Annotated in this window: 117 protein-coding genes, 3 tRNA genes and 1 pseudogene (2 of these 121 cut by a window edge); 82 read left to right on the top strand and 39 right to left on the bottom strand. The window is 60.0% G+C overall.

What is annotated here, in order from left to right; translation table 11 throughout:
• From AACQ43_RS09985 to serA, 4 genes are all read left to right on the top strand, one after another.
• Window positions 1–662, top strand: the 3' portion of a protein-coding gene (locus AACQ43_RS09985) for a Na+/H+ antiporter NhaC family protein (protein WP_168967130.1). It extends 673 nt beyond the left edge of the window; the window shows 662 of its 1,335 coding nt (coding positions 674–1,335); its start codon lies off the left edge, out of view; the stop codon is at window positions 660–662.
• Between the two features lie 132 nt (window positions 663–794).
• Complete coding sequence (locus AACQ43_RS09980) at window positions 795–1,394, top strand: 5-formyltetrahydrofolate cyclo-ligase (protein WP_011706539.1); 600 nt, start codon at window positions 795–797, stop codon at window positions 1,392–1,394.
• A gap of 185 nt (window positions 1,395–1,579) precedes the next feature.
• Window positions 1,580–2,233, top strand: coding sequence for a ribose-5-phosphate isomerase RpiA (gene rpiA, locus AACQ43_RS09975; RefSeq protein WP_024946388.1), 654 nt, complete (start codon window positions 1,580–1,582; stop codon window positions 2,231–2,233).
• 251 nt (window positions 2,234–2,484) lie between these two features.
• Window positions 2,485–3,717 (top strand): phosphoglycerate dehydrogenase, encoded by a 1,233-nt coding sequence (gene serA / locus AACQ43_RS09970; RefSeq protein ID WP_024946386.1) that lies wholly within the window; start codon window positions 2,485–2,487, stop codon window positions 3,715–3,717.
• 208 nt (window positions 3,718–3,925) lie between these two features.
• On the opposite strand, the gene AACQ43_RS09965 is transcribed toward serA, so the two are convergent.
• Window positions 3,926–4,306: a diacylglycerol kinase gene (locus tag AACQ43_RS09965; protein WP_076361400.1), complete on the bottom strand. Its 381-nt coding sequence runs from the start codon at window positions 4,304–4,306 to the stop codon at window positions 3,926–3,928.
• 155 nt (window positions 4,307–4,461) lie between these two features.
• Between AACQ43_RS09965 and AACQ43_RS09960 the strand changes: the two genes are divergently transcribed.
• On the top strand, window positions 4,462–5,526 hold the full coding sequence (locus tag AACQ43_RS09960; RefSeq protein WP_146061246.1) for a 3-deoxy-7-phosphoheptulonate synthase: 1,065 nt from the start codon (window positions 4,462–4,464) through the stop codon (window positions 5,524–5,526).
• Window positions 5,527–5,709: 183 nt separating this feature from the next.
• Here the strand turns inward: AACQ43_RS09960 and AACQ43_RS09955 are convergent, their stop codons facing one another.
• From AACQ43_RS09955 to AACQ43_RS09945, 3 genes are all read right to left on the bottom strand, one after another.
• Entirely contained in the window at window positions 5,710–6,495 is a 786-nt protein-coding gene (locus AACQ43_RS09955; RefSeq protein WP_065476865.1) for an ATP-binding cassette domain-containing protein, read from the bottom strand.
• The gene (btuC, locus tag AACQ43_RS09950) at window positions 6,482–7,489 is read right to left on the bottom strand and encodes a vitamin B12 ABC transporter permease BtuC (RefSeq protein ID WP_168967129.1); all 1,008 of its coding nucleotides are present in this window, start codon (window positions 7,487–7,489) and stop codon (window positions 6,482–6,484) included. The genes AACQ43_RS09955 and btuC overlap by 14 nt, the downstream gene beginning before the upstream one ends.
• A 100-nt stretch (window positions 7,490–7,589) precedes the next feature.
• Entirely contained in the window at window positions 7,590–8,321 is a 732-nt protein-coding gene (locus tag AACQ43_RS09945) for a substrate-binding periplasmic protein (protein ID WP_168967128.1), read from the bottom strand.
• Between the two features lie 113 nt (window positions 8,322–8,434).
• Here AACQ43_RS09945 and AACQ43_RS09940 point away from each other — a divergent pair, with 113 nt between their 5' ends.
• From AACQ43_RS09940 to AACQ43_RS09925, 4 genes are all read left to right on the top strand, one after another.
• Window positions 8,435–8,791: a DMT family protein gene (locus AACQ43_RS09940; protein WP_005302630.1), complete on the top strand. Its 357-nt coding sequence runs from the start codon at window positions 8,435–8,437 to the stop codon at window positions 8,789–8,791.
• 60 nt (window positions 8,792–8,851) lie between these two features.
• Window positions 8,852–9,991, top strand: coding sequence for a type IVa pilus ATPase TapW (gene tapW, locus AACQ43_RS09935; protein ID WP_168967127.1), 1,140 nt, complete (start codon window positions 8,852–8,854; stop codon window positions 9,989–9,991).
• 283 nt (window positions 9,992–10,274) lie between these two features.
• The gene (glgC, locus tag AACQ43_RS09930; protein ID WP_011706551.1) at window positions 10,275–11,546 is read left to right on the top strand and encodes a glucose-1-phosphate adenylyltransferase; all 1,272 of its coding nucleotides are present in this window, start codon (window positions 10,275–10,277) and stop codon (window positions 11,544–11,546) included.
• A 135-nt stretch (window positions 11,547–11,681) separates the two neighbouring features.
• Complete coding sequence (locus tag AACQ43_RS09925) at window positions 11,682–12,161, top strand: WbuC family cupin fold metalloprotein (protein ID WP_045789457.1); 480 nt, start codon at window positions 11,682–11,684, stop codon at window positions 12,159–12,161.
• Between the two features lie 100 nt (window positions 12,162–12,261).
• On the opposite strand, the gene AACQ43_RS09920 is transcribed toward AACQ43_RS09925, so the two are convergent.
• From AACQ43_RS09920 to AACQ43_RS09910, 3 genes are read right to left on the bottom strand one after another with little or no spacing between them, the layout of a single operon-like run.
• Window positions 12,262–12,504, bottom strand: coding sequence for a FeoC-like transcriptional regulator (locus AACQ43_RS09920; RefSeq protein ID WP_011706553.1), 243 nt, complete (start codon window positions 12,502–12,504; stop codon window positions 12,262–12,264).
• On the bottom strand, window positions 12,501–14,774 hold the full coding sequence (feoB, locus tag AACQ43_RS09915; protein WP_168967126.1) for a Fe(2+) transporter permease subunit FeoB: 2,274 nt from the start codon (window positions 14,772–14,774) through the stop codon (window positions 12,501–12,503). The genes AACQ43_RS09920 and feoB overlap by 4 nt, the downstream gene beginning before the upstream one ends.
• Window positions 14,771–14,998: a FeoA family protein gene (locus AACQ43_RS09910; RefSeq protein WP_005302641.1), complete on the bottom strand. Its 228-nt coding sequence runs from the start codon at window positions 14,996–14,998 to the stop codon at window positions 14,771–14,773. The genes feoB and AACQ43_RS09910 overlap by 4 nt, the downstream gene beginning before the upstream one ends.
• 119 nt (window positions 14,999–15,117) lie before the next feature.
• Between AACQ43_RS09910 and AACQ43_RS09905 the strand changes: the two genes are divergently transcribed.
• The 7 genes from AACQ43_RS09905 to AACQ43_RS09875 all read left to right on the top strand — a co-directional run bounded on the left by AACQ43_RS09905 (window position 15,118) and on the right by AACQ43_RS09875 (window position 20,567).
• Window positions 15,118–15,447 (top strand): translation initiation factor, encoded by a 330-nt coding sequence (locus tag AACQ43_RS09905; protein ID WP_168967125.1) that lies wholly within the window; start codon window positions 15,118–15,120, stop codon window positions 15,445–15,447.
• A 256-nt stretch (window positions 15,448–15,703) separates the two neighbouring features.
• Window positions 15,704–16,261: a TMEM165/GDT1 family protein gene (locus AACQ43_RS09900; protein WP_010633534.1), complete on the top strand. Its 558-nt coding sequence runs from the start codon at window positions 15,704–15,706 to the stop codon at window positions 16,259–16,261.
• A 203-nt stretch (window positions 16,262–16,464) separates the two neighbouring features.
• Window positions 16,465–17,403 carry a DUF2157 domain-containing protein gene (locus tag AACQ43_RS09895; RefSeq protein WP_168967124.1) on the top strand — a complete coding sequence of 313 codons (939 nt, stop codon included), beginning with the start codon at window positions 16,465–16,467 and terminating at the stop codon, window positions 17,401–17,403.
• Entirely contained in the window at window positions 17,396–18,403 is a 1,008-nt protein-coding gene (locus AACQ43_RS09890) for a DUF4401 domain-containing protein (RefSeq protein WP_168967123.1), read from the top strand. The genes AACQ43_RS09895 and AACQ43_RS09890 overlap by 8 nt, the downstream gene beginning before the upstream one ends.
• On the top strand, window positions 18,400–18,897 hold the full coding sequence (locus AACQ43_RS09885) for a GDYXXLXY domain-containing protein (protein ID WP_045789452.1): 498 nt from the start codon (window positions 18,400–18,402) through the stop codon (window positions 18,895–18,897). The genes AACQ43_RS09890 and AACQ43_RS09885 overlap by 4 nt, the downstream gene beginning before the upstream one ends.
• Before the next feature lie 73 nt (window positions 18,898–18,970).
• Entirely contained in the window at window positions 18,971–19,717 is a 747-nt protein-coding gene (locus AACQ43_RS09880; protein ID WP_146061253.1) for a substrate-binding periplasmic protein, read from the top strand.
• Window positions 19,718–19,820: 103 nt separating this feature from the next.
• A complete protein-coding gene (locus AACQ43_RS09875) occupies window positions 19,821–20,567 on the top strand; it encodes a substrate-binding periplasmic protein (RefSeq protein WP_076361389.1) in 747 nt (248 codons plus the stop codon).
• Between the two features lie 61 nt (window positions 20,568–20,628).
• Here AACQ43_RS09875 and AACQ43_RS09870 read toward each other — a convergent pair whose 3' ends face one another.
• The gene (locus tag AACQ43_RS09870; protein ID WP_168967122.1) at window positions 20,629–21,642 is read right to left on the bottom strand and encodes a GGDEF domain-containing protein; all 1,014 of its coding nucleotides are present in this window, start codon (window positions 21,640–21,642) and stop codon (window positions 20,629–20,631) included.
• A 1,728-nt stretch (window positions 21,643–23,370) separates the two neighbouring features.
• Here AACQ43_RS09870 and AACQ43_RS09865 point away from each other — a divergent pair.
• Window positions 23,371–25,212: a TIGR04141 family sporadically distributed protein gene (locus AACQ43_RS09865; protein WP_168967121.1), complete on the top strand. Its 1,842-nt coding sequence runs from the start codon at window positions 23,371–23,373 to the stop codon at window positions 25,210–25,212.
• A gap of 90 nt (window positions 25,213–25,302) precedes the next feature.
• Here AACQ43_RS09865 and AACQ43_RS09860 read toward each other — a convergent pair whose 3' ends face one another.
• Window positions 25,303–25,917, bottom strand: coding sequence for a hypothetical protein (locus tag AACQ43_RS09860; RefSeq protein WP_168967120.1), 615 nt, complete (start codon window positions 25,915–25,917; stop codon window positions 25,303–25,305).
• A gap of 95 nt (window positions 25,918–26,012) precedes the next feature.
• Between AACQ43_RS09860 and AACQ43_RS09855 the strand changes: the two genes are divergently transcribed.
• Window positions 26,013–26,372, top strand: coding sequence for a lysozyme inhibitor LprI family protein (locus AACQ43_RS09855; protein ID WP_042067809.1), 360 nt, complete (start codon window positions 26,013–26,015; stop codon window positions 26,370–26,372).
• A gap of 239 nt (window positions 26,373–26,611) precedes the next feature.
• Here the strand turns inward: AACQ43_RS09855 and cysS are convergent, their stop codons facing one another.
• Entirely contained in the window at window positions 26,612–27,988 is a 1,377-nt protein-coding gene (gene cysS / locus AACQ43_RS09850; protein ID WP_017782367.1) for a cysteine--tRNA ligase, read from the bottom strand.
• Between the two features lie 190 nt (window positions 27,989–28,178).
• On the opposite strand from cysS, the gene AACQ43_RS09845 reads away from it, so the two are divergent.
• From AACQ43_RS09845 to lpxH, 3 genes are read left to right on the top strand one after another with little or no spacing between them, the layout of a single operon-like run.
• On the top strand, window positions 28,179–28,676 hold the full coding sequence (locus AACQ43_RS09845; RefSeq protein ID WP_005302674.1) for a peptidylprolyl isomerase: 498 nt from the start codon (window positions 28,179–28,181) through the stop codon (window positions 28,674–28,676).
• Window positions 28,666–29,379 (top strand): DUF4269 domain-containing protein, encoded by a 714-nt coding sequence (locus tag AACQ43_RS09840; RefSeq protein WP_168967119.1) that lies wholly within the window; start codon window positions 28,666–28,668, stop codon window positions 29,377–29,379. The genes AACQ43_RS09845 and AACQ43_RS09840 overlap by 11 nt, the downstream gene beginning before the upstream one ends.
• Window positions 29,376–30,101: a UDP-2,3-diacylglucosamine diphosphatase gene (lpxH, locus tag AACQ43_RS09835; protein ID WP_124252925.1), complete on the top strand. Its 726-nt coding sequence runs from the start codon at window positions 29,376–29,378 to the stop codon at window positions 30,099–30,101. The genes AACQ43_RS09840 and lpxH overlap by 4 nt, the downstream gene beginning before the upstream one ends.
• A gap of 75 nt (window positions 30,102–30,176) precedes the next feature.
• Here lpxH and netD read toward each other — a convergent pair whose 3' ends face one another.
• The 4 genes from netD to pdsA form a co-directional block, all read right to left on the bottom strand.
• Window positions 30,177–31,130: an Nrf-like electron transfer protein NetD gene (netD, locus tag AACQ43_RS09830; RefSeq protein WP_168967118.1), complete on the bottom strand. Its 954-nt coding sequence runs from the start codon at window positions 31,128–31,130 to the stop codon at window positions 30,177–30,179.
• Window positions 31,131–31,178: 48 nt separating this feature from the next.
• On the bottom strand, window positions 31,179–31,847 hold the full coding sequence (gene netC / locus AACQ43_RS09825) for an Nrf-like electron transfer protein NetC (protein ID WP_124252926.1): 669 nt from the start codon (window positions 31,845–31,847) through the stop codon (window positions 31,179–31,181).
• Window positions 31,844–32,461 (bottom strand): Nrf-like electron transfer protein NetB, encoded by a 618-nt coding sequence (gene netB, locus AACQ43_RS09820; protein WP_168967117.1) that lies wholly within the window; start codon window positions 32,459–32,461, stop codon window positions 31,844–31,846. The genes netC and netB overlap by 4 nt, the downstream gene beginning before the upstream one ends.
• 149 nt (window positions 32,462–32,610) lie before the next feature.
• The gene (pdsA, locus tag AACQ43_RS09815; RefSeq protein ID WP_021469996.1) at window positions 32,611–33,222 is read right to left on the bottom strand and encodes a periplasmic diheme shuttle PdsA; all 612 of its coding nucleotides are present in this window, start codon (window positions 33,220–33,222) and stop codon (window positions 32,611–32,613) included.
• A 247-nt stretch (window positions 33,223–33,469) separates the two neighbouring features.
• Here pdsA and AACQ43_RS09810 point away from each other — a divergent pair, with 247 nt between their 5' ends.
• From AACQ43_RS09810 to AACQ43_RS09800, 3 genes are read left to right on the top strand one after another with little or no spacing between them, the layout of a single operon-like run.
• The gene (locus AACQ43_RS09810) at window positions 33,470–35,584 is read left to right on the top strand and encodes an OmcA/MtrC family decaheme c-type cytochrome (RefSeq protein WP_168967116.1); all 2,115 of its coding nucleotides are present in this window, start codon (window positions 33,470–33,472) and stop codon (window positions 35,582–35,584) included.
• Between the two features lie 56 nt (window positions 35,585–35,640).
• Window positions 35,641–36,612 carry a DmsE family decaheme c-type cytochrome gene (locus AACQ43_RS09805; protein ID WP_016351216.1) on the top strand — a complete coding sequence of 324 codons (972 nt, stop codon included), beginning with the start codon at window positions 35,641–35,643 and terminating at the stop codon, window positions 36,610–36,612.
• An 11-nt stretch (window positions 36,613–36,623) separates the two neighbouring features.
• Entirely contained in the window at window positions 36,624–38,615 is a 1,992-nt protein-coding gene (locus AACQ43_RS09800) for an MtrB/PioB family decaheme-associated outer membrane protein (protein WP_168967115.1), read from the top strand.
• Between the two features lie 156 nt (window positions 38,616–38,771).
• Here the strand turns inward: AACQ43_RS09800 and AACQ43_RS09795 are convergent, their stop codons facing one another.
• On the bottom strand, window positions 38,772–40,853 hold the full coding sequence (locus AACQ43_RS09795) for a methyl-accepting chemotaxis protein (protein WP_248280980.1): 2,082 nt from the start codon (window positions 40,851–40,853) through the stop codon (window positions 38,772–38,774).
• Window positions 40,854–41,360: 507 nt separating this feature from the next.
• On the opposite strand from AACQ43_RS09795, the pseudogene AACQ43_RS22200 reads away from it, so the two are divergent.
• A pseudogene (locus tag AACQ43_RS22200) lies at window positions 41,361–42,164 on the top strand (PAS domain-containing protein); the annotation flags it as partial.
• Window positions 42,165–42,251: 87 nt separating this feature from the next.
• A complete protein-coding gene (locus AACQ43_RS22195; RefSeq protein WP_260094749.1) occupies window positions 42,252–42,689 on the top strand; it encodes a methyl-accepting chemotaxis protein in 438 nt (145 codons plus the stop codon).
• A 398-nt stretch (window positions 42,690–43,087) separates the two neighbouring features.
• On the opposite strand, the gene AACQ43_RS09785 is transcribed toward AACQ43_RS22195, so the two are convergent.
• From AACQ43_RS09785 to AACQ43_RS09770, 4 genes are all read right to left on the bottom strand, one after another.
• Window positions 43,088–43,450: a DUF7079 family protein gene (locus AACQ43_RS09785; protein ID WP_168967114.1), complete on the bottom strand. Its 363-nt coding sequence runs from the start codon at window positions 43,448–43,450 to the stop codon at window positions 43,088–43,090.
• A gap of 31 nt (window positions 43,451–43,481) precedes the next feature.
• Window positions 43,482–44,537, bottom strand: coding sequence for a site-specific integrase (locus AACQ43_RS09780; protein ID WP_168967113.1), 1,056 nt, complete (start codon window positions 44,535–44,537; stop codon window positions 43,482–43,484).
• Window positions 44,538–44,842: 305 nt separating this feature from the next.
• Entirely contained in the window at window positions 44,843–46,069 is a 1,227-nt protein-coding gene (locus AACQ43_RS09775) for a hypothetical protein (RefSeq protein WP_168967112.1), read from the bottom strand.
• Between the two features lie 36 nt (window positions 46,070–46,105).
• On the bottom strand, window positions 46,106–46,801 hold the full coding sequence (locus AACQ43_RS09770) for a LexA family protein (protein ID WP_168967111.1): 696 nt from the start codon (window positions 46,799–46,801) through the stop codon (window positions 46,106–46,108).
• Between the two features lie 121 nt (window positions 46,802–46,922).
• Here AACQ43_RS09770 and AACQ43_RS09765 point away from each other — a divergent pair, with 121 nt between their 5' ends.
• The 15 genes from AACQ43_RS09765 (at window position 46,923) to AACQ43_RS09695 (ending at window position 54,916) form a co-directional block, all read left to right on the top strand.
• Window positions 46,923–47,111, top strand: coding sequence for a Cro/CI family transcriptional regulator (locus tag AACQ43_RS09765; RefSeq protein WP_029303924.1), 189 nt, complete (start codon window positions 46,923–46,925; stop codon window positions 47,109–47,111).
• Window positions 47,112–47,135: 24 nt separating this feature from the next.
• The gene (locus tag AACQ43_RS09760; protein ID WP_017411197.1) at window positions 47,136–47,405 is read left to right on the top strand and encodes a hypothetical protein; all 270 of its coding nucleotides are present in this window, start codon (window positions 47,136–47,138) and stop codon (window positions 47,403–47,405) included.
• Entirely contained in the window at window positions 47,398–47,910 is a 513-nt protein-coding gene (locus AACQ43_RS09755; RefSeq protein ID WP_168967110.1) for a phage regulatory CII family protein, read from the top strand. The genes AACQ43_RS09760 and AACQ43_RS09755 overlap by 8 nt, the downstream gene beginning before the upstream one ends.
• Window positions 47,911–47,921: 11 nt before the next feature.
• Window positions 47,922–48,146 carry an ogr/Delta-like zinc finger family protein gene (locus AACQ43_RS09750; protein ID WP_168967109.1) on the top strand — a complete coding sequence of 75 codons (225 nt, stop codon included), beginning with the start codon at window positions 47,922–47,924 and terminating at the stop codon, window positions 48,144–48,146.
• A complete protein-coding gene (locus AACQ43_RS09745) occupies window positions 48,143–48,325 on the top strand; it encodes a hypothetical protein (protein WP_168967108.1) in 183 nt (60 codons plus the stop codon). The genes AACQ43_RS09750 and AACQ43_RS09745 overlap by 4 nt, the downstream gene beginning before the upstream one ends.
• A gap of 54 nt (window positions 48,326–48,379) precedes the next feature.
• Window positions 48,380–48,820 (top strand): hypothetical protein, encoded by a 441-nt coding sequence (locus AACQ43_RS09740; protein WP_168967107.1) that lies wholly within the window; start codon window positions 48,380–48,382, stop codon window positions 48,818–48,820.
• Window positions 48,821–48,882: 62 nt separating this feature from the next.
• Window positions 48,883–49,071: a hypothetical protein gene (locus AACQ43_RS09735; protein WP_168967106.1), complete on the top strand. Its 189-nt coding sequence runs from the start codon at window positions 48,883–48,885 to the stop codon at window positions 49,069–49,071.
• Complete coding sequence (locus AACQ43_RS09730; protein ID WP_168967105.1) at window positions 49,064–49,369, top strand: hypothetical protein; 306 nt, start codon at window positions 49,064–49,066, stop codon at window positions 49,367–49,369. Before AACQ43_RS09735 ends, AACQ43_RS09730 begins: the two co-directional genes overlap by 8 nt.
• The gene (locus tag AACQ43_RS09725; protein WP_017411191.1) at window positions 49,366–49,587 is read left to right on the top strand and encodes a hypothetical protein; all 222 of its coding nucleotides are present in this window, start codon (window positions 49,366–49,368) and stop codon (window positions 49,585–49,587) included. The genes AACQ43_RS09730 and AACQ43_RS09725 overlap by 4 nt, the downstream gene beginning before the upstream one ends.
• 77 nt (window positions 49,588–49,664) lie before the next feature.
• Window positions 49,665–50,033 (top strand): hypothetical protein, encoded by a 369-nt coding sequence (locus AACQ43_RS09720; protein ID WP_168967104.1) that lies wholly within the window; start codon window positions 49,665–49,667, stop codon window positions 50,031–50,033.
• Entirely contained in the window at window positions 50,033–51,313 is a 1,281-nt protein-coding gene (locus AACQ43_RS09715) for a phosphoadenosine phosphosulfate reductase domain-containing protein (protein ID WP_168967103.1), read from the top strand. Before AACQ43_RS09720 ends, AACQ43_RS09715 begins: the two co-directional genes overlap by 1 nt.
• A 10-nt stretch (window positions 51,314–51,323) precedes the next feature.
• Entirely contained in the window at window positions 51,324–53,717 is a 2,394-nt protein-coding gene (locus tag AACQ43_RS09710; protein WP_248280979.1) for a replication endonuclease, read from the top strand.
• Complete coding sequence (locus tag AACQ43_RS09705; protein ID WP_168967102.1) at window positions 53,707–54,045, top strand: hypothetical protein; 339 nt, start codon at window positions 53,707–53,709, stop codon at window positions 54,043–54,045. Before AACQ43_RS09710 ends, AACQ43_RS09705 begins: the two co-directional genes overlap by 11 nt.
• A 109-nt stretch (window positions 54,046–54,154) precedes the next feature.
• Window positions 54,155–54,568: a hypothetical protein gene (locus tag AACQ43_RS09700; protein WP_168967101.1), complete on the top strand. Its 414-nt coding sequence runs from the start codon at window positions 54,155–54,157 to the stop codon at window positions 54,566–54,568.
• 9 nt (window positions 54,569–54,577) lie between these two features.
• Window positions 54,578–54,916, top strand: coding sequence for a hypothetical protein (locus tag AACQ43_RS09695; protein WP_168967100.1), 339 nt, complete (start codon window positions 54,578–54,580; stop codon window positions 54,914–54,916).
• Between the two features lie 15 nt (window positions 54,917–54,931).
• Here AACQ43_RS09695 and umuC read toward each other — a convergent pair whose 3' ends face one another.
• Window positions 54,932–56,209: a translesion error-prone DNA polymerase V subunit UmuC gene (gene umuC / locus AACQ43_RS09690; RefSeq protein WP_168967099.1), complete on the bottom strand. Its 1,278-nt coding sequence runs from the start codon at window positions 56,207–56,209 to the stop codon at window positions 54,932–54,934.
• A complete protein-coding gene (gene umuD / locus AACQ43_RS09685; RefSeq protein WP_168967098.1) occupies window positions 56,206–56,628 on the bottom strand; it encodes a translesion error-prone DNA polymerase V autoproteolytic subunit in 423 nt (140 codons plus the stop codon). Before umuD ends, umuC begins: the two co-directional genes overlap by 4 nt.
• A gap of 266 nt (window positions 56,629–56,894) precedes the next feature.
• On the opposite strand from umuD, the gene AACQ43_RS09680 reads away from it, so the two are divergent.
• From AACQ43_RS09680 to AACQ43_RS09670, 3 genes are all read left to right on the top strand, one after another.
• Entirely contained in the window at window positions 56,895–57,365 is a 471-nt protein-coding gene (locus AACQ43_RS09680) for a hypothetical protein (protein WP_168967097.1), read from the top strand.
• A gap of 522 nt (window positions 57,366–57,887) precedes the next feature.
• Window positions 57,888–58,520, top strand: coding sequence for a P22AR C-terminal domain-containing protein (locus tag AACQ43_RS09675; RefSeq protein ID WP_058056124.1), 633 nt, complete (start codon window positions 57,888–57,890; stop codon window positions 58,518–58,520).
• A 387-nt stretch (window positions 58,521–58,907) separates the two neighbouring features.
• The gene (locus AACQ43_RS09670; protein ID WP_123246907.1) at window positions 58,908–60,059 is read left to right on the top strand and encodes a DUF4062 domain-containing protein; all 1,152 of its coding nucleotides are present in this window, start codon (window positions 58,908–58,910) and stop codon (window positions 60,057–60,059) included.
• Between the two features lie 576 nt (window positions 60,060–60,635).
• On the opposite strand, the gene AACQ43_RS09665 is transcribed toward AACQ43_RS09670, so the two are convergent.
• Window positions 60,636–61,679: a phage portal protein gene (locus tag AACQ43_RS09665; protein ID WP_211162505.1), complete on the bottom strand. Its 1,044-nt coding sequence runs from the start codon at window positions 61,677–61,679 to the stop codon at window positions 60,636–60,638.
• On the bottom strand, window positions 61,676–63,442 hold the full coding sequence (locus tag AACQ43_RS09660; protein ID WP_168967096.1) for a terminase ATPase subunit family protein: 1,767 nt from the start codon (window positions 63,440–63,442) through the stop codon (window positions 61,676–61,678). The genes AACQ43_RS09665 and AACQ43_RS09660 overlap by 4 nt, the downstream gene beginning before the upstream one ends.
• A 149-nt stretch (window positions 63,443–63,591) precedes the next feature.
• On the opposite strand from AACQ43_RS09660, the gene AACQ43_RS09655 reads away from it, so the two are divergent.
• From AACQ43_RS09655 to AACQ43_RS09505, 31 genes are all read left to right on the top strand, one after another.
• The gene (locus AACQ43_RS09655) at window positions 63,592–64,416 is read left to right on the top strand and encodes a GPO family capsid scaffolding protein (protein WP_123246910.1); all 825 of its coding nucleotides are present in this window, start codon (window positions 63,592–63,594) and stop codon (window positions 64,414–64,416) included.
• Window positions 64,417–64,428: 12 nt separating this feature from the next.
• The gene (locus AACQ43_RS09650; RefSeq protein ID WP_168967095.1) at window positions 64,429–65,460 is read left to right on the top strand and encodes a phage major capsid protein, P2 family; all 1,032 of its coding nucleotides are present in this window, start codon (window positions 64,429–64,431) and stop codon (window positions 65,458–65,460) included.
• Window positions 65,461–65,469: 9 nt separating this feature from the next.
• The gene (gene gpM / locus AACQ43_RS09645) at window positions 65,470–66,150 is read left to right on the top strand and encodes a phage terminase small subunit (RefSeq protein ID WP_168967094.1); all 681 of its coding nucleotides are present in this window, start codon (window positions 65,470–65,472) and stop codon (window positions 66,148–66,150) included.
• 97 nt (window positions 66,151–66,247) lie between these two features.
• Entirely contained in the window at window positions 66,248–66,718 is a 471-nt protein-coding gene (locus tag AACQ43_RS09640) for a head completion/stabilization protein (RefSeq protein WP_168967093.1), read from the top strand.
• Window positions 66,718–66,921 (top strand): tail protein X, encoded by a 204-nt coding sequence (locus tag AACQ43_RS09635; protein ID WP_168967092.1) that lies wholly within the window; start codon window positions 66,718–66,720, stop codon window positions 66,919–66,921. The genes AACQ43_RS09640 and AACQ43_RS09635 overlap by 1 nt, the downstream gene beginning before the upstream one ends.
• A gap of 2 nt (window positions 66,922–66,923) precedes the next feature.
• Window positions 66,924–67,154 (top strand): TraR/DksA C4-type zinc finger protein, encoded by a 231-nt coding sequence (locus tag AACQ43_RS09630; RefSeq protein ID WP_193758501.1) that lies wholly within the window; start codon window positions 66,924–66,926, stop codon window positions 67,152–67,154.
• A gap of 9 nt (window positions 67,155–67,163) precedes the next feature.
• Entirely contained in the window at window positions 67,164–67,553 is a 390-nt protein-coding gene (locus tag AACQ43_RS09625; protein ID WP_139737896.1) for a putative holin, read from the top strand.
• The gene (locus AACQ43_RS09620) at window positions 67,540–67,863 is read left to right on the top strand and encodes a phage holin family protein (protein ID WP_123246916.1); all 324 of its coding nucleotides are present in this window, start codon (window positions 67,540–67,542) and stop codon (window positions 67,861–67,863) included. The genes AACQ43_RS09625 and AACQ43_RS09620 overlap by 14 nt, the downstream gene beginning before the upstream one ends.
• A complete protein-coding gene (locus tag AACQ43_RS09615; protein WP_168967091.1) occupies window positions 67,860–68,681 on the top strand; it encodes an N-acetylmuramidase domain-containing protein in 822 nt (273 codons plus the stop codon). The genes AACQ43_RS09620 and AACQ43_RS09615 overlap by 4 nt, the downstream gene beginning before the upstream one ends.
• Entirely contained in the window at window positions 68,671–69,156 is a 486-nt protein-coding gene (gene lysB, locus AACQ43_RS09610) for an Rz-like lysis system protein LysB (RefSeq protein WP_168967090.1), read from the top strand. Before AACQ43_RS09615 ends, lysB begins: the two co-directional genes overlap by 11 nt.
• Window positions 69,050–69,292, top strand: a complete 243-nt coding sequence (gene lysC / locus AACQ43_RS09605) for an Rz1-like lysis system protein LysC (protein WP_234921738.1) — start codon at window positions 69,050–69,052, stop codon at window positions 69,290–69,292. The genes lysB and lysC overlap by 107 nt, the downstream gene beginning before the upstream one ends.
• Window positions 69,267–69,737, top strand: a complete 471-nt coding sequence (locus AACQ43_RS09600; protein WP_168967089.1) for a phage tail protein — start codon at window positions 69,267–69,269, stop codon at window positions 69,735–69,737. The genes lysC and AACQ43_RS09600 overlap by 26 nt, the downstream gene beginning before the upstream one ends.
• Entirely contained in the window at window positions 69,719–70,171 is a 453-nt protein-coding gene (locus AACQ43_RS09595) for a phage virion morphogenesis protein (RefSeq protein WP_168967088.1), read from the top strand. The genes AACQ43_RS09600 and AACQ43_RS09595 overlap by 19 nt, the downstream gene beginning before the upstream one ends.
• A gap of 63 nt (window positions 70,172–70,234) precedes the next feature.
• Window positions 70,235–71,065 (top strand): hypothetical protein, encoded by an 831-nt coding sequence (locus tag AACQ43_RS09590; protein WP_168967087.1) that lies wholly within the window; start codon window positions 70,235–70,237, stop codon window positions 71,063–71,065.
• 449 nt (window positions 71,066–71,514) lie between these two features.
• On the top strand, window positions 71,515–72,162 hold the full coding sequence (locus AACQ43_RS09585; protein WP_248280978.1) for a Rha family transcriptional regulator: 648 nt from the start codon (window positions 71,515–71,517) through the stop codon (window positions 72,160–72,162).
• A 98-nt stretch (window positions 72,163–72,260) separates the two neighbouring features.
• Window positions 72,261–73,430 carry a hypothetical protein gene (locus tag AACQ43_RS09580; protein ID WP_168967086.1) on the top strand — a complete coding sequence of 390 codons (1,170 nt, stop codon included), beginning with the start codon at window positions 72,261–72,263 and terminating at the stop codon, window positions 73,428–73,430.
• Window positions 73,431–73,516: 86 nt separating this feature from the next.
• Window positions 73,517–74,089: a phage baseplate assembly protein V gene (locus tag AACQ43_RS09575; RefSeq protein ID WP_168967085.1), complete on the top strand. Its 573-nt coding sequence runs from the start codon at window positions 73,517–73,519 to the stop codon at window positions 74,087–74,089.
• Window positions 74,086–74,445, top strand: coding sequence for a GPW/gp25 family protein (locus tag AACQ43_RS09570; protein ID WP_168967084.1), 360 nt, complete (start codon window positions 74,086–74,088; stop codon window positions 74,443–74,445). The genes AACQ43_RS09575 and AACQ43_RS09570 overlap by 4 nt, the downstream gene beginning before the upstream one ends.
• The gene (locus tag AACQ43_RS09565) at window positions 74,442–75,341 is read left to right on the top strand and encodes a baseplate J/gp47 family protein (RefSeq protein WP_168967083.1); all 900 of its coding nucleotides are present in this window, start codon (window positions 74,442–74,444) and stop codon (window positions 75,339–75,341) included. Before AACQ43_RS09570 ends, AACQ43_RS09565 begins: the two co-directional genes overlap by 4 nt.
• The gene (locus AACQ43_RS09560) at window positions 75,338–76,039 is read left to right on the top strand and encodes a phage tail protein I (protein ID WP_168967082.1); all 702 of its coding nucleotides are present in this window, start codon (window positions 75,338–75,340) and stop codon (window positions 76,037–76,039) included. Before AACQ43_RS09565 ends, AACQ43_RS09560 begins: the two co-directional genes overlap by 4 nt.
• The gene (locus AACQ43_RS09555) at window positions 76,026–77,504 is read left to right on the top strand and encodes a phage head spike fiber domain-containing protein (RefSeq protein ID WP_168967081.1); all 1,479 of its coding nucleotides are present in this window, start codon (window positions 76,026–76,028) and stop codon (window positions 77,502–77,504) included. Before AACQ43_RS09560 ends, AACQ43_RS09555 begins: the two co-directional genes overlap by 14 nt.
• A 44-nt stretch (window positions 77,505–77,548) precedes the next feature.
• Window positions 77,549–77,809: a hypothetical protein gene (locus AACQ43_RS09550; protein ID WP_248280977.1), complete on the top strand. Its 261-nt coding sequence runs from the start codon at window positions 77,549–77,551 to the stop codon at window positions 77,807–77,809.
• A 9-nt stretch (window positions 77,810–77,818) separates the two neighbouring features.
• Window positions 77,819–78,844, top strand: coding sequence for a phage tail protein (locus AACQ43_RS09545; protein ID WP_168967079.1), 1,026 nt, complete (start codon window positions 77,819–77,821; stop codon window positions 78,842–78,844).
• 2 nt (window positions 78,845–78,846) lie between these two features.
• Window positions 78,847–79,263, top strand: coding sequence for a tail fiber assembly protein (locus AACQ43_RS09540; RefSeq protein WP_168967078.1), 417 nt, complete (start codon window positions 78,847–78,849; stop codon window positions 79,261–79,263).
• A 184-nt stretch (window positions 79,264–79,447) separates the two neighbouring features.
• Entirely contained in the window at window positions 79,448–80,626 is a 1,179-nt protein-coding gene (locus tag AACQ43_RS09535; RefSeq protein WP_168967077.1) for a phage tail sheath protein, read from the top strand.
• A gap of 9 nt (window positions 80,627–80,635) precedes the next feature.
• Window positions 80,636–81,154 (top strand): phage major tail tube protein, encoded by a 519-nt coding sequence (locus tag AACQ43_RS09530; protein ID WP_168967076.1) that lies wholly within the window; start codon window positions 80,636–80,638, stop codon window positions 81,152–81,154.
• A gap of 80 nt (window positions 81,155–81,234) precedes the next feature.
• The gene (locus AACQ43_RS09525) at window positions 81,235–81,519 is read left to right on the top strand and encodes a phage tail assembly protein (RefSeq protein WP_168967075.1); all 285 of its coding nucleotides are present in this window, start codon (window positions 81,235–81,237) and stop codon (window positions 81,517–81,519) included.
• 8 nt (window positions 81,520–81,527) lie between these two features.
• Window positions 81,528–81,659, top strand: coding sequence for a GpE family phage tail protein (locus AACQ43_RS09520; protein ID WP_041218506.1), 132 nt, complete (start codon window positions 81,528–81,530; stop codon window positions 81,657–81,659).
• On the top strand, window positions 81,656–84,091 hold the full coding sequence (locus AACQ43_RS09515; RefSeq protein WP_168967074.1) for a phage tail tape measure protein: 2,436 nt from the start codon (window positions 81,656–81,658) through the stop codon (window positions 84,089–84,091). The genes AACQ43_RS09520 and AACQ43_RS09515 overlap by 4 nt, the downstream gene beginning before the upstream one ends.
• Before the next feature lie 12 nt (window positions 84,092–84,103).
• Complete coding sequence (locus tag AACQ43_RS09510; protein WP_017411157.1) at window positions 84,104–84,595, top strand: phage tail protein; 492 nt, start codon at window positions 84,104–84,106, stop codon at window positions 84,593–84,595.
• Window positions 84,595–85,755, top strand: a complete 1,161-nt coding sequence (locus AACQ43_RS09505) for a phage late control D family protein (RefSeq protein WP_168967073.1) — start codon at window positions 84,595–84,597, stop codon at window positions 85,753–85,755. The genes AACQ43_RS09510 and AACQ43_RS09505 overlap by 1 nt, the downstream gene beginning before the upstream one ends.
• A 256-nt stretch (window positions 85,756–86,011) precedes the next feature.
• Here AACQ43_RS09505 and AACQ43_RS09500 read toward each other — a convergent pair.
• From AACQ43_RS09500 to AACQ43_RS09450, 11 genes are all read right to left on the bottom strand, one after another.
• Window positions 86,012–86,098, bottom strand: a tRNA-Leu gene (locus AACQ43_RS09500).
• A 41-nt stretch (window positions 86,099–86,139) separates the two neighbouring features.
• Window positions 86,140–86,213 (bottom strand) — tRNA-Cys (locus tag AACQ43_RS09495).
• A gap of 34 nt (window positions 86,214–86,247) precedes the next feature.
• Window positions 86,248–86,323: transfer RNA gene (locus AACQ43_RS09490), tRNA-Gly, on the bottom strand.
• A 181-nt stretch (window positions 86,324–86,504) separates the two neighbouring features.
• Window positions 86,505–87,059: a CDP-diacylglycerol--glycerol-3-phosphate 3-phosphatidyltransferase gene (pgsA, locus tag AACQ43_RS09485; protein WP_011706577.1), complete on the bottom strand. Its 555-nt coding sequence runs from the start codon at window positions 87,057–87,059 to the stop codon at window positions 86,505–86,507.
• 302 nt (window positions 87,060–87,361) lie between these two features.
• Window positions 87,362–89,212 (bottom strand): excinuclease ABC subunit UvrC, encoded by a 1,851-nt coding sequence (gene uvrC, locus AACQ43_RS09480; RefSeq protein ID WP_011706578.1) that lies wholly within the window; start codon window positions 89,210–89,212, stop codon window positions 87,362–87,364.
• Between the two features lie 188 nt (window positions 89,213–89,400).
• Window positions 89,401–90,045, bottom strand: a complete 645-nt coding sequence (gene uvrY / locus AACQ43_RS09475; RefSeq protein ID WP_011706579.1) for a UvrY/SirA/GacA family response regulator transcription factor — start codon at window positions 90,043–90,045, stop codon at window positions 89,401–89,403.
• Between the two features lie 212 nt (window positions 90,046–90,257).
• Window positions 90,258–91,019: a 3-deoxy-manno-octulosonate cytidylyltransferase gene (gene kdsB, locus AACQ43_RS09470; RefSeq protein ID WP_073350826.1), complete on the bottom strand. Its 762-nt coding sequence runs from the start codon at window positions 91,017–91,019 to the stop codon at window positions 90,258–90,260.
• The gene (locus AACQ43_RS09465) at window positions 91,016–91,204 is read right to left on the bottom strand and encodes a Trm112 family protein (protein ID WP_011706581.1); all 189 of its coding nucleotides are present in this window, start codon (window positions 91,202–91,204) and stop codon (window positions 91,016–91,018) included. Before AACQ43_RS09465 ends, kdsB begins: the two co-directional genes overlap by 4 nt.
• Before the next feature lie 121 nt (window positions 91,205–91,325).
• Window positions 91,326–92,327: a tetraacyldisaccharide 4'-kinase gene (lpxK, locus tag AACQ43_RS09460; RefSeq protein WP_168967072.1), complete on the bottom strand. Its 1,002-nt coding sequence runs from the start codon at window positions 92,325–92,327 to the stop codon at window positions 91,326–91,328.
• Complete coding sequence (msbA, locus tag AACQ43_RS09455; RefSeq protein WP_168967071.1) at window positions 92,327–94,096, bottom strand: lipid A ABC transporter ATP-binding protein/permease MsbA; 1,770 nt, start codon at window positions 94,094–94,096, stop codon at window positions 92,327–92,329. The genes lpxK and msbA overlap by 1 nt, the downstream gene beginning before the upstream one ends.
• Window positions 94,097–94,329: 233 nt before the next feature.
• On the bottom strand, window positions 94,330–96,621 hold the full coding sequence (locus tag AACQ43_RS09450) for a DNA internalization-related competence protein ComEC/Rec2 (RefSeq protein WP_339354051.1): 2,292 nt from the start codon (window positions 96,619–96,621) through the stop codon (window positions 94,330–94,332).
• On the opposite strand from AACQ43_RS09450, the gene AACQ43_RS09445 reads away from it, so the two are divergent.
• The 3 genes from AACQ43_RS09445 to AACQ43_RS09435 all read left to right on the top strand — a co-directional run bounded on the left by AACQ43_RS09445 (window position 96,559) and on the right by AACQ43_RS09435 (window position 99,197).
• Complete coding sequence (locus AACQ43_RS09445; RefSeq protein WP_158196991.1) at window positions 96,559–97,077, top strand: DUF2062 domain-containing protein; 519 nt, start codon at window positions 96,559–96,561, stop codon at window positions 97,075–97,077. The two genes, AACQ43_RS09450 and AACQ43_RS09445, sit on opposite strands and share 63 nt — an antisense overlap.
• On the top strand, window positions 97,071–97,565 hold the full coding sequence (locus tag AACQ43_RS09440) for a DUF2062 domain-containing protein (RefSeq protein ID WP_011706586.1): 495 nt from the start codon (window positions 97,071–97,073) through the stop codon (window positions 97,563–97,565). The genes AACQ43_RS09445 and AACQ43_RS09440 overlap by 7 nt, the downstream gene beginning before the upstream one ends.
• 123 nt (window positions 97,566–97,688) lie before the next feature.
• Entirely contained in the window at window positions 97,689–99,197 is a 1,509-nt protein-coding gene (locus AACQ43_RS09435) for a helicase HerA-like domain-containing protein (RefSeq protein ID WP_168967069.1), read from the top strand.
• 77 nt (window positions 99,198–99,274) lie between these two features.
• Here AACQ43_RS09435 and AACQ43_RS09430 read toward each other — a convergent pair whose 3' ends face one another.
• The 3 genes from AACQ43_RS09430 to AACQ43_RS09420 all read right to left on the bottom strand — a co-directional run bounded on the left by AACQ43_RS09430 (window position 99,275) and on the right by AACQ43_RS09420 (window position 102,870).
• On the bottom strand, window positions 99,275–100,465 hold the full coding sequence (locus AACQ43_RS09430; RefSeq protein WP_102988391.1) for an amino acid aminotransferase: 1,191 nt from the start codon (window positions 100,463–100,465) through the stop codon (window positions 99,275–99,277).
• A gap of 175 nt (window positions 100,466–100,640) precedes the next feature.
• Window positions 100,641–101,582, bottom strand: coding sequence for a hypothetical protein (locus AACQ43_RS09425; protein WP_168967068.1), 942 nt, complete (start codon window positions 101,580–101,582; stop codon window positions 100,641–100,643).
• A gap of 232 nt (window positions 101,583–101,814) precedes the next feature.
• On the bottom strand, window positions 101,815–102,870 hold the full coding sequence (locus AACQ43_RS09420; protein WP_039215927.1) for a porin: 1,056 nt from the start codon (window positions 102,868–102,870) through the stop codon (window positions 101,815–101,817).
• A gap of 381 nt (window positions 102,871–103,251) precedes the next feature.
• Between AACQ43_RS09420 and dinG the strand changes: the two genes are divergently transcribed.
• The 3 genes from dinG (at window position 103,252) to AACQ43_RS09405 (ending at window position 107,138) form a co-directional block, all read left to right on the top strand.
• Complete coding sequence (gene dinG / locus AACQ43_RS09415) at window positions 103,252–105,324, top strand: ATP-dependent DNA helicase DinG (protein ID WP_168967067.1); 2,073 nt, start codon at window positions 103,252–103,254, stop codon at window positions 105,322–105,324.
• A gap of 173 nt (window positions 105,325–105,497) precedes the next feature.
• Window positions 105,498–106,157 (top strand): YccT family protein, encoded by a 660-nt coding sequence (locus AACQ43_RS09410; protein ID WP_039215929.1) that lies wholly within the window; start codon window positions 105,498–105,500, stop codon window positions 106,155–106,157.
• A gap of 84 nt (window positions 106,158–106,241) precedes the next feature.
• Window positions 106,242–107,138: a histone deacetylase family protein gene (locus AACQ43_RS09405; RefSeq protein ID WP_168967066.1), complete on the top strand. Its 897-nt coding sequence runs from the start codon at window positions 106,242–106,244 to the stop codon at window positions 107,136–107,138.
• Between the two features lie 165 nt (window positions 107,139–107,303).
• Here the strand turns inward: AACQ43_RS09405 and AACQ43_RS09400 are convergent, their stop codons facing one another.
• Together AACQ43_RS09400 and ylqF are read right to left on the bottom strand one after the other, a co-directional pair.
• Window positions 107,304–108,452, bottom strand: coding sequence for an MFS transporter (locus tag AACQ43_RS09400; protein ID WP_168967065.1), 1,149 nt, complete (start codon window positions 108,450–108,452; stop codon window positions 107,304–107,306).
• Between the two features lie 373 nt (window positions 108,453–108,825).
• Window positions 108,826–109,776: a ribosome biogenesis GTPase YlqF gene (gene ylqF / locus AACQ43_RS09395; RefSeq protein ID WP_016351290.1), complete on the bottom strand. Its 951-nt coding sequence runs from the start codon at window positions 109,774–109,776 to the stop codon at window positions 108,826–108,828.
• Between the two features lie 332 nt (window positions 109,777–110,108).
• Here ylqF and AACQ43_RS09390 point away from each other — a divergent pair, with 332 nt between their 5' ends.
• Window positions 110,109–110,476, top strand: partial view of an alkaline phosphatase gene (locus tag AACQ43_RS09390; RefSeq protein WP_043119163.1) — the 5' portion only. The gene runs 1,024 nt beyond the window's last position; 368 of the gene's 1,392 nt are visible here — the first part of the coding sequence; the start codon lies at window positions 110,109–110,111; its stop codon lies beyond the right edge, outside the window.

The raw sequence follows: 110,476 nt of genomic DNA, 5'->3' as shown, positions 1-110,476 counted from the left end.
CCGAGGCCCATGTCGAGCTGCTCAAGGTGATGCCCTACCTGCTGATCCTGGTGCTGGCCCTCCTTGGCATGAACGTCTTCATGGTGCTGGGGCTCGGCATTCTGGCAGCCGGCGGAGTCGGTCTGCTGGGGGATTACCCCCTCGGCCAGTTCAGTAAGGATATCTATCAGGGCTTCACCGGCATGCAGGAGATCTTCCTGCTCTCCATGCTGATCGGTGGCCTTGGCGCCCTGATGGAGCGCCAGGGGGGACTGGCCTGGATAAGCGCCCGCATCAGCGCCCTCATCGCCCGCTTCACTCGTCAGCATGACGGCGAGCAGAACGAGAAGGCGGCCGAGCTCGGCATCGCCGGAGTGGTGAGCCTCACCAACCTCTGCACCGCCAACAACACGGTGGCCATCATAGTCGCCAGCAAAGTGGCCAAGGAGCTGGCGGATCATCACGGGGTCACCCCGCGCCGCGCCGCTTCCATGCTGGATATCTTCTCCTGCGTGGTGCAGGGGCTTATCCCCTGGGGTGCTCAGGCACTGCTGCTGGGCTCCATCTTCGCCCTCTCGCCGCTGGCGGTGGTAAGCATGAGCTTCTACCCCATGGCGCTGGCGCTGGCCGCCCTGGTGGCGGTGTTCGTCAAGCACCAGATGCGCAAAGCCGCCCACGCCTGATAATGCGGCCGCCGGATCCCCGAGGATCCGGCGGCCGAGCCGCGCTGTTCAACCCGGCGCGGCCTTGTTAAGGTGATCGCCTGTCAGCGCGATCCGCTCGTCGCCCCCCGCCCGTTCATCAGAGGAGCCCCCATGCCGGATACCCAGCCTGAAAGACAATCCCTGCGCCAGCTCATCCGCCAGCGCAGAAAGAGCCTGACCCAGGCCGAGCAGCAGCAGGCGGCCCAGCAGCTGGTTGCCCAGTTCAAGCAGCATCCCGAGATCCTGGCGGCCAAACGCATCGCCCTCTATCTGGCCAACGATGGCGAGCTCAACCCCCTGCCCGCCATCCACTGGCTGTGGGCCCAGCAAAAAGAGGTCTACCTGCCGGTGCTGCACCCCTTTACCCCGGGCCACCTGCTCTTCTTGCGCTACACCGCCACCAGCCCCATGACCCGCAACCGTTACGGCATCGCCGAGCCGGAGCTCGACATGCAGCAGGTGGTGCCCCACAGCACCCTCGATCTGATTTGCACCCCGCTGGTGGCGTTCGATGCAGCGGGCAACCGGCTCGGCATGGGTGGTGGCTACTACGATCGCACCCTCGCCTGCTGGCATGAACATCGGCTCGGCCCCAAGCCGCTGGGGCTCGCCCACGACTGCCAGCAGGTGGACGCGGTACCGCAGGAAGAGTGGGACGTACCGCTGCCTCAGATCATCACTCCCAGCCGCTGCTGGCACTTTCCCGGCTAGGACCATCCGCCCCCTCTGCCGCACTCGTCACTCCCTGCTGCCACAGCCATGGTGCAATGACATGGCGCAATAAACAGGCAAACGATTTACATCTTGCGAGTTTTTGGCCCGGAACGTGAGCTGGGTGGTCGCTCTGGGGGGGCGGCTTGGATATAATGCGGCCGCTTTTTTCCAAAGGATCGATCATGACTCAAGATGAAATGAAGAAGGCGGCCGGTTGGGCTGCGCTCAAGTATGTGGTTCCCGGCACCATCGTCGGGGTAGGCACCGGCTCTACCGTCAACCACTTCATCGATGCACTGGCGACCATGAAGGACGAGATCAAGGGGGCTGTATCCAGCTCCGTGGCCTCCACCGAACGCCTCAAGGGCTTCGGCATCACAGTGTATGACCTCAACGAGATCGACGCCCTCTCCGTCTACGTGGACGGTGCCGACGAGATCAACGGCACCCGCGACATGATCAAGGGCGGCGGCGCAGCCCTCACCCGCGAGAAGATCGTCGCTGCCGTGGCCGACAAGTTCATCTGCATCATCGACAACACCAAGACGGTCGACGTGCTCGGCACCTTCCCGCTGCCGGTGGAAGTGATCCCCATGGCCCGCGAATACGTGGCCCGCGAGATCAGAAAGCTGGGCGGCAACCCGGTCTGGCGTGAGGGGGTGGTCACCGACAACGGCAACCACATCCTGGACGTGAAAGGCATGGCCATCACCGATGCAAAGGGGCTGGAAGTGCAGCTCAATGCCATCGTTGGCACCGTCACCAACGGTCTGTTCGCCCACCGCGGTGCGGACGTGGTGCTGATTGGTACTCCCGATGGGGTCGTCACCCAATAAGGTTGCCTGCCCAGAGGCAGCTCAACGGAGGTGGTCCCCGACCATCGCCCCGCAATGCAAGACGGCGCCCCATGGCGCCGTTTTTATTGGTTGCTCAATGAGTTGCAAACCCTCGTTTACAACTATCGTTGAAAACTTCAAAGAATTTGACTTTCGTCACAAATATTCCCTCTCCCAAACGTTTTTGCTACTTTACGGTTTTCTTCACACACCATATCTGCACTCACTTTTGCAAACATAGAGGGATCGTCATGACCGCCAAGTTTTCACTGGACAAGGATAAAATCAAGGTACTGCTGCTGGAGGGGGTTCACCCCAACACAGTGGAAACCTTTCGTGCCGCAGGTTACACCAGTGTGGAGTATCTGAAGACCTCTCTCTCCGAAGAAGATCTGATCGAGCGCATTCGTGACGTGCATTTCGTGGGGCTGCGCTCGCGCACCCAGATCACCGAGAAGGTGCTGGATGCCGCCAACAAGCTGGTAGCCATCGGCTGCTTCTGTATCGGCACCAATCAGGTCGAGCTCGACGCCGCCCATCTGCGCGGTATCCCGGTGTTCAACGCCCCCTTCTCCAATACCCGCTCGGTGGCCGAACTGGTGCTGGGTGAGATCCTGCTGCTGCTGCGCGGCATCCCGGAGAAGAACGCCAAGTGCCATCGTGGTGTGTGGGAAAAGCTGGCCAACCGCTCGGTGGAAGCCCGTGGCAAGAAGCTCGGCATCATCGGCTACGGCCACATCGGCACCCAGCTCGGCATCATCGCCGAGAGCATCGGCATGAAGGTCTACTACTACGACATCGAGAACAAGCTCTCACTCGGCAACGCCATCCAGGTGCCGAGCATGGTCGAGCTGCTCAACATGTCCGACGTCATCAGTCTGCACGTGCCGGAGACCGCCTCCACCAAGGATCTGATCGGTGCCGAACAGCTGCGCATGATGAAGCCAGGCGCCATCTTCATCAACGCCTCCCGCGGTACCGTGGTGGACATCGATGCCCTGGCAGACGTCATCAAGAGCGGCCACATCTCCGGCGCCGCCATCGACGTCTTCCCAAGCGAACCCAAATCCAATGACGAGGAGTTCCTCACCCCGCTGCGCGGGCTGGACAACGTGATCCTGACCCCCCACATCGGCGGCTCTACCCAGGAAGCCCAGGAGAACATCGGGCTGGAAGTGGCCAACAAGCTGGTCAAATACTCCGACAACGGCTCCACCCTCTCCGCCGTCAACTTCCCCGAGGTCTCCCTGCCCGGCCACAAGGGCTCCAGCCGCCTGCTGCACATTCACCGCAACCAGCCCGGCGTGATGAACCAGATCAACCAGATCTTCGCCGACGAGGGGATCAACATCGCCGGTCAATACCTGCAGACCAGCAGCCACATCGGCTACGTGGTGATCGACGTGGAGACCGAGCACAGCGAGAAGGCGCTGGCCAAGCTCAAGGAGATCGGCGGTACCATCCGTGCCCGTATCCTGCACTGATTGGCCTGCAGAGCCGCCCAGCAAAAAGCCCGTCGTGATGACGGGCTTTTTTATGCTGCGATGCTCAACGCACGTCCGCCTCGTTGCTCCTTTGCCCCCTAATCCCTTCGCGGGATAAGAATGGGGGATGAGGGGGAGAAGAGAGCTCCCTCACTCAGCCATCTCCCAAAGGGAGAGATCAATGACGCGAGAGAAAATACGGCCTGACTTACCACCAACCCAGCAGGTTGCGGCCAACCAAGGCGCCCCACACCAGGGCGTTCAGGGCCAGCGCGATAAACACGGCGGCGGAGCCCAGATCCTTGGCGCGACCGGAGAGCTCATGATGTTCGGAGCCGATGCGATCCACCACCGCCTCGACCGCGGAGTTGAGCACCTCGACGATCACCACCAGCCAGCTGATGCAGACGAGCAGCAGGATTTGATCGAGGGTATCGCCGATCCAGAACGCCAGCGGCATCAGCAGCAGGATCAGCATCAGCTCCTGCCGGAAGGCCGCCTCGTTGATCCAGGCTGACTTGAGCCCCTTCATGCTGTAACCGGTTGCATTGATGATGCGGGTGACCCCGGTTGCCCCTGGCTTTGCCACGCTATCTACCTCATTTGGAATCGTTTTGGGGCTCACATCCTATCAGAGCCCCTCGAGGTTTCCATCAGGGGTTTTTTGCTTTATTTTATCCCTTTGCCTCTTCGGCACTCAGTCATTGCTACTGCCCACGCCACCCATTTCGAGAATCGAGTCGTATGTCCATTCACACCGATGAATTGCGCACCCGTCGCCTGGAGTCCCTGATCACTCCCAGCGAACTGGCGCACGCCTTCCCGTTAAGCGACACCGTTGCCCAGAATCTGCTGGATGCCCGCCGCGAAGTGGAAGCGATCCTGGCCGGTGAGGATCAGCGCCTGCTGGTCATCGTCGGTCCCTGCTCCATTCACGATCCGGCCGCCGCCCACGAATACGCCCTGCGCCTCAATGCCCTGCGCGAGCAGTATAAAGAAAGCCTGTGCATCGTGATGCGCACCTATTTCGAGAAGCCGCGCACCATCGTCGGCTGGAAAGGCCTCATCAATGATCCGCGCCTCGATGGCAGTTTCGACGTCAACGAAGGGCTGAAACTGGCCCGCAAGTTGCTGGTGGACATCAACGCCCTCGGCATGCCCACCGCCACCGAGTTCCTTGACATGGTGACCGGCCAGTACATCAGCGACCTCATAACCTGGGGCGCCATCGGCGCGCGCACCACCGAATCTCAGGTGCACCGCGAGATGGCCTCCGCCCTCTCCTGCCCGGTCGGCTTCAAGAACGGCACCGACGGCAACACCCGCATCGCCATCGATGCGGTGCGCGCCGCCCGTCACAGCCACATCTTCTATTCCCCGGACAAGGACGGCAAGATGACCATCTACCGTACCGCCGGCAACCCCTATGGCCACGTGATCCTGCGCGGCGGCCACCGCCCCAACTACGACACCGCCAGCATCGATGAAGCCTGCGAAGCGCTGGCCGATGTGGGCCTGCCGGAGCGGCTGGTGGTGGATTTCAGCCACGGCAACAGCATGAAGGATCACCGTCGCCAGCTGCTGGTGGCGCAGGACATCTGCGATCAACTGCGCCGCGGCCGCACCGGCATCGCCGGCATCATGGCCGAGAGCTTCCTGGTGGAAGGGCGGCAGGATGTGGAGAACGGCTGCGCCGTCACCTTCGGCCAGAGCATCACCGATGCCTGCCTCTCCTGGAGCGACACCGAAACCCTGCTGGCCATGCTGGCCGAGGCGGCGGCTGTGCGTCTGAGCAAACAGCTGGTTTGAACAACTAAACGTTCTGCTCAGCGATACAAAGGGCCAGACATCTGGGATGTCTGGCCCTTTGATTTTCCCGGTAAACGTTGAGTCTCAGGGCTGGTTAGCCGCTTCGCGCTATCCAGCCCGGGCGCCCCTTCTCCCTTCTCCCTTCTCCCCTCGCGGGAGAAGGGTCGGGGATGAGGGGCTGCGTCACAGGCTAGGCATAAACCAGACCCGGCCGCCCGCCTCGATACGATCGGTCTTTATCTGAAACACCTGCGCCAGCAGCGCCTCGTCCACCAGCTCGACGCCCCCCTCCCGCACCACCCGCCCCTGTTGCAGACAGAGCAGGCGATCGGCCCAGTCGATGGCCAGGTTGATGTCGTGGATGGCGAGCACCACCAGCAACCCCTGCCCGGCCAGCTGCTTGAGCAGCCGCAGCAGCGCCAGTTGATGGTGCAGATCCAGCCCCGCCAACGGTTCGTCCAGCAGCAATACACGCCCGCCCGGGTTGAGGCTCGGCCAAACCTGCAGCAGGGTGCGAGCGATCAGCACCCGCTGCTGCTCCCCGCCCGACAGCCGGCTGAAGTCCCGCGCCAGCAAGGCTTCCAGCTCCAGCGCCTGGCACAGCGCCTGAATAGCCTCGTTCTGTCTGCTCGCAGGTTGAGCCTCATCGAGCCCCAGGCTCAGCACCTGGAACACCGGAATATGGAACAGCTGGGGCTGGCGCTGGGGCAGCATGGCGCGCCGCTGTGCCAGCGCCGGCCAGCTCAAGTCCGCCAGCGACTCCCCGCCGATGCGTACCTCCCCTTGCCCCGGCAAGAGGCCGGCCAGGGCGCCGAGCAGGGTCGACTTGCCGCTGCCGTTGGGGCCGAGCAGAGCCACAAGCTGGCCCCCCTGCCAGGCAAGGTCGAGGGGGGCGAGCCGGTTGGCGACGGCCAGGGCGCGGGCCGCCAGCAAGGGGGGCTGACCCCCGAGGTGATCAGGTGCTGGCATGGGCATCTTGCCTCAACAACAGATAGATGAAGAGCGGGGCGCCGACCGAGGCGGTGATGACCCCGATGGGCAGCTCCCCCGCCTGCAGGGTGGAGCGGGCGATGAGATCGGCCGCCAGCAGCAGGGCGCCGCCCCCCAGCGCCGAGGCAGGCAGCAGGAAGCGCTGATCGCTGCCGCCACACAGGCGCAGCAGATGGGGCACCACCAGCCCGACAAAACCGATGACGCCGCACAGCGCCACCGCCATCCCGGTGAGCAGGCACACCGCCAGCACCAGCCGCACCCGCATCTTGTCCACATCGAGCCCCATCAGGCGGGCCTGGGTCTCTCCCAGCAGCAGTTGCTGCAGCGCCTTGCCCTGCCAGCCGAGCCAGCCGAGGGCGAGCGGGAACAGCAGCCACCACCAGGCCAGTTGCTGGCTGCCGTAAGAGAGGCTCCCCATCATCCAGAACATGAATTCACGCAGGGAGCCATCATCGGCAAAGTACATCAGCCAGGTCATGGCGGCATTGGTGAGGATGCCGATGGCGACCCCGAACAGCAGCAGCCGGGCATGGCCAAGCCGGGCCCGGCGCGCCAGCCGAATGAGCAGCATGGTCACCAGCAGGGCGCCGCCGAAGGCCGCCAGCGACAACCCCCAGCCCGGCAGATAGACACCAAGGGCCTTGGCCACCGCCATCGCCACCATGGCGGCCAATCCCGCCCCGCTCGAGACGCCGAGCAGGCCGGGTTCGGCCACCGGGTTGTGCAGCATCACCTGCAGCACGGCGCCACCGCAGGCGAGCGCCGCCCCTGCCAGCAAGGCCAGCAGGGCGCGCGGCAGGCGCAGCTCCAGCAGGATGCGCTGCTCGAGATCCCCCAGCGGCTGCCAGGGCAGCAAGACGAATTCGCCCCAGGCGAGGGAGCAGAGGAACAGCGCCAGAGTCAGCAGCAGCAGGCAGAGCAACCAGCGCCGCTGCCAGCGCTGCTGGCGGGCGAGCAAAGAGAGATACACAGAGGCTCTCCGAAGGTGAGAACGAGCCGGCGCCAGAGCCTGTCGAGCAGCTGACGCGAGTCATGAAAAACGCATGATAACAGCGTGTTACTACCCGAGGTCAAGGCTGGTAAGGCTTGGCGAGGGCGGCGATCTCGCCGCTTGCCACCAACTCCTGCAGGGCCATAGCCAGCGGTTGCTGCAGCGCCTGATGGGGGGAGTGCTTGCTCATGCCCAGATAGAGCACCACAGGTTGCGGCGGCTGGTAGGCCGCCTTGAGCAGACCGGCCTCGTTGTCCTGGCTCAGGGCGTAGTCCACCTGGCAGTCGGTGCCGATCATCAGCGGCAGGTGACCGCGCTGCACCATGCGCAGCAGCTGATCCTCGGTGGGCACCCCGTGCTTGTCGAGCCGGTTGTCTGCATCAAAGGGGGCAAAATAGGCCGAATTGAGCACATAGCCCACCTTCTTGCCCTGCAGGTCGGCGTAGGTGCGCAGGGTCGATACCGCCGCCGCCTTGCCATAGAAGGCCGGCCGGCACTGATAGTAGGCTGGCTGCAGATAATCGATGAAGGCCGCCCGCTCCGCCGTCATCGCCAGCCCGATCATCAGGTCCACCTGGCCGGTCTGCATCTGCTTGAGCGCCCGCCCCCAGGGCACCCGTTTCACATCAAAGCGGATGCCGCTGCGGCGCTGCAACTGCTGCAAAATGTCCATGTCCAGCCCACCGAAGCGGCCATCCGGCTGCACTATCCGAAACGGCGGCCAAACATCGGTGGCCACCGTCAGGGTCGGCGCCCCATGCACCAGGCAGGCAAACAGCAGACCAAGCACACCCCAGCTTGTCTTGCCCATCCCGTACAACCCTCTGTGACTTCATCCTTGATGGATTAAAAATACCCTGCCGCCCCACTTATGAAAACCCGCGGTTCGGAGATAAAATGCGATTGATTTTAAAGGAGAACCTAATGAACCCTATCTTTACCAGCATCGGCTTGCTGCTGTGCAGCAACGTCTTCATGACCTTCGCCTGGTATGCCCACCTCAAGAGCATGAATCACAAACCCTGGATCATCGCCGCCCTGGTGAGCTGGGGCATAGCGCTGTTCGAATACCTGTTGCAGGTGCCTGCCAACCGCATCGGCCACACCGTGCTCTCCGTCGGCCAGCTCAAGATCCTGCAGGAGGTGATCACCCTCACCGTGTTCGTCCCCTTCTCCATCTTCTATCTGAAAGAGGATCTGAAATGGGATTACCTGTGGGCCGGCCTGTGCATCCTGGGCGCGGTGTTTTTTGTCTTTCGCGAGAAACTCACCGGCGCCTGACGCTGTACACTCAATGACATTCGATGTAATTGCATCTGCTTGATAGACGAGGCAAAACCAATGGAATTGCGAGACATGCTACAGATCCTGGCCAAGCAGGATGGCTCCGACCTCTATCTGTCGACCGGCGCCCCCCCTTGCGCCAAGTTCAACGGCGGCCTGCGTCCGCTCAATGAAACGCCGCTCGAGCCCGGCGAGGTGGCCAGAATAGCCGACGCCATCATGGACGGCGAGCAAAAGCAGCAGTTCGAGCGGGAGCTGGAGATGAACCTCGCCATCTCGCTGCCCCAGATCGGTCGCTTTCGGATCAACATCTTCAAGCAGCGCAACGAAGTGTCGCTGGTGGCGCGCAACATCAAGACCGAAATCCCCCGCTTCGAGGATCTGAAACTGCCCCCCGTGCTGCTCGACACCATCATGGAGAAGCGCGGCCTGGTGCTGTTCGTCGGCGGTACCGGCTCGGGTAAATCGACCTCCCTAGCCGCCCTCATCGATCATCGCAACCGCAACAGCGGCGGCCACATCATCACCATCGAAGATCCGGTGGAGTTCGTGCACCGCCACCGCAAGAGCATCATCAACCAGCGCGAGGTGGGGGTAGATACCCGCAGCTTCCACGCCGCCCTGAAAAACACCCTGCGTCAGGCGCCGGACGTGATCCTCATCGGTGAGATTCGCGACCGCGAGACCATGGAACATGCGCTGGCCTTCTCCGAAACCGGCCACCTGGCGATCTCCACCCTGCACGCCAACAACGCCAACCAGGCGCTGGACCGCATCATCAACTTCTTCCCGGAAGAACGCCGGCCCCAACTGCTCAACGACCTTGGCAACAACCTCAAGGCGTTCGTCTCCCAGCGGCTGGTTAAGACTACTGATGGCGGTCGCCGGGCGGCAGTGGAGATCATGCTGGGCACCCACACCATTCGCGACATGATCAAACGTGGCGAGTTTGGCGGCCTCAAGGAGGTGATGGAGAAATCCAAGGCCCTCGGCATGGTCACCTTCGACAGCGCCCTGTTCGATCTGGTGGTAGAAGGTGTGATCGACGAGGAGGAGGCAGTAAAGAACGCCGACTCGGCCAACAACCTGCGCCTCAAGATCAAGCTGTGGAAGGAGAAGGGCCAGATCGCCAGCAGCAGCGATGCCACCGGCTGGAGCCTCGAGCCCACCAAGGACGAAAAAGACAATCTGTTCTGACCTCGCCCGCCTCTGACAGCACTTGCAAACACCCGCTTCGGCGGGGGTTTGCACAAGAAACGCCCGCATCTGGCCGCCCTTCAAGGCCACCGCCCTCCCCCGCCAGCCCAGCGCCGCCGTGACATCTGGTGAACTATCGCGCCATCTGCGACAGATTTTGTCATCATAAATGACAAAACCATCACTTCACCGAAAAGCCGTGTGAGAAGTGTGAGTGAAAGCACTTTCATACTGGCTTCAAAGGAGGCAGTATCAAGGAGTTCTATCAATAAAGGGGTATTCAATGTTGTTACAACCTGCCAATACAGCACAGTCCAGACAGTTGCTGAACGAGACCATGGCCTTGGTTCTCGCAGGAGGGCGGGGCAGTCGCCTCAAACAGTTGACGGACAACAGGGCGAAACCGGCAGTGCATTTCGGCGGCAAGTTCCGCATCATCGACTTCGTACTCTCCAACTGCATCAACTCCGGCATTCGCCGGGTCGGGGTGGTGACCCAATACAAATCCCACAGCCTGCTGCGCCACCTGCAGTCCGGCTGGTCTTTTCTGCGCTACCAGATGAACGAGTTCATCGACCTGCTGCCCGCCCAGCAACGGGTGGACGAGGTCAACTGGTATCGCGGCACCGCCGATGCGGTCTATCAGAATCTGGACATCATTCGCGATCACGGCCCCAAGTATGTGGTGGTGCTGGCGGGGGATCACATCTACAAGATGGATTACGCCGCCATGCTGCTCGATCACGTCAACATGGGGGCCAGGGTGACGGTGGCCTGCATCGAGGTGCCGCGGGATGAGGCGAGCGCCTTCGGGGTGATGGCGGTGGATGGGGATCGCAAGATCAACGCCTTCGTCGAGAAGCCCGCCAACCCGCCCGCCATGCCGGGCAAACCGGACACCGCGCTGGCCTCCATGGGGGTCTACATCTTCGAAGCCGACTACCTCTACCAGTTGCTGGAAGAGGATCTCGCCAACCCGGCCTCCCACCACGATTTCGGCATGGACGTGATCCCGCGGGTGGTGCAAGAGGGCACCGCCTACGCCCACCCGTTCAGCATGTCCTGCGTCGGCTGCTGCCCGCAAAAGCGCCCCTACTGGCGCGACGTGGGCACGGTGGATTCGTTCTGGGAAGCCAACATGGATCTTGCCTCCGTCACCCCGGAGCTCGACATCTACGATCAGGACTGGCCCATCTGGACCAGCCAGAACATGACCCCTCCCGCCAAGTTCGTGCAGGACAGAAACGGCCAGCACGGCATGACCATCAACTCCATGTTTGCCGGCGGCACCATCGTCAGCGGCTCCTTCATCGTGAGCTCGGTGCTGTTTACCAATGTGCGGGTCGACTCCTTCTGCACCCTGGATCAGGCTGTGATCTTCCCCGGAGTCGAGATAGGCCCGGGCTGCCGGCTGCGCCGGGTGGTGATCGACAAGGGCTGCAAGCTGCCCGAAGGGCTGGTGGTGGGGGAAAACGCCTGCGAGGATGCCCGCCGCTTCTACCGCTCCGAGCAGGGCATAGTGCTGGTCACCAAGGAGATGCTGGCCAGATTGTGATGCCGAGCAGTCATAGCAGAGGGAGCCATAGTGGCTCCCTTTTTACATTTGCTTACCGCTCGCCCCTTGCCTGACAGGTTGCCGGGCATGCTACTCTGCGCTCGGCCCTGCCTTCGCCTCACCATGGAATCGCCTATGAAAAAACTGGATGTTGCCCGCCTTGCCAGCCTCGCCGACGAGGCCGCCCACTCCCCGCGCCTGCGCATGAACCACAACCTGCACCAGGAGCTGGCCGACCCCATCCAGCGCCTGGCCATCGCCATGGAGCCGGGCACCTATATCCGCCCCCATCGCCACCTGCAGACCTGGGAGCTGCTCACCGCGCTGCAAGGCCGCTTCGTGGTGCTCAACTTCGATGACGAGGGCACCGTCATTGCCCGCGCCGTGCTGGGGGAAGAGACCTCGGTGCTGGAGACCCCCGTCGCCAGCTGGCATGCGGTGCTCTCTCTGGATCCCGGCGCCGTCATCTTCGAGGTGAAACACGGCCCCTACGCCCCCTTTCGGGAAGAGGACTTCGCCCCCTGGTCACCGGCGGTGGACGACGTCGCCGGCCAGCAGGCGCTGATGGCCTGGTATCGCCACGCCGAGGTGGGCCAGCGCTGGCCGGGGCGCTGATCTGCCCCCGCCTACCCGAACACGGCGAACACGCGCCAATAAAAAAGACCCGCCAGCGGCGGGTCTTTTTATATCTGAATGCGAGGTATCGGGCGTGAGCTCAGCCCTTTTGCACCAGACCAATCTGGCCTGGCTCGCACCACTCGAACATCACCTCCTGGCTCTTGCCGCAACAGGATCCGCCGCACACCTGGGTCTCCCGCTTGGCGACCCGCCCCTTGCGCATCCAGACGCCGAGCATGGCCTCCACCGCATCTTCCGAGGTGTGGAAGTGGCGGGCCAGCTCGCGCCGGCTCACCTTCTGCTGCGCGGCGAGGTACTCCCCCAGCTCGCGCAGGATCATAGGGTCACCACCTTGCGGGCGACGATGTCACCGTGGCGACGACCGGCCCACCAGAGCAGCAGCAGGGAGCCGCCGTAGCTCGCCACCCAGAACAGGCTCTGCTCTGGGTGCGCGGCAAAGGTGGCCAGCTGATAGAAGACGGTGGCGCACATGAAAGCCATGTAGTTGCACCAGGCGGCGGTCAGCAGGGCCCACTGGCGGCCTGTCTCCCGCACCAGGGCACCCATGGCGGCGGCGCAGGGCATGTAGAGCAGCACGAACAACAGGTAGGCGAAGGCACCGGCCGCCCCGTCGAAGTGACTCTGCATGTTGCCGTAGGTGGAGACGTCTACCTCCTGCGCCTCGGCGGCAGCTTTCTGGTCATCCAGGTTGCCCACCGCCAGCCCCATGGGGTCGGTCGGGTCGATGTCGGCCAGATTGGTGGCGACCGCGGCGATCGCCTCCTGGAAGCTGTTCACCAGAGAGAACTCGCTCGCCTCCTCTTCCCCGTCGCCGCTGCCGGCGTAGAGGCTGTTGAGAGTACCGACCACCGCCTCTTTGGCGAAGATGCCGGTGACGATGCCGACCGTGGCCTGCCAGTTGTCATCGCGCACGCCGATGGGGTGCAGCACCGGGGTCACCGCCTGGCTGATTTTGCTCAGCACCGAGCTCTCCTGATCCTGGTGGCCGAAGCTGCCGTCGGTGCCGAGCGAGTTGAGCACGCTCAGCACGGCGACCACCAGCACGATGGTTTTACCGGCGCCGAACACAAAGGATTTGAGCTTCTGCCAGGTCTTGATGCCGACGTTGACCGGGCGCGGCCACTCGTAGTCCGGCATCTCCATCAGCATGGAGTCGCTCTTGCCCGGCAACAGGGTGCTGCGCAGCAACAGGCCGGTGAGCACCGCCACCAGAATGCCGATGAGGTAGAGACCGAACACCAGGTTCTGGCCAGACTCGGGGAAGAAGGCCACCGCGAACAGGGCGTACACCGGCAGGCGGGCACCGCACGACATGAAGGGAGCCATGGCCGAGGTCATCAGCCGCTCACGCTCGGAGTTGAGGGTACGGGTCGCCATCACCGAGGGCACGGTACAGCCAAAGCCCATCAGCATGGGGACGAACGCCTTGCCCGGCAGGCCGAGGCGGCGCATCAGGGCATCCACCACAAAGGCGGCGCGAGCCAGGTAGCCGGAGCTCTCCAGCACCGCCAGGAACAGATAGAGGCAGCCGATCACCGGGATAAAGGTGGCGACGGTCTGCAAGCCCACCCCGAAGCCGTCCGCCAGGATGGCCCCCAGCCAGTCCGGCGCATGGATCAGCCCCAGCAGGTGGTGCACCCCGTCGACGAACAGGGCGCCGCCCATGATGTCGAAGAAGTCGATGAAGGCGCTGCCCACCTTGATGGCGAACATGAACATCAGGTACATCACCAGCAGGAAGAAGGGGATGCCGAACCAGCGGTTGAGCAGCACCCGATCGAGCCGCTCGCTCTGGGCCGCGGTGAGCTTGCCCTTCTGTTGGCACGCCTGGGCGGCCCACTGGTGGATGTGGCCGTAACGGATATCCGCCAGTTGCAGGTCCACGTCCTGCCCGTGGTGAGCGCGGGCCACCACGTTGGCGGCGGCGGCCTGCTGGCCGGGCAGCAGGGTCTCCTGCATCACCGCATCCTCTTCCAGCAGGCGCAAAGCGCGGCCACGGGTGGTGAGGTGGTGCGGGGCAAGCAGGGTCTCCAGCTCCCCCAGATCTTTTTCCAGCTCGCTTCCGTAGTCCAGCAACAGCGCCGGCTGCGGCTGGCCGATGAACTGCTGGATCTGGTGCTTGAAGGCGGCGACCTGCTGGCGGTTGTGGGCCGAGAGGGCCACCACCGGGCAGCCGAGGGTCTTGGCGAGCTTGCTCTCGTCGATGGTGATGCGCCGCTTTTGCAGGATGTCCATCTTGTTGAGCACCACCACCATGGGCAGCCCCAGCTCGCGCAGTTGCAGCGTGAGGTAGAGCGAGCGCTCCAGGTTGGCGGCATCGATGACGTTGAGCAGCAGATCCGGCTGCTGGCCCTCCACGAAGCGGCTGGCGATCTGCTCGTCCAGGCTCCCCTCTTGGTTGGCCAGGCTGTAGATGCCGGGCAGGTCCATCAGTTTGTAGTCATGGCCCTGGGCAGTGAATTCGCCCATCTTCTTGTCGACGGTGACGCCGCTCCAGTTGCCCACCTGCTGGCGGGCCCCGGTCAGGGCGTTGAACAGGGAGGTCTTGCCGCTATTGGGATTGCCGACGGTTACCAGGGAGTAGTTCATACCGGTTCGACCTCGATTTGCTGGGCAAGGCTTTTTTGCATGGAGAGGCAGATCCCCTGACACTGGATCTGCAGCGGATCCCCGAGCGGGGCCGCGCGCAAATAGATGACTTCAGTCTGGGGCAACAAGCCCATCACCATCAGCTTGCGCCGCAGGGGACGGGTCAATTGATTCATGTTCTTGATGCGAGCACTCTGTCCCGGTGACAACTGCGCGAGTACCATGACTGACTCCTGAAGTTAAACAATAATAATTCTCTTTTACTTGGGGCATTATAATCCGTGTTTTCAACGCTTATTTGAGTAAAATCAAACTCCGCTTAGCTAACCCACAAATAACTGCCATGAGTCACGACAACAACAGCCGCCTGGTTTACAGCACGGACGGCGGCATCATCAAAGAACAGAGCCAGCCGCAAGCCGCCTCCCCCTTCCCCACCGACGGGGTTGTGCGCATCCGCCGCGAAACCAAGGGGCGCAAGGGCGCCGGGGTCATCACCATCCACGGCGTCCCGGCCGAACAGCAAAAGAGCCTCGCCACCTTGCTCAAGAAAAAGTGCGGCACCGGCGGCGGCCTGAAAGAGGGGGTGATCGAGATCCAGGGGGACAAACGGGATCTGATCAAGGCCGAGCTCGAGAAGGCCGGTTTCAGCGTCAAGCTGGTCGGCGGCTGATCCCCGCGCCGCCCGGCTTGCGTCACTTTCGCTTTTTCCCTAGAATGCCCGCTCCCATCGAGGGGGAGTAGTCTCGCCAGCCGGCCCCAAACCGGTTCGCGACCCTGATCAACATACTTGGTGCCAACTCACCATGGTCAGGGTGATCCACGCCAGCCGCGGATTTGACAAGACCTTTGACGGGCCAGTGCCAATACCGGGGACGGATGGCGCAGGCTTGTCTCAGGTATAACAATTCCGTCCCCCGGTCATTTTTATGGAAGCCTTGTTAACCTCAACCCTCAGCGTGGCCATCGCCGAAATCGGCGACAAGACCCAGCTGCTGGCGCTGTTGCTCATCTGTCGTTTTCGCAAGCCCTGGCCCATCATCGCCGGCATGCTGGCAGCCACCCTGCTCAACCACGCCGGCGCCGCCTGGCTTGGCGAGTTCATCAGCCGCTGGCTCGATCCCAAGGTGATGACCTATCTGGTGGCCGGTGCCTTCATCGCCATGGCCGCCTGGATCCTGGTGCCAGACAAGATGGACGACGAGGAAAGCCCGCTCGACAAATATGGCCCCTTCATGGCCACCTTCGTGCTGTTCTTCATCGCCGAGATCGGCGACAAGACCCAGATCGCCACCGTGCTGCTGGCGGCCAAGTACGACTCGCTGACCCAGGTCATCACCGGCACCACCCTCGGCATGATGCTGGCCAATGTGCCGGTGGTGCTGCTTGGCAAGCTGGGGGCCGATCGCCTGCCACTCAAGGGGATCCGCATCGCCTGCGCCATCCTGTTCGTGGGCCTCGGGGTGAGCACCCTGCTGTTCGCCTGACCCGGCCGGATCAGAAGGTGGCGAGGCAAGGGTGAGCACTTGCCGACGCCACTCCCGCGCCCATGTCGTGTCTTTGCAAGCAAGCCCCGCCCTTTGGCGGGGCTTTTTTGCACCCGCTTGCCGGGCTGGTCGCGCCCGCAGACGGGGGCTGCCAATCGGCGCCATGGCCGTGGCATAATGCGGCAAACCTGATGGAGCATCCCATGCACTTCACTTCAAGACAGACGCTGCTCGACTGGGTCAGGCGTGGACGCCTCGATCGGACCAGTCTGCCCGCAGCCCTCGCCCTGTGCGAGCTGCCCCCCGGCCCTGCCCGCTGGCAGTGGCTGTTCGATCGGCTGCTGCTCTGGCTTGGCAGCCTGTGTCTGGGCGCCGGCCTGGTGTTCTTCGTCGCCTTCAACTGGCAGGAGCTGGGCCGCCTCTCGCGCCTCGTGCTGCTGGAGCTGCCGCTGCTCGCCATGCTGCTGTTGCTGTGGCGCAAGCCCCTCGCCGACAGCCAGCGCCAGGCGCTGCTGCTCGCCATCGCCCTCAACATCGGCGCCCTGCTGGCGCTGGTGGGGCAGACCTACCAGACCGGTGCCGATCCCTGGCAGCTGTTTGCCACCTGGGCGCTGATGCTGCTGCCGCTGGCGGCGCTCGGTCAGAGCCCGCTGCTGTGGACCTTGAGCTGGCTGCTCGGCCAGCTAGCGCTGGTGCTCTACTGGCGGCTCGGGCTGTTCAACTTCTTCTTCGCCTTCAACGAGGAGGCCCTCGGCTGGTGCCTGACCCTGTTCAATGCCGCCCTCTGGGGCATATTGCTGCTGGTGCCCGCCCGCTACCGGCTGATGCCCTCCTGGCTGGCGGGGCTGGCCGCCGGTTTCGGCGTCACCCTGCTCACCCTGCTGGCGCTGTTCGATGTCGCCTCCCCCTGGGTCTGGCCGGCCTGGCTCGGCTGGCTGGCGGCCGCCTACCTGCGCTGGCACCACAGGTTCATCGCCGGGCTCGCCATGGGCTGCCTGAGCCTCATCGTGGTGCTGCTGACCGCGCTCGGCAAATGGATGGAGCCGGACGTGGACGGCTTCCTGCTGCTCTGCCTCATCGCCATCGGCCTGTCGGTGGCGGCCAGCCGCTGGCTGCAACAACAACGGAGGCCCCATGAGTGATCTGACCCCCTGGCAGCGACTGCAACGGGCCCAACTGGTGGAAGGGGATGCCCCCCGGGACGACCAGCCCCACTGGTCGAGCCGCTTTCTGCTGGGCATGGTGGGCTGGATTGCCGCCCTGTTCCTGCTGTTCTTCCTGTTCATGTCGTTCTCCCAGCTCACCCGGGATGCCGACAGCGCCCTGCTGATGGGCGTCGTGCTGATGGTCATCGCCTTTTGCCTCAACCGCTTCGCCACCCGCAGCGATCTGTGGGATCAGTTCGTGCTGGCGCTGGCGCTGGCCGGCGACGCCTGGCTGCTCTACGGCCTGCTCGATCGGCTGGATCTGCACTCGGCTCCGCTCTGGTTCGGCCTCGCCCTACTATCGCTGGCCATCGCCGCCCTGTTCGAGCACTGGCTGATCCGGCTGTTTCACAGCTTCGCCGCCGCCATCCTGCTCGCGCTTGCCCTCGCCTGCCTCGGCCTGCAACTGCTGGCCCTGCCGCTGGTGATGACGGCAGTTGCGCTCTGCTGGCTGCAGGCCGAGCGCGATCCACTGCGCCATCAGCTCTATGAATCCCTCACCCTGGGGCTGGCGCTCTCCCTGCTGGTGCTGGGGCGCCTGCACCACCCGCTGTGGGACGGCAGCGCCAGCATGCTCGACGAGCTGGGCCACTCCCGCCTGCCGCTCTGGCTCAACCCGCTGCTCTGTGCCGCCCTGCTGCTGGGGCTCATGATCAGGCTGAAACTGCCGCTGCTGTACGGGCTGCCGCTGGTGCTGATCAGCGCCCTCATCCCCGGCATGGGGGCCGGCGCCCTGGTGCTGGTGCTCGGCTTCTATGCCGGCAGCGTCGGTCTGATGACCCTGGCCGGCTTGCTGCTGGTCGGCTTCGGCTCCCTCTATTACTACGATCTGGGGCTGACCCTGATGACCAAATCCTGGCTGCTGCTGGGCTCGGGCGCCCTGCTGCTCGGCGCCCGCCAGCTGCTCAAACGGCTGAGCCTGCGGAGCCCCTCATGAGACGACTCGCCCTGCTGCTGACCGGCCTCGCCATCCTGGCGGCCATCAACGTCACCGTCTGGCGCTACGAGCGCGCCATGAGCAGCGGCGAGGTGGTGCTGCTGCGCCTCGCCCCGGTCGACCCCCGCTCCCTGATGCAGGGGGATTACATGCGCCTCAACTACGAGCTGGCCCGCCAGCTTGGCAACCGGCAGCAAGATGAGGCCCCCGCCGACACCCTGGTGATCCGCCTCGACGAGCAGCAGGTCGCCAGCTGGGTGGAAGGGGGCAAGCCGGATCAGCTGGCCCGCGATGAGCGACTGCTGCAGGTGCGCCGCAGCGATGGCCAGTGGCTCATCGGCCCCGACGCCTACTTTTTCGAAGAGGGCACCGGCGAGCAGTACGAGGCGGCGCGCTACGGCGAATTTCGCCTGCAGGAGAGCGGCAAGGCGCTCTTGGTGGGGCTGCGCGATGAGCAGCTAAAACCGGTGGGAAATACCAGAGCGCGCTGGTAACTACTGGCAATATCAGGCTTTTTTGCCCACACTAGGGCAAGATGGATTGCCCGCGCCATACCAAGGAATACCCATGAGGATAAGGTTTTGCGGTTGCCTGCTGCTGTTGTCATGCCTTGGCACGGCGCAGGCCGAGCTCGGCAAGCTGGAGTACCTGAGCGAGGAGTATCCCCCCTACAACTTCACCGACCAGAGCGGTCAGCCCGGCGGACTGGCGGTGGATCTGCTGCAACTGATCTGGCAGCGCACCCAGACCCCCGCCCAGCCCATTCGCATCCTGCCCTGGGCGCGGGGTTACTACCTGCTGACCCAGAAACCCAACGTGGTGCTCTTCTCCACCGCCCGCACCGACACCCGCGACCCCCTGTTCAAGTGGGTGTGCCCCATCGGCTACTCCGAGTACGTGCTGCTGGCCCACAAGCGCCGCCCCCTCACCCTCAGCGCCGTCGAGCAGATCAACGACTACCGCATCAGCGCCGTGCGCGCCGATGCCTCCGAACAATTGCTGCTCAACCGTGGCATGGACGAGAGCCGCATCATCTCCGCCAACCGGCTGAGCCAGGCGCTGAAGATGCTGGTGTCGGGGCGCGCCGATCTGCTGGCCACCGGCAAGCTGGCGGGTTATGACGCCATCAAGGCGCTGCAGCTCGATGCCAATGATTTCACGGTAGCCTTCGTGCTGGATGCCGAGGAGCTCTGTTACGCCTTCAGTCGCCAGGTGGATGACGGCGTCATCAAGCAGTTCCAGCGCGCCCTCACCCAGGCGCTCGCCTCTTCGGAATATCAGCGGCTGCAGCTCAAATACCTGTCCGTACCCTGAGCAAGGCCAAGGTTACCTTCCACCGAAAGTACGCCGTGAGTGGCGATTTGACGGGCTTTGATAACACTTGAGAATGACGCAACACCCCACCAGGATGGCCAACATGAAAAAATGGATTGGATTCGCCGCGCTCGCGTTTGTCACCCTCGCCCAGGCCAGCCCGGAGCTTGGCAAGCTGCACTACCTCACCGAAGAGTACAAACCCTACAACTTCTCCAACGAATCCGGCGCCCCCACCGGGCTCGCCGTCGAGCTGCTGCAGCAGGTCTGGCAGAAGACCAACACCCCGCAGCAGCCCATCACCATCATGCCCTGGGCGCGGGGTTACTACTTGCTGACCCAGAAACCCAACGTGGTGCTCTTCTCCACCGCCCGCACCGAGGCGCGGGATCCGCTGTTCAAGTGGGCCTGTCCCATCGGCTATGCCGAAATCGTGCTGATGGGGCTGGCCAAGAGCCCGGTCACCATCACCAAGCTGGAAGATGCCGAAAAGTACAACATAGGGGCGGTGCGGGCCGACGTGGGGGAGCAACTGCTGCTCAACAACGGCTTTGACGAGCAGAAGATCATGACCGCCAACCGCCTGCCCCAGGCGCTCAAGATGCTCACCTCGGGCCGGGTCGATCTCATCTCCACCAACAAGACCACCATGCTGGATCTGATCGCCTCCCAGCAGCTGGATCCCGCCCAGTTCAAGGTGTTCTGGATGCTGAGCTCGGAGCAGTTCTGCTTCGCCTTCAGCCACCCGGTGAGCGACGAGCTGGTCAAAGAGTTCCAGAGCGGCCTGACCCAGGTACTGGCCAGCAGCGAGTTCCAGCAGATCCAGGCCAAGTACTTCCCCGCCCGCTGAGGGGCGGCATGAAAAAGGGGCCCGCCGGGGCCCCTTTTGTTTGCCTGATCCGCCTGCGCAGTCAGCTCGGCCGGCGGCGCTGGCGCTTGACCTCGTACATGCAGGCATCGGCCAGCCTCAGCGCCTCGTCCACCGTGCTGCTGGCCGGATCGATGGCCACCACCCCCACGCTGGCGCCGGGGTAGTGCAGCAGGCCGGCGGGCACCTCGAGCTGCACCAGGCTCGCCTCGAACAACCTGCGCTGAAAGCCCTGCACCGCCGCCTCCCGCGTCTCTTCGCCGCACTGCGGCCCCATCCCCACCGCCACGAACTCGTCGCCCCCCACCCGCGCCAGCAGATCGCTGCCGCGCAGCACGGTTGACAGCGCCCCGGCGACCCGTTGCAGCAACAGGTCGCCCGCATCGTGGCCGTGGGTGTCGTTGATGGCCTTGAAGCCGTCGAGATCGATAAAGCCGAGCAGCAGCGGATGCTCGACCCGCTCCGCCAGTGAAAACAGGCGGTTGAGCTCGTGCATCAGCGCCCGTCGGTTGGGCAGCCCGGTCAGCGGGTCGCTCAGCGCCTGGCGCGACAGCTCGTGGTTGGCCTGCTGCAACTGCTGCAGCAGCTGTTCGCGCTCCACCTGCTCGGCGATCAACCGGGCAAAGAAGGCGATCAGGTGATCCGAGCCCGCCGTCAGCGGCTTGTGTTCGGCACTGGCGGCGCACAGGGTGCCATAGAGGGAGCCCGAAGGGGTGCGTACCGGGCAACTCAGATAGGTGCGAATGCCAAGGGCCTGCGCCGCCTGGGAATCCCCCCAGCAGCTCGCCACATCTTCGGTGTAGAAACGCCCCTCGTCGAGGGCCCGCCGGCAGAGGGTATCGCCCCAGGCCACCGAGGCCCCCTCGGGGATCTGCAAGTCGGCGGCGTTGCGGGCAAAGCGGATATGTTGGGTGTCGTGACCAAGGTCGATTTCGGTCAGATAGGTGGATTCAAGCCCGGTGACCGTTTCGAGCATCTCCAGCAGCGGGCGGGTCAGGCTCTCCAGATCCCGCGCCCCGGTCACTTGCAGCGACAACGCCTGCAATATTCTGTCCATGCACACCTCCCTGCTTGCATGTCTATTCCTGCAACGATAGCCAACCCCGGGGGCCCTTCACAAGCCGCGCGCCCCTGCCGTGGCACAATTTTTGCGGTTTTGGCGGCCTTTGTCGTCGAACGACCCTCGATTATCCGGCAATGCGCTCCGTTTGCAGCCAACGCGGGGCGGCCCGATCTGAGCCATGGTGACCGCCCCTATTGAGGGCAGTGGCGCCTGTCGGCAGCGTCATTAGCTGTGGCGGCTTGGCGGTGGCGCGAATGCTGGGCCGATGATGGCCCTAGGTGCTCATCGCCTTTGTCGGTGGCGCAGTCCCGCTATGCTCATCACTGCGCCCGGCTCTTTGCTTATCCTGCTTGTCTGCTGATCAGCCAGACGCGGCGCTTATCTTCCATCACACCCCGACTGCGGGTCAACCGCCGGTTGCCACTTTGCAGCAAAGGAGAAAAACCATTTAATTCTGATAGTTGCATCACTAATTTCATGGATTTGGATGGCCCCGCCGAGGCGGGTTCCGTAAGATGACCATCGGCCCCTGTTGGCCCCGAGTATTCATGGATGGTCAAGGGCGCAAGGTGGCGGCGACAGTCAGGGGCGGCAGCGTCTTTGGCGCAGACCAGCCGGTCTCCCGCGCCTGCGGCAAGGTACGAGGGTTGCACCCTCGACGGCTGCTCTCGTCAGCCTCCGGGGGCTGCGCCCATGCCCCATGCGGATGCGACGCTTGGGGCAATGTGTAGGGTGCAATAAGCGGAGCGCATTGCACCACGGTAACCATCCCCTCTCCCCTTGCGGGAGAGGCCTTGGGATCAATGGGTGGGGTCGAGTAGGGTCGATTAGCGGAGCGTAATCGTCCGCGGTAACCGTTCCCTCTCCCCTGCGGGAGAACGGTAGGGTGCAATAAGCGAAGCGCATTGCACCACGGTAGCCATCCCCTCTCCCCTTGCGGGAGAGGGCTAGGGTGAGGGGTCACTAGCCTGATGGGCATGACTTCGCCATGCAGGACACGAGGGCGTTGCCCTCGACGGGGTTTCGCCGCCGCTGCGCGGCTTGGCGAGTGACTTTGGAAAGACCCGCTCTCTTTGGCAAATAACACCAAAGGTCTTCTCCCCCACTTGTTCGCCCTCCTGCGTCGGGTTCCCTCGGCTCACCCGTTTGTCCCACGGCACGCGCCGATGGGCCATCCATGGCCCAGCGGCGCTCGCTCGGCGTCCTGCCTCGCGGCCTGGACAAACGGTCTCACCTCGGCGAACAACAGGGGGCAACACCCAACCCGCAGCGCCGAGGCCGGTTAACAGGCGTAGGGTGCACCAAGCGCAGCGCATTGCACCGCGGTAACACACCCCATCCTATTCGGGGCAAAGATCGGGCGGGTTGTTAGCTCAGAGCCACCCCCTCGCCCACCCCATAGCGAGATCAGATTGTCGCACCTATGCAACAAGCATTATCAATATGGTTGCATAGGTGAAAAAAACATGACGGGTACAGCAGCAAGCGGTACAAATATCTATCGGGAACGGTTTTATATTGAAGGCCCGATACTGAATGTTTCTTATTGATAAAAATTTAATTTCTCGAACGTAAGATTACGCTTTGCTAATAGAACCTACAGTCCTGAATAGTCAATTTAGCTGTAGTTTACCTATATCACGACTAGTATCAATGAAAACCTCACACATTATCAAACCAGATTAATTTAATAACAACTCACCTCCACATGGCTAGAATTATATGAAAACAAAATCTTTTTCTATTTTTTTGCTTAAAGCTGGCTACGACGCACAGAATGCCCTTAAGCCAGATCATCAACTTCTCGATAGTTTTCATGCTAATAATCTCCCACAAGGTGCAAGTTTATTTATTTCAGATAGGTTTAGAACAATACCTTGGTGGGTGGATTACTTCTCAATCGAAGGAGATTTAGAGCAAGAAAACAAAGGTGCTCTAATGTTTATTCCGGTAAAAGATCGCTGTTTCGCCCTAACTTTTGGCCATATTTACCACAATCTACTCGATGTTTCCTATGAATATGACTTTGGTCTTAAAGTAACGTTAAACAGCCTTGAACCTAAAGAATTAAAAAGCGCTGACATAGTTGATCCGAGTGCATCAAGAAGGAAAAGGATGCAAGTCCCAGTTATGTCTGACTTAACCTATCTGGATTTTGATAGTAATAGCGAAATTTTAAAAAGTCTAACAGGTAAAGTAAAGCCACAATACACCAACTTATTTAAAAATGCGACCGGTTCTACAAGCTTAAAGGTAGGATTGAAGATCAATCCTGATGGGCTAGTAGCTCTGTGTGAGCAACTTTTAGATTTATACTTTAGTGAAGAATATTTAGAGTCTTTCCCTAATATACAAAAAATAGTTCCAGAGAAAGACCCCCTGAAAATTGAGAGATTAGATAATGCTCTCTTAGATGCATTTGTTAATAGAACCGCTGACCTATCTCTATCAATCCCGGAAATAGTAGATTACAGCGATAACATATACTGCACCTTTAGAGGAAGAAAGGGAATATCTCCTATATATACAGACATTAGTCTTGATGAGTTCTATGACTATTTAGGAGATATTGACTTAACCACGTTAGACATAGATAAAATAAAGAGTTTCTTGCTTAATCTCTGCAACGAAGAAGGTGTTATAACCAAGGCATATAATATTTACAGAAGCTTTATCTATGATATTCATTTTGAAAATGAAGAAGTTGTTTATCATCTTTGCGAAGGGGAATGGTATAAGGTTGATCAAAATTATTTACAGAGCCTTAAAGATTATATAGACGCAAGATGCGAAGATACTCGACTACCACAATACAATCATGACAACATTAAGGATAATGTAAGAAATTATAGTGAAGAAAACTATAACGATGATGTTGCAAAAAAATCACCTAACCACATATGTTTAGATCAGAAAGATATCAGCCCTGATGGACAAACACAAATAGAACCGTGTGACATTATCAGTTATCAGGATGGAAAATGTATTTTTCATCATATAAAAATATCATCTAGATCATCTCAACTAAGTCACCTATTCAATCAAGGAGTCAATTCAATAGAATTGTTGATTTTGGAAAGTAGAAGTAAAGACAGACTTAAGGAACTAATTAAAGAAAATATTGAAAATAAAGACCTAGATAGTTTTATTAGTGTAATAGACGATGGGAAATACAAAGTAGATTTTGGTATAATCACAAGAAAACCTGCAATGTTAAAATCTAAAAACCTCCCTCTTTTTTCTAAAATAAGTTTAATGAGAACATTAAGGACTCTTGAACTTTATCACACAGAAGGCGTAGTTAGTTTTATAGAAGATATTAGCCCCGCTAAAGAGAGTTATAGTAAATACCCACGTGTTACCGTAGTTGTTTCTCTTGGTGAAAATGGTAAAAATGAAGTTCTTGTTGATCATAATCAACCATTTCCTAAAGGAAAAAAAGTTACGAGATGCTCTCAAGAAATCACGAATAGTCCAGTTGGTTCAAGATATATGATTTATGTCAAAGCCAGTGAACAAGGAGATCTCAGCACAAGTCATGCATGGGAAAGTGAACGGCTATAAAAAATTCATTCTGAATACATCGGTTACCGCAGCCTTGAGCTGCGGTTTTTATTTCTATTCCCCAAACATGCCTTCATCCCAACCAAAAAACTATTTCCCCAACCCCTTGCACTGCTCTCCCCCTGCGGCGGGATAGGCGGTGAGCGTCTCATAGAGGGCGGCGCGCAGGCTGCCGGATTGGCAGAAATCACAGCTACCGCCAGCGTCGATGTCGGTGATGCGGGCGCCCTGCGGCCCTTCCTGTACCAGATAGGTGCTGACAAAACGGTAGGTGCCGCTGGGGGCGTCGAGCGGGGTGCCCGGCTCGCCAAAGGTGAAACGCACCTTGACCTCGCTGCGATCCCGGCTACCGTCGATGGCGCGAGACGAGAGTATCTCAGAGCCCAGCAGGTGATCCCAGGCATTGGGCAGGAAGGGGTTGCCCTCGACGAAGGGGGGCTTCTCGTCCGGGGCTTCGCGAGTGGCTATCTCCCGCGCCTTGGAGGCGGCATTGAGCAGGCAGAGCAGCTCGGGGGAGACGATAGTGGGCAGCGCGCCGCCAAGATCGCTCTGATAGAGGCCACTCGGTTTGACCTCGCGTTCCCAGACCAGAAACTCGGCCACCTTGGCGCGAGTTTGGGCCTGCATATCGGGGGCAGTGGCGGCCACAGGCAGCCCGGACGCCAGCAGAGGCAGGGCGAGAAACGGCCCCAAGTTCAGCTTCATGATGTCATCTCCTTGTTATTCTTGAAAAACAGAGCCGCCATCGGGCCGGTTTATGCCGTATATTGGCCCCCTCGCTACCACAAAGGAACAGCCTCTTGAGACTCTATCCCGCCCTGTTGCTCTTGCTGGCAACCACTGCCGTTCAGGCCGAGCAGGATTGTACTGCGCCGGTGACACAAACCGACATGAACATCTGTGCGTTTCAGGATTACCAGCAGGCCGATGCCAAGCTCAACGCCGCCTACAGGAAGCTGGTTGCAACGCTTGATAAGGACCAACTTGGCAGGCTGAAAACAGCACAGCGCGCTTGGATCACATTTCGTGATGCACAATGCCGTTACGAGGCAGGTGTCTATGAAGGAGGGACTATCGCGCCCCTCGTACATAGCAGTTGCCTCACCAATCTCACCGAGCTGCGCACCAAAGACCTGAACGCACTGCTGGACCAGCCATAATCAGAGGCTCCAACCAGGTTAGGTATGAACTTGGGGGTCTAGAAACAAACGGTTTAGCGGCACTCCGGCGAGTAATGACATGAGCCCCCCTCACCCTTGCCCTCTCCCCCAAGGGGCGAGGGGATCAGACTGAAGGATGCCGAGACTTCACGACAGGCCACAAAAAAACCGCAGCCCCAGGGCTGCGGTTTTTTATTAGGTCAACCTGTTGGCATCAGGCACCAACAGGGCCACCGGCCTTAGGCACGGCGCCAGCTGGTCTTGCCGGCGCTGTCTTCCAGCACTATGCCCATCTCGGTGAGACGGTTGCGGGCGGCGTCGGCAGCGGCCCAGTTCTTGTCGGCACGGGCTTGATTGCGCTGGGCGATCAGTTGCTCGATTTCGGCAACCTCTTCGTCCGCTTCATCGCCCTTCAAGAAAGCATCCGGATCCTGTTGCAGGATGCCGAGCACGGCACCGAGTTCCCGCAGGCGGGCGCCCAGCGCGGCAGCAACGGCCATGTCTTCCCCCTTCTGGCGGTTGATCTCGCGCACCAGATCGAACAGGGCGGAGTAGGCTTCCGGGGTATTGAAGTCATCGTCCATGGCTTCCTTGAAGCGCGCCACCTGCTCGTCGCCACCGGCCGCAGCGGCCGCCGGCAGATCGCGCAGGGCGGTGTACATCCGCTCCAGCGCGGCGCGGGCTTGCTTCAGGTTGTCTTCCGAGTAGTTGAGCTGGCTGCGGTAGTGGCCAGACATCAGGAAGTAACGGACGGTTTCGGCGTCGTAGTGAGCCAGCACGTCACGGATGGTGAAGAAGTTGCCAAGGGACTTGGACATCTTCTCTTTGTCCACCATCACCATACCGCTGTGCATCCAGGTGTTGACGTAGTCGCCACCGTGGGCGCAGCAGGACTGGGCGATCTCGTTCTCGTGGTGCGGGAACTGCAGATCGGAGCCGCCGCCGTGGATGTCGAAGTGGTTGCCAAGGTGCTTGGAGTTCATGGCGGAGCACTCGATGTGCCAGCCAGGACGGCCCGGGCCCCAGGGGCTGTCCCAGGTCGGCTCGCCAGGCTTGGACATCTTCCACAGCACGAAGTCGAGCGGGTTGCGCTTGGCATCCACCACGTCAACGCGAGCGCCGGCCTGCAGTTGCTCCAGATCCTGGCCGGAAAGCTTGCCGTAGTCGGCGTAGGAGTCGACGATGAACATCACATCGCCGTTGTCGGCCACGTAGGCGTGCTCTTTATCCAGCAGGGATTGCACCAGCTCGATGATCTCGCCGATGTGCTGGGTGGCGCGCGGTTCGACGTCCGGGCGCACCATGCCGAGGGCATCGAAGTCGGCGTGCATGTCGCCGATCAGGCGCTCGGTCAGGTCGTCACAGGTGACGCCGGTTTCGGCGGCGCGCTTGATGATCTTGTCGTCCACGTCGGTGACGTTGCGCACGTAGTTGAGCTGATAACCGCTGTAACGCAGGTAACGGGCCACGACGTCGAAGGCGACGAAGGTGCGGCCGTGGCCGATATGACAGTGATCGTAGATAGTGACGCCACACACATACATGCCCACCTTGCCCGGGTGGATAGGTTTGAATTCTTCTTTTTGACGAGTGAGTGTGTTGTATATCTTCAGCATCTTATGACCACTGCCTGTGAGTAAAATGGCCTGCCATTCTACCCGCATCGCGCGTAGAAAACGAGGCAGAAAACGTGCCGGATCAGGCGCACCATCTATGCCGCAGGGCCCTGATGGGCTAGAATTGCCACCACTTTATGCCATACACCTGCGGGCACCTCGTCGCCCGCATCAAATGAAAGGACATATCATGGTCACTCTGCACACCAATCACGGCGACATCACCCTCACCCTGAACGCTGAAAAAGCCCCGGAAACCGTGGCCAACTTCCTGCAATACTGCCGTGACGGTCACTACGACAACACCATCTTCCACCGCGTCATCGACGGCTTCATGATCCAGGGCGGCGGCTATGCCCCTGGTTTCGAAGAGAAAGACACCCGCGCCCCCATCAAGAACGAAGCGGCCAACGGCCTGTCCAACAAGGTCGGCACCATCGCCATGGCCCGCACCATGGAGCCGCACTCTGCCAGCGCCCAGTTCTTCATCAACGTGAACAACAACGACTTCCTCGACTTCAAATCCGCCACCACCCAGGGCTTCGGCTACTGCGTATTCGGTGAAGTGACCGCCGGCATGGACGTGGTCAACAAGATCAAGGGCGTCAAAACCGGTAACTACGGCCGCATCCACCAGGACGTGCCAACCGAAGACGTGGTGATCACCAAGGTGACCCTTGCCGAGTGATCTCTGCCTTCTGCGAGATGAACTGACTGCGGCCCCGGCCGCAGTTTTTCCATCTGCGAAGGCCGGCCCCATCGACTGGCGCCGTCTCGACTACCTGACCCACGGCAACCCGCGTCAACGCTCGGCCCATGCCCTGCTCACCGCCGGGGTGTGGGATATGCTGACAGCGCAGTGCAGCGACCTGGCGCTGGTGAGCACGGTGGCCATCGGGCTCGACCGCCCCGGCAGCGATCTCGACATCGTCTGCCAGCATCCGGAGCCGGCCACGTTTGCCGCGACGCTGGCCGCCCAAGGCTGGCGGGTTGCGCAAAAGAGTGCTGACATCTGGCTCGCCGAGCAGAGCGTCACCGGCGCCGATGGCCACCCTTGGCCCCTTGAGCTCTACCTCACCCCAGATCCCCTCGAGCGCCTCAACGGCTGGCGCCACCTCAGCCTGATGGCTGCCCTGCTTGAGCGCTTCGGCGCGGCGTTTTATCACCAAGTGCTGCGCCTGCGCTTGGATGAAGGGCTCAAAGGGGAAGCGGCCATGTGTCACTTGCTGGGCCTTGCCGGCGACCCGTATGCCGCGCTGCTCACCCTGGAGGGCGGCGAGCTTGCCTCACTGGTGTGGCAGCCGGTGACAACGAGCCCCCACTTCACTGCTAGCTCCAATACCAGTTCCACTTCCAGCCACCTCAACAGGGCCCAGCACACTTTCTCATGAGCACCCTCTTTATAAGCGACATTCACCTGTGTGCCCAGCGGCCCGACATGACCGCCGCCCTGGTGCGCTTTCTGGCGCACGACGCCCCCGGCGCCGATGCCCTCTATGTGTTGGGCGATCTGTTTGAATTCTGGATTGGCGACGATGATCCCAATCCCCTCCACGGCGAGGTGGCCGACGCCTTTGCGGCCCTCAGCCAGCAGGGGGTGCCGCTCTATTTCATTCACGGCAACCGCGACTTCTTGCTGGGCCATGCCTTTGCCAAGCGCGCCGGCATGACATTGCTGGGGGATCCCTGCGTCATCGAGCTCTACGGCGAGCGGGTGGTGCTGAGCCACGGCGATCTGCTCTGCACCCTGGATGAGGGTTACCAGAAGTTTCGCCGCATCACCCAGCTCAAGTGGCTGCGCTGGTTGTTCTTGCGCCTGCCGCTCGCGCGCCGCCAGGCCATCGCCCACAAGATGCGTGGCCAGAGCCAGATGGAAAACGCCCACAAGAGCCAGCGCATCATGGACGTGACCCCGGCGGCGGTGGACCAGATGCTGCGCCAGCACGACTGCCGGATGATGATCCACGGCCACACCCACAGGCCCGCCATCCACGACTTCAGCCTCGACGGCCACCCGGCGCGGCGCATCGTGCTGGGGGACTGGTTCGAGCAGGGCTCGGTGCTGGTCTGCCACCCCGGCGAGCAGCGCCTCGAGCAGCGCGCGCTGATCTGACCAAGCTGGCTGGCGGCAATAAAAAAGGCGGGAAGATCCCGCCTTTTGTTTGCCTGCGATCTACCTCTATAACGGCTACATCACCGTCATCTGCCCCGCGTAGAGGATGAAGTAGCGCAGCAGCAATATCCCCACCAGGCTCAGGCTGCAGATAAGTACCAGCCGAGCCGGTTGATGGGCCTTGGCCGGACTGCCCACCCGCCCCAGCAGCTGGGGCAGCAGGATCCCCAGCCCGATGACCCCGAACCAGAACACCTGGGACCAGAAACCGCCTCCGATGGCCGCCCACATGGCCGCTTCCCGCTGGCCGCCACCAAAGTAGAGGCCGGTGAAAAAGCAGAGCAGCAGGAACAGCTCGATGGCGACGATGGGCCGCTCGAAGCGATGCACGAAGCTCACCCCGCGGCTGTGACCATCCTCCCGAAACAGGGTGACCGCCAGCAAGATGGTGGAAGCCACCCCCGAGCTGATGCCGGAGACCAGAAACAGCGCCGGCAGGATCGGGTTGTTGAGCATGGGGTAGGTCTTGAGGGCGGAGAGCAGAAAGCCGGTGTAGGCCCCGAGCAGCACGGCCAGCAGCAACAACAGCGGCGCCAGCAGCCGCTCGATACGGGCGAGCCAGCCAATCAGACCGTCCACAAAGGCGAGCTTGTCCACCAGCAGTTGCCGGCGCAGGGCCTCGATCTCGGCTCGAAACACCACTGCCAGCCAGGCGAACAGCACCGCCATGTAGATCTGGAACAGCATGACCCCCATCGACATCACGGAGTCGAACTGGTAGTGGAACATCAGCTTCCAGAAGGTCCAGGGACGGGCCAGGTGGAAGATGAGGATAAGCAGCCCCAACACGACGCTTACCGGCGCCAGAATGGCGGTCGCCTTGATGATGCCGCTCTCGCTGCCGGCTCCCTGGCGGCGCAGCAGCACCGAGAGGGTGGCCGAGCCTGCCGAGATGCCGAGCAGGAACAGGTAGATGGCGATGGGGCCATCCCACACCAGCGAGTCGAAGTGAAACGCATCATGCCACATGGTGCTTCCCTCCTATCAGCCAGTCCGCGTCATACGGATGAGATGGGATCATGACTTCACCTCCCCTTTCGGCACCCGGTACATCTTGGGCGAGGTACCGAGGAACTGCTTGTAGCGATAGGTGGTCTCCTGCACCAGCCGCTTGGCGATGGGGCTGTTGGGATCGTCCAGATTGCCGAACACCAGCGCCTTGGTCGGGCAGGCTTCCACGCAGGCGGGTTGCTTGCCCGCCGCCAGATTGGTCTTGCGGCAGAAGTCGCACTTGTCGGCAACGCGGGTAACCGGGTTGATGAAGCGCACCTGATAGGGGCAGGCGGCCAGGCAATAGCGACAGCCGACGCAGAGGTCGGAGTTGATGTCGACGATGCCATCCTCCGCCCGGATGTGAGAGGCGCCGGTCGGGCAGACGTGCACGCAGGGGGCGTTGTCGCAGTGCTGGCAGGATTTGCGAAAGAAGCGGTACTCCTGCGCCGGATACTCCCCCACCGGGCCGCTGCGCAGGATCTGCAGGCGGGCCACTCCTGCCGGCACCTGGTTCACCTCGCGGCAGGCGTCCATGCAGGCGGTGCAGCCGATGCAGGCCGTCTCGTCGTGGATCATGCCGTAGCGCACGCCCTTGATGGTCATGCTGTTGGCCAGGGCACGCGGGGCCCCCGTCAGCAGGATCAGGGCGCCGGCGCTCATGCCCACCATGAAGTCGCGGCGGGTCGTGCTCATGAACCCTCCTTGACGGCGGCGCCGAGGCTGGCCTCGTGCTGCTTGCGGTGACAGTCGACGCACAGCTTGATGCGCGACTTCTCGGGGATCCCCACCATGGGCTCCTTGGCCGGGTGCAACTGGTGACAGCTGGTGCAGCTGATCCGGGTGGCGTGTACGTCGTGAGCCCACAGGGCCTTGCGCAAATCGTCCGGTTCATGGCAGCTCATGCAGACGCCGTTTTGCTGGCTCAACGGGAAGGCGTCATTGCCAAAGCGCATCACATCGACCATGCCGCCGCGCTGTTTACGGTGATCGGCCGACGCATTGCCGTGGCAGTTGGTGCAGGTGACCTGCTCCCCCGTGTTGGGGTTGGTGACCTGACCATGCTTGCCGTGCATCCCCTCCTCCCCGTCGTGGCACTTCTCGCACTTGGCGAAACGGGCCGCGGCCTTCTTGGCGGCGGCTTTCTTCTTTTCCGCCTTGGCCTGCCGTTCAGCCAGGGTGGGTTGCGCTGCCTGATCGGCACTGGATGCGGCACTCGCCGCGGCTGGCGTGGCATCGGCTGCCAGCGCCAGCTGACCCGCCCCCAGAGCGAGGGAGGCGAGCAGCAGCCACTTGATGATCTTTTTCATAGGAAACTCCGAAACGGTGGCACCCGCCGGGTGCCGTCTGCCCGCCTGGCAACAAAAAGGAGCTGGTGACAGCTCCTTTGACGGTCATGAACACGAGACCACACCCCGCCAGAAGCGGGGTGGCTGCGTCAACGGGAGGGGCAGCGACGTTACTGCTGGCTGGCGTAGTACTCGGCCAGCGCCTTGAGGTCGGCATCGCTCATGGCGATGATGGCCTTGTTCATCTTCTCGTCGTTGCTGCGCTTGCCGGCCTTGAACTCCTGCAGGGAGGTCAGCAGGTAGCCTTTGGGCTGGCCGGCGAGGATGGAGGCCTCGTCTTCGGCCACCGATCCCCCTTCGGAGTGGCACTTCTTGCAGCCGGAGTCGTCGTGCAGTTTCTGCCCCGCCTTGGCCAGCGCCGCATCGAACGGCTGCTTCATCGGCTTGTAGGGCAGCTCGGCATAGTGCGCCGCCAACTCGTCGATCTGCTCGTCGCTAAGGCCCTTAACAATGTCGGTCATGTTCCCCTTCTTGCTGGTGTCACCGGTGACATGATTAACGGTCTTGGCCGGCCGGCCGTCCAGGTAGGTGCGCATCTGCTCGGCAAGATTTGATTCTGCCAGTCCTGCAATAGTCGGAATATCGTTCTGGGTGCTGATCCCCTGATTTCCATGACATGAGTTACATGTATCCACCAATGAGTCCAGGCTGGCATGTGCAGTGCCAATAGAGCCCAAAAGTAACGACAGTCCCAGTATTTCCAGCTTCACACTGCGTTTCATTTCTTATCCCTCTTCCAGAAAAGGTCTATAAACCCCAGTAAAAACAGACATTTTTATACTCAAGGTTGATTTTCGATCCGTTTTTGAGACTTAGATCAACGCCGTCTAATATATAAACCTTACAATTAAGATGGAAATGATTTATACCGTATTTAGTCCTCTTTTGACCCTTAAGTGGTATCTTTTTGGGAATTTTTTGAGCTGGCTCATATATGGAACAATAAGTCCGATAAAAAAGGATAAAACAATGAAATACTGGAAAGTATTGGTGGCTTCAGCAATGGTGTTCACCCTCTCCTCCTGTGGGGGCGGCGGTGATGGCAACGACAAGACGGATCCACCTCCTCCCCCTCCGGGAACCCCAGATTCGCTGGTGATCTCGGCCTCCACCCCACAACTTGGCGAGAGCGGTCAGCTCTCGGTGCAATTCAAAGTAACCGACAAGCAAGGCAAGGGTTATGAGCTGGGAACCACCCTTCCCTCCTTCACCCTGGCAAAGGTGATCCCCGGCCGCGATGCCAAACGGGAAGACCCTGTCATCTGGAAGAGCTTCATTTACAGCACCAAGAACAACCGGCCTACCGGCGAGAACGGCGGCAAGCTGGAAGCCCTTGGCAATGGCCAGTACCGCTACACCTTCTCCTTCAATGCCACCACGGTGCGCGACCCTTATCCGAGCGATTCGCAGGACAACAACGGCTTGATCCGCTGGGATGAGGCAGCGACCCACCGCCTCGGCATCTACTTTGGCGGCAGCAACGGCATTCCGGTCACCGACTACGTGCTGGACTGGGTACCGGCCGGCACGCCGCCGCTGCTGACCCGCGACATCCTGGAGCAGCAGAGCTGCGACAGCTGCCACATGAAGCAGCCTATTCACCACAGCAACCGGGCCGATCCCAAGCTCTGCGTCACCTGCCACAACGAGAGCGTGCCCGGCAGCGGACGGGGCGATCTGACCACCCTGGTGCACAAGCTGCACGGCAACCTGGATGCCACCGCCACCAAGCTGGTGAGCCACTTCCCGCAGGATCCGCGCAACTGCGACACCTGCCACAAGGGCGTCACTCCGACCACCCCGGATGCCAACAACTGGCAGCACGCCCAGGAAAAACCCTGCGGCGCCTGCCACGCGGACTCCACCACGGCGACCGGCTACGTCAGCCACATCAACGGCAAGATCAACAGCGGCACCCTCTGTACCCAGTGCCACGCCGAAACGCCCGGCAACACCAAGTCCCCCAGCAGCGTGCACATGGGCTACCTCGCCAACGAGGCCGCCGGTCGCGACAAGCTGGTGTTCAAGTTTGACGACGTGCGCTACGCCGCGCCCAACATCGAGGTCGAGCTGACCGTGACCGCCAACGGCACGCCGGTCGAGACCATGGACGGGGTGCTCAAGTACATCAAGTACGGCGATCTGGCCAAGGCTCCCTACGTGCTGGTCAACTGGGATCAGGGCAGCGGCTTCGAGCTGGGCTACACCAACCCGCAGACCTTCGTCGCCGGCAACAAGATTGACTTCACCAAGTGCGAAAGCCAGGGCGGCGGCAGCTTCCTGTGCCGTAAAGAGGTGGGTAACGAGGTGACCGGCACCCTGGCGGCCACGGTCGCCGAGCTGCAGGTGTGCGTGGCCCGCAAGGCGGATCGCAACGGTGCCTTCGCCGCCGGGGATCTGCTTCCCTGCAGCAGCACCGCCAGCGCCCTCTCCTACGTGGCCATCAACCCGGTCAAGGCCTATTTCCGGGTCGAAGGCGGAGTCGACGGCAGCTATGTGCTCAAGGCAGGCGCGGATCTGGCCTCCTGCAACGGCTGTCACAAGGACCTGGCAGTCCACACCGAAGGCAACGCGGGCTCGGCCCACGCCTCCAAGGACTTCGCCCAGTGCACCAGCTGTCACAACGCCACCCGCACCTCCTTCTATGCCGGTGTGCCGGGGGATCTGAAGTACCACGTGCACTCCTTCCACGCCTTCGGCTCCCATCGCAGCGGTGATGCCACCTTCCCGGGCAAGCTGAACAACTGCGAGTCCTGCCACACCAAGGGTCAGTACAACCTGCCCAACCAGCAGAACGAACGACCCTCGCTAGTGGCGACCACGGCGGACAACAAGCAGCCCAAGTTCTTCAGTCCGACCCTGGTGGTCTGCGCCAGCTGCCACCTCAAGTCGCCGCTGGGGCTGGTCAAGCCGGACAACCCGGTCGCCGGGGATGAGTGGGCCACCCACATGAAGAACAACGGCGCCATCTTTGGTGCAGAGACGATAGAGGCCGCCACCGGGGTTGAACAGTGCGCGTCCTGTCATGCCGTCGGGCAGGAGCAGGGCGTCGACAAGGTTCACAAGGTGTATGACTTCCGTTGAGACTACCAGGCCGGGGAGATGCCTCCCCCCGGCCCTTTGCCGTTGAAGGACACGATATGAAAAGAATCACCCCGCAGTGGCTCCTGGCGGGTTTGCTGGCACTCGGTTGCCTGCCGGTCTGGGCCAAAAGCGATGCCCAGCCGGCGGCCGATGCCGATCCGCGCCTGCAGGTCGAGGCCACCCTCGACCAGAAATTCGACCAGGGCAAATACTCCCCCAAGGGGGCCGATACCTGCCTCAAGTGCCACGATGCCGACTCGCGCAAGCCCGCCACCGGCATCTTCCACAATGTGCACGGCAACCTCGGTAACCAGAATGGGCCGATGGCCGACAAGCAGTGTGAAGCTTGCCACGGCCCCGCCGGCAACCACCCGCGCAATCCCCGCAAGGGGCAGAAGCGGGAACCCATGATCACCTTCGGCCCCGACTCGCCGGTCCCGGTGGAGAAGCAGAACAGCGTCTGTCTCTCCTGCCACACCGATACCCAACGGATGGGCTGGCATGCCAGTGCTCACGCGGTGGAGGATGTCTCCTGCACCAGCTGCCACAGCCTGCACCAGGCCAAGGATCCGGTGATGGACAGCAAGCTGCAGGTGGAGACCTGTACCAGCTGCCACGCCCAGCAGAAGGCCGATCTGCACAAGCGCACCAGCCACCCCATTCTCAATGGCGAGCTACCCTGCTCCAGCTGTCACAACCCGCACCAGTCGCAGAACGAGGCCAGCCTCAAGCAGCCCAGCCTCAACGAGAGCTGCTACGAGTGCCACGCCGAGAAACGGGGCCCCTTCCTGTGGGAACACGAACCGGTGACCGAGGATTGCTCCCTCTGCCACAGCCCGCACGGCTCCATCAACCAGGCGCTGCTCAACAAGCGGGTACCCCAGCTGTGCCAGGAGTGTCACAGCGTGCCCCATGCCAACGTCTCCATCCCCGAGGGGGATCTCAAGGTGCGTGGCGGCAGTTGCCTGAACTGTCATAACCAGATCCACGGGACCAACCATCCCAACGGTCAATCACTGCGGCGCTGAGGAGAGAAGTCATGAAATACTCAACACTTTGGCTTTCCCTGCTGGCGGTCTGCTCGGCCCAGGCGGCCGAGGAGCCGCTGGCAGTCGGGGATTACGCCCTGCAGCAGAGCAAACCGGCCAAGACCGAGCGCTGGAGCTGCAAGTCCTGCGAGCGCGATGAGGGCTGGTTTGGCGAGGTAGGGCTGGGTGCCGGCTATGCCAACGACGATGGCGCCACCCGCTTTCGCAACTGGGTGCCCAGCCAGCAGGACAGCGGCATGCTCGGCATCTTCAACGCCGACCTGCAATACCGGGGAGAAGGCTCCCGCTACGGCAGCCTGGAGGTAAAAAACCTCGGTATGGAGCGCTTCAGCCTGGCGACCGAACAGGGCCACTACGACGGTATGCGTGCCCGGCTGGGCTACTCGGAATCCCCCTTCTACTGGAACAGCCACGGCCGCAGCGTCTATCAGCCGGGCGAGAGCCCGCTGACCCAGGGGTCGCTGGCCGAGTTCGACAAGGAGGTGGTGCGCAAGAAGCTGACCGCCGGGCTCGCCTATACACCGAAGAGCCCGTGGCGCCCCTACGCCGATTTTTCTCATGAGAAAAAAGAGGCCACCCTCGCCTACTACCAGTCGAGCGTGCCCGGCATCGGCAGCGGGCCAGGCCTCTTGCCCAAGCCCGTCGACGGCAGCTCGACCACTCTGGTCAAGAGCGGTGTCAGCTACCTGGGAGAAGGCTGGCTGGTCGATCTCGCCTACAACGGCTCCCTCTACCGTACCGATGACACGGCGCTCTACTATGGCAGCGTCGCCGACCCTTACGACAACGAGCGCGCCTACGAGCCGGACAACAACTTCCACCAGCTGAGCCTTTCCGGCCAGTACAACTGGGACCGGCAGAGCCTGACCGGCCGCGTGCTCACCAGCCAGGCCACCTCCAACGGCAGCCTGACCGCGTTTCGCAACGCCCCCATCACCCAGGATGACTTCCACGGCGAGGTAAGCACCCTGCAGGCCGACGCCAAGTGGGTAGGCCGCTTTGGCCGGGATCTCACCCTGCGCGCCGGCGGCGAGTATCGGGACCGCAAGGACAAGTCCGATGAATACGCGGTGGTCGGCAAGCAGCGCGGCAAGAGCGATCGCACCCGCAGCAAGGCGGATCTGGCGGCCGACTACCGGCTCAGCCGCTCGGTCAAGCTCACCACCGGCTATCAGTACAAGGCCGATCAGCGCGAGCAGGCCGACCGGCAGGACACCGACGAGCACACCCTGTTCCTCAAGGGGCGCTACCGCCCGGCCGGGGCGCTGCAACTGGGCGGCAAGCTTGCCTGGAGCACCCGCGACGGCTCGGACTGGCGCCACGACAGCGCCGGTGGCAACGGCAGCCCGACCCTGCGCCAGTTCTATCTGGCGGACAGGGACAGGGTCGAACTCAGGGGGGATCTCGGCTATCAGTTCAGCGAGGGGATGGATGCCCGCCTCGAAGGGTGGTGGGCCAGAGATGATTACAAGGAGCCGGACATAGGGCGCAGCGAGGGCAAGGATTATGGCATCGACCTGACCCTCAACCAGCAGTTCGACGACAACCTGAGCGGCCACCTGTTCAGCAACCTGCAATGGATCACCTCCAGCCAGAACCACGCCTACACTGGTGCACCTGACTGGGATCCCTACAGCACGGCGGTGCGCGACGAGATCACCACCCTCGGGCTCGGGCTCACCCAGAAGAAGGCGTTTGACCGGGATCTCGAGCTCGGGCTCGATTACAGCTTCGCCTATGGCCGCGGCAAAACCAACGCCAGCAAGGGCTATGACTACCCGGATCTCACCAGCAAGCAGCACCGGCTGGAAGGCTACGCCCTCTATCAGCTGACCAAGCAGCATTCGCTGCGCTGGGATGTGCGCTACGAATACTTCCAGGACGTGGATTACCTCTACACCGGCGAAGAGCGCAACCTCGGCAACCTGAACCAGGACTACAACGGCTACTTCACCGCCGTCTCCTGGCTCTACAAGTTCTAAAAGCGCGATTGCGCGCCGGATAAGGGCTGACACCCTGGGTTGTCAGCCCAACAATAAAGAGGGGAGCCCAGGCTCCCCTCTTTCATCATCTCGTCTTCGTTCTCTAAATTGCCCTCGGCACCCTGTCGCCATCCACCTGTCGGGCTCGACACGGCATCAGCCGGTATAGGTCGGCTCCAGCGCATAGTGCTTGAAGCAGGCCTCCAGCTGGCTGCGCGCCTGCGGTGCCACCTCGATGAACTCCAGCCCGTATACCTCGCCCTCTTCCGCCTGACGGGACCACATCACCCTGGCCTTGATCGCCAACGGCGTCTGGTTGCGATACAGATCGATGGAGGGCTTGGGGGTGTAGATCTTGAGCTCCACCTCGGCGCACTTGTCCAGAGCCAGGGGCTGCACTGTGCGCAGCCGCAGGCCGGTGACGCTGAAATCCTCGGTGATCGACTCGTGGAACCCGCCCCCGGCCAGCACCTTCACCATCATGTGCTGGTACATGCGCGGCGCCCGGCGCAGCTCGTGCTCGGTGCGATCGGCTTTGCTATCGGCCTCGAAGCGGAACTGCTCCATGATGTCGCGCAGCTGGCTCGACTCCTGATAGAGGGTGCGGCTGATGATCCCGGTGGTCTGCACCTTCTCGGTGTTCTCCGAGAGCGCATGCAGCAGGTCGTGCAGATGGGCATTGAGCGAGGAGAGCTTGCCCATCTGCTCGTCGCTGGTGCCGCGGATCTGATCTGCCGCGCCGACGCTGCGCTCGATCTCCGTCATCAGGCCGTTGATGGACAGGCTCGCCTCGTGTGCCTTGTCCATGGTCAGGTGAGTACGGGCGATGACGCTCTTCACCGAGCTCTCGTTCTCGCCGATGAGCCGGCTCAGGGTCGTGACGATCTCGTTGATCTCCTTGGTGGCCTGACCGGCATTGTTGGCCAGCTTGCGCACCTCGTCGGCCACCACCGCAAAGCCGCGGCCATACTCCCCGGCCCGGGCCGCCTCGATGGCGGCGTTGAGGGCCAGCAGGTTGGTCTGCTCGGTGATGGCGGTGATGGACTGGGTGATCACCTGAATGCGCTGGCTCGCCTCGCTCAGCTGACGGGTCTTCTGCTCCGCCTGCTGAGCCTCGGTCACGGCGTGGCGCATCTCCTCGATGTTTTCACTCATCACCCGGGTGCTGCGATGGGCGCTCTGATAGGCAAGCTCCGCCTGCTGCCCCACCTGGCTTGCCAAGCCGGAAACCGCCTCGGCCGCACAGGAGAGATCGTTGCTGGCGCGGGTCACTTCCGCCGAGTGGTGCTGCTCCAGGTGAGACGCGTCGGTGATGGTTCTCGAGATATCGGAAATCTGATAGGAAGACTGGGCCAGCTGCCGGGTCCGCAGGTCTATCTGGCGCATGTGGCGGCTGAGCTGCGCCGCCATCAACCGCATGGCCCCGAGCACGCTGTGATTGTCTGCCGAACGGGTCTGGATGGTCACGGTGAGGTTGCCTGCCGCAATCTCGGCGGCCACCCGCGCAGCATAATCCGGCTCGCCGCCCAGGGTGCGCATCAGGTGACGGTACTGAATGAAATAGGCCAGCGCCACGAACAGCAGGGAGACCAGCCCGGCCACCAGCCCCATCAGCAGGGCCAGTTCCTTGGCCTCATCACGGCTGGCAACAGCACTGCTAAGCTGGCTGTCCAGCTGATGATCGATACGCTCAAGCCGCTCGTTGATGCTTATCACCATCTGATCAAAGCCACCCTGGCTGCTCATCATCAGGTTACCCGCCGCCTGGCCCTGGCGACTGTAGGTATCCACCATGGCCATCCCTTTGTCATACAGCCCCTTGATCGTCTCCTGCAACGGCAGCAGTTCGTCGCTCAAGTCCGGCAGGCTGCGCATCAGGGTATTGATGTTCTGCAGGGCGGTGTCACGGAACGTGGCCGCCTCGGCGAGGCTCGCTTCCGTGTTGCCGGTCACCGCAGCATCTGTGATGAATTGCTGAATATTCACCAGGTCATAGCGCGTCTCCTTGAAGATGAGGTGAGCCTGATTGAAGCGCTCGACCTTTTCCTGCGCGCGCAGCTGTGCCTGGCTGCTCCACAAGGAGACGATGGATGCCACGACCAGCGGCACCGCCACCAGGATCCCCCCCAGGATCATCATCCGTTTGACCGAATGCCTTCCTCGGGGCGCATGCGACACCGCATGTGCCTCGGTCTGGTCGAAGGCGGTGTCCTGCAAGAGTCCTTGTGCAGTAGCCATGGCATCACCTCATCCTGGTAGCAGAGCGTCATTGGGCCATCGCAGCAAGGCATTGAGCTGCAGAGAGCCGATCCGTTTTGTCGACTCAAGCAAAACCCAAGCCAGGAAAAACGGCCTGGTTTTCCCCCTCTCCCGCCCCCCAAAGCGAGCAACTTGCCACAAGGTCCGCTCAAGGCGCGCAAAATGCGATGCAAACTGCACAAAAAGGCCCCAGCTGCCCCCTCAAACCACCACGCCTTACCCTCATCGGTGCTACCACCTTTACCATGCCGGACTTATAGGGACAGCTTTTCAGCTTGGTGTGAGACGCCGCCAACGCCCAGCCATATTGACCATCAGCTCAGTATCGGCAGGTGCCCAGCCCAGGGGGCAACACCATCCGCTGGCGTACCATGGTGTATTAGGCCTGATTTTTGTATGGAGTAACCTGAGTCAGTTGTCGGCGTCTGTTACACTCACAAATGAAGCCTTATACCTACTAAGGTGTAAAAAGTGGATTGAAGGCTCATGGCACATGCACAATTACTACCTGGCTGGGGAGTACTTATGTTTAACACGAAACTGAAACAAGAGCTGGTTGCAGAGAGAGCAAGAGCCTTGCAGAGCGAGGCGCTGAACCACGCCATGCATGCCCATCTCCCCATGATCGAATTCACTCCCGATGGCCATATCCTCGATGCCAGCCCGCTTTTTCTGAGCACCGTCGGCTACAGCCTCAAGGAGATCGTGGGGCAGCACCATGCCATCTTCTGTCGAAAAGAGGACTCGGACTCTCCCTCCTACCGGGAATTCTGGAGAAATCTGGCCAATGGTCACAACCAGCACGGCACCTTCCAGCGAGTCGGCAAGCACGGCCAGGAAATCTGGCTGGAAGCAACCTACTTCCCGGTCAGTCAGGATGGCAAGGTCATCAAAGTCGTTAAAATCGCCTCCGATGTGACCTTGCAACATGATCAGCTCATGACGCAGAAAGCGATATTCGAAGCGCTGGATCGCTCCCTTGCGGTCATCGAGTTTGAGCCAACTGGCGTCATCATCAACGCCAACCGCAATTTTCTCGACACCATGGGCTATCGACTCGATGAAATAAGAGGTCGTCAGCATCGCATGTTCTGTGATGAGTTGTTTTATCGGGAACACCCAGATTTCTGGCAGGAACTGGCTCAGGGAAGCTTCAAATCGGGGCGCTTTCAGCGCTTTGACAAACAGGGTCATGAAATCTGGCTGGAAGCGACCTACAACGCAGTCCGGGGCAGCCATGGCAAGGTGATCAAGGTCATCAAGTTTGCCTCCGACATCACCTCGCAAATCAAAAAAGATCAGGCAGTGCAAAATGTGGCCAAAGTGGCCAACGAAACCTCCGTCACTACCAAAGCTTCAGCCATCAAGGGTGAGGACATGCTGACCACCGTCGTCTCCACCTCGGACAACATCGTCACCCAGATGGAAAATGCCAGTACGCTGATGAGCAAGCTGCATGCCCAATCTCAAAATATCACTGCCATCGTTTCAACCATCAGCAGCATTGCAGATCAGACCAACCTGCTGGCACTCAACGCCGCCATCGAAGCCGCGCGAGCCGGTGAACAAGGCAGAGGCTTTGCCGTCGTGGCGGATGAAGTTCGTCAACTGGCGGCAAGAACCTCTCAATCCACTAACGAGATCGCAAGCGTGGTCAGCCAGAATCAGCAGCTCACCCATCAGGTCAGCGAACAGATCCAGTCCGCGGCAGATGGCGCCATCCATGGACAAAGGCAGATCGATGACGTTGCGAAAGTGATGCAAGAGATAAGAAATGGCGCCGAAGAAGTGTCGACCATCATCTCGGAACTCTAGAGAAAGCAACGAGGGTCACCTTAGTAGCTCAACCCTCTAGTAGACGAGAAACAGGCAGCTCATCCCGGTGGTGCACGACCTCACCAACCAGGGATACACCAACCGCCTGCAGCTCGAGGTGAAACTCGACGAGCTACCGGAATAAATCTGTGTGGATCAAATGTGGACACTGGGAGAAAACAAAAAGGCCGCTATTGCTAGCGGCCTTTGTAAGTCTTTGATTTTAATGGTGCCCGAGGCCGGAATCGAACCGGCACGACGCGAACGTCGAGGGATTTTAAATCTGATTCAGCCCTATGATAAAACAATCACTTACATAAAAATCAAAGAGTTAGTGAACCAATGACAGCTAAAAATGACCACCCATTTAAAATTTTGTCGCCACTCTGTCGCCACTTTCAGCCCCCACCGGACAGCATTCTCTGCAGCTTTCCCCACTCCTCGGCATACTCCCGACGCAGATAAAACTGCCGCAAGTTGATGGTGGTTTTTTTAAGAAGACCCGCGTTGGATTCTTCTTTCAGCAGGGCTTGGATATCAAGCCAAAGCCGATCCCTCTCAAAGCCGCTCCAAATCTCAGGGACAGGGGTCAACATGTTAGTGTAACAAACAGGGGCAACCCATTCGAACAACACTTTTTCCACATGCTCTATGGGAAATGCTTTGGCTACTTTGGCGATGTAGCGATAGTCCACTTCGTTATCCACGAAAAACCCTGAGAGGGCTTCACACAACTCGATATCAGACCTGGTTCCCTTCATCAGAACCCCCTCAGCCTCAACCCCACCCGGATTATTCTAAACCACAAACAGAAAGAGGATTTAGACGAACCGCATCTTCCAGATGATCAGGGGCGAAGTGGGCATAGCGCATGGTCATGGCGATGGTGGAGTGACCCAGAATCTTCTGCAGCACCAGAATGTTCCCGCCGTTCATCATAAAGTGACTGGCGAAGGTGTGGCGCAGAACGTGGGTATTCTGCCCCGGTGGCAGTTCCAGCCCTGCCCGTTCGACCACCATCTCGAAGGCGCGATAACAATCACCGAACAGGCGGCCGCGCTTTCTGGGCAACTGGGCATAGAACTCGGGACTGATAGGCACGCTGCGGCTTTTCTTGCTCTTGGTACGGGTGAAAGTGATGCGATTGGGGGATACCTGAGACTGGGTCAGCTCCTCCACCTCAGACCAACGGGCACCGGTGGCCAAGCAGAGTTTAACCACCAACAGCAGGTCGGGATTTGGACTTTCAGCACAGGCGACCAGCAGGCGCTTGAGTTCATCAGGATAGAGAAAAGCGAGCTCGGCCTCGGCCACCTTGTACGCTCGCAGACCATCGAGGGGGTTTTCCCCCTGCCACTCCCCTAGCCTTTTCAGCTCGTTGAACACTGCACGCAAGTAGGCATGTTCGCGGTTAACTGTATTAGGTGTGACGCCCTGCTTCTCTTGATTGATGGCCCGCCGATCGGTGATATCGCCCGAGAGGCGAGCTTCACGGTAGGCAGCAAAATCACGAGCGGTAAAGTTTACCGCCAGCGGGTCTCCGAGGGACTGGCAGACGGTCAGTAGCTTGGATTTACGAGCCTCACCATCACGCAGGCTCTGGCCGTGGCGACCAAACCAGAGTTCGACCAACTCGGAGAGGTGTCGACCATCGGTAGGTTCTCCCTGCCCTTCCAGCCAAGGCTTGCCCTTGTCCGGGTCCAGCACAAAACGCTCGAACGCCAGAGCCTCCCCCTTAGTGGCAAACTGCTTGCGCACCCTCGGCGCGGTGGGGTTTGCCTTGCTTGGCCGCCCCTCTGGGTAAATCTCGGCAAGCCACTTTCCAGATGCTTGTTTTCTTACTGCCATAGCCCCTCCACAATGGACTGTGATGATATACAGCACCCCACTGAAATTGGCAGTATTTGGCAGAGGCGGGAAGATACATAGTGAGGTGCGCTCGGAGCATTTTTTCCCCAGTTACATCGATTACTCAGTTAGACCGCAGGGCAAGGTGAAGCATAATGAGAGATGAATATATGGCAAGTTTTTCTGACTTCGGGACAACTATTTCTGGCCACATTTATGTTCCCCAATGGCTATAATCCTCTCCCAGTCCAGCAACTTAGGGGCATAAAGGTAAGCCATGAAAGTAACATTTTTTCGTTTAATGGTTACTTACTAGGCTTCATATTGTGATCACTCTGCTCCTTATTTTTATTTTGTGTTGTTTTCCATATATCCAATATATGCTCAGGTGATATTTTTTTCAAAAATTCCTCAATTGGCATGGATGGTTCACATTTATCATATAGCCTCACTGGATTATCAGAGAAATGCTCAATGATATTTTTTAGAAGATGGGCATGCATTTCCCCATGCTCATTACCAGTTTCTGTTTTATATCCGTGATAAGCTTTAGCCACTGCATCTTTATAGCGATAATCTTGTCTCATTTTGTAGGCATGACCATATTGTCGCCCTGAAAACCATGCCAACCACACCAATGGAGAAATAATAAATATTCTAGAAAGTAATATTGCGGTATCTAGTCCGCTACTGGAATCACTATAGAAATAAATGCCAATTCCAAATATAGAAAGTAGCGTTAAAATGAAAACAATGGCCCATGTCGATATCGGAACAATCAAGCTTTTCGCCATTTGTTCAAATGCGTCAGCCATAGCTTTACGATTAAGGCCAGAATGAATACCTTCCGATGAGTCCAATAGTGCCTGAGCCATTCCTGTCAACTGAGCCAACTCATTATTGCTAGCCTCGGCTTTTTTACTCAGCTCATCTAGTCTTGATGAATAATTTTCGTCGAACTCTACAACAGATTTTTTTAATGACAAGAAATCATCTTCTTTATCTTTAACTATAGCATCTAGCCTTCCAGTGTAATACTGGATTTGTTTGTCATAATGACTATCAAACTCATTTTTAACCAAGGAGATAAATTCAGAACTTCCGCCTGAACGCTGATAGTTCCTCATGCTTCGTATTGCACCCAAAATTACATCATCGTCTAGATTTAACAACCCATTATCGTTGTTTTTCACATCGACATTTGCAAAAAAATTTAATGCCTCAAAGAAAAATGTGGATTCATTATTACTACTTTCCACCATTGAGAATACGTCATTCTTTTTATATGCGCCCATCAAAACATCATTGACTATTTTGCCAGCTGCTATAGAGAACTGTTCTATGTAGCAGTTTAAAAAAATAATCTCATTATTTATTTTATTAAGTTTTGAGACTCTTTCCTTTAAAACATGAAGTGCATTCACCGCTGCAGGCAAGGTCTTTATAATTACAGTAGCATTAGATTCAATAGTTAATTTCTGTATACTACTTAGTAAAAAAAACACCCGATTAAAATTTTCTGTTAAATACACGGAATGCTCCCTGATGAGTCATTTTTATTAAAAGTTTTAACGTCCTACCTGCCGTTTTCTGAAAATCCTGTGCTCTACCATCACGCCGATGATCTGGATGTGTTGTCGATCGGAGTGCATGGTGGGGAAATCGTCGTTGAGGGGTACCAGCTCGAAGACCTCTTGCCCGCTCTCGTCGATGCCGCGGGGCCGGTACTTTTTGAAGGTGGCCTCTTCGCTGCCGTTCTTGGCGACCACATAGTCACCCGGCCGGGGTTGTTCATCGGGGTCGATGATGACCAGGTCCCCTTCGTTGAACATCGGGGTCATGGAATGGCCCCGGATCCAGAGGCCAAAGCCACAGGGCCCGATATCGACGCTGGCCGTCACATATTCGACATTGCCATCAAAGGTGGTGGCCTGCTCACAAATCTCGCGCCAGTTCCCTGCCTGCACATAGCTGAGGATCGGGATACGGTTCCCCTGGGGAATCACCGCCGGCTCGACGTTGTGATAACCAGGCATGGCTTCTGGAGAAGGCCGTGCTGTCGCCTCCCCTTCACCGGTCAACAGCCAGTCAACAGTCACCCCCAGCGCTGCCGCTAAGTCATTGAGATAGCGGCCTTTCGGCTGGTTCAGACCAGACTCCCACTTTCCTACCGAAACGCCGGTTATGCCAATAGCTTTGCCTAACGCAGCTTTGGATAGGCCAAGGGCTGACCTTCTACTGAAAATTCGTTCTGAGATGTGCATTAACCTAGCTTAACTTTCGACATCAAACCTTAGGGTTCATTATTTCAAACCTTAAGGTTGCTTAAAGCAAAACCATAAGTTACGATTCGCTTATCAAAACTTAAGGTTGCATAGAGGTTGTATGAAAAAAACCGATGCCATCAACTACTTTGGCTCCGCAGCTGAGCTGGCGAAGAAGTTGAACATTTCAGAGGCCGCAATTTCGCAGTGGGGCCAAAACGTTCCCCAAGGCCGTGCCTACCAAATCGAAGTGCTGACCGGTGGCAAGTTGAAGGCCGATCAGCCCCCCACCGCGCAAGACTGCGCGTAACTGACCGAGCAGGAGGCACCATCCATGATCATCGCCCCCATCCATATTGATACCCCGGTTTGCACGGTCGAGAGCTTCTCCGAGCGCACCGGCTTGACCCAGCGCACGGTGGAGAACTACGTGCGGGCCGGGCGCATTCCCATCATGCCCAAGCAGGGTCGCGCTGAAAAAGTGCTGATCAATCTGGTGCTCTACACCCAGCAGGCCATGAATCAGCCGGGTCTTGAGCCTGTTCCTGCCCCTGTGCGTCGTCCCAAAGTGTCGCGCAAGCAGAAGGATGAAAGCCATGTTTGAACAAACTTGCAGCAAACATCCGCATTTTGAGTCCGCCTGCTCCCGCTTTGCCGCCGTTCACTCCCTTGCAGAAGTGGCACGCGCTGCCGGTATTGGCGAGCAGTTGCTGCGCAACAAACTGAACCCGGCCCAGCCTCATCAGCTCACCGCCCGGGATCTGGTGGCTATCTATCACGCCACCGGTGACGACACCTTGTTTGACGGTCTGCTGTTTGACTGCCAACTGACAGCGGTTCGGCTGCCAGCCACAACGCCCCTCGCCCCCGAGGCACGCGCCCAGCAGGCGCTCAATGCCGGCGCCCAGATCCTGGGGGTTACCGCTCAGGCGACCACCCTGCTCGCTGGTCATCGTGTCACCAAAACCAACCGAAACACTGTCGTCACCGGCATCTGGGCTGGCATCGAGCATCTTGTGCTGCTGGCTACTGAGGTCGAAGACCGCTTTCACGCCGTCCCTGGTCTTGCGTGTGCTGCCGACATGGCCCGCGCAGCCCTCGGCGCATAGGAGACCAGACCATGAGATTGATTTGCCCCCATTGCGGATCTCGCGCCAGCACCCGCACCTCCACCCGCATGAGCCCGCTGTGCGGCATTGCCACTTACCAGTGCAGCAACGTGGAATGCGGCCACACCTTCAAGGCAGGGTTCGAGATCATCGCGACCATCAGCCCTAGTGCCATGCCCAATCCGGCCATTGTGCTGCCCATTGTCCCACGCAGGACGAAGGCGGTGGCCCAATGAGCAGACTTCGCGCCGAACAAGCCGGGCTGATCCCGCTGCCGTTTTTGCTGTTCACCCGCGCCACGGTCGTCACCGATAGCGACGAGCCGGTGCTGCGCAACACCACCCGTTTTGATGGCAGTTATCTGGAAGACCAGCACGGCCGCCGCGGCGCGCTGCGCTTCCAGCCCGCTTGCTAGCCGCGCCGCCACTGGCTGGCCAGGCTGCTGCAGGCATAACCGGAGGGCCACCCCATGAACACCGCACAGGTTATCGAGCTCGTTCAACAGCCAAGCGCCAAAGACAAGGCGCTGGCAGAGATGCGCGGCCTGTTTGGCCGCAATGGGGCGGCCAGCCGCTGGTCACGCCTGCCGGCCCGGACTCGCTCCGTGATCTGCTACGCCGCCGGGCTATCAACCACCTACGGCGGCCGCGAGCTGGCTCAGTTCGACATTGAACAACAGGAGGCACTTCGCCTCGCCCTAGGGGAGCTGCTCGCCACGCTGCACGAGTTTGATGGCGGCGTGCTGGACCGCCGTGAATGGCACCGCCCCACTGGCCGCGACGTGCCGACCGGCAGCGAGCGGGAGCAGGCAGAACACCAGAACAAGCAGCGCGCCTTGCTTAACGAGAAGGCGAGCACATTGGAAGGCCGCATCGCGGCGTTGAGAAGAGCGGCCAGGAACGGCCAATAAAAAACCCCGCTATCGGTGTTGACGCACCAGCGGGGTTTCCATCAGCAACTGAGGTAACTGATATGCGCAATGTAGCGATTTCGAACGCGCTACGCAATGTGAAGGAGTGCCATTGGCATCTGACCAGACTGGCACGGCGCCGCAATATGACTCGCTCCGACGACATTGCGGCACAGCACCACGCCGCCAATGCACATGCCTGGCGCTCGCTCTGGCTGAACCTGAATACCAAAGGGGGCCGGCATGCGTGATGACCTGTTCGAACTGGAGCCGCCGCTCGATGAGCTGGGCGGTGGCGAATCTGGCCCAGCTCACATGCAGCCGCCGGCACCGGTCAGCCAGCTGACCAAGCACTGGGAAGTCGCCCAGGAAGAATTCAACACCTCGGGCAGCGATGCCCGCCGAAACCGCAATATCGCCCAAGAGCTGCTGGCCCTTGGCGCCATCCGCGCCGTGTACTGGCTGGCGCTGGGCAGCAACGAGGTTGCGTTGGCCAAAGAGATTGCCGAGTGGTGGGCAGACCACGGACTGGGGGAGACCATCAGATGAGCCACCAACAGCTGATCGACCAGTGGGTCGACAAAATGCTGAACGCCGAAGCACGCCTGCACGGCCTGCAGCTTGACCTGGTAGACCTGCGCGCAGATGGCCCCCATGGCCAGCGCACGCCGGCCAGAACCCATCTGACCTTGTGCCGCCAAGCCCGTCAGGCCGCCCGTCAGGCATCGAGCAAAGTCCAGTCTCTCTACACCGGAGGCGCCATCTAATGACTCACCAGAAACCAGCCGGGCTTGCCCCGGCTTTGGGCGTCGTGCGCCCTGCAACCAGCCCTGCACCATCGCAAATGGTCACCCTGGAGCCCTGCACCAAGTGCCGCCAGATGGCTGTTTGCCTGCCAGTCACCGGCCGGCACGGTCGCCGCGCCTATCCATACTGCGTCGAAACCTGCTGGCCACTGGCCCGCGCCGCCAGCGAAACCGTGGTGAAACAGGAAGCCGCCCGCATTTCGATGCGCTGCAGCTGCTGCGGCGAGTTCGGCCATGTGCGCCCGGTCATCCTGGCCGGCCATCGCCTCACCAGCCTCTCTTTCTGCGAGGCCACCTGTTGGTCTGATCGGCTTGCCGACATGGAGCTGGTACCGACCTGCAGCGACTGCGGCCGCTACCTGCAGCCCAACGAGTATGCAGAACGTAAATGCGGGGTGTGCAAGTGATGGAACAAGTCAAAAGTAATCTTGCAGCTGCACCAGCACTGCACATCAGCGACATCGCCGCCAAAGTCGCCGAAGTCTTGAAGGCATACCGCGGTTACTGTGCAGAGTTCGGCATTGACGATGGCCACCAGGTCATCATCAACAACTCCGGCGGCAAGGATAGCGGAGCAACCGAGTTGCTGGCCCGCGCCATCTTCGGCGACAACTATCGCTCGGTAGCGGCCGATACCGGCAACGAGCACCCGATCACTCTGCAGCATCTGAAAACCCTGCATCTGCAACGGGGAGGCGATCCGGTTGAGATTGTCTCGGCAGAATACCCGCAGGAGCTGTTCGTCAAGCGCCGTGAAAAGATTACCAAGGCTTGGCAGCGTAAGCAGACGGTGATGGCGGGTGCCTATCGCGGCATCGTCATGCCTTCGCTGGCGCGCGCCGATACGGCGTTTGCTGAGTTGTGGCGCAATCGCGCCCAGGCGCTCGGTTGGGGTGAGTTCGACACTCCGCTTGATGCGGCCTTGTCGGCCCTGCAACGCTCCGGAAATCCGTTCCTGGATATGGCGTTGCTGCACGGCAGCTTTCCCATGGGGCGTCAACGCTTCTGCACCGATGAACTGAAAATGCAGGTGGTATTCGACAAAGTGCTTGCTCCGCTGTTAGAGGATGGCCGCGATGTCGTGCAGTGGTCTGGCGTTCGGGCGGATGAATCAGAGAAGCGGGCAACCTACGACCGATTCTCTGAGGATAAGCGAGATCAATCTGGCCATCTGTTCAACTTCATGCCGATCCATCAGTGGACCGCCGCCGATGTATTTGCCCTCTATCGCTATTTTGGCATCAAACCAAATCCGCTCTACTCCCAGGGAATGGGCCGTGTGGGCTGTATGCCCTGCATTCTGGTAACCAAAAACGAGCTGGCAGAGATCGCAGCACGCTGGCCGGAAGAGATCGAGCGTGTGGCACGGTGGGAGCAGTTGGTCGCGATGACCTCCCGCTGGATGCATTGGATGATGGTTGGCCACGTTGACCGCCGCCAGTTCAAGCCGCTAGGAGAAAAGGCAAAGCTGGGAATCAACGCCCGCCTGCCACATCGCACTTATGTTGTGGATGCCGAGGCATACAGGGGGGCTTGCATGCTGGGCCCACGCGGCAACGTCATCGGTGGGTCTGTCTATGACGCCGTTGAGTGGTCCCGCACCGGTCGCGGTGGCAAGACCTATGACCTGGTTACCAGGGCAATCGACGTTGAAGTGTGCAGCAGCAAATACGGCCTGTGTGGATGAGGTGATGAACATGAATGATTCCATCACCAACCTGCACGGCATCCAGCTCCCCCAGCACTACTTGGTCGGGCACCACGCCATCAACATGGTCGGCGCAGCGGAACAACTGGACCGCATCGAGTGGCACGTCGCCAAGCCGCTGGCCAAGCACTACCTGCACCGCTACCCGGCCAACCACAAGACCGCCAACATCTGGCTACGCCGCATGGTGGATGCCTGCGCCGTCGCCCAAAACCGGTTCCCGGTTCCGGTGATCGACCTGCGCAACGACGTCCGCCGTGAGCTGGTCGCCGCCGAGTGGGCGCGCCGCTGCCAGCAGTTGCTGGCACGGGCCGGCAACGAGTACACCGCCGCCGAGCTACTGGTTGAGATCAGCTCTCAAGCAAAGGCGTGGCACTTCTGCCCCACCCTGCCGGTTCACCCACGCACCAAGGTAGAACGCCTGCTGGGCCGCCCACTGAGCCAGCAAGAGCGCGACGATCTGACCGACGAGGTAGACAAGTTTGAAGGGGCCGCCGCCAGCCTGCTGGTGCGCTTGCTTGATGAGTCCTGGTGGCTGCGCAAGATTAACCGCGCCTGGGCCATCTACTGCGAGCTCATCGCCATCCTCACCGGCCAGGTGCGCAAAGGGGTCAGCCCCTACGCCAGCGCCCACGCGGTGCGCGAGTTCACCCAGCGCAAGGCAGCACAACAGGCGTGGATGGCAGGCATGAGCGCCGTCAACGAAGAGCTGGGGCAAGAGATTGATCTGGCTGACGCCATCATGGCGTCAGTCGCCAATCCGGCTATCCGTCGTCACGAACTGATGGTGAGGATGCGCGGCTTTGAAGACATGGCTCAGGAGCAGGGCAAGCTTGGCCTGTTCCTGACCCTGACCGCCCCCTCCAGTTTTCACGCCTGGCGCCAAGGCAGCAAAGATACCAACAAGACCTACCAGAACGAGAAGTTCAACGGTGCTTGCCCGACCGAGACCAACCGCCTGCTGTGCAAACAGTGGGCCCGCTTTCGGGCCGCACTGGCCCGTGAGGGGATCATGGCCTTCGGCTTTCGGGTAGTGGAGCCGCACCACGACGGTACCCCGCACTGGCACTGCCTGCTGTTTATCAACCCCGAGCACCAACGCGACTTTCTGACCCTGCTTGCCTACCACTTCACCGCCGCCGAACGGGCCGAGCTCAAGATGCCCAACGGTGACCAGCTCGATGCCCTGGCCGAACTGAACATCCGCAACAAGATGCCGCGTATCAAGTGGCTGCTGGATGTGAACAGCCCGGCCGTGGTGAAAGCCATCACCCCCAGGGTGAACTGGAAGGTGATCGACCCGACCAAGGGTAGCGCCACCGGCTATATCGCCAAGTACATCGCCAAGAACATCGACGGCCACAAGGTCGGAATGGACTACGAGGCCGAGGCTCCTGTCGACCACACCACCATCGCCGTGGCCGCCTGGGCCAGCTGCTGGCGCATCCGCCAGTTTCAGCAGATCGGTGGCCCCGCCGTGAGCGTGTGGCGCGAGTTGCGCCGCCTGGGGGACGAAGTGATCGAGTGGGATTGCATCCTCGAAGCCGCTCGCACCGCCGCCGACAACAACCGCTGGGGCGACTTCATCGACGCCATGGGCGGCATTGACCTGCCCAGAAAGGAGCACCTGATCCGCCTCTCCAAGCGCCTCGATGAAGCCGCCAACAAGTATGGCGAGGATGTGCTGCGCCTGATGGGGGTGATCACTGACATCGGCCAGACCACCGCCATCACCCGCACCGAGGGCTGGCAGATAGTGCGCAAGGGTGTCACCGGGTCGGGTTTGGGCGAGCAGCGCGAGCCTGCAGTGGGCGAGCGCAGCGAGTTGCCCTCAGGCGGCGGCAGCCGCCCCCCTCGGAGTTCTGTCAATAACTGTACGAAAGGATCCAAATCGGGGGTTGAAGGATCCGCTCTGGCTAAAGAGCTGACCCGAATGGGGCTTGATGAGAGCAACGCCGCCCTGCTGCTGCACGGCAGCATCATCCACGCCGACGGCCAATATGTGCGCCTGGTCGGCGATCGGCTAATTGTGAGCCGCAACTCGCCAGGGTCAGCCAGTGTGTTGGGCACTGGTCGCAAGGAAATGCTGACCCTGGTGGAGGCCGAGATAGAGAAAAAGCTGGCTGATGTAGAAGCGCTGCGCCAAGAACAGCTCAGAATGCGAGTACGTAGTGCCGTGCTGACCCGAGGGAGTCTGGCTTTTGGGAACGATTTGTCGGATGCTGACTTCGAGATCGCCTTTGATGAACTGCGCAAGTCTATCGATTGGGTGATGGATGCCGCCATCTATCCCCCATCGCCAGAAGAAGTCCGGGAGTTCCTGCCCAGTATGAAGCCACATATCAAGGCGCTGACTATGGAGGGAAGAGCAGATGATCAATAAGCAAACAGCCTACACACCCCAGTTACATGGCAGCGAAGCCATCGAGAAGCGCTGCAGGCTCATCCTGGAGCGGCATTGGCCTCAACATGAGATTGATACCTGGCTTAACATGCTCACCCCTGGTGAGCGTGCCTATGCGGCGGTTCTGCTCCAAAGACAGCATCACCAAACCTCACCGGGTGCCCATCACTCACCTGTGGTTCCCTATGATGAGTTCAGTGCGTTGACTCGCTGGATTGATGAGCCCCCGATGAGCCAAGGTAATCTGAGCGATTCGGAGTTCAAACGCGCCATCTGGCAAAAAGTGGACGAAGACAAATGGTGGTGAAATTTCGGATATTCCATGCCAAGCCTAACCATTCAGGGAGTGGCTAAAATATTGCCGGCATGGCTGAATACAGTGACTTTACCTGCATTAACCACCATTGGATATTTCAATGTTTCGCTCAATTTCTTATGTGTACTATTTAGTAATTCTTTTGCCGATCTCACTCTTTATCGTCGTTCAGCTTCTGCCAGAGTACCTTGACCAGCAAGATTTTGGCCCATGTCTGACTACATTTGATAGCTCACCATTCTATCGTGTCGAAACCGCAGAGCAGTGTGGCGCCATTTTCACCACACCTGGTTTGGTGGCAAAAGAACGCCCTGATAGCTACGACGTCTGGCTTGTTCCAGTTCAAACAACGATCGATCAGACTACGTTAAAAAACATTTACGATGTGGTCAGCCTACAAGCCCCTCATGCCTTGAAAGGCGCTCCGTCATTTGAAACGTGGTGGGCCTCTATCCCGGTGGGACCGTATAAGAAGACTACCTCATCAACACTGCTCCGCTACATCTTTCAGTAGGGAGATCTCATGCTGGGACGCCTACAAAACCTTCTTGCTTCACTAGTCATGGAGCCTGGGGTGTTGAAGTTCTTGGGGGGTCTGCTGATGATGCTCTCTCTCTTTGCTCTATCGCTGGGAGCCAGAGAGCTCAAGCTTCAGCAACTTTTCGAAAGCCTTTTTAACAGACTCCAGACTATGACGGATGGCAAAGCGGTAATCCCCACTCCGCCAGGGCTGTTTGACCAGTGGCCCATCATCCAGGCCATGATCCCGGAGACCTTCATTGGGTTCCTCACTTGGGCCAGCTTTTTTGCCGCCGGATGGATGATGGTGGATTTTGGCAAGCAGATCGAACGGATGTACTGACTCCCGCCGCCATCATCACTTCACCACCGGCAGCTCGCCGAGCGCGGTGGTATAGCGGGGGCTTAACTGCTCCCGCTTCATCATCCACTCCCGGGTGTCACGGCCGCGGGCCGCGAAGTAGACCTTCCCCAGCCGCCCCTGATTGATCTTGTCGATGACCTGCATCAGCGCCTCGCTGCGCAGGGATTGCTGCTGTGCGGCGAACAGGTCGCCCTGCTGCATGCTGGCGGGGGTGAAGTCGGCCAACATGACGCCCCCTTTCTGGTATCGCTGCTCGTCGCGCCAGATGCGGGGGAGGAGTTCCGGGATCAGGGCCAACAGCGCCCGGGTGTCATGGGTGGGCATGGCCAGCTTGGTGCTCACCTGGTTGCCATAATAGGGCTCCCGGTCGCTGAACGGGCTTGTGCGAATGAACAGGGTCACGTGCCGGCAGCACATTCCCTCCCCCCGCAGCTTCTCGGCAGCCCGTTCCATGTAGCCCGCCAGTGCCTGGTGCATGGGGCCTATCTGAGTGATGCGCTCGCCGAAAGAGCGCGAGCAGATGATCTGCTGCTTGGCCTGGGCCTCTTGCTCCAGCTCGGCACAGGGGATCCCCCGCAGCTCCTGCGTCGTGCGCTCGACCACCACGCCATAGCGGCGCCGCAGCGCCTTGGGGTCGGCAGCGACCAAGTCGGCCACAGTCTTGATGCCCTGGGCCTCCAGCTTGGCGGTGAGCCGCCGGCCAATGCCCCATATCTCGTCCACCGGGGTGATCGCCATCAGCCGGGCGCGCCGCGCTTCATCCCGCAGATCCACCACGCCGCCGGTGGCGGGCCACTTCTTGGCGGCGTAGTTGGCGAGCTTGGCGAGGGTCTTGGTAGGGCCGATGCCGACCCCCACGGTCAGCCCGGTCCACTGCTGCACCCGCTCGCGAATCTGGCGGCCATAGGCCACCAAGTCGCCCGCCCAGGACTCACTCAACTCAATAAAGGCCTCGTCGATGCTGTAGACCTCCACCGCCGGGGCCATCCCCTCCAGAATGGTCATCACCCGGTTCGACATGTCGCCATAGAGGGCGTAGTTGCTGGAGAACCAGACCCCGCCCATGGCCTCGAAGAATTGACGGATCTGGAAGTACGGCACCCCCATCTTGATGCCGAGCGCCTTGGCCTCTGCCGAGCGGGCCACCACACAACCATCGTTGTTGGAGAGCACCACGATGGGCCGCCCCTTGAGGTCTGGGCGAAACAGCCGCTCGCAACTGGCGTAGAAGTTGTTCACGTCGACTAGGGCGACGGCGCAGCGCTTGTTCATGGGCTGTCCACCTGGTGCACGACAAAGGCCACCACCCCGAAGATTTCCAGCTCCTGCCCATCGTTGAAATGGATGGGGCGATAGGCCCGGTTGCCAGGGAGCAAGGCGACGGTGGGCTCAAGCTGCAGTTTCTTCACAGTGAACTCGCCATCCACCGCGGCGACCACCACGCTACCGTGACGCGCCTTGCGGCTGCGGTCGACGACCAGCAAGTCGCCATCGCGGATCCCGTGGTCGACCATGCTGTCACCGGCCGCCCGCACGAAGTAGGTGGCCGCCGGGTGCACCACACACAGCTGGTTGAGATCGATGGTCTGCTCGGTGTAGTCCTGCGCCGGCGACGGAAAGCCGCAGGCCACCGGGGAGAGGAACAAGGGCAGCTCCAACAAGGGAGCATCGGGAGTGAGTTGAGCAAACATGCTGGCAATCTCTGCGTCACTGTATAAATAAACAGTATAGCAAGCAGCCCAGAGAGGATCACCGTTCGGCGTTTGGCTCCGTCCGCAGTTACGCACCAACCCCGTAACGCCTCAAAAATACACGCTCACAATACCAAGGTGTTGGAGATCAAATTTTGTGGGGAGCAGCCTAGACAACAGGCCTACAGAGGCATAAAACCCCAAACGAGGCCATATATTGCATCACTAGCATTAAGTCCCAATCTACAAGTCATCTGGGGGTTGTCGTGGTTGATAAAGAAGCCATTGGTTTAGCAGGAGAATATGCCGTTGCATCTGAATTGTGTCGGCGTGGTGTTTATTGCCAGTTAACGCTCGGGAACAGGAAGAAGACTGATCTTCTTGTTGACGCTGATAACGGCCTATTTCGCGTCTCTGTTAAGTCAAAACAAAAACAATCTTGGCCAAGTGTTAAAGGCATCTCGCAACCAGGAGATCTTTTAGTGTTCGTTGATTACCAAGAAAAGGAATTTTCTACCCCTCCCGACTTCTATGTACTGGATGTTCCTTCTTGGAAGAAGTTATTGAAACGTAAGCAAAAAAAGCTAAACGACCCACGGGCCAAAATTGACAAAGAGAACACAATGTACTGGCCAGGGGAGGAGGGTGGCAAAAACGCTAGAACAGGCTGCACAATTTCAGTCTCAGATATTGCCGAGTTCAAGGATGCGTGGCCAAATTTTGAGCTGAAAGCCTAACCGGAACAGTAGAACCTAAGCGGAATGTGACTGGCTAAAGCCGATATCTTACCCAGAGCGTCAGAATGGGCTCAGACAGTGTTTGCAGCCCCCCAAAACTAACGTCCCCTTCCCTGTGTAGAACCGGTACCCTGCCGGCGGTGTTGTGCTGCTGGGCGGGTGGTGGCGCCGATTTTCCCTGATAAGCGCTGATGCGGGCCGCAGAGGGCCGGAAAGGGACAAAAAGGGAGCATCGGGGACTATTGGGGTTGATTGGTGTCGCGCTGTTGCGCGATACTGCGCGGGCAACGGCAAAATCCGTTGCCGGGATTGGCGTCCCGTTCGATCAAAAGCGCACAACACGCGCCCTGCGTGTTTTTTATTGTGCGGCCCAGTTGTACCCGCAATCTCAGTTATGGCGGGCTGGGCAGGGGCCCTTCGGGGCGCCGGTTTCTTTTGGTCCCGGTACGCCAACCCTGTCCAGTTCGTCACCAGAGGATTGGCGTCAATGGTGACGATCCACTCGACCAAAAGGATCTAGCCATGAACAGCATCCGCTTCCATGACACCCAGTTCACCGTTATCCCCCATCAAGGCCAACCCTGGCTGACCGCCGCCCAGATCGCCCAAGCCCTTGGCTATGCCAGAGAAGATGCCGTCAGTCGCATCTACACCCGCAACGCGGACGAATTTACCCCTTGCATGACCTTGACCGTCAATTTGACGGTCAAGGGGTTCGGCAATGGTAGCAGCGAGAAAGAGGTTCGGATCTTCTCCCTGCGCGGTGCTCATCTGATCGCCATGTTCTCCCGTACTGCACTCGCCAAAGAGTTTCGCCGCTGGGTGCTCGATGTACTGGACCGGGAGACCGCCGCCCATCCGCTGCCTCTCACCGTGCTGACCGACGACGAGCTGCATTCGCTGGCGTGGCTCTGGCGCGCCGCCGATTACATGATGGGGGCCGCCCGCCGCATCTATCCCCTCCTCGATGTCGCCGAGCACCGTGAAGCCGGCACCTATTACTCCATCATCCACGAATACCCGATGACCCTGGCCGCCGCCCAGCGCATCCTGGCCGACAAGACCCGCCATATTCAGCCCGCGACCCACGGCAACCGCGACTGGAACAGGTTGATCCCCCACCTGCACCGCCTGCCAGCAGTAAAAAGTTGGTGATAGGACTGGTCAGGGCCTACTGGTATGAGTACCAGGAGGCCCTCTCCTTTCCCTTCTATATCGTTCCTCCTCACTACATATTTGGCCGGCTGCACTATGTGATCTGAGTGGCTATGATCGCCATCAAGACTTGTTCTGGAAAGCAAAGTTTGGTAGCGCTTACCATTGCCACTACTTGGCTGTGTTTTCGCACAATGGCAAAGGGAGAGCCAAAACAGGGGGTCAAGCGAATATTCCTAGACAACGAATATACGCTGGTAATATCATGATCTTAAAATTATTTTCAGTTTCAATTATGAAAAATAGGACAGAGTTATTTGGAAAGCTACATTATTGTATGTATACCGCTATTCATCTAATCACTGTTTACTGTCTCGAGGATAGAGTGTGGCAAAATTAAGAGTTTTTATATCATCAACTTGTTACGACTTGGGAGTTGTGAGGTCTGAGTTGCGCCCGTTTATTACTGCTCTTGGATATGAGCCTGTAATGAGCGATTATTCGGATATTCTATATGACCCTAGATCACATACTCACGAGAGCTGCATAAAAGAAGTTCCGAATTGTGATATGGTGGTTCTCATAATTGGCCCTAGATTTGGTGGAACTGGAATTCCTGCTTTGCTACAGGATATCGATTTCAATCTTTTAAAAAATTCGTCGACAAAAGCTGATATTTTTGAAAACAAAGATAAGCTCTCTATCACCCAGTTAGAAATTCTTAAAGCAGTTGAGAAATCCATTCCTGTATATGCTTTTGTTGATGACAGAGTCCTTCATGATCATCACGTATATGAAAAAAACAAAGATAAGCCTACGGTGATGAGTGAAATAGAGTTTCCTTCTATTCAGAAGAAAGATACTGCCAAGTATATATTTGAATTTATAAACTTTCTGACACATAGGACGACAAATAATAGTGTTACTGGTTTTTCGAAACTTGATGATATTAAGGACACATTAATTGGGCAGTGGTCTCAATTATTCCAGAGGCTTCTATCTGAAAGCAAGAATCGAACTAATGAAGGAAAACGTTACGCCGATTTTTCTGAACGAATTGAAGATTTAAAGGCTGTCGTCCTTGCATCTATTACAACACCTAATTTGAGAGAAACCGCTCGCGGGGCAATACAGTTTAGACACATAATTTCATTCTTGAATGAATTCCAAGCTCAAAATATATTTGAACTTCTGACATCATCTTTAAGCTGGGAAGACCTACTAACGGCACTAGATATTAAAGGCATCACAACGGTTGAAATAGAAAAAGGTTTTAGACCTAGAACGTTCATTATCAAAAATGACGAAACCTTTTACCGATGCAGATTTCAAACTCGGCTTATGGATGAGATGAAAACGGATTGGAGGAGTTTCGTAGAAATTGACAAGGAAAGCAGAAAAGCAATTATTGATGCAACATTGCAAGATAGAGACACTCTGAGAAATAGATACCTAAACTATATTCCTGAGCGCTTTGATAAATATATCGAAGATATGCTAAAAGAATATCGCATAGATTCAGACAGTGATGACAGCTGACAAGTACATGATATCGAACTAATTTACGTTGCGATCCAAACTAGCCGAAAATTCAGGTCATAAGTCGCAACAATATCACTCGAGCAAAGTATGACAATATCGAGTGAATAGGAAAAAATCTGGGGGCGCAATAGCGCCCCTAGGTTCTTTATGTATAATCTTCACCGAGCCGATTTAACTAACTAGTTCACCAGCTTAGCTGGCGGTCTAAGAGTATTGACGAGTGCCAAGGCTGCTACCCGGATATAACCGCACCTAACTGTGCTTTTCCCATTAAGCCTGAAAGGATCTGACAGAAAGTGAAGGATCGCAAAAGGGATCCGCTACCCCGCGCGCGGCCAACGCTGGCGCGAGGAGCCGTTCCCCTCCCCCCGTCGTTCACCTGCATGGTTTTCCACACATAAAGCGGGCAGGCGAGGCGGGGTCTTGACTGCGCGCGCCGGGTGCTGAGGGGCCACCGCCCCGGGGCGTCAGGGCGCTGAACGTCAGGTAAAACAAAGCCCCCTCGGTGAGGGGGCTTTCGTGACACCTTGAACATACACAAACTCCAGATGTTCGTTGTAACTGTAGCCTCGCCTATGCCGCCTGCCCTGTCAGATCTGACAGTCGGTAGGGATTAAACCGGATGATCTCCTCCCCCGCCCAGTAATTGAGCGCCAGCAAGCTGGCCTTGATGCTGTCTATCTCGTTGATGTCGAACACCTGGGCGGCCTTGGTCACATCGCCAAAGCCGCCGGTGCTGTTGGGCATGACCCCCATCAACTGGGGCGGCACCCGGTGACTGGCCAGCTGGTCATCCCGGCTCACGTTCTTGATGCTGAGGAAGTCATCCTTGGCGGCCACCTCGGCCACCGGGATCAGCTTGACCCCGTCCTTGCTGCCGCCCGGGGTGTAGAGCAAGAGGTTGCGGAAGTTGCCGGGGCCCTTGCTCTGGCGCAGGGCTTCTTTGAGCTTGGCGATGTCCCCCTCGTTCTGCACCGCGTCGGTGATGTGCATGATGAAGCCGGCGTGACTGCCGTTCTCGTAGTAGCGGCGGCGGAACAGGGTGGCAGACTCGTTGAGCAGGGTGGAGTTGAGCCCGCCCACATAGTCGGGGATGCCGTAGATCTCCTGGTTGATGTCCGCCTCCATCACATGGCCCACCCGACCGGCTGGCAGCGCCTGCTCCTGCCCTGGCTGGGCAATCCACCAATACTGGTTGAGATCCAGCGCGCGCCGGGTGTACTTGGCCCGCAGGTGGTCATAGCGCAGCACCCCGCCGAGCCGGTTCTGCACCGCCTGCAGATAGCCGTTGCCGAAGATGAGGTAGTCCAGCACCAAGCCGGTGAAGGCGGCCAGACTCAGTTTGGGGTGCGGGATGAAGCAGGAGCGCAGGATGTTGCGCTTCACCTGGATGGCGGAGGCATGGTGCACCCCGGCCCGATAGACCCGGGACAAGCCATTGAGAGAGAGGGGCGGCTCGTACCAGCGGCCGTTGTGCATGGCCTCCAGGTAGTCGAACACTTCCCGTTGCGATAAGACGGGCACCGGCTCGCCAAAGCTGAACGCCTCGATGGCCTCGCCGGGTTTCTGGGTCGCCGTCATCGGCGAGGTATGGCGCTGTGGGCGGCGCTTTCTCATGCGAAAATCTCCATCATGCTGGTATTGGCACCGGTGGCACCTGCCAGCGGTTCATGTAACAGGGCTTGCATGGTTGCCCAGGCAATATCGGCGTGGCTGGTTTCGTCGGAGCGGCTCGCCTCAAAGGTCGGCATCTTGCCGCCCGCGGTCACGGCGCGGCGGATGCTCATGAAGGCCTGGGCCAGATCGGTCATCCCGCTGTCGAATTCCAGCCGCCCCTTGTTCATCACATCCTGGGCCTTCATCACCATCTGGATTTTCACGCTCGGGTTGTACTGAATGGCGGTCACTGCAGGGTAGAACTGCTTCACCAACTGGTAAACCCCCTCCCCGATCCCGGTGGTGTCGATGCCGATGTAGCCGACGTTGTAGCGATCGCACATGGCCTTGATGGCCCGCGCCTGGGCGTCGAAGTCCATCCCGCTCCAGCGGTGGCGCTCCAGCACCCGGAACTTGCCGCCCGGAACCGCTGGCGGGGCCAGCACGGCGCAGCCGGCGCTGTCCCCCTGCCCGCCCTTGGCCGGGTCATAGCCGATCCACACCGAGCGGTTGCCCAGGGGGCGCAGGGCAAAGGGCTTGTAGTCGTCCCACAGCTCCCAACTGTCGACCATGCAGCGCTGCAGGGTGGCGAGCGGGAACACGCTCGAGGTGTCGTCCATGAATTCGCACATCAGCAGGTTGCGGAAGCGCTCCTCGGAATACTCACTGTGCAGTTGGGCCATGTCGAACAAGTCGCAGCCGCCGCGCACCGCATCTTCCACCGTGACGATCTGGCGCCATTGACCATCGCCACCGAGCTTGCCGTCCATCAGGTGAGCGTGGCTCAAGTCAAACTTGATTTGGTCGGCCTTGGGCCTGCCCTTGTTGAACTCCTCACCCGACCAGAATTTGTATGCCGGATGGGAGAGGCTGGAGGGGGTGGAGAAGTAGGTCTGACGCCACTTCTTGTGCATCGCCATCCCGCTGGCCACGTTGCGAAAATCCGCAAAGCCATGGATCCAGAAGTATTCGTCCATGTAGATGTTGCCATGGTAGCCCTGCGCGGTGCGGGCGTTGGTGCCGAGGAAGTAGAGGTGCGCCCCGTTTGGCAGCACCATGGGGTCGCCCTTGAGCTCTACCCCTTCTGCGTTGGCAAACTGGATGATGTACTGCTTGAAGATATGGGCCTGTGATTTGCTGGCCGACAGGAAAATCTGGTTGCGCCCGGTGACCAGGGCGTCGATGAAGGCCTCGAAGGCAAAGAAGTAGGTCGCCCCAATCTGGCGCGATTTGAGCAGGTTGCGCCGCCGATGCTGCTTGCCCGCCTCATACCAGACCCGCTGGTAATCGAACATGGTGGACTCGAAGCGCTCGATCAGCCTCTCCTGCTGTTCGGGCTCCACCACATTGCGCTCGGGGGTTTTCTTCGGCCCCTTGTTGCGGTTCGCCACCTTGGGGTTGAGGTCGGCCTCGTTGCCGCCCTTGCTGTATTTGTTGACCCGGGCGATGCGCTCCAACTGCCTACCCAGCAGGTCAATCTCCTTGAAATCACCACCGGTTTTCACCTCTTTGGCGATCAGCTGGCACATCCGTGCCTCGATGGCGAAGTCGACCCGGTCAATGGGTTTGATGTCATCCCAGCCATCGCGGGATTTCCAGGTGCCGACCGTCCCCTCGGGGGTCGCCAGCAGCTCCGCAATGGCTCGGATCTTGTACCCCTGAAAGTACAGGTGCATGGCCTGCCGTCTGGGTTCGATATGGGGGAAGAGTAAGGGTGCTGTCATGGCGCCAGTCTACCCAGCCAGACCAACCACCAACGCCCCACCGCCATTGTGTAACGCCCTTACACAATGGCGACCGATTGCACGATCCCGCCGCTCACCCAGACCATAACCGCGACATCACCACCCAATCACCAAAGGGATCCCAGCCCATGGCAAAGTCCAAATTTTTCCGTGTTGCCGTAGAAGGGGGCACAACCGATGGCCGCGCCATCACCCGCGAATGGCTTGAGCAGATGGCCCAGCGCTACAACCAGTCCACCTACGGCGCCCGGGTCAATATGGAGCACATCCGGGGCATTGACCCCAACGGCCTGTTCAAGATGTACGGCGACATCACCGCCGCCAAGACCGAAGAGGTCACCATCGAAGGTGAGCAGCGCCTGGCCCTGTTCGTGCAGATTGACCCGACCCCGGAGCTGGTCGAGCTGAACAAGAAGCGCCAGAAGGTGTTCACCTCGGTCGAGATCCACCCCAACCTGAACGAAAAGGGCGCCTACCTGATGGGGCTGGCAATCACCGATTCCCCCGCCAGCCTGGGGACCGACATGCTCCAGTTCTGCGCAGGTGCAGGCGACAAATCGCCGCTGGCCTCCCGCAAGCAGCACAAGGAGTGCCTGTTCACCGAAGCGCTGGAAACCGTCATCGAATTCGAAAGTGAACAGGAGAAAGGCCCCTCTCTGGCCGAGCGCATCGCCGCGCTGTTCTCCAGCCACAAGAAGCAATCCACCGCCGATTTCAGCGATGTGCACCAGGCCGTCGAGACCGTCGCGAAAGAGGTCACCACCCTCGATGCCGACCTGCAGAAGAAGTTCACCGAGCAGGCCCAGACCCTCACCGAGCTGACCAACAAGCAGGACGCCACCGCCAAGGCGCTGGCCGACCTCACCGCCAAGCTGGAGGGCCAGGAAGCGTTCAACCAGCAACGCCCGCCCGCCACCGGTGGCGATAGCGCCTCCATTCAAACCGACTGCTAAGGACCATGCCCAATGCGTAACGAAACCCGCCAGAAGTTCAACGAGTTCACCAGCCAGGTGGCCAAACTCAACGCCATCACCAGCGCCATGGTGCAGTTCAACGTGCAGCCCAGCGTCCAGCAGACCCTGGAAACCAAAATGCAGGAGTCGGTCGCCTTCCTCGGCATGATCAGCGTCATCCCTGTCGATGAGATGAAAGGCCAAAAGGTCGGTATCGGCATCACCAGCACCATCGCAGGTCGCACCAACACCGACACCAAAGACCGCCAGCCCAACAGCCCGCACGGTCTCTACGACCAGAGCTACGAATGCGCCCAGACTGACTTCGACACCCAGATCGGTTACGGCCAGATCGACGCCTGGGCCAAGTTCCCCGACTTCCAGACCCGTGTCCGTGACGCCATCCTCACCCGTCAGGGGCTGGACCGCATCATGATCGGCTGGCATGGCACCCGCGTCGCCGCCGACACCGATCGCAACGCCGACCCCCTGCTGCAAGACGTCAACATCGGCTGGCTGCAACACATCCGCACCGACGCCCCGGCCCAGGTCATGAGCGAGGGCACCGAGGGCAGCGGCAAGATCTACGTCGATGCCACCAACGGCGATTACAAAAACATCGACGCCCTGGTATACGACGTTGTGAACGAGCTGATCAAACCTTGGTATCAGGACGATACCGACCTAGTGGTCATCTGTGGCCGCAAGATGCTCTCCGACAAATACTTCCCCATCATCAACGACGCGGGCGACAACCAGAACAAACTGGCCGGCCAGGTGCTGGTGAGCCAGAAGCAGATCGGCGGCCTCAAGGCCGTGCGCGTCCCCTTCTTCCCCGAAGACAAGCTGCTCATCACCAAGCTCAGCAACCTCTCCATCTACTGGCAGACCGGCGCCCGCCGTCGTCACATCGAAGACGAGCCCAAGCGCAACCGCATCGTCAACTACGAAAGCACCAACGACGCTTACGTGGTCGAGGACTACGACTGCGCCGCCCTGGTCGAAAACATCGTCATCGGGCCGAATCCGGCCCCTGGCGAGTAAGGGGGTGGCATGACTCCCGCCCGCCGCCACCGCGAAAGAGCACTGGCCGCCCTGCAAGGGGCGGCCAATCCCCAGTTCGACCAAGCCCGAGCCAACGCCTACGAACTCCAGCTGATGCAGTTGGCCGAACACCGCCGCACCCTCAAGGGCATCCAGAGCATCGAGCGCAAGATCGACGCGAAGCGCACCATGCTGCCGGTCTACACGCCGTGGATTGATGGCCTGCTGGCCGCCGACCGGGGCGGACAAGATGACATCCTCGTCACCGTCATGCTCTGGACCCTAGACACCGGCGATCTGGAAGGGGCCTTCAACATGGCCGACTACGTGATCCGCCACGGCCTCAGCACCCCCGATCGCTACGAGCGCACCGCCGCCACCCTGATCGCCGAAGAGGTCGCCGACACCGGCATCAAGCTGCAAGAGGCAGGCGCGGGCCCCAGTTATGGCCTGCTGTGCGCTTACCTCGAGCTGCTGACCCACTGCGACATCTTCGACCAGGTACGCGCCAAGCTGCACAAGGCCGTGGGCCGCGCCGCACTGGCTGAAGGGTTCAAGGAAGAGGCCGCCCAGCACTACCGCCGCGCCCTCGAACTGCACGACAAGGTGGGCATCAAGAAAGAGCTCGAAGTGCTCGAGCGTGAACTGAAAAAAGAACAGCAACCCGACGCCACCGGCGGCGGCAGCTAACCGAGCGAACCCCGCACCCTGGGCGGCTCGGGCCTGACGAATGCGTTTCGCATACCAGACGACCCGACCACCGCCCAACAAGCGGAAAAGGAGCACCATGAGCACCGGATTCATTGCCAATGCCCCCACGTCGCCAGCCGAAGGGGAGATAGACTCCAGCCCCTTCTGGCCGGCGATCTCGCTGCCTCACCTGCGTGACACCGTCCGACTCGATGGCACCGTCACCACGGCCCGCCTCAAGCATGCCGTGATCGACGCCATCACCAGCGTCAACCGGGATCTGGCTGATTGGCGCCGCGCCCGTGAGGCAGAGGGGGTCGCCACCCTGGCCGCCGTACCGGGCGAGGTCATCAATGGCGAATCGGCGCACCTGCACAGCTACCGGCGCGCCGTCTATGCCATGACCCGCGCCAACCTGCTCGAGCGTTACGCCGACTACAGCGCCACCGGTGATGGCGTCAAAGGGGCCGATGCCAAAATCATCAGCTCTGACGACCTATACCGCGACGCCCGCTTTGCCATTCGCGACATCCTCGGCACCACCCACAACACGGTGGAGCTCATCTGATGGAGCTGCGCAGCCAACAGGGTGACACCCTCGATCTCATCCTGTTCCGGCACTACGGCTACACCGCAGGCATCACCGAGCAGGTGCTCGCACTCAACCCCGGTTTGGCCGCGCTCGGCCCCATCCTCCCGACCGGAACCCTCATCACAATGCCAGCGGCCCCCACCCAGGCCGAGCAGCCGCTGATCCTGCTATGGGACTGACCATGAGCCGCCTCGACGACGAACTCGAACGACTGGCCGACATCAGCGAGCAGCAACTCGCTGCCCGCATCCACGCCGCCCGCATCAGTGGCACCGGCCCGCACTACTGCATCGACTGCGAAAACACCATCCCGCAGGCGCGCCGTGAAGCGATCCGGGGCTGCGAACGCTGCGCCGAGTGCCAGACCATCCACGAATTTCAAACCGCTCGCCACTACGGCAGCAAACGATAGGAGAGCACGATGCCAGAACCCATTTCAGCCAGTACCGCCAATGGCGTAGCGCTCGCCCTTGCGCTTGCCTCCACCGCGCCCTGGCTCGACCCCATCATCCTGCTTGGCTCATTCGCCGGTGCACTGCTCTTTGGGCTCACCAGCGAAGAGAAGATTGCCGGGCGAGTCATCCTCCTGTTTATCACCTCGTTCATCTGCGGGCTGCTCGCCGCAGATTTCACCGTCCAGATGCTGACCAAGCTGCTGCCGGTAGGTATCGAGATCAACAAGGGGGTTGGGGCCATCGTGGCAGCAGCCCTGGCGGTGAAAATACTGAAAGTCGCGATGAACGCGATCCCCGGCCAGCTCGGCACCCTGTTCAGTCGCATTGGCAAAGGGGGCAACGATGATCCCCACTAACCCCACCTACGCCATGATCTACACCGCGATCTATGCCCTGATGTGCACCGCCATCTGCCTGCGTGTCATGTTCTTTGACAGCCGGGATGGACGCTATCAGGCGCTTCCTGCCTGGCTGTCTTGGGTGATCTGTGTCGCCACGGCATCGGTGCCGATCCGCTTCTTGTTCGGCACCATCCTCGTCCCCGACCTCGCCTCCGTCATCATCACCGCCTTCCTGCTGTGCGCGGTGTGGAGTGACGGCGGCTCTATCTACCACCTGCTGCGCAGCAAAAAGCACTACCGCACCACCGACAGGAGGCAACCATGAGCCTGAAAAAAGGGGATACCGGCGCCGCCGTCGCCGACCTGCAGCATCGCCTGGCCAAAGCAGGTTATCCGCTCGATCCGGATGGCTGGTTTGGCGATGCCACCGAGCGCGCCCTACTCGCCTTTCAGCGGGACTACATGATCACCGCCATCGGCCAGGCTGGCCCCCGCACCATGGCCGCCCTGCTCGGTAGCGAGCGGGGCAACCAGTTGCGCATCGGCGACATGCAGGCTGGCGCTGACCTGCTGGGCCTGCCGCTGGCCACCATGACCACCGTCGCCCAGGTCGAGAGCATCGGCGAGGGGTTCACCACCGACATGCGCCCGGTGGTGCTGTTCGAGCGGCATGTGTTCTACAAGCAGCTCACCAAGCACCTGGGCAAAGCCACCGCCGACCAGATGGCCGCCAGTTACCCCAACCTGGTCAACCCCAAGCGCGGCGGCTATGCGGGCGGGGCGGCCGAGTGGGAGCGGCTGCAACTCGCCATCAGCCTGCACCGGGAGGCAGCCATCGAGTCGGCCAGTTGGGGGATGTTCCAGATCATGGGCTTCCACTGGCAGGCGCTGGGCTTTGCCTCGGCCAGCGACTGGCAGACCGCCATGCAGCGCAGCGAGGTCGAACACCTCACCGCCCTGTGCCGCTTCATCCAGCAAGACCCCGCCATGCACAAGGCGCTGCAGGGTCGCAAGTGGGCCGACTTTGCCCGCCGCTACAACGGCCCGGCGTTTAAGGAAAACGACTACGACACCAAGCTGGCAAGGGCATACGACCACTTTGCCAAGGTCTATCCGGTGAAGGAGGTGGCGGATGTGGCGTAGCCTCCTGCGCTCCCCCCTCACCTGGTTGCTGCTGGCGCTGGCCGTCGCCCTAGCCGTTGCCCTGGCCGGCTGGGGCTGGTCGGCCCGTTCTGCCGCCAAGGCTGAGGGCAAAGTCTCCACCCTGCAAAGCGACCTCAAGGCCGCCAACGACAAGGCCAAAGAGGCCGAGCAGCGGGAGAAACTCAAAGACGGGGCCATCGATACCCTCACCGGCGAGCTGGACGCCCAGGCAACCGCCGCCGCCACGCTGCAACGCCAGCTTGGCGATCTGACCATCACGGCCACCACCCGGGCCGATACCATCAAGAGGCTCAAACGTGAAAATGCCGAACTCAAGGAGTGGGCAGATCGCCCTCTGCCTGATCCTGTTGTCAGGTTGCTCCAGCGCCCCGCCCTCACCGGCGCCGCAGATTATCAGGCTCACCTGTCCCGCCCCGGCGCCCTGCCGACTGCCGGCAGCCAGCTCGGTCAATAACGGCGACCTGCTCGACCAACTGACCCAGACCGAGGCCGCCTGGGCCGCCTGCGCCGCCCAAGTAGACAGCCTCATCGCCTGCCAGCAACGCCACCAGAACGGGAGGGAGCATGGAAAAACCAAAACAGATCCGTGAGGTACTGACCCGCTGCGTTCCCCACCTCAAGACCAACCCGGACAAGCTGCACATCTTCATCGCCCCTGGCAATGTCGAAAGCACCGGCGCCCGCTCGCTCTCGTTCGAGTGGCAATACCCCCTCACCATCGGCATCGAGGACTTTGCCGGCCACCCGGACCAGATCATGGTGCCGCTGCTGGCCTGGCTGCGCCAACACCAGCCCGAGCTGATGACCAACGACGAGCGGCGCAAGGAGGGCATCACCTTCGAGGCGGAATACCTCGCGAGCGACCTGATGGACCTCATCATCACCGTCAAGCTGACCGAGCGGGTCAGGGTGTGGCAAAACGAACAGGGGATTGGCTGGGAGCATCTGCCAGAGCCACCGGAAGACCCCTATGACGGCATCACCTGGGAACTCTTCATCAACGGGGAGCATCAGCCATGGCCGCCGACGACCTGAGCCGCCTGACCAGTTGGGCCGATGGCCTGCTGGCCAGCATGGAGCCCGCCGCCCGCCGTCAGTTGGCGGGCGAGATGGCCCGCACCTTGCGCGCCAGCCAGGCCCTGCGGATCCGGGCCAACGTACAGCCCGATGGCAGCCCCATGGCCCCGCGCAAGCCCCAGCCCAAGCTGAAGCAAGGCCGGGGGCGCCTGCGCCGCAAGATGTTCTTCAAAATCAGTAGCCCCACCTGGCTCAAGGCCCGCGCCAGTGAACAACAGGCGGTGGTGGAGTTTGTCGGCACCGCCAACCGGCTCGCCACCATTCACCAATACGGCCTCAAAGACCGCATCAAGGGCCGCGAGATCCGCTACCCGTCGCGGGAGCTGCTGGGCATCACTACTCAGGAGGTGAAGCAGTTGGAGGAACTGTTGCTGATCCATTTCACAAATTAGCGTGTTGCCGAACGAAGACGCAGCTCATACCATCTTCCTGAGACATACACTTAAGAGGTTAAAATGAATCAGAGCACCGAGTTGAGAAATAGGATCCGGCTTCGAAAAACCAAACTCTCGTCACATGAAACGCCCCCATCAAAAGGCGAAAAGAATAAATTTTTAGAGGGCGTTTTTTTTGCCATTCTTCCGCTAGCCATCATTGCGACTCTTTATATTTTTGGTATGGGCCGACATAATGGCTATCTTGCTTCGTTTGGTGTTGATAGTAATCAATTCCCACAACTCCACGAAGAATCATTACTGATTGGCTCAATGGGGTTAGCTGTTTCATTATTTAAAGCACTATTATTATCCGTGCCTGCTTTTTTTATATTCATTTGCAGCCTATCCATTTGCAATCTTACATATAAGTCGTTGAAATCACTCAAAGAAAGCACCAAGAAGCTCAGTAAAGCAGTAGATGAGAGAATAGGGGGAACTTGGTTGTTCAAAACAGTCACATCAAGATGCCCTGACGAAGATGAGTCAAAACCATTTAGTGAACTAACAGACATAGCATTCAATATATATATTAAATTCATCATGACAATGGGACTGTGCATACTATTCATTGGATTGATTTACTATGTGTCTGATGATGGGTCCAGTCTTGCCAAGAAACAAAAGGATGAATTAATAAATGGAGAGTATGTTAAAGCATTAGAGATTACATCTTCAAAATACCCTAATGGAATAAAAGCAATAGAAGTCTCCTGCAATTCAATAAAATGTGCATTTTGGGCGCCGGAGGAGGGGACCTTCTATTTACGTCATGAACAGATAGAAAGCAGCTCAGTGCCTGCCATGAAGATACGCACAACTACGAAAGAACAAACATCCAGTAAACAATGATTTGCCCATCCAGTGGGCTGGATAAGGGCCCTGCTGAGCGCCGGTATACCAACCTTATCCAGCTCACCGCCTAGTGTTTGCCCTCGCCCGAAACAGACATCCCCTGCCCTGACCGAAATCGCTACCCTGCTGCTGGTGTTGTGTGCGGTCGGGCGGGTTTGTGTCGATTGGTGGTTGATTGGTTGCGGTTGGTTGCGCGATACTGCGCAGGCAACGGCAAAATCCGCTGCCGGGATTGAGACCCCGACTAACCCAAAGCGCACAACACGCGCCCGCGTGTTTTTTTGTGCGGCCCAGCTGTACCCGTGTTATGACGGGCTGGGCAGGGCAGCCTCACGGCTGGCCGGTTTCTTTGGGTACCGGTAGTCTCAACCCTGTTCAGCTCGTCACCAGTTCGAGATTGAGACCTCTATGGTGACGTTAACTTTGTTGACCCAAAGGAACACACCATGAACCACATCACCGGCTTTAGCCCTACCGAGATCATCAGCCTGCAACAAGGCCAGCCTGTCACCACCTCTCTGAAAGTCGCCGAGCTGTTTGGCAAGCGTCATGACGACGTATTGAAGAAGATCCGAAACCTCGAATGCAGTGCAGAATTTAACCTCCGCAATTTTGCGGAGGTATCCTATGAAGTCGTTCAACCCAATGGCGGCAAAGCAAATTACAAAGCATACGAGATGACCAAGGACGGCTTTATCTTTGTGGTGATGGGCTTCACCGGCGTCAAGGCCGCGGCGACCAAAGAAGCCTATATCAACGCCTTCAACTGGATGGCCGAGCAGCTCGCCACCCAGCGCCCGCAACCGGCGATCAGCCTGACCGATGACGAACTCTGTACCCTGACCTGGTGCTGGCGCGCCGCCGACCGGATGATGGAGGCCGCCCGCAGCATCTACCCCCTGCTTGAGGTCGCCGAACACCGTGATGCTGGCCGCTACTACTCCATCATCCACGAGTACCCTTACACCCTGAACCAGGCCCGCAAGGTCCTGGCCGACCGCACCCGCCATATCAAACCCAACACCCACGGCGACAGCGACTGGCCCAAGCTGATCCCCCATCTGCGCCGCGAACCCAGAGCCATAGGTTGGTAACTCATTGATACAACAGCCACAAAACCAAAGGCCCGTATGGGCCTTTTACGGAGGTTGTGATAGTTTAATCCGATTCATATAGCAACCGAGTACAGACTGTGAATGACAATCATTTTTTCTCAAAAAAAGAAAATGAGCAATTAATAAAGCATGTCATTATGATCATTAAAAGAGCTCAAGAAATAACTAAAGATAACTTTGAACGCGGCCTAAATCACCACTCCGCACGTATCTTGGATCGTATTATATCCAGCCCTAAAATTTGGGACGACACTTGTAAATATAGTATTAGGACCCAGGTGAGCGGAATACATGAAGAGCTATCTAACATAGTAAAAAGCAATGCAGTTGATAGATCCTCATTAGAGCTTCTTTTTAGCCACCTCATTGTTTTTGTACAGGAAAGGAATCTTTTAAGTGGTGACTTTATACACCCAGAACTGACTGAGGCACTCGAATTTGCAGAGTCTAATCTTGAACATTTCGTCGGATTCTCAAGAAATAAAATAGAGTTTTCTTTTAAAGGATTATCAACCGCATTGTTTAAAGAAATATTTAACAATGAAAACACCAGTGGATTAATAAACTTAGAAAAAACATTGGAAAGCGCAAGAGAACTCACCCAAAAATGGGATAACTCTTTAAAAGAAAGAGAAGCTAATATAACTAGACTAGAGCAATCCTTAAAGAAATTCGAGAATGCTTTTAATTTTGTTGGATTGCATGAAGGTTTTCAGTCGCTGCACAAGAAAAAGAAGATTGAAAGGAATTGCTTGATTGTCATGATGCTTATATGCGCTTTATTAGCACTCTCTCCACTTGTTTACAAATTAAAATCCTTATACTTTAAAGAGACTGAGAAAATCAGCTATATTTACAAGCACGTACATAGTTTTGGTCAGCCTACTGTACCAAGCAATGATACCGTCCAGGAAACCCCTCCAACATTAACCCATGAAATAATATCATTACTCCCTGTGGCATCTTTTATTGCAATAATGCTTTATCTCTTCAGGGTTCTGCTTTTTAATTATAAGTCAATTTGCGCCCAAATATTACAGATTGAGTTAAGAATGACTCTCTGTAGGTTTATCACAAGCTACTCTGATTATGCTAAAGACATAAAAAATAATAGTGATGTGACACTAGAACGTTTTGAAAACATTATTTTCTCAGGGATTGTTAACAATGATAGTGATCTACCAGCAACATATGATGGTGTAGAACAGTTGGCCTCACTCTTCAAATCCATGAAAACCTCTAGTTAAGTTATCTTATTCATCAGCCAGTGTATCCAGCTTGGACACACTGGCTTCCCCTCGCCTTCCCGGCCATTGCCCAAAACAATGGCCCCATGCAACCGACCCCGACTGAACTCCAACGCCTGATCGACAACCTGATCCGCATTGGCACCGTCACCGCCGTGCGATCAGGGGAATGTCGCGTCAAAACCGGCGACCTCATCACCAACTGGCGGCCCTACGCAGCAGCGCGGGCCGGGAAGAATCGCACCCGCAGTCGCCTCTCCATCGGCGAACAGGTGCTGATGCTCTCGGTCAGCGGCGATTTGCGCAATGCCTACATCGTCGGCCCCATCAATTGCGCTGCCTTCCCAGAGCCCATGGCGGGCGATGACAACCCGGATCTCGACCGCACTGAATACAGCGATGGCGCCGTCATCGAGTACAACCCGGCCACCGGGGTGCTCAATGCGAGCGGCATCAAGACCGCCACCCTTTCCGCCTCGGTGACCGTCAAGCTGATCACCCCCCTGGTGGAATGCACCCAGGCACTCAAGGTCGGTTCGACCATCGAGGCGGGCGGCAAGATCACCGCCCCCAGCGCCAAGATTGGCGGCATCGAGGTGACTACCCACAAGCACGGCAACGTCAGCACCGGCAGCGGCACTTCCGGGGGCCCGCAATGAACTGGCTCGGCATGAATGCAGTCTCTGGCCGCGCCATCAGCGCCACCGACCACATCATCCAGTCGGTGCGCGACATCCTCATCACCCCGGTGGGATCCCGGGTCATGCGCCGCGACTACGGCAGCGAGCTGTTTTACCTCATCGACCAGCCCCAACATCAGGCCACCCGCCTGCGCCTGATGGCCGCCACCGTGCAGGCCCTCATCAACTGGGAACCCCGCATCACCATCACCCGGGTTGACGTGCTGACTGGCGCCACTGCCAGCGCCTTGACCATCGAGCTGACCTGGCAACGCAAAGATGGCGGCGCCCAGGAGTCTGCCAGCATCACCATACCAACCGGAGCCGCCCAGTGAGCACCATCACCCTCTCCCAACTGCCACAGCCTGATGTGGTCGAGCTGCTGGATTTCGAGACTATCCTGGACGAACGAAAAGCCTATTTCGTCAGCCTCCACCCGGCAGACCAACAAGCTAGCGTCGAGGCAACCCTGGCACTCGAATCCGAGCCCATCACCAAGCTGCTGCAAGAGAATGCCTATCGAGAGCTGATCTTGCGCCAACGCATCAACGATGCCGCTGTCGCCAACATGCTGGCGTGGGCCAAGGGGAGCGATCTCGACAATCTGGTGGCAAACTGGAATGTGCAGCGGCTCATCATCCAGCCGGGTGACCCCACCGCCACCCCGCCGGTACCCGAAATCAAGGAAGATGACGAAGCCCTGATCCTGCGCGCCCTGATGGCGTGGGATGGCCTCAGCGTCGCCGGCCCGACCGGGGCCTATGAGTATTTCGCTCTCTCTGCTGATGGCAAGGTGGCAGACGCCAAAGGATCCAGCCCATCGGGCGCCGTGGCCATTGTCACCATCCTCAGCACCGAAGGGGACGGCACCGCCGACGCTGCGCTGATAGCCAAGGTCGACAAAGCCCTGAGCCACGAAGACCGCCGCCCGGTTGCAGACCGGCTCACCGTTCAGAGCGCGGGCATCATCCGTTACAGCATCACCGCCAAGCTGCATATCAGCAGCCAGGGGGCAGAGGGCGACGTGATCCTGCAGGCAGCCCGCGACAAGCTGGCCGCCTTCATCAACCCCCGCCGGCGCATCGGCATCGAGGTGCCGCGCTCTGCCATTGATGCCGCCCTGCACGTGCAAGGGGTAAGCAAGGTCGACCTGATCGGCTGGGCAGACATCACCCCCAGCCCCACCCAGGCCGCCTACTGCACCGGCTTCACCGTGGAGCGGGCATCATGACCACCCTGCTGCCGCCCAGCACCAGCCGCACCGAGCGCAACCTGGCCACCGTCGGGGAGCAGGCCATGCAGTTGCCGCTCCCGTTTCGCTCACTCTGGTCACCATGGACCTGCCCTACCCACCTGCTGCCCTATCTGGCCGCCAGTTGGAGCGTCGATCGATGGGATGACAAATGGCCAGAGTCCACCAAACGACAGGTCATTGCCAATAGCTACTTCGTACACAGCCACAAAGGCACCATCGGCGCCATCCGCCGGGTGGTCGAGCCGCTGGGCTACCTGATCCGGGTACTGGAATGGTGGCAAGAAACCCCGAATGCCGCCCCGGGCACCTTCAAGCTCGACATCGGCGTGCTCGACACCGGCATCACCGAAACCATGTACCAGGAGCTGGAACGGCTGATCGCCGACGCCAAGCCAATGACCCGCCACCTGACCGGCCTTGCCATCAGCATGGAGACACGTGGCCCGCTCAATCTGGGGGCCGCCTGTCACCTAGGTGAAGAGCTGACTGTGTACCCCTATCAGCCGGGCCCCATCGTCGTGACGGGGCTGGATGTATTCGGTGCTGCGGTGCACACCATCGACATCACCAGCATCAGCACAGAGGCAGGCGAATACCACTTCAACAAATGGGCAGCTGCCGTTGAATCGGCGTGTGCCCTCGGATTCTCGGAGGTAACCAATGGCGTCCACTAACCAGGGCGATGACGCCGTCGCACGGCTTGATGCAGCCGTCACCGCGTTTGAAGACATCCTGACCGGACCAGAAGGTCAAAACGTGCCGGTACCGGGTAAAAACCCGCAACCAACCCTGGCCGAGCGCGTCAAGCAGAACCTCAAGCCCAGCACAGATGCGGCCGCCGGTTACGCAAGCCAAGCGATGGCTGGCGCCAAGGCAGCAGACGAATCAGCCAAACTGGCCTCGCAGATAACCGGGCTTGGCACAGTAGAGGATGCGATCGCGCTGGCCGGCATGCCTTTGCCGGATGTCTGGTCTCCCTTGGTCGACAATCTGCGGCTCATCACCGGCAAGGGGCGGGATGTGCTGGTTGGTGCTGATGTCGTTGCCCGTTATTGGCAATTCGAGAGACTCAGTGCTGCGACAGAGCGCCAGAAGGATGGAAAGCTGCGCCTCGTTCCAGCCGGCGAACCACGTTACGAGGGTGGTTTTCTGGTCAAAGAGCGAGGCTCCACCAACATGAATTTCCCTCATGACGCCAGTTCCGGCTGCGTAGGAACAAGAGGGACCGTTGAGGTGACAGCAGGATCCGGCCTTCTTGGTGAGGCTCAAACCACCAAGTTCAGAGAGGATACCTCTGACGGGCCTCATTACATGTGGCTGAAAAACACCGCCGGATTCACTGTCGGCGATGTTGTATCAATCACCGCTGAAGTCGTGCCGCTGAGAGCTGGAATCGACAAGATCCAAATCGGCGGAGACAACTTCAGTGCGCCGACCAAGGTGATCTACGATGTTCCACCATCACAACTTGGCAAGCCCATGGTCATCACCTACACAGGGACGGCAACCGCCACCACCCTGCGTGGATACATATGGGCTATGGTTGGCGGCCAGCCGCAATGGCTTGGTGATGGCAGCATCGATTTTGAGGTGTTGTCGGTTCAGGTTGAAAAGGGGCCGCCGACCTCTCTCATCCCAACCACAACTGCCGCCGCAACGAGAGCGGCAGAAAAACTATGGCTTCCAGGCCCACTGAATGATCCAGGGTTTGGAAAGAGCCGAACTTATGCCATTGAGTTTGAGCTGATAAGCGCCGCAACTACTGGCTATTCACCAATATTCTGCTCCGGTGTTTTTCCTACTCGTCATTTCGTGGACTGCTGGAATAACGGAACGTTAAGAGCGTCGAACGACAACGTTTCAGCTGTTCCTGTCTCCGCCCCGGTACTACTCAAAAGGAATACTCTTTCCGTCACATTTAACTATGACGGAGGGTATATCGGCTACAGCCTGAATGGTGGGCCAGTTGTTAAATCATCCACACCGTGCGTAGTCGCACCAGGGCAAGCAGAAGCTGTATTTGAACGGCTTGAAATTGGTGCGCGCGGGGCTTGGTCGCACGAATGCAGCATTAAGGTTCGCAACTTCCGCCAATGGAATCGCCCAGCATCTGACACGCAGTTGAAGGGAATTAAGTAATGCACATGACAGACCTATACCTACGAGCCAATGACGAATCCACCATGATCAGCGCCCTCATCGCTGCAGGCTTTACCCATGACACCGACACCGGTGTGTTCTACGAAGCATCGTCAGCAATCGATGTGATTGGGGAGATTTTGCGCCCAACTGATGAAGCCCCCCTGATTGATGGGGAGCCAGTCCCAGCGTTTGAAAAGGTACCTGGTTACCACGTCAATGTGCGCACGACGTCTGACGCAGTAGCTGCACAACTCGCACATTTGAAAACAGCCCCTGCAACCCCGCTCAGGGTCTGGGCATAAGGAGCCACCATGGCAAACTTTTTCGCAATTCTGACTAACGCAGGTGCGGCCAAATTGGCAAATGCCACCGCGTTGGGCATTCCTCTGAAACTAACCAGCATGGCCGTAGGTGACGGCAACGGGCAACCGGTTACACCGAACCCAGCCGCCACCAAACTGGTCAATGCCAAGCGCACTGCACCACTCAATGCCCTGTTTGTCGATCCACTCAACGCCAGCCAGTTGGTGGCAGAGCAAATCATCCCTGAGACCGTGGGCGGGTGGTGGATCCGTGAACTCGGCCTGTTCGATGAGGCCGGTACCCTAATCGCTGTGGCCAACTGCCCAGAAACCTACAAGCCGCTACTATCAGAAGGGTCTGGCCGTACCCAGGTTATTCGCATGGTGCTGATTGTCAGCAGCACCAGCTCGGTGGAACTCAAGATTGACCCGGCCGTGGTGCTAGCTACTAGAAAATACGTCGAGGATGTACTGGCCGCCCACAAGTTAACCCGCGATCACCCAGACGCCTCAGAAACTGAAAAGGGGTTCACCCGCTACGCAACTCAGGCAGAGGTTAACGAAACCACCACCGCCAACCAGAAAGCTGATGCGGTGGTGACGGTGAAAACCCTGTGGGGATGGGTCAAGCAAGCCAGTGAAACCATACTGGGAATGCTCAAAGTGTCCACGCAGGAACAAATTGAGGCAGGAACATCAGACAGTGTCGCGGTAACCCCGAAAAAACTGTTGTTTGGGTTCACCATGCTGGCCGCGGATAACGGCTATATCAGGTTTCCAAAGTGGCTTGGAAACTTCGTTATCCAATGGGGAGTAGTATCAAGCAACGCCAGCGGGGATTGCATCATTGTTTTTCCTGATGCTCACAAGACAGGGTGTTATTGCCTCATCCCAGTCTCGGGTTCAAACATGATCGCTGCCTATGCTTTCTCAAGCAGAACCCTCACCCAAGCAACGATCCCGCTCTATAGCACCACAACAGGGGCGAAGCCGGGGTCTGGTATAAACATTCAATACGTAACGTTCGGGCGGTAACCATGGCAATCTTAGCGGCACAAAGCACTGGTGGGTTCTACGAGTCAGACTCTCACTCAATTATTCCAGCTGATGCAGTTGAAATAACGTACGAATATCATGCTGAACTATTGGCAGGATTGACGCACTCGAAAGTAATTTCATGGCTGAATGGTAAACCATATCTGAAAGATATGGAGCCACCATCAACCGAACAGTTGGCAGAAGCCGCCTACGCTGAACAAGCTAGGCTGCTACGAATAGCATCAGACATCATCCAACCGCTTTCTTATCTGGAGCAATCCAACGCGCTGACGGACCATGAGGTTGTAAAATTGCAGAACTGGCGAGAGTTCAGCGTGCAAGTGAGTCGAGTTGACCAACAACCAAGCTGGCCTGAAAAGCCTCAATGGCCAGCCGAACCGGATAAGGTCATCTAACCAACTAACACCCCGCCCAGTGCGGGGTGTGTCGTAACTGCCGCCAGTCACCACCTTGTCACCGCCTGACCATTGTGTAGCGCCGCCACACAATGGCAACAGCTCGCCCGCCATCCCCTGCCCCTGCATCCTGACCATGCTCGCATTTCCTTGCAAAAGCTCCGTCCGGACAACAGGAGAACCTATGGCACTGGACCAATTTCACCACGGCGTGCGCGTCGTGGAAGTCAACGAGGGCACTCGCACTATCCGCACCGTCGCCACGGCGGTGATCGGCCTGGTCTGCACCAGCTCCGATGCGGATGCCGCCTACTTCCCGCTCGATAAGCCGGTGCTGATCGTCAACCTGCCGGCAGCCATCGCCAAGGCTGGCACCAAGGGCAACCTCAAGCGCTCGCTGCAAACCATCTATGACACCGTCAACACCATCGTCATCGCCGTGCGCGTGGCAGATGGCGCCGACGCGGCAGCCCTGACCAGCAACATCATCGGCACCATCAAGCCGGATGGCAGCTACACCGGCCTCAAGGCGCTGGAACGGGCCGCCCCGATGACCGGCGTCAAGCCGCGTATCCTCTGCGTGCCGGACAACTGCACCTTGCCGGTGGCAACCGCACTGGCAGGCATGGCCAAGAAGATGCGCGCCTTTGCCTACGTGCCGACCGTGGCAGCCACTGTCGACGCAGCCTTGGCTTACCGCGCCAACTTCTCCAGCCGTGAGCTGATGCTGATCCACGGCGACTGGACTGCGTGGGATGTGGCCACCAATGCCAGCGTCAAGCTCGACGCCTGCCTCAAGGCCGCAGCCATGCGCGCCCTCATCGACAAAGAGATCGGCTGGCACAAGACCCTGTCCAATGTCAGCGTAACCGGGGTGGATGGCATGACCAAGGCCCTGTTCTGGGATCTGCAAGACCCCGACACCGAAGTCGGTCAGCTCAACGCCAAAGAGATCACCGCCCTGATCCGGCCGTCTGGGTTCCTTTACTGGGGCAACCGCACCTGTTCAGATGACCCGCAGTTCCTCTTCGAGAACTACACCCGTACCGCCCAGATCCTGGCCGACACCATGGCCGAGGCGCACATGTGGGCCAACGACAAGCCCATGACCCCCACCCTGGTGAAAGACATCATCGAGGGCATCAAGGCCAAGGGACGCGAACTGGTGGCGGGCGGTTACCTGCTCGGTTTTGACTGCTGGTACAACGAAGAGCTCAACGACAAAGACACCCTCAAGGCCGGCAAACTGCGCATCGATTACAACTACACCCCGGTACCGCCGCTCGAAGACCTCGGCCTCATCCAGCGCATCACCGACCACTACCTCATCGACTTCGGCGCCCGCGTCGCGGCCGCAGCATAAGGAGCCACCATGGCACTGCCAAGAAAAGTCAAACAACTCAACGTGTTCACCGACGGCACCAACTGGATCGGCGAAGCGGAAGACTTCACCTTTGCCAAGCTCTCACGCAAGTTCGAAGCCTATCGCGGCGGCGGTATGGGTGGCGCCGTCAACATCGACATGGGGCTGGATGACAGCGCCCTCGATACCTCTTTCACCATGGGCGGCTACAGCGCCGAGATCCTGGGCAAGATGGGCAATGGCAAGATCGACGGCATCGCCCTTCGCTTTGCTGGCTCCATCCAGCGGGATGACGTCGTCGGCGTGCAGTCCGTAGAAGTGTTCACCCGAGGTCGCTTCAAAGAAATCGACTGGGGCACCGCCAAGGTCGGTGATAACAGCCAGGCCAAGGTCAGCATGGTCAACACCTACTACAAAGTGACCATTGATGGGGTCGTTATCCACGAAATCGACCTGCTCAACATGATCGAAATCGGCCCCGACGGCGTCGATCGCATGGCCGAGCACCGCAAAGCCATCGGCCTCTAACCCATTCACCCATCTAACGGGCGGCCCTTATTCCAACAGAAAGCGCCGCCCTCACCACATCCACAACAGGAACAAACACCATGGACCAGAAAGAAATCACCCTCGACACCCCGATCCAGCGCGGCGAGAGCACCCTCAACAGCCTGATCATCCGCAGCCCCAAGAAGGCGGGCCACCTGCGCGGGCTCAACACCATGGACATCGTCCAAATGAACGTCGATACCCTCATCAAACTGCTGCCCCGCATCACCGACCTGACCGAAAAGGAAGTGAACGACATGGACCCGGCTGACCTGCTCAAAGCCGGGGTGGTGGTGGTCGGTTTTTTGATGGGCTCGCAGCAGGATGCCTACCTCACTGCATAGACGACCTGATGGCCGAGATCGCCATCATCGCCCACTGGCCGCCGTCCGAGATGGCGGCCATGGAAATCAGCGAGCTGATGGGCTGGCACCAACGCCTCGTTGAGATTCACAACCGCATCAACGGGGCAGAAGAACAATGAACCCTCTCAAACTCCAAATCCTGCTCGGGGCGGTCGACAAGCTCACCGCCCCCCTCAAAGCCGTCAGCGGCCAGAGCCGCCTGACCGCCAAAGACTTGGTCGACACCAAAAAACGCATCAAAGAGCTGGAAACCCAGAGCAGCCAGATTGAAGGTTACCGCACCCTGGGCCGCCAGATTGGCGCCACCCGTACCCAGCTAACCCAGGCCCAGCGCGACGCCCAACAGATGGCCCAGCAACTCGCCCAGGTAGAGCAGCCCACCAAAGCCATGACCAGAGCCATGGAGCAGGCCAAGCAGAAGGTGCGCGACCTCTCCCAGCAAGAGCGTGAAATGGTCGCCCGTCACGGCAGCCTGAAACGCACCATGAACGAAGCCGGCATCAACACCAAACAACTGGGCCAGCACCAGCGCCAGCTCAAGAGCGATCTGGCGGCTGCCAATACCCAGCTAGACCAGCAGCGGGCAAAACTGGGCCAACTGGCTGACCAGCAAAAGCGCCTCAACCAGGTCAAGGCAAACTACGACAAAACAATGTCGATACGCGGTACCTTGGCGGGCTATGGCGCTGCGGGCATGGCCACCGGGGCCGCAGCCATCTACAAGGGCACCAACATCGCCAGCAAGGCAATGGGCTTTGATGTCGATATGTCAAAGGTGCAGGCGATCACCAGGCTGGACAAAGGCAGCAGCGAACTGGCCGCCTTGCGGGCTCAGGCGCGAGAGCTCGGCGCCAATACTGCATTCACGGCGGGCGAAGCGGCACAGGGGCAGGGCTTTCTGGCCATGGCCGGTTTCACCCCCAAGGCGATCCGGGATGCTATGCCAGGGGTGCTCGATATCGCCAAGGCAGGCGGCGTCGAGATTGCCGCTGCTGCCGATATCGGATCTAACATCCTGACCGGCTTCAAGCTGCCGGCCAACCAGATGAACCGCTTAGGGGATGTGATGGTCGGCACCTTCACCCGTGCCAACGTCGACCTGCAGATGCTGGGTGAAACCATGAAATACGTGGGGCCGGTGGCGGCAGGGCTTGGTGTTGACCTTGAAACAGCTTCCGCCATGGCAGGCAAGCTAGGGGATGCAGGCATTCAGGGCAGTATGGGTGGCACAGCCATGCGGGCCATTCTCGGCCGCTTGGCCTCCCCGCCCAAGGCGGCGCACGATGCGCTGGCAGCCCTGAAGGTCAAGACAGCTGATGCAGCGGGTAACCTGCGCGCCTTGCCAGATATCCTGGACGAGCTCTACAAGAAAACCAGCAAGATGGGGGACGCCACCCGCTCGGGTTACTTCAAAGCCATCGCTGGTGAAGAAGCCTTCGCCGCCCTGGCCGTGCTGACCGAGCAGGCCGGTTCCGGAAAGCTGCAGGAGCTGATCGCCACGTTGAAGCAAACTCAGGGGGAAGCGGGCAAAGTTGCCAAGGTGATGGCAGATAATGCCATCGGCGATCTGGACAACCTCACCTCGGCTTGGGATGACGTAGGGATCCAGATGATGGAAACCGAAAACGGCCCACTGAGAGGCATCATCCAGCGCGTCACCGAGATGATCCAGGTCACTGGAGACTGGATGCGGGCCAACCCAGAACTGGCCTCTACCCTGACCCGTATCGCGGCGATCACCGCCGTAGCGGCTGCCGCTGGGGGGTCGTTGTTGCTGGTCGTGGCTGGTCTGCTCGGGCCGCTGGCAGCAATCAAAATGGGGATGTCGATGCTGCTGGTATATGGGAGCCCGCTGCTGACCTTCATCAAGGCACTGACCATGGGCATGGTCAGGCTCGGGATTGCCATGCTCACCACCCCGATCGGCTGGTTCATCATGGGCATTGCGGCAATCGCTGCCGGAGCCTTCCTGCTCTACAAAAATTGGGATGGGGTAACCCAGTGGTTCAGCGACCTATGGGCCCAGTGCAAGGCCCCTGCTCTAGCCTTCTGGGAACTCCTGAAAGAGCTCTTCTCATGGACCCCTATCGGCATGCTGATCATGCACTGGAACGAGATCTGGGCCTTCTTCGATACCCTGCCAGCAGGGGCCGCCAACAAGGGTAAAGCCATCATCGACGGCCTGATTGGCGGCATCAGTGCAAAGTGGGAGAGCTTGAAGAACAAGATAAAAGCCCTCACCGATCTGCTGCCGGACTGGATGAAGGGGGGCGGCACAGTCACCGCCAACGTCAATCCGTCAGGCTACCTTACCGGCAACTACAACACGCCAGCCATGGCTGGAGGTTCGGGATATGGCCCGCGCATCGTGACGCCGCCACGCCCGGTCGCCAGAGGCAACACCACCACGCAAATCAACACCCCCATCCACATCGTTCAGCAGCCAGGGCAATCAGCCGTCGATGTGGCTCAAGAGGTGCGCCGCGAATTGGACAAACGCGACCGGCAAGCCGCCGCCCGTGGCCGCGCCACGCTGGGCGATCGCAACTAAGGAGCAACCACCATGATGATGACCCTGGGCTGGTTCGTGTTTATGCGCTCGACCGTTGCCCCTCAATCCCAGCAAGACGAATGGGCATGGCGCCACCCGGGCAATAACCGGGTCGGTGCCCGCCCGGCTTACCAATTCCTCGGCCCTGATGATGAAACCAGCACCCTGAGCGGGGTGCTCTACCCAGAGCTGACCGGCGGGCCGGTATCACTCGACATGCTGCGCCAGATGGGTGACAGCGGTGAAGCCTTCCCCCTGATCCAGGGCGATGGCGTGATGCGTGGCTCGTTCGTGATAGAGGGCATCAGCACCACCCGCACCGAGTTTTTCAGCGATGGAGCCGCCCGCAAGATAGAGTTCAGCATCAAGCTCAAGCGGGTTGACGACAACGACAGCACGCTGGGCAACACCCTGCTGGGGCGCACCGCGGGCAACTTGCTCGGCCGCTTGGGGGTGGGCAAACTCATGGGTAGCATCGGCGGCAAGCTGGGGGGGATCCTCTGATGGGGGAACTCGACCAGTTCGGCAGTCGCCTGGCCGAGAATCTCGGCATCACCAGCTCGCTCGATGCCCTGCGCCAAGGGCATCCAGTGCCGGCCTACCAGGTGCTGGTCGATGGCAAAGACATTTCGGCCGCCATCCGCCCGCGCCTGATGTCGATGACCATCACCGACAACCGGGGTTTCACCGCAGACACCATCGAGATCACCCTTGATGACAGCGACGGTAAGCTCGATATGCCGCGCCGGGGGGCCACCCTGCACGCCCTCATCGGTTGGCAAGGCTGCGCCCTGGTCGACAAGGGCACCTACAAGATTGACGAAGTGGAGCACGGCGGCGCCCCAGATGTGCTCACCATTCGGGGAAAATCGGCTGACCTGCGCGGCAGCATGAACAAGCTGCGCGAGCGCAGCTGGCACCAATCCACCGTCGGCAGCATCGTCGAACAGGTGGCCGCCACCTACCGGCTCACCCCCTGCGTGGGTGACTCGCTCAAAGGGCTGCTGATCGACCACATCGACCAGGCCAACGAAAGCGATCTGGCCTTCCTCACCCGCTTGGCTGGCCAGTGCGATGCCATCGCCACCGTCAAATCTGGCCGCCTGATGTTCATCAAGGCAGGCCAGGGCACCACCGCACAGGGCCAGCCGCTGCCAGCCATCACCATCACCCGCCAAGATGGCGATCAGCACCGCTTCTCAGTGGCAGACCGCGACGCCTACACCGGCGTGACGGCCTACTGGCAAGACAACAAAGCCGCAGAGAAAAAGAAAGTCGAGGTGAAACGCAAGAGAAAGACCAAGCCGAAACCAGAGCGGCCATTGCCGCCGGGCGTCGTGGTCAACAAGAAAGAGAACGAGCTGCTGGTCGGCAGCAGCGAGAACGTCAAGGAGCTACGCCACGTCTACGCCAACCAGGCCAACGCCATGCGGGCGGCCAGGGCAGAGTGGGAAAGGATCCAGCGCGGGGTGGCCGAGTTCGACATCACCCTGGCCAGGGGGCGGCCCGAGCTCTACCCGGAACAACCCACCACCGTCAGGGGGTTCAAGCCCCAGATAGACGAGGCCGACTGGCAGCTCACCCAGGTGGTGCACGACCTCACCAATCAGGGCTACACCAACCGCCTGCAGCTCGAAGTGAAACTCGACGAACTGCCAGAGTGATACCGAGATGCGAGAAGGGCCCCACAAGCGGGGCCCTTCTCATTTCTGCCAAACCGCGCACAGAAACATGGCCAGGGAATGGTGCCGCATGAAATGCGCGATCAGGCAGAGCGGCATCATACAAGATGACCCGATCACTACCCAGACAAAAGACTGGATAAACCAATCCAAAAAACGTTGTCGCCACTCTGTCGCCATTTAACCAAAAACAAAAAGGCCGCTATTGCTAGCGGCCTTGGTAAGTCTTTGATTTTAATGGTGCCCGAGGCCGGAATCGAACCGGCACGACGCGAACGTCGAGGGATTTTAAATCCCTTGTGTCTACCGATTTCACCACTCGGGCACCGTAATCGGTATCAAGCTCGCGCCGCGGGCTTGTCAATATGGAGGCACGTTCCGGAGTCGAACCGGACTAAACGGATTTGCAATCCGCTGCATAACCGCTTTGCTAACGCGCCATGCAAAAGAGAGAAACTCTCTATTGTCTGAATTTGGAGCGGGAAACGAGACTCGAACTCGCGACCCCGACCTTGGCAAGGTCGTGCTCTACCAACTGAGCTATTCCCGCATTGGTCTGGCTGACTGCCTTACTACGAGGACGCATTCTAGCGATGTTCCTCGCCCAGTCAACCAAAAATGTTTAATACCCTGATCGTTCGGGTGTTTTTTGCCCTTTTCCTGCATTTTCAACGTTCACGACCGTTTCCCTGCCCCAAGTGCGGGGAAACAGTGCTTAGTACAAACGCTGACTAGAAGCGAGAGTGGTAGGTCAGATCGCCCCAGGCGGCCTTCATGTACTGGAACATGGACCAGAAGGTGAGCACGGTGGCCACATAGAGCAGCACATAGGCCAACCACACCATCCAGATGTCGTACTGCCAGATGAGGCCGGTGAGCGACACCATCTGGATCATGGTCTTCCATTTGCCAATCCAGCTGACCGCCACCGAGGAGCGCTTGCCAAGCTCGGCCATCCACTCGCGCAGGGCGGAGATGATGATCTCGCGGCCAATCATGGTCATGGCAGGAATGGTCACCCAGATGGTGTTGTAGTGCTCGACGATCACCACCAGCGCCGCCGCCACCATGATCTTGTCGGCCACCGGATCGAGGAAAGCACCGAAGGCGGTGGACTGGTTCAGCTTGCGGGCAAGGTAGCCGTCAAACCAGTCGGTCGCCGCAGCCAGGATGAAGACGATGGCCGCCGCCAGATAGGACCACTGATAGGGAAGGTAGAACAGGATGACGAAGACGGGGATGAGCAAGATCCGAAAAAACGTCAGCAGATTAGGAATATTTGTCATTATTTTCAGCCACTTCTTGTATGCCGCTACATGGTAGCCCCAAGCCGATCACGGATGCAACCGGACAGGCGCCCGCCTTGGTCTATGAATCCATCAACAACCTCAGGATGCGGGCCATTATGGCATTTACGGCCCCCCTGCGTCACGGCTCTTGTGTGCCGGGATCCCCGAAGTGAATGAACCCAGAGTGAATGATGTGACTCAACTCGCCCCTTGCCGATACCCCAGGCGACAGCCCCTGTTCGCCGTCAGGGCAAACAGGGGCAACACGAGGCGCATTCACCCGTCTCAGCTACCAATGGCTAGAGCGAGTGCAGGGCGTCATGGATGGACTGGGCCAGCTCCTGGCTGATGCCGGGCACCTTGGCGAGCTCCTCCACCCCGGCTTTTTTCACCTCCTGCAGCCCGCCCAGGTACTTGAGCAGCGCCTGCCGCCGTTTCGGCCCCACCCCCGGAATGTCCTCCAGGGTACTGGTGGTGCGGGCTTTCGCCCGTCTGGCGCGGTGGCCCGTGATGGCAAAACGGTGGGATTCGTCGCGAATGTGCTGAATCAGGTGCAAAGCGGGCATATCTGCCGGCAAATGCAGCTCTTCGTGACTCTCTCCCAGGATCAGGGTCTCAAGCCCCGCCTTGCGGGTCACCCCCTTGGCGATGCCCACCAGCAGCGGATATTTGCCCCCCAGAAACTCCAGCTGACGGGCCAGGATCTCCTCGGCGCGGCGCAGCTGGCCGAGACCGCCGTCGATAAACAGCACGTCCGGCACCTTGTCCGGCTCCTGCTGCTTGCCAAAACGCCGCTCCAGCGCCTGCTCCATGGCGGCGTAGTCATCGCCGCCGGTGATGCCGTCAATATTGAAGCGGCGATATTCCGATGAGAGCGGCCCCTCCCGGTTGAACACCACGCAAGAGGCCACGGTGCGCTCCCCCATGGTGTGGGAGATATCGAAGCACTCCATGCGGGCGATGGGACGCTCCAGCTCCAGCAGCTCCTCCAGCTGGTCGTAGCGAGCGGTGGTGGTGCTCTTGTGGGCGAGGCGCGAGCGCAGCGCGGTCTGGGCGTTGATGGAGGCAAGCTTGATGAAGCGGGCTCGCTCGGCGCGGGTACGGCTCACCACCCGCACCTTGTAGCCGGCGGTCTGGCTCAGGGTCTCGGCGATGACGTTCTCGTCTTCGAGCGCCACATCGAGCAGCACCTCGCTCGGGATCTGCCGCCCCCCCTGCCCCGACAGATAGAACTGCAGCAGGAAGGATTGCACCACCTCGTCAAGCTGGGTATCAGCCGGCACTTTCGGGAAGTAGCTGCGCGAGCCCAGCACCTTGCCCTGGCGGATGAAGAGCACGTGGATACAGGCGGTCCCCTGCTCGAAGGCCACCCCCACCACGTCGAGCTCGTCCAGCACGTTGCCGCTCACCGACTGCTGTTCGGTGACCCGGCGCAGCGCCTGGATCTGATCCCGGTAGCGGGCCGCCTCCTCAAAGCGCAGATCGCCGCTGGCGGACTCCATCTTGCCCACCAGCTCGCCTATCACCTGCTGGTTCTTGCCCGCCAGGAACAGCTTGGCCAGCTCCACCTGCTGGGCATACTCGGCCTCGCTCACCAGCCCGGCCACGCAGGGGCCGGCACAGCGCTTGAGCTGGTAGAGCAGGCACGGGCGGCTGCGGTTGGCATAGACCGCATCCTCGCACTGGCGCACCGGGAAGATCTTCTGCATCAGGTGCAGGCTCTCGCGCACCGCACCGCCGGAGGGATACGGGCCGAAGTACTCCCCCTTCACCTTGCGGGCACCGCGATGAACGCCGATGCGCGGATGCTGGTGCGCGGTGATGATGATCCAGGGGTAGGACTTATCGTCGCGCAGCAGCACGTTGTAGCGGGGCTGGTACTGCTTGATGAGGTTGTGCTCGAGGATCAGCGCCTCGGTCTCGGTGTGGGTGACCGTCACCTGCACGTCGGCGATCTGGCGCACCAGGGTGCGGGTCTTGATGCTGTCGACGTTGGCCCGAAAATAGGAGGCGAGCCGTTTTTTCAGATCCTTGGCCTTGCCCACGTAGATGACGGTGCCGCCGCTGTCATACATGCGGTAGACGCCGCTCTGGTGGGTGACGGCACTGAGAAACGCCTTGCTGTCGAAGAGAGGTTCAGACGAGGTCATGCTGGCTCCGGCAACGGGGATCGAGGTGCTGGATCTGGGGGATCACGGCAAACGGAAGATCGAAAGAGAGGCTCATCGGCAACTCGGCTCAACGGATGAAAGCAGAAGACGGCACAGAGCATACTGCGCCAGGCCGGCAAAAAGCAAAAAGGCGGCACAGGCCGCCTTTGATGGCTACACGCCGCCCGTTACAGGGTATCGGCATCCAGCATGCCATAGCGAATGGCCAGATGGGTCAGCTCCACATCGCCATTGATGTTGAGCTTGCTGAACAGCCGGTAGCGGTAGCTGTTGACCGTCTTCGGGCTCAGGTTGAGCTGTTCGGAGATGTCGGTCACCTTCTGCCCCTTGGTGATCATCATCATGATCTGCAGCTCGCGCTCGGAGAGGGACTTGAAGGGGTTCTCGTCGGCCGAGGCAAACTGGCTCAGGGCCATCTGCTGGGCGATCTCCGGGGAGATGTAACGCTGACCGGAGTGGACCAGGCGAATGGCGTGGATCATCTCGTCCGGCGCGGCTCCCTTGGTGAGATAGCCGGCGGCACCCGCCTGCATCACCTTGGTCGGGAACGGATTTTCTGAATGAATGGTCAGCACTATGATGCGCACATCGGGCCGGATCCGCAGGATCTTGCGGGTCGCCTCCAGGCCGCCGATGCCCGGCATGTTCATGTCCATCAGGATCACGTCGGGATGGTGCTGACGACAGAAAGTGACTGCGGTTTCCCCGCTCTGCGCCTCGCCCACCACCTTGATCCCGCGGACATCTTCCAGAATGCGTCTTATCCCTGTACGCACCAACTCATGATCATCGACCAGGAATACATTAATCACCCAAACACCCCGTTTTTTATCTCGTTATATGCCAGTTAGGGTTAACACGGCGTCTTGCATCATAACCAAACTCGCTGATTTGGCAAACCATGGCCGGGAAAAGTTTGAAAGTGCTCATAAATGGTGTTTTGAATCAAATAATTATATAAAGATTAAACACAAAAAACGGCGCCCGCAGGCACCGTTCAGAGTCATTTTTGCTGTTGTTGGCATCAGTTCGCCAGCAGCGCGCGCACCTTGTCCAGATCGGCCTGGGTATCCACCCCGACCGGTGGTGCCTCGAGCGCCTGGGCCACGTGGATTTTCTCCCCATACCAGAGCACCCGCAACTGCTCCAGCGCCTCGATCTGTTCGAGCAGGCTCGGCGCCCAGTCCACGTAACGCTGGATGAAGCCGGCGCGATAGGCGTAGATACCGATGTGACGCTGGTAGTGGTCACCAATCTGCTCGCGATTCGCGGCAAAGCGATCCCGATCCCACGGAATGGAGGCGCGACTGAAGTAGAGGGCGTAGCCATCCTTGTCAGTCACCACTTTCACTGCGTTCGGGTTGAACGCCTCTTCGGCGTTCTGGATCGGCACCGACAGGGTCGCCATCGGCGCTGTGGCGGCAGCCAGATTGTCTGCCACCTGACGAATGATGGCGGGCGGAATGAGCGGCTCATCCCCCTGCACATTGACGATGATGGTATCGGCGGCAAAGCCGTAGTGACGGCACACCTCGGCCAAACGCTCGGTGCCGGACTGGTGATCCTGCGAGGTCATGCACACCTCGAAACCCGCCTGCCCGGCGCAGGCGGCCAGCGCCTGCTGCACCCGCTCGTCATCGGTGGCGACGATCACCCGATCGGCGCCCGACTGCAGGGCCTTTTCCACCACGTGCTGCACCATGGGCTTGCCGTGGATGTCGGCCAGCGGTTTGCCCGGCAGCCGGGTGGAGGCGTAGCGGGCCGGAATGACGACGACGAAGCTCATGAGGACAGCTCGTCGCTGCTGAGCGGACGGGCGCGGTTCTCCAGCAGCACCGGGATCCCCTCCTCCAGCGGATAGGCCAGCTTGTCGAAGCGGCAGACCAGCTCATGCACGGCCTTGTTGTAGTGCAGCTTGCCCTTGCAGACCGGGCAGGCAATGATGTCGAGCAACTTGATGTCCAAAGCCAAAACGATACTCCTTCAACGATGTCGCGCCGGCGGATTCATCACGCCGGCGATGGATGTCGAGCAACCAGATATTGCATGCGGGGCATGATAAGCCCCTTCTCCCCCACGTTGGCGAGAGAGATTAACCTTGTGCCTTGGTTGCGCCTTGCCCCTTCCCGCTCGCGCCCAGCTTGTGCAGCAGGGTATCGAGCAGGGAGGCGGGCAACTCGGCGCTGACCGGCAGATACCACCAGTTGTCGAGAGCAAAAGAGCGGCACTTGACCGCATCCTTCTCGGTCATCAGCAGCGGCTTGCCGGCAAAGCGGCCCACCAGCTCGTCCCGATCGAAGGGGTGGTGATCCCCGTAAGCCACCTGCTGATCCAGCTGATAACCAAGCCCTTCGAGGGTGGCAAAGAAACGGGGGGGATGACCAATTCCCGCCAGCGCGTCGACCTGGCCCGCCAGCGGCGTGGCCAGCGGGGCCTCGTCGCGCACCCGACGGGGGGAGTCAGCCACCAGCCTCATGGGATACTCTCCCCGCCCTGGCTCGCCGCCGTTGCAGATGATGGCGTCCACCCGTTTGAGCCGGGTGACCGGTTCGCGCAGCGGCCCCATGGGCAGCAGGCAGGCGTTGCCGAAACGGCGCGCCCCGTCCACCACCACCAGCTCGATGTCGCGGGCCAGCGCATAGTGCTGCAGGCCGTCGTCGGTGATGATGATGTCCACCTCGCCGCTCTGCTCCAGCAGACGCACCGCATCGGCCCGCTTGGGCGCCACCACCACCGGGCAGCCACAGCGCCGGGCAATCAGTACCGGTTCATCCCCTGCCTGTGCCGTGGTGCTGGCAGCATCGAGCCGGTACGGGTAATGGGGCGCCTTGCCGCCATAGCCGCGGCTCACCACCCCGGGGCGATAGCCGCGGGCCTGCAACTGCTCCACCAGCCAGACCACTACCGGGGTCTTGCCGTTGCCCCCCACCGAGATATTGCCCACGACGATGACCGGCAAAGAGGCACGATAGCCCTTACGCCAGCCGTGACGATAGGCGTAGCGGCGAGTACCGCTGATGATGGCAAACAGCAGGGCAAAGGGGGCCAGCAACCAGCGCCAGCCACTCTTTGCATACCAGAGCCGCTCCAGCATCAGGCGTTGCCACCTGCGGCGGCATGGCCGAACTGGATGGCGCGCAGCTGGGCATAGGTGCCCTGCTGGGCCATCAGCGCCGCGTGGTTGCCGCGCTCGACGATATGACCTTCATCGATCACCAGGATCTCGTCCGCCTTCTCGATGGTGGAGAGGCGGTGAGCGATCACCAGCGAGGTGCGCGCCTTGCACAGCTCGTCGATGGCCGCCTGGATGTGGCGCTCGGATTCGGTATCCAGCGCCGAGGTAGCCTCGTCCAGCAGCAACACCGGCGCATCACGCAGCAGGGCACGGGCGATGGCGATGCGCTGACGCTGACCGCCGGAGAGCGACGCACCGTTCTCGCCGACCACGGTGTCATAACCGTTGCTCATCTTGCTGACGAACTCGTCGGCGTGGGCGATGCGGGCCGCCTGCTTGATCTCGTCGAGGCTGTATTTCTCTTCCGCGGCGTAGGCGATGTTGCTCGCCACCGTGTCGTTGAACAGGTGGACATGCTGGGAGACCAGGGCGTACTGCTTGCGCAGCTCGCTCAGGCGGTAATCGCGGATATTGACGCCGTCCAGCAGGATCTCCCCCTGTTCGATGTCGTAGAAGCGGGTCAACAGGCTGGCGATGGTACTCTTGCCAGAGCCGGAACGGCCCACCAGCGCCACCGATTTGCCCGCCTCCACCTTGAAGCTGACGTTGTGCAGCGCCGGGGTGTCCTTGGTCGGGTAGGTGAAGGTGACGTTGCGAAACTCGATCTCGCCGCGGGCGCGCTCCAGGGTACGGGTACCGGTATCCTGTTCCGGCTCGGTGTCGAGCAGGCCGAACAGGCTGTGGCAGGCGGTGATGGCGCGCTGGAACTGGTTGTTGACGTCGGTCAGGCTTTTCAGCGGCTTGAGCAGCATCATCATGGAGGTGATCATGACGGTGAAGGTACCGGCAGTCAGCTCGCTGCGCACGCTGTCGATGGTGGCCACATAGAGGAAGGCCGCCAGCGCGATGGAGGCAACCATCTGCACCACCGGGCTGCCGATGGCATCGGCGGCGACCATCTTCATGGTCTGCTGGCGCATGTTGTTGCTGACCTTGAAGAAGCGCTTCTCCTCCACCTTCTGGCCACCGAACATCAGCACCTCTTTGTGCCCCTTGAGCATCTGCTCGGTGGAGGTGGTGATGTCGCCCACCGCCTGCTGGATGTGGCGGCTGATCTGCCGGAAGCGACGGCTGATGAGGCCGATGATGATACCCACCACGGGCCCCACCACCAGGAAGATCACCGACAGCTGCCAGGAGTGCCAGAACATCAGGCCGAGCAGGCCGACCACGGTCGCTCCTTCCCGCACCAGGGTGACCAATGTGGTACTGGCGGCCGAGGAGACTTGACTGGCGTCATAGGTCACCTTGGATAGCAGGTGACCGGTATTCTGGCGGTCGAAGAAGCTCATCGGCATCGCCACCATGTGGTTGAATACCTGCTGCTGCAGGCGCATCACCACGTGGTTGCCGACCCAGGCCATGCAGTAGTTGGAGAGGAAGTTGGCGACGCCGCGCAGGGCCACGATGCCCAGAACGAAGAAGGGCATCCACTTGAGCACGGTCGGATCGTTGCCGTTGATCCCCTTGTCGATCAGCGGCTTGATGGAATAGACGAAGGTGGTATCCACGGCGGCGTAGCCCAGCATGCCGATGATGCCGCCGATCAGGCCAAGCTTGCGGTCACGGACATAGCCGAGCAGACGCTTGAAGACAGGCCAGCTGTCTTGTGAGGTTTCTTGTTGCATGAATAGCCGTTAATAAGGGAAATGACGGGCTATTCTAGCCAAAGCGCAGGATTACACCAAGCATCGCCAGCGCATGTCCCTCGCCAAGACAGGAAATGACGACCGTTATCCCAGCCAAAGCGCAGGATTACACCAAGCGGTACCCATCACCAAGGCGGGAAATCACGGCCGTTATCCCAGCCAAAGCGCTAGATTACACCAAGCATCGCCAGCGCAATGCCCTGCAATCTGCTTCAGCGATCTGGCCAGAATGCAGGCCGCCACCAGTCACCATTGCGGCGAAACCAGGGGCCCTGCTCCCGTTCAGCCCGGATCCGCAGCCCACCCGGCGCAGGCTCGACCAAAATTTCTCCGTCCAGCCCGGTGACCCATTGGTGCGCCTCCTGGTAGCGGGCCACCACCTCGGGGCGGGGAAATCCCCACTGATTCATGAAGCCGGCGCTGTGCACCACATAGCGGGGGGCCACCGCCGCCACGAAAGGTGCCGTGGAGGAGGTGCGGCTGCCGTGGTGAGGGCTCACCAGCAGGGTGCTGGCAAGCCCCTCCCCTTCCAGCGCCAGCAGCCGCTGCTCTGCCTGCCGCTCGATGTCGGCACTGAGCAGGATGCGCCGTTCCCCGTCGCGGATCTGCAGCACACAGCCGTCGTTGTTGTGGCCGCCCCCCGGTTGCTGCGGCCAGAGCACAGCCATCTCGAGCCCCTGCCAGCGCCACTGCTGGCCACGCCGGCACAGGGCCGTGAAGCGGCCGAAGTCGAATGACGAGAGCTCGTGGCGCACCGGCAGAGCCTGCAGGATGGCGCGCCGATTGCCGGCGTGATCCCGGTCCTTGTGACTGATGACCAGATAATCCAGCACCCGCACATCGAGTCGGTTGAGCAAGGGCAAGATCACGGCATCCGCCATGTTGTAGCCGCCCGGGTAGCGATCGCCGGTGTCAAAGAGGATGCCGCGCTCGCCCCGGGTGATCAGCACCGCCAGCCCCTGCCCCACGTCCAGAACCCTCAGTTGCCAGTGGGTCGGCGCTGGCCAGGCCGCCAGAAGCAGGGCCACTCCCCCCGGCAACAGCAGCGGACGACCGCCCGGTACATGCCAGGCGCACCAGAGTAGGGTCAGCAGGGCCGTGAGCGGCAGTACCCAACCCGGCACCGGCCACCAGAGCTGCCACTGGCTGGCCAGCCGGGCCAACGCCCACAATACCCACTGCAGGCCGACATCGGCCAGCCAGAACAGCAGGTGGGCCAGCTCCCCTGAAAGCGGCACCAGCAGCACCCCGATGAGCGCCAGCGGTATGATGCCGATGCAAAAGAGCGGCAATGCCAGCAGATTGATCAGCAGCGACAGTGGGGCAATCCCCTCGAACAGCGCCAGTTGCAGTGGCAGCAGCCCCAGCAGCAACAAGCCCTGCAGACGAATGAGCCCGGGTTTGGCCTCCAGCAGGCTCGCCACCAGCAGCAAAGCCACCGCCAGGAAGGAGAGCCAGAATCCGGCCGAATAGAGGGCGAAGGGATCCCACAGCGTGAGCACCACGAAGGCCCACAACCAGATGCGATGGGCCGGCCACTCCCGCCGTCGCCAGCGCAGCAGACTCCACACCAGCACCATGATGAGGGCCCGTTCGGTGGCCACCGCAAAACCCGCCAGCCAGCTGTAGAGGGCGGCAAACAGCAGGGCGACCAGAATCGCCCCCCGCAGCCCGAACAGTCGCCCCAGCCACCAGCCAAGCACCGCCACCAGCGCGATATGCTGTCCCGAGATGGCGATGATGTGGGTCAGCCCGCTGCCGCGAAACAGGCTCCACTGCTCATCCGTGATGCCGCCCTGCTCGCCGAAGGTGAGCGCCGCCAGCAGCGGGCCCTGGCTCAGATCCTGCCAACTGGCGGCAGCGCGGGCCAGCCAGCGCTCACGCAGCCCCGTCTGCACCGGCTCAATCTGGATCACCCGGCGCAGGTTGCCGGTGGCGGTGATCCCCTTGCCGAGCAGCAGGCGCCGCCCATCCATCCCCGCCTCGTTGGCCAGGCCGTGGGCCGGTTTGAGAGAGACCACTAGCGTGAGGCGACTGCCTGCCGTCATGGCGGGCAGCGCCTGGTAGGCATTGATGCGCACCAGCGGCGCCGGAGTGAGCGCCTGCTCGTCGAGCCTGTTCACCCGCAGCACCAGCCGGATAAATTTATCGCCCTCGGGTTCTGCACTTTGCAGCTGTGCGGTTATGATGTGGCTCGTTTTTTTGCCAAGCTGATCCAGCCAGGCAAGTCGGTAGTGCAAACTCCCCTGCATCCAGAGGATGCCGCACAGCAAAAATAACAGCCGCCAGCAGCGGTAACCGGCCAGGGGGAACGCGAGCAGCAGCATCAGGCCACCCCATTCCCATGAAGGCAACCATGGCCAAAGCAGTGAGGAGCTTGCCCCGAGGGCAAACGACAACAGACGCAGATCCATGGTGCAAGTATTTAGCAAGGTTTCAATATGCCCAAACGACTCATACAACGCTGGCTGCCTGATCCGGCGACACTCAAGGAACACAAGCACTTGCGGCTGTTTGGCAAGCTGCTGCTGGATGCCAACCTGTGGCACCTCAATCGGCGCTCGGCAGCCGGAGCCTTCGCGGTGGGGCTGTTCATGGCATGGGTGCCGCTTCCCTGCCAGATGTTGCTGGCGGCCGGTGGCGCCATCGCCTGCCGGGTCAACCTACCGCTCTCGGTGGCCCTGGTCTGGCTCTCCAACCCCTTCACCATGCCGCCGCTGTTCTACGGCGCCTATCTGACCGGCTGCCAGCTGCTGGGGCAACCCTCCCAGCACATCGAGATCGAGTTCACCTGGGCCTGGCTGGTGTCGGTGTTCGAGACCGTAGCCCCGCCGCTGCTGCTGGGTTCGCTGGTGCTCGCCCTGCTCAGCTCCCTCATCGGCTACGCCCTCATTCGTACCTGCTGGCGCATCAGCACCGTGCGTCAGTGGCAGAAACGCAAGGTGGCCCGCGCATGCTGAATCGCTGGTTTGCCCGCTTCAAGATTGACCCCGATACCCTGCGCCAGCAGAAGTGGTTCTCCCTGTTTGGCGAGCGCCTGCTCGCCCCCGCCCTCTGGCAAGGGGGGCCGCGCGCCCTGAGCGGGGCGGTGGCGGCCGGCATCTTCGCCTGCTGGTTTCCCATCCCCATGCATTCACTCATCGCGGTCGGGCTGGCGCTGGCGTTCAGCCTCAACCTGCCGCTGGCGCTGCTGGCGGTCTGGTTCAACAACCCGCTGACCCTGCCCTTCATGTACCTCTACGCCTATCGCACCGGTTGTCTGGTGCTGCACAAGACGCCGGAGCCGTTTCACCTCAGCTGGACCCTGCACTGGCTGGAGCACGAGGCGGCCACCCTGGTGCCTCCCTTCCTGCTCGGCAGCCTGCTGCTGGCAGTGCTGACCGCCGCCAGCGGCGGCCTCCTCACCCTGCTGCTGTTGCGCCTCGGCAAGCTGGTCCGCTCCCGCTGATCCCGCCCGCCTCGTCAGCCTCTGGCGCGCTGACGAGGCACTCCCTTGCCATCCCCGGATCCTGCCACCACACTCCTTGTAACCCGTTGTTTTTCGCCCCCCATTTGCCACAAGGAGCCCACCATGGCCGAACCGCTCACGCTGGCCCATGCCAATGGTCATCCCCTCTCCCTGCTGCCAGCCATGGCCAATCGCCACGGCCTCATCACCGGTGCCACCGGTACTGGCAAGACCGTCACCCTGCAGGTGCTGGCGGAGGGGTTCTCCCGCCTCGGTGTACCGGTCTTTCTGGCCGACGTGAAGGGGGATCTGAGCGGACTGGGCGCCGCCGGAACTGGCTCGGCCAAGCTGGACGCCAGGCTGGCCCAGCTCGGCATTCCGGCACCCGTCTTTGCCGCCAGTCCCACCCTGTTCTGGGATCTGTTTGCCGAACAGGGCCACCCGGTGCGGGCCACCGTCTCTGACATGGGGCCCCTGCTGCTCGCCCGCCTGCTCGGCCTCAACGATACCCAGAGCGGGGTACTGGAGCTGGTGTTCAAGGTGGCGGACGACGAGGGGCTGCTGCTGCTCGATCTCAAAGACCTGCGCGCCATGGTGCAGTTTGCCGGTGACAACGCCAAATCGCTCACCACCCGATACGGCAACGTCTCCACCGCCTCCATCGGCGCCATCCTGCGCAACCTGCTCACACTGGAGAGTGCAGGCGGCGATCACTTCTTCGGCGAACCCATGCTGGACATTCAAGATCTGCTGCAGACCGATGAGGCTGGCCACGGCCATATCAATGTGCTGGCCGCCAGCAAGCTGACCCAATCCAGCCGGCTCTATGCCTGCTTCCTGCTCTGGCTGCTCTCCGAACTGTTCGAGCAGTTGCCGGAGGTGGGGGATCCGGACAAGCCGGTGCTGGTGTTCTTCTTCGACGAGGCGCACCTGCTGTTCAACGATGCCCCCAAGGCGCTGCTGGAGAAGATCGAACTGGTGGTGCGGCTCATCCGCTCAAAAGGGGTGGGCGTCTATTTCGTGACCCAGAGCCCGGCCGACATCCCCGACAGCGTATTGGGGCAGCTTGGCAACCGGGTGCAGCACGCCCTGCGAGCCTTTACCCCGAGTGATCAGAAAGCGGTGCGGATCGCCGCCAAGACCCTGCGGGCCAACCCCGCCTTCGATGCCGCCGGCGTCATCACCGAACTCGGTGTCGGCGAGGCGCTGGTCTCTCTGCTCGACGAGAAGGGACGGCCCAGCATGGTGGAGCGCGCCTTCATCGCCCCGCCCGCCAGCCGCATCGGCCCCTTGAGCGACGCCGAGCGGCAGGCGCTCATTCAGGGATCCCTGCTGCACGGCCGCTACGAGACGCCGGAGGATCGCGAGTCGGCTTTCGAGCGGCTCAACGGCACCAAGGTGACAACCACTGGCGAGCAAGGCAACGAGCCGTCATCCAACGGGGAAGGCGGCCTGCTCGATGCCCTCAATGGCATCCTGTTTGGCCGCACCGGCCCCCGTGGCGGCCAGCACGACGGCGTGGTGCAGACCGCAGCCAAGAGCGTGGCCCGGACCATCGGTAGCGAGGTGGGTCGCCAGCTGGTACGCGGCGTCCTCGGCTCCCTACTGGGGGACGGCAAACGCCGCCGCTGAGACCAGCACTTGGAAATAAAAAAGCCCGCCGGGTCTCCCCGGCGGGCTTTTTACTGAACAGATGCAAATGGCGGTGCTTACAACACCTTGGCGATCGCATCGCAGAGGGGATCAATGTTGGCGCGGGTGATGCCTGCCACGCTGATCCGGCCCGAGCCGACGATGTAGATGGCAAACTCGCTCTTGAGGCGCTCCACCTGATCCTTGGAGAGGCCTGAGAAGGAGAACATGCCGTTCTGCTCGCGGATAAAGCTGAAGTCCTGGTTCACGCCGCGCGCCGCCAGTTTTTCCACCAGCAGCTCACGCATCTCGCGAATACGCACCCGCATCGCCGCCACTTCTTCCACCCACTCGGCATAGAGGGCCGGATCGCTCACTACGGCAGTGACGACGGCGGCACCGTGTGACGGCGGGTTGGAGTAGTTGGCGCGAATGACGGTCTTGACCTGGGTGAAGGCCACATCGGCAATCTCCTTGGTCGCACTGACCAGGGTGAAGGCGCCGACCCGCTCGTTGTAGAGGCCGAAGTTCTTGGAGAAGGAGCTCGCCACCAGCAGCTCGTCGTGGCACTCGGCGAAGATGCGCAGACCTTCGGCATCCTCTTCGATACCGCGGGCAAAGCCCTGATAGGCAAAGTCAAACAGCGGCAGCCAGCCGGCGGCAGCACTCTGCTTGGCCAGTGCGCGCCACTGCTCAGCGGTGGGGTCGATACCGGTCGGGTTGTGGCAGCAGCCGTGCAGCAGCACCAGATCGCCAGCCTGTACTTCAGCCAGCGAGGCCTGCATGGCGGCAAAGTCGAGGCCCTTGCTGGCCGCATCGTAGTACTTGTACCACTTGACGGAAAGGCCGGCAGCCTGGAACACGCTGACGTGGTTGGCCCAGGTGGGATCGGAGATCCAGACAGTCTTGGCCAGACCGTTGCGCACCACGAACTCGGCGGCGATGCGCAGGGCACCGGTACCGCCCGGCGCCTGAGCGGTCTTGGCCCGACCGCTGGCGACCAGCGCAGAATCTTGCCCAAACAGCAGTTGCTGCACGATGCGGCCATATTCGATATTGCCTTCGATACCGAGGTAATTCTTGGTCTTCTCGTCGGTCAAGAGCTTCTGCTCGGCTTTCTTGACACAGTGGAGAATGGGGGTGGCACCGGTCTCATCCTTGTAGATCCCGACCCCCAGGTTGATCTTGTGGCTGCGAGAGTCAGCACGGAAGGCTTCGGTCAGGCCCAGGATCGGATCCGCTGGGGCGGCAACAACCTTTTCAAACATGGTATTCCCTGTATTCCGTTGAGTTCGTTGGCTGGCAAAGCGTGTTGGCACACCGTCCGTGACACGCAAAACACGTGGCAAACAAAAGCGCCCATCTGGCGAGCGCTTCGTCAACTCTTTATATCACCGTGCAGGGTGGGGGCAAACCGCTTTTTCGGCCGGATCTGCGGCAATCTCAACCGATAGCATGCCACTGCGGCGCCAACGCGCACACCTCGGTAGACAAGCCACCATTTGACTCAACCAAACCGCTACAAACTGCTAACAATGACTTGGGGATCCGGCTCGGCTCCCAGGGACGGGAGTCGGTCAGCGGCAGGGCATAGGCCGCCATGATGGGAGCCAGTGAGGTAGGCAGCCACCAGCTGGCCGGACGACCCAGCCGCTGGGCCAGGGTCAGCACCCGATCAACCCCACTCGGGTCGAGGGAGGTAAGATGACTCCACTGCACCTGGGGCGGCAGAGCGGCGATCACTTGCTGCAGCGCCTGCTGCGCCGAGACGGGAGCCCAGACCAGCAGTGTTTCCACCGGCAGCACCAGCTCGGCAAAGGCACCGACGCTGTCGGTGGTGATCACCCGCAGCAGCTCCCCCTCCCCCCACAGGATCTTGCCGAGGCCGGCCAGGGTACGCTCGGGCAGCGCCACCTCACCGAGCGCCTGCAACCAGGGGGCAGCATCGAGCAGGGTGCCGCCGCTGAAAAAGAGGCTGAACGGCTGGGGGGCGCGCAGACGCAGCAGCTGATCGGCGCAAAGCCGGATCCCCTTGTCCTCGAAATCGATCTGCTCGTTGGGGGTGAAGTTCACCTCGCTCTTGCGATAGAGCGCGGCGAGCACCCGCTCGTTGACCTGCTCCGCCAGCTGCCACCCCTGCCCATGAAGCCACTCCTCCGGGGTCGGTGGTGCCGTGGCGATCTCGGCCAGGGTCAGTTCACGGGTCAGGTAGCGGCGGCCGGCAGGTGTCAACTCATAGTGGTGGTTGCCCAGCGCCAGCAGCAGCTGGTTGTCCTTGAGCAGACCCAGCAAGGGTTGCCACTGGCGGGCGCGGACCACCGAGGTGGGGTTGTCCAGCAGCTGGCGGGCCAGCTCCCGCCACTGCGGGTGACTAAAGTCAATCAAGCGTCATCCTTTCCTGTCTACCGAACATCCTGCAACGAGCTGAATAATCTAGCGATTCGCTGACCGGGAGCCAAGTACAGAAAAGAGACAACGTGAACTGGCGCAAACCAAACAGGAGAAAGGAGAGGATGATCAACAGAGGGGAAGAGAGACAACTCAGGTGGGAAGCAGATAAAACAAAACGGCCAAGCAAGCTTGGCCGTTTATCAACTAAATCAGCGCAGGGGCTGGATTAGAAGTTGTATTGCAGGGCAACAGTGAAGTCGTCGTCCTTGCCGCTAACACCGTTGATCTTGTATTCGGTGTAGGCTTTCAGCTTGGAAGTGAAGGAGTACTGCACGCCCAGCAGAGTGGCATCCATCAGGTCCTTGTAGGAAGAACCGCTCAGGTTGGCATTCTCTTTACCTTCTTTGAAGTTGTAGCCGGCCAGGAAGGTCCAAGCATCAACGTTGTAGGTAGCAGCCAGTTCGTAACCACGGCCTTCATCTTTGTAGCCAGTGGTGTCGTTCTTCACGTCAGCCTGGGTGTAAACACCGGCGAAGTTGAAGCCGTTGATGGCGTAGTGTGCGCCCAGAGCCCACTCGGATTTCTTACCGGTAGCGTCAGTGGTTTTGCCTTCCAGGTCGGAGTAAGCATAACCACCGTTGAAGCCCAGACCGAAGTCGAAGTCATAACCAACGGCAGCAGCGTAGGCATACTTACGCTTCACGTCCGGGAAAACGGTAGTCTTGATGCCACCAGCAACGTCAGCCACTTTCACAGCTTGGTCATCGTTGGTCTGGTAGGACACTTTGCCCTTGAAACCACCGATGGCGTTGGAGTAGATCACCTGACCTTCTTGACGACCGTCATAGAAGTTACCTTCGCTGCCCCACTCGTTGAAGATATCGGTCGGTTCCAGTACGTCGTAGAACGCGGTATCGGTCTGACCGAAGATGATCTTACCGTACTGGGTGCCGTCGAAACCAACGTAGATGTGACGGGAGTCAAACTTGTTGGCGGAGTTTTCAGCAGAAACTTGCCACTCAGTCTTGGCGATACCGGACCAGGTGTTGTTCAGAGCAATCTTGCCGGACCAGCCCAGACGGGAGGAACCTTTCAGCTCACCATCAACATCTTTGTAACCGGAAGCAGCGGTAGAGTCAGCTTCGTTGGTGTCACCGTAGTAGTTAGCCTGAACACGGCCGTATACGTCAAAAGTGGTACCGTCTTTGTCATAAACCACTGCAGCGTTAGCGGCAGATGCAAACAGAGCCGGGATAGCAATAGCCAGAATTGTCTTTTTCATAGTTTCCAATGCCTACTGTAATTAAACACTAAGTCGTTGTTATTCCCTGTGTTAGCGATGTACTTTGCATCACTATGGCGCCGAGACTAGCACCGGGTTTTCCAATCCGCAATGAAAAAACTTGGAACTTTTTACGAAAAGCATAGTCATAGCGGAAAAATTGTGACCTGAATCCCACATTGTTTGCACGCCATGGGAAAACGTTTACAGTGATAACCGCTGGTATTATTCGGTCAGGTTGGTGATTTATCACACAATAGCGGTGCCGCGCCCTATATAAAGAAGAGGAGGTCGGATCTGTGCGTTGCCACATGCCTCGACCCGGGTTGCCAGTTGCAGGTATCCTGTTCCCCTTCACCCTGTGCAACGGTCATTTTTTTCATGCTGTCTACCCGTCTCAAAACCACCATTCGCAATACCTATCGACAAATTGCCGATGGCTTACCCGGTTTTGTGCCGCGCAAGGAGCAGAATTTTCTGGTGGCCGAGATAGCCAAGACACTGACCGGGGAGTATGACAAACAGCGTCGCATCCTGGTGGCCGAAGCCGGCACCGGCATCGGCAAGTCCCTCTCCTATGCCCAGGGGGCCATCCCGGTGGCACGGCTCACCCAGAAGAAGCTGGTGATCTCCACCGCCACCGTGGCGCTGCAGGAGCAGCTGATCCACAAGGACCTCCCCTTTTACCACCGCCACAGCGAGCTGCCGTTTCGCTTTATGCTGGTCAAGGGGCGCCAGCGTTACTGCTGCGAGCACCTGCTGGAACAGGCCGCAAGCGGCAGCGAGATGGCCAACTTCGAACTCGACTTCGGCAGCCTTAGCAAGCACAAGCCGTCAGAATCCGACAAGAGTTGCTATCAGGCGCTGTGGCAGGCCTACACCGACGGCAAATGGGATGGCGATCGGGACAACTGGCCCAAACCCATCACCGATCTCTGCTGGGATCGCATCGCCGCCGACCGCCACACCTGCAACAAGGCGCTGAGCCATCATCAGCACTGCCCCTTCCACCGTGCCCGCAACGACATGGATGCGACCGATGTGCTGGTGGTCAACCACGCCCTGCTGCTCTCCGACCTCACCATGGGGGGCGGCATCATACTGCCGCCGCCGGACGAGTGTATCTATGTGCTGGACGAAGCCCATCACTTGCCCACCATCGCCCGCGATCACGGCGCCGCCTCGGCCAGCGTCAAGGGTTCGCGCCGCTGGCTGGAGAAGCTGGCGCAGGGTGCCGGCAAGCTGGCCAGAACCCTCAACAAGGAGAGCCTGCTCGATCCCCAGCTCAAGCTGCAGGATGCGCTGGCTTCCCTGCAGCCGGATCTGAAGGCGCTGGAGCAGTGGCTCGCCGCCAACGACCGGCTGTTCAATGAGGAAAAACACTATCGCTTCGCCGATGGCGTCTTGCCCGACCCTCTGCCGATGCTGGCGGAGAACCTCAAGGAGGCGAGCAAGAAGGCGCTGCGGGCGCTGGACAGAATGCAGGGCGCCATTGGCGAGGCGTTGAAGGATGGCGAGATCCGCCGCAAGGAGGCAGAACCTCTGCTGGCGGAGAGCGGCTTCTATCTGCAGCGGCTGGAGGGTTTCTGTGCCCTGTGGGAGATGTTGGGGCGCCATGTGCCCGAGGGCAAGACGCCATTGGCCCGCTGGATGGTCAAGAGCGATGACGGCGACATCTGGCTGCATGCCTCCCCCATCGAAGTCGGCTATCTGCTGGAAGAGTGGCTCTGGTCCAGGTGTCTTGGCGCCGTGCTGGTGTCGGCGACCCTGACCGCCCTCTCCTCCTTCAGCTATTTCCGCCACCAGGTGGGGCTCAAAGAGCACGACGGTACCCGCTATCTGCGGCTGCGCTCCCCCTTCGATTACCAGAAGGCCGAGCTCTATTTGCCCAAAATGGAACACGAGCCCAGCGCCCCCGCCTTCACCCAGGAACTCATCAGCACCCTGCCCCGTCTGCTGGCCGGCAAGGAGGCGAGCCTGGTGCTGTTCTCCTCCTACCGGCAGATGAACGAGGTGGCGGTGGGGCTGCGGGCCAAGGGGCTCTCCCTGCTGGTGCAGGGCGAAGCCTCCCGCAATGCCCTGCTCACCCTGCACAAGCAAAAGTGCGATGGCGGCCAGGCCAGCATCCTGTTCGGTACCGGTAGCTTCTCGGAAGGGCTGGATCTGCCCGGCCACTACCTCACCAACCTGGTGATCACCAAGCTGCCATTTGCGGTGCCCAACTCGCCGGTGGAAGAGGCCACCGCCGAGTGGGTCGAGAAGCGGGGCGGCAACCCCTTCCTGCAGCTGACGGTACCGGAGGCCTCCCGCAAGCTCATTCAGGCCTGCGGTCGTCTCATCCGCAAGGAGGCGGACAGGGGCCGGGTCACCATCCTCGACCGACGTCTATTGACCAAGCGTTATGGCAAGGGGCTGCTCGACGCGCTGCCCCCCTTCAGCCGTCGGATTGAGTAAGACAAGGGGCGATTGGCTCGGTCAGAACCCGTGCCGTGGCTCGCGTTTGCTTTAAACATCGGGGCCGAGAGGCAGCCCAGGCGCCATAAACGCCTATTGCTGCCCTTGGGCAAACCTGTAAAAATGAGCCCCTGTTTTTCAGTGGGCACTCGCCGACTGTTCAAGGAGATGAAATGAAACTGACTGTTCTGGTGCCGGCCCTGGCTGGTCTGTTGTGGGCAGGTAGTGCCCTGGCCGATGCCCAATTGGAAGTGACCAACCCCTACGTCGTACAGCTGATCGATGGCCAATCCATCAATCCCAAGCTGCTCGACAAGACCAACACCTTTCCCCTCAAGGCCGGCAAGCACCAGCTGGTCGTCGCCTTCGAAGGCAACTTCTCCAGCCGCAGCGATATCAAGCTGGTCACCGCCGAGCCGCTGGTGATCAACTTCACCGCCGCCGACAACCAGAAGCTGGTGCTGGACTACAAGAAGCCGCGCAACGAAGCTGAAGCCAAGCAGTTTGTCAAAGAGCAGAAGGTCGCACTGAAAGACAAGAGCAGCAATCAGGTCGTCGCCAGCGAGCAGTTCGTGCTGCCGAAAGTCGAAGGCTTCCAGCTGACCCGTGACTATCAGCAAGAGCTGCTGAACATGGGCAAGGCCTTCAACCAGCCGGCCACTGTTGCCGTCTCCACCGCCGCCGTCATGGCCGCCAACAGCGCCCCGGTGCAAGTGGCCCCCAGCAAGGCTCAGAGCAACCCGGAAGCCCTGACGCAGCTGCAAAACTGGTACAACAAGGCCGATGCGGAAACTCGCAAAGCCTTCCAGATCTGGGTGATCCAGCAGCAGTAATGGCGCGCGAGCACTCGTTTCGTGTGACAAGGGGAGCCTGGCTCCCCTTTTTCATATCTGCCTCTCCAGCAAGGCCCTGCCGTCATGTCACTGCGCATCTTCTATCACCCCCTCTACTCCGCCCTGACCCTGCCAGCGCGTCATCGCTTCCCGCTGGCCAAGTACCAGGCGCTGTTCGAGCGGCTCGGCCACCTCGGCTATCCGCTGGCAGAGGCCGCCCCTGCCACCCCTGAGCAGATCAAACGGGTGCACGATGCCGCCTATGTGGAGGCCGCCCTCACCGGCACCCTTGATGCAGGCGCCATTCGCCAACTCGGTTTCCCCTGGTCGCCCCTGTTGATTGAGCGCACTCTGCGCTCGGTGGGGGCCACCCTGGCCGCCAGCCGCCACGCCTTGGAGCAGGGTTGTGGCTTGCAGATCTCCGGCGGCTATCACCACGCCCATCGAAACGTTGGCAGCGGCTTTTGCCTCTTCAACGATCTGGTGATCGCCGCCCAGATGTGCCTGGACGAAGGGCGCTGCGAGCAGGTACTGATCGTCGATCTCGATGTCCATCAAGGGGATGGCAGCGCAGCACTGTGCCAGGGGCGGCGCGACATCATCACCCTCTCCCTGCACGGGGAGCACAACTTCCCCCGCCACAAGCCCGCCTCCCACATGGATTTTCCCCTGCCAAGCGGCATGGCGGACGATGCCTATCTCACCACGCTGGCAGAGGCGCTCAACCTGGCGCTGCGGCTCTATGCCCCCGACCTCATCCTCTATCAGGCCGGGGTCGATGTGCATAAGGACGACGAGCTTGGCTATCTCGCCTTGAGCGATGAAGGGGTCCGCCAGCGCGATGCCATGGTATTTGACTGCGCGCAGCGGCACGGGCTGCCCATCGCCGCCGTGCCGGGCGGCGGCTACCGGCGTGACTGGCAGCAGTTGATCCCGCTACATATGTCCTTGTTTGAAGAGGCGAAAAAGCACTACGGCTAGCCGTTTATCTCTTCGTCAATCTCTCCTCTCCATGAAGCTCTAACTGGCAACCGTTGCAAACAACGAGGCGGCCCTGGGGCCGCCTCTTCTTTATACCGGGTACCCAGCACCCTGGCACCATCTTGCCCCCATGTCGGGAAGCGAAACTGGCGTCCTGCTGCCCGTTCAGGCGTGTGCCACCGGCGTTGGGTGTTCACCCAGCTTGCGCAGCAACATCAGCAGATAAACGCACGACACGCCGGCAATCACGATGAACAGCTGATTGTCCGAAAGGTGCTGCATCAACAGCGCGGTACAGGCCGGCCCCAGCAGGCTGCCGATGGTGTAGCTCAGCAGCAGCGCCTGATTCATCGCCACCAGCTGATGGTGCTCGACCTTCTCACAGGCCCACGCCATAGCCACCGGGTAGAGAGTGAAACCGGCGGTGCCCAGCACAAATAGCGCCGGCCCCATCGCCACACCGCCAAGCATGGCGCAACACCCCAGGATCACCACCAGCACCTGTACCCGCAGCACCGGTAGGCGCCCGAACCGATCCGCCAAACGACCCACCGGCCACTGCCCCAGGATGCCCGCGCTCACCATCACCGCCATCCAGTAGCCAATACCGGCATCACTCACCCCGCGGTGATTCAGATAAAGCGGCATCAGGCCGTACAGCGACCCCAATACCATGCCGGAGATGATGCAGCCATCGACCCCGAGCCGCGCCTGCCGCAGTCGCAGCATCGGCCAGACCCGGGAGCGCCCTTGTTGCTCATTGCGTTCACTGACGATGCGGGTGAACAACAGCGGCAGGATAGCCGCCAATACCAGCCCGGTCGCCCAGGGCAGTACCTCCATCAGGCCGGTCGGCAGCTTGCTGACCAGCAGTTGCCCGAGCACGGTCCCCAGGTAATAGACCATCATGTAGGCAGCCAGCAGCCGCCCTCGATTGCGCGCGTTGCCACTGCACATCAGCGCGCTCTCCACCACCACCCAGATCATGGCGCAGCCGATGCCGGCGAGGAATCGCCAGCCGAGCCAGCTCCAGAAACCAAGGGTGATACCGAGCCCGACACAGCCAGCGGCAAAGAGGGCGGAGGCCAGGTAGTAGCTGCGGTTGAACCCGTAGCGTTTGATCAGCGCCCCCGCCAGCAGGGTGCCCAGCAGGTTGCCGCTGAAATAGGAGGAACTGACCATGCCCACCTGCCAGGTCGGCAGATTGTCATGGGCCAGCCAGAGCGGCACCAGGGTGTTCAACACCGCGATGGCCAATGTCAGCAGCAGCAGGCCGCAGAGCAGCAACAGCACTGGCCGGGTGTAGGTCGTCATGGGTAATACCGTGCGGAGAGTCAAAATGCGAGCGCATCATGCCACCGCCAATGCCATTGTCAATCGGCGTTAATTGGCGCAGGGGATGTTTTTTTCGCGCAGGCAATAAAACCTCATTTGGCACCGCTCAGCGCTTGCTCGGCAGCCCGGTTCATCCCCTTGATTAACGAGTAGTTTGGCGGTCTTGCTGGGGCATGACCGGTCGTTCATCCTCATCAACCTTGCGCGGCGCCATGAACATGATAGCGGGCAGCGGCACACAAAAGTACGCGCCCACAGTGGCCAAGCAGCTTCGTCACTGATGCCCAATCTGCCCAAAAACGAAGAGGCGACCCCTGGGTCGCCTCTTCGTGAGTACTTAGCACAACACCGGTTAACGCTGACGCTTCTTGGCGTACTTGCGACGTGCCCGTGCCTGACGCTCCTCTTCCCGCTCCGCCTTCTCCTTGGCCTTCTGTTCGGCCTCGGCCTCGGCTTCCACAATCTCGACGCTCACCATCGCCGGGGTCTCCAGCGAGATGCGGCCCAACAGACCTGAGCGGAACTCATTGACCAGGATCTCGGACGCCTTGTGCAGATCGGCCAGGCCGCCCTTGCGCATGAAGCCGCGCTGGCGGGCGATGAGCTCCAGCAGCTCGATCTCGGTCTCCGGCAGCTCGCTCAGCTGGTAGCGCGCCTGGATCCGCTCCGGGTAGGCCTTGATGAAGTAATCGGCGGCAAACATGGCGATGTCGGCGTAGTCAAATACCGTGTCCTTGATGGCGGCCGTGATCGCCAAGCGGTAGCCGCAGGAGGGCGGGTTGAGCTTGGGCCACAAGAAACCCGGGGTATCGGTCAGGATGACGTTGTTGTCGAGCTTGATCCGCTGCTGGGACTTGGTCACCCCCGCCTCGTTGCCAGTACGGGCGATGATGCGCCCGGCCAGGGTGTTGATCAGGGTGGATTTGCCCACGTTGGGAATGCCCATGATCATGGCACGCACGCCGCGCAGCTCCAGATTGCGCTCCGGTAGCATCTCGTGGCAGAGGGTCAGCAGCTGCTTGATCTTCTCCGGCTCCTGCTGGGTCAGGGGCAACGCCTTGATCCCCTTCTCCTGCTCCATGTGGGCCACCCACAGCTCGGTGATCTCGGGGTCGGCGAGATCCGCCTTGTTGAGCACCTTGATCACCGGAGTATCGCCGCGCAGCTCGGGCACCAGCGGGTTTTCGCTGGAGAAGGGGATGCGGGCGTCGAGCATCTCGATGATGACATCGACCTGGGGCATGACCTCGGCAATCTCTTTGCGGGCCTTGTGCATATGGCCGGGGAACCAGTTGATGGACATATCCGTTACTCTCATCTAGGGACTGCGGGCGCTGGCTTGCGGTGGCGCGAGCGGCGAGCGGTGGCGGACGCAGGGCGTCGCAAGGGGGCGCATTTTACCTGCACACGCCCTGATTTGACAGGCCATTCTAGCCGCCGGCCCGCAATCCGGCCAGATTCTCCCCCACCCGGCCCCCTCGCCCACCGGCATCCCATGCTCCGGCTGCATTAATATAAGCTATTGATACAACATAACATTCACGCAACACCTTCATCGGATTGTCATCCCGTTTCACTAAAAGTGTCATCTGCGACCTCTAGGCTGCGCTCAGGTTTTACAAGGAGCGAACCCCAATGAGAAAGATGGCAGGACTTGCATTGATGATCGGCGCCGCCCTGGCTGCCGGCTGCAACTCCAACAACGACAGCAGTGCGCCCGCCCCCGGCGCCAAGAACGTGATCTTCTTCCTCGGCGACGGCATGGGTCTCAATACCCTGACCGCCGCCCGTATCTACGGCGTCGGTGAAGAGGGCAGTCTCACCATCGATACCCTGCCGGAGACGGCCTTCATCAAGACCTTCTCCCACGACGCCCAGGTGACCGACTCGGCCCCCTCCATGTCCGCCTACATGACCGGGGTCAAGAGCAACAACGGCGTCATCAGCATGGACAGCGACGCCACCCAGGAGAGCAACTGCAGCAAGAGCGGCGGCAAGCCGGT

Origin of the sequence: Aeromonas sp. DNRA1 (genome assembly GCF_963888745.1) — a bacterium.
Lineage (GTDB): Bacteria > Pseudomonadota > Gammaproteobacteria > Enterobacterales > Aeromonadaceae > Aeromonas > Aeromonas hydrophila.
Note: the sequence above shows the minus strand (reverse complement) of the source record. Positions and strands in the feature narration are given on the sequence as shown.

What these genes read in the sequence shown, in the direction of transcription:
- AACQ43_RS09435 (WP_168967069.1), top strand. Translation starts at nt 97,689, where the DNA reads ATGGCCGAACCGCTCACGCTGGCCCATGCCAATGGTCATCCCCTCTCC.
- AACQ43_RS09625 (WP_139737896.1), top strand. Translation starts at nt 67,164, where the DNA reads ATGCCAGAACCCATTTCAGCCAGTACCGCCAATGGCGTAGCGCTCGCC.
- AACQ43_RS09655 (WP_123246910.1), top strand. Translation starts at nt 63,592, where the DNA reads ATGGCAAAGTCCAAATTTTTCCGTGTTGCCGTAGAAGGGGGCACAACC.
- AACQ43_RS09615 (WP_168967091.1), top strand. Translation starts at nt 67,860, where the DNA reads ATGAGCCTGAAAAAAGGGGATACCGGCGCCGCCGTCGCCGACCTGCAG.
- rpiA (WP_024946388.1), top strand. Translation starts at nt 1,580, where the DNA reads ATGACTCAAGATGAAATGAAGAAGGCGGCCGGTTGGGCTGCGCTCAAG.
- tapW (WP_168967127.1), top strand. Translation starts at nt 8,852, where the DNA reads ATGGAATTGCGAGACATGCTACAGATCCTGGCCAAGCAGGATGGCTCC.
- AACQ43_RS09695 (WP_168967100.1), top strand. Translation starts at nt 54,578, where the DNA reads ATGCTGGGACGCCTACAAAACCTTCTTGCTTCACTAGTCATGGAGCCT.
- AACQ43_RS09560 (WP_168967082.1), top strand. Translation starts at nt 75,338, where the DNA reads ATGACCACCCTGCTGCCGCCCAGCACCAGCCGCACCGAGCGCAACCTG.
- lysB (WP_168967090.1), top strand. Translation starts at nt 68,671, where the DNA reads ATGTGGCGTAGCCTCCTGCGCTCCCCCCTCACCTGGTTGCTGCTGGCG.
- AACQ43_RS09585 (WP_248280978.1), top strand. Translation starts at nt 71,515, where the DNA reads ATGAACCACATCACCGGCTTTAGCCCTACCGAGATCATCAGCCTGCAA.
- AACQ43_RS09515 (WP_168967074.1), top strand. Translation starts at nt 81,656, where the DNA reads ATGAACCCTCTCAAACTCCAAATCCTGCTCGGGGCGGTCGACAAGCTC.
- AACQ43_RS09550 (WP_248280977.1), top strand. Translation starts at nt 77,549, where the DNA reads ATGATCAGCGCCCTCATCGCTGCAGGCTTTACCCATGACACCGACACC.
- glgC (WP_011706551.1), top strand. Translation starts at nt 10,275, where the DNA reads ATGTTGTTACAACCTGCCAATACAGCACAGTCCAGACAGTTGCTGAAC.
- AACQ43_RS09675 (WP_058056124.1), top strand. Translation starts at nt 57,888, where the DNA reads ATGAACAGCATCCGCTTCCATGACACCCAGTTCACCGTTATCCCCCAT.
- AACQ43_RS09980 (WP_011706539.1), top strand. Translation starts at nt 795, where the DNA reads ATGCCGGATACCCAGCCTGAAAGACAATCCCTGCGCCAGCTCATCCGC.
- AACQ43_RS09860 (WP_168967120.1), bottom strand. Translation starts at nt 25,917, where the DNA reads ATGAAGCTGAACTTGGGGCCGTTTCTCGCCCTGCCTCTGCTGGCGTCC.
- AACQ43_RS09865 (WP_168967121.1), top strand. Translation starts at nt 23,371, where the DNA reads ATGAAAACAAAATCTTTTTCTATTTTTTTGCTTAAAGCTGGCTACGAC.
- AACQ43_RS09955 (WP_065476865.1), bottom strand. Translation starts at nt 6,495, where the DNA reads ATGCCAGCACCTGATCACCTCGGGGGTCAGCCCCCCTTGCTGGCGGCC.
- gpM (WP_168967094.1), top strand. Translation starts at nt 65,470, where the DNA reads ATGACTCCCGCCCGCCGCCACCGCGAAAGAGCACTGGCCGCCCTGCAA.
- cysS (WP_017782367.1), bottom strand. Translation starts at nt 27,988, where the DNA reads ATGCTGAAGATATACAACACACTCACTCGTCAAAAAGAAGAATTCAAA.
- AACQ43_RS09910 (WP_005302641.1), bottom strand. Translation starts at nt 14,998, where the DNA reads ATGGTACTCGCGCAGTTGTCACCGGGACAGAGTGCTCGCATCAAGAAC.
- AACQ43_RS09805 (WP_016351216.1), top strand. Translation starts at nt 35,641, where the DNA reads ATGAAAAGAATCACCCCGCAGTGGCTCCTGGCGGGTTTGCTGGCACTC.
- AACQ43_RS09420 (WP_039215927.1), bottom strand. Translation starts at nt 102,870, where the DNA reads ATGAAAAAGACAATTCTGGCTATTGCTATCCCGGCTCTGTTTGCATCT.
- AACQ43_RS09720 (WP_168967104.1), top strand. Translation starts at nt 49,665, where the DNA reads ATGGTCACCCTGGAGCCCTGCACCAAGTGCCGCCAGATGGCTGTTTGC.
- AACQ43_RS09870 (WP_168967122.1), bottom strand. Translation starts at nt 21,642, where the DNA reads ATGGACAGAATATTGCAGGCGTTGTCGCTGCAAGTGACCGGGGCGCGG.
- uvrC (WP_011706578.1), bottom strand. Translation starts at nt 89,212, where the DNA reads ATGACCTCGTCTGAACCTCTCTTCGACAGCAAGGCGTTTCTCAGTGCC.
- AACQ43_RS09705 (WP_168967102.1), top strand. Translation starts at nt 53,707, where the DNA reads ATGATCAATAAGCAAACAGCCTACACACCCCAGTTACATGGCAGCGAA.
- AACQ43_RS09770 (WP_168967111.1), bottom strand. Translation starts at nt 46,801, where the DNA reads ATGCACATCTCAGAACGAATTTTCAGTAGAAGGTCAGCCCTTGGCCTA.
- AACQ43_RS09710 (WP_248280979.1), top strand. Translation starts at nt 51,324, where the DNA reads ATGAATGATTCCATCACCAACCTGCACGGCATCCAGCTCCCCCAGCAC.
- AACQ43_RS09570 (WP_168967084.1), top strand. Translation starts at nt 74,086, where the DNA reads ATGAACTGGCTCGGCATGAATGCAGTCTCTGGCCGCGCCATCAGCGCC.
- AACQ43_RS09595 (WP_168967088.1), top strand. Translation starts at nt 69,719, where the DNA reads ATGGCCGCCGACGACCTGAGCCGCCTGACCAGTTGGGCCGATGGCCTG.
- AACQ43_RS22195 (WP_260094749.1), top strand. Translation starts at nt 42,252, where the DNA reads ATGCTGACCACCGTCGTCTCCACCTCGGACAACATCGTCACCCAGATG.
- AACQ43_RS09525 (WP_168967075.1), top strand. Translation starts at nt 81,235, where the DNA reads ATGGACCAGAAAGAAATCACCCTCGACACCCCGATCCAGCGCGGCGAG.
- AACQ43_RS09785 (WP_168967114.1), bottom strand. Translation starts at nt 43,450, where the DNA reads ATGAAGGGAACCAGGTCTGATATCGAGTTGTGTGAAGCCCTCTCAGGG.
- AACQ43_RS09920 (WP_011706553.1), bottom strand. Translation starts at nt 12,504, where the DNA reads ATGATCCTGCGCGAGCTGGGGGAGTACCTCGCCGCGCAGCAGAAGGTG.
- AACQ43_RS09765 (WP_029303924.1), top strand. Translation starts at nt 46,923, where the DNA reads ATGAAAAAAACCGATGCCATCAACTACTTTGGCTCCGCAGCTGAGCTG.
- AACQ43_RS09795 (WP_248280980.1), bottom strand. Translation starts at nt 40,853, where the DNA reads ATGGCTACTGCACAAGGACTCTTGCAGGACACCGCCTTCGACCAGACC.
- AACQ43_RS09405 (WP_168967066.1), top strand. Translation starts at nt 106,242, where the DNA reads ATGTCACTGCGCATCTTCTATCACCCCCTCTACTCCGCCCTGACCCTG.
- pdsA (WP_021469996.1), bottom strand. Translation starts at nt 33,222, where the DNA reads ATGAAACGCAGTGTGAAGCTGGAAATACTGGGACTGTCGTTACTTTTG.
- AACQ43_RS09545 (WP_168967079.1), top strand. Translation starts at nt 77,819, where the DNA reads ATGGCAAACTTTTTCGCAATTCTGACTAACGCAGGTGCGGCCAAATTG.
- AACQ43_RS09540 (WP_168967078.1), top strand. Translation starts at nt 78,847, where the DNA reads ATGGCAATCTTAGCGGCACAAAGCACTGGTGGGTTCTACGAGTCAGAC.
- AACQ43_RS09505 (WP_168967073.1), top strand. Translation starts at nt 84,595, where the DNA reads ATGGGGGAACTCGACCAGTTCGGCAGTCGCCTGGCCGAGAATCTCGGC.
- dinG (WP_168967067.1), top strand. Translation starts at nt 103,252, where the DNA reads ATGCTGTCTACCCGTCTCAAAACCACCATTCGCAATACCTATCGACAA.
- AACQ43_RS09940 (WP_005302630.1), top strand. Translation starts at nt 8,435, where the DNA reads ATGAACCCTATCTTTACCAGCATCGGCTTGCTGCTGTGCAGCAACGTC.
- AACQ43_RS09895 (WP_168967124.1), top strand. Translation starts at nt 16,465, where the DNA reads ATGCACTTCACTTCAAGACAGACGCTGCTCGACTGGGTCAGGCGTGGA.
- AACQ43_RS09590 (WP_168967087.1), top strand. Translation starts at nt 70,235, where the DNA reads ATGAATCAGAGCACCGAGTTGAGAAATAGGATCCGGCTTCGAAAAACC.
- AACQ43_RS09800 (WP_168967115.1), top strand. Translation starts at nt 36,624, where the DNA reads ATGAAATACTCAACACTTTGGCTTTCCCTGCTGGCGGTCTGCTCGGCC.
- AACQ43_RS09600 (WP_168967089.1), top strand. Translation starts at nt 69,267, where the DNA reads ATGGAAAAACCAAAACAGATCCGTGAGGTACTGACCCGCTGCGTTCCC.
- AACQ43_RS09520 (WP_041218506.1), top strand. Translation starts at nt 81,528, where the DNA reads ATGGCCGAGATCGCCATCATCGCCCACTGGCCGCCGTCCGAGATGGCG.
- AACQ43_RS09715 (WP_168967103.1), top strand. Translation starts at nt 50,033, where the DNA reads ATGGAACAAGTCAAAAGTAATCTTGCAGCTGCACCAGCACTGCACATC.
- AACQ43_RS09410 (WP_039215929.1), top strand. Translation starts at nt 105,498, where the DNA reads ATGAAACTGACTGTTCTGGTGCCGGCCCTGGCTGGTCTGTTGTGGGCA.
- AACQ43_RS09620 (WP_123246916.1), top strand. Translation starts at nt 67,540, where the DNA reads ATGATCCCCACTAACCCCACCTACGCCATGATCTACACCGCGATCTAT.
- msbA (WP_168967071.1), bottom strand. Translation starts at nt 94,096, where the DNA reads ATGCAACAAGAAACCTCACAAGACAGCTGGCCTGTCTTCAAGCGTCTG.
- AACQ43_RS09925 (WP_045789457.1), top strand. Translation starts at nt 11,682, where the DNA reads ATGAAAAAACTGGATGTTGCCCGCCTTGCCAGCCTCGCCGACGAGGCC.
- netB (WP_168967117.1), bottom strand. Translation starts at nt 32,461, where the DNA reads ATGAAAAAGATCATCAAGTGGCTGCTGCTCGCCTCCCTCGCTCTGGGG.
- AACQ43_RS09445 (WP_158196991.1), top strand. Translation starts at nt 96,559, where the DNA reads ATGCCCAAACGACTCATACAACGCTGGCTGCCTGATCCGGCGACACTC.
- lpxH (WP_124252925.1), top strand. Translation starts at nt 29,376, where the DNA reads ATGAGCACCCTCTTTATAAGCGACATTCACCTGTGTGCCCAGCGGCCC.
- AACQ43_RS09700 (WP_168967101.1), top strand. Translation starts at nt 54,155, where the DNA reads ATGTTTCGCTCAATTTCTTATGTGTACTATTTAGTAATTCTTTTGCCG.
- AACQ43_RS09530 (WP_168967076.1), top strand. Translation starts at nt 80,636, where the DNA reads ATGGCACTGCCAAGAAAAGTCAAACAACTCAACGTGTTCACCGACGGC.
- serA (WP_024946386.1), top strand. Translation starts at nt 2,485, where the DNA reads ATGACCGCCAAGTTTTCACTGGACAAGGATAAAATCAAGGTACTGCTG.
- AACQ43_RS09440 (WP_011706586.1), top strand. Translation starts at nt 97,071, where the DNA reads ATGCTGAATCGCTGGTTTGCCCGCTTCAAGATTGACCCCGATACCCTG.
- AACQ43_RS09660 (WP_168967096.1), bottom strand. Translation starts at nt 63,442, where the DNA reads ATGACAGCACCCTTACTCTTCCCCCATATCGAACCCAGACGGCAGGCC.
- AACQ43_RS09900 (WP_010633534.1), top strand. Translation starts at nt 15,704, where the DNA reads ATGGAAGCCTTGTTAACCTCAACCCTCAGCGTGGCCATCGCCGAAATC.
- AACQ43_RS09665 (WP_211162505.1), bottom strand. Translation starts at nt 61,679, where the DNA reads ATGAGAAAGCGCCGCCCACAGCGCCATACCTCGCCGATGACGGCGACC.
- AACQ43_RS09635 (WP_168967092.1), top strand. Translation starts at nt 66,718, where the DNA reads ATGGAGCTGCGCAGCCAACAGGGTGACACCCTCGATCTCATCCTGTTC.
- AACQ43_RS09945 (WP_168967128.1), bottom strand. Translation starts at nt 8,321, where the DNA reads ATGGGCAAGACAAGCTGGGGTGTGCTTGGTCTGCTGTTTGCCTGCCTG.
- feoB (WP_168967126.1), bottom strand. Translation starts at nt 14,774, where the DNA reads ATGAACTACTCCCTGGTAACCGTCGGCAATCCCAATAGCGGCAAGACC.
- AACQ43_RS09905 (WP_168967125.1), top strand. Translation starts at nt 15,118, where the DNA reads ATGAGTCACGACAACAACAGCCGCCTGGTTTACAGCACGGACGGCGGC.
- AACQ43_RS09730 (WP_168967105.1), top strand. Translation starts at nt 49,064, where the DNA reads ATGCGTGATGACCTGTTCGAACTGGAGCCGCCGCTCGATGAGCTGGGC.
- AACQ43_RS09510 (WP_017411157.1), top strand. Translation starts at nt 84,104, where the DNA reads ATGATGATGACCCTGGGCTGGTTCGTGTTTATGCGCTCGACCGTTGCC.
- AACQ43_RS09640 (WP_168967093.1), top strand. Translation starts at nt 66,248, where the DNA reads ATGAGCACCGGATTCATTGCCAATGCCCCCACGTCGCCAGCCGAAGGG.
- AACQ43_RS09650 (WP_168967095.1), top strand. Translation starts at nt 64,429, where the DNA reads ATGCGTAACGAAACCCGCCAGAAGTTCAACGAGTTCACCAGCCAGGTG.
- AACQ43_RS09725 (WP_017411191.1), top strand. Translation starts at nt 49,366, where the DNA reads ATGAGCCACCAACAGCTGATCGACCAGTGGGTCGACAAAATGCTGAAC.
- AACQ43_RS09735 (WP_168967106.1), top strand. Translation starts at nt 48,883, where the DNA reads ATGCGCAATGTAGCGATTTCGAACGCGCTACGCAATGTGAAGGAGTGC.
- AACQ43_RS09430 (WP_102988391.1), bottom strand. Translation starts at nt 100,465, where the DNA reads ATGTTTGAAAAGGTTGTTGCCGCCCCAGCGGATCCGATCCTGGGCCTG.
- AACQ43_RS09960 (WP_146061246.1), top strand. Translation starts at nt 4,462, where the DNA reads ATGTCCATTCACACCGATGAATTGCGCACCCGTCGCCTGGAGTCCCTG.
- AACQ43_RS09400 (WP_168967065.1), bottom strand. Translation starts at nt 108,452, where the DNA reads ATGACGACCTACACCCGGCCAGTGCTGTTGCTGCTCTGCGGCCTGCTG.
- pgsA (WP_011706577.1), bottom strand. Translation starts at nt 87,059, where the DNA reads ATGACAAATATTCCTAATCTGCTGACGTTTTTTCGGATCTTGCTCATC.
- AACQ43_RS09760 (WP_017411197.1), top strand. Translation starts at nt 47,136, where the DNA reads ATGATCATCGCCCCCATCCATATTGATACCCCGGTTTGCACGGTCGAG.
- AACQ43_RS09810 (WP_168967116.1), top strand. Translation starts at nt 33,470, where the DNA reads ATGAAATACTGGAAAGTATTGGTGGCTTCAGCAATGGTGTTCACCCTC.
- AACQ43_RS09875 (WP_076361389.1), top strand. Translation starts at nt 19,821, where the DNA reads ATGAAAAAATGGATTGGATTCGCCGCGCTCGCGTTTGTCACCCTCGCC.
- AACQ43_RS09885 (WP_045789452.1), top strand. Translation starts at nt 18,400, where the DNA reads ATGAGACGACTCGCCCTGCTGCTGACCGGCCTCGCCATCCTGGCGGCC.
- netD (WP_168967118.1), bottom strand. Translation starts at nt 31,130, where the DNA reads ATGTGGCATGATGCGTTTCACTTCGACTCGCTGGTGTGGGATGGCCCC.
- lpxK (WP_168967072.1), bottom strand. Translation starts at nt 92,327, where the DNA reads ATGCTGGAGCGGCTCTGGTATGCAAAGAGTGGCTGGCGCTGGTTGCTG.
- AACQ43_RS09780 (WP_168967113.1), bottom strand. Translation starts at nt 44,537, where the DNA reads ATGGCAGTAAGAAAACAAGCATCTGGAAAGTGGCTTGCCGAGATTTAC.
- AACQ43_RS09750 (WP_168967109.1), top strand. Translation starts at nt 47,922, where the DNA reads ATGAGATTGATTTGCCCCCATTGCGGATCTCGCGCCAGCACCCGCACC.
- AACQ43_RS09880 (WP_146061253.1), top strand. Translation starts at nt 18,971, where the DNA reads ATGAGGATAAGGTTTTGCGGTTGCCTGCTGCTGTTGTCATGCCTTGGC.
- umuC (WP_168967099.1), bottom strand. Translation starts at nt 56,209, where the DNA reads ATGAACAAGCGCTGCGCCGTCGCCCTAGTCGACGTGAACAACTTCTAC.
- AACQ43_RS09845 (WP_005302674.1), top strand. Translation starts at nt 28,179, where the DNA reads ATGGTCACTCTGCACACCAATCACGGCGACATCACCCTCACCCTGAAC.
- ylqF (WP_016351290.1), bottom strand. Translation starts at nt 109,776, where the DNA reads ATGTCCATCAACTGGTTCCCCGGCCATATGCACAAGGCCCGCAAAGAG.
- netC (WP_124252926.1), bottom strand. Translation starts at nt 31,847, where the DNA reads ATGAGCACGACCCGCCGCGACTTCATGGTGGGCATGAGCGCCGGCGCC.
- AACQ43_RS09755 (WP_168967110.1), top strand. Translation starts at nt 47,398, where the DNA reads ATGTTTGAACAAACTTGCAGCAAACATCCGCATTTTGAGTCCGCCTGC.
- AACQ43_RS09745 (WP_168967108.1), top strand. Translation starts at nt 48,143, where the DNA reads ATGAGCAGACTTCGCGCCGAACAAGCCGGGCTGATCCCGCTGCCGTTT.
- AACQ43_RS09740 (WP_168967107.1), top strand. Translation starts at nt 48,380, where the DNA reads ATGAACACCGCACAGGTTATCGAGCTCGTTCAACAGCCAAGCGCCAAA.
- AACQ43_RS09555 (WP_168967081.1), top strand. Translation starts at nt 76,026, where the DNA reads ATGGCGTCCACTAACCAGGGCGATGACGCCGTCGCACGGCTTGATGCA.
- kdsB (WP_073350826.1), bottom strand. Translation starts at nt 91,019, where the DNA reads ATGAGCTTCGTCGTCGTCATTCCGGCCCGCTACGCCTCCACCCGGCTG.
- AACQ43_RS09575 (WP_168967085.1), top strand. Translation starts at nt 73,517, where the DNA reads ATGCAACCGACCCCGACTGAACTCCAACGCCTGATCGACAACCTGATC.
- AACQ43_RS09535 (WP_168967077.1), top strand. Translation starts at nt 79,448, where the DNA reads ATGGCACTGGACCAATTTCACCACGGCGTGCGCGTCGTGGAAGTCAAC.
- AACQ43_RS09630 (WP_193758501.1), top strand. Translation starts at nt 66,924, where the DNA reads ATGAGCCGCCTCGACGACGAACTCGAACGACTGGCCGACATCAGCGAG.
- umuD (WP_168967098.1), bottom strand. Translation starts at nt 56,628, where the DNA reads ATGTTTGCTCAACTCACTCCCGATGCTCCCTTGTTGGAGCTGCCCTTG.
- AACQ43_RS09890 (WP_168967123.1), top strand. Translation starts at nt 17,396, where the DNA reads ATGAGTGATCTGACCCCCTGGCAGCGACTGCAACGGGCCCAACTGGTG.